Source organism: Marinobacter sp. M1C (assembly GCF_023314135.1).
Classification (GTDB): Bacteria; Pseudomonadota; Gammaproteobacteria; order Pseudomonadales; family Oleiphilaceae; genus Marinobacter.
Window position 1 is genome coordinate 3278904 of record NZ_CP092289.1, and the last position, 115343, is coordinate 3394246.

Consider the following 115343-nt stretch of genomic DNA (forward strand, 5'->3'; position numbering starts at 1 on the left):
CTATCTTCTGCGGATTAAAACTGTTGCTAACCGCATAACCAACGGCGTCAGCGATCATCGGTGGAACCTGGCCTGTCTGCTTCAGGCCATCGCGTATGCCTTGGCTCATCATCGCCGGGTACTGGGCAATAATTTCGTCCATTGGCGAGGCTCTGAGCACCTGCCTGGCGTCCACCGTCTGCTGCTGTTTTGCAGTAGGTGACGTTGCAGCAGTAAGCATAGGGCTACCCAGCAGTGCCGCCGACATCAAAAAAACACAGATTTTGTTACCGCCCATCATAATGCCGCCATCCAAAGATAATGAGGGCTGTTTATGACACGGCCAACGCCCACGCGGCAAGTAAATCCCTGCGCGAGCGGATGACAGTTTGGTAGGGTTGAACGCCGTGCGGCACACCGCAACGAGCATTAATAAGTGGTGCTGAACTCCAGGCTAGCCTCAAGGGCCCGCAAGCGGGATACCAGAAAAGCCATCACCAGCCGCACCCGAGCCATTTGTAGAGTGTCTTGATTTACATGCAGCCATAAATCCACACTTTCGCCTTCCAGTGGCTCCGACAGGCGCCGCAATTCACGAGCGTCTTCGCCCAGATAGCAGGGCAATACAGCCACGCCTGCACCGCTGCGGGCCAGCGCCACCATTGCCTGCAAGCTATTACAACGAATCACCGAGGTCACGTTTTTCAGATGGCGACGATACCAACGTCCAGTCGCCAGTAAACTGAAGGTTTCATCCGGAATAATCCAGCGCAGTTGTTCCGGCCGCTCATCAATATCAAAACCACGGTGGCGACGACAGTATCCGGGGGTGGCATACACCGCATATTCCATCGCTGCAATGCGCTCACCTTCCCATGTCGCCTGAGGTTTGTTTTCCGGGCGCAGGGTCAAATCGGCTTCGCGATGGCTTAAATTGCTGACGTCGTTGTCGGTCAGAACTTCCAGTTCGATGTCTGGGTACTTTATAAGCAGGCTCGTCAGAATCGGCGCTAACAGCTCAGCCATCAGCGTGTCCGGGGTGGCGATGCGTATCTTGCCCTCAAGCGCGGTTGTTTCCTGGCGTAATTTACGCTCCAGGTTTTCTATTTCCGCCGCTAGTTTATCAGCCTCGTAAAAAGCCATTTCTCCGGCGGCCGTCAACTTCAAACCTTCGCGGCTGCGCTCGAACAACCGAACTGCCAGGGCTTCCTCCATATGGTCAAGCCGACGCAACACCGTGGTTTGGTGCACACCCAGTATTTCTCCGGCTTTGGCGAGGGTGCCACCTATTGCCAAAGCGCGTACATATCGTAGATAATCCCAATCCATAGATCACTGCATATTTGCAACGTGGATAGGGATTATAACGTATTTATACTGCGAATATGAATCTATATAGTTAACTATATATTCGGTAAACACCCGAAATTCACTGTTAAACACATTCTTAAAGGAGGAAGGCGTTATGGCCATGAAGCCTATCGCAAACGTTCACCAGCTACCGTCGTCTATCCTGCATAACAGTGGAGCTGTTCGGAGCCAATATACCCGTGAGGCCAGCCGTTACATGGTTCAGGTGATCGTACGCAAATTCCGCACTTGGAATAGAAGAGCGGTGGCTGTTGCTACCGACATAGCCCAGGTGCAGGGCGGCCACTGAGCCAACTCAGAGCCCACAAAAAAACGCCGGCAAGCACTAAGCTCCCGGCGTTTTTTTGTGGATGAACCGTATTAATCAGTAACCCACCGGTTAAAAAACGCTCACTATTGCCATTCGCTCGCCATAAGCTATAGTGAATATTGAAGTAAATTGCTGCGCTCAATTATAAAAAAAGGAGAATTCGCCATGAGACTTTCACGCAGAGCGCCTTACACCACGGCCGTTTGGTCTTTCATAATGATTGGCTCAATCGCGTTTTTTCTGTCCAGTTATTTTGGTTTGATGAGTTAAAGGCCCGAGTTCGTCGGGCCAATCGCATCACCTATCGCAGCGTGGCCATCCTCTCCGGTACTTCGGGTAAATAACAACGCTGTCCCGACCGCCACTGACACACAATGTCACCTGACGCCCTACGAACGCAACTCGGGCGTCAGTTGCGCCACACTCTATTGTTTTATTGCCCCCTCAGTTTTCTTAGCCTTTTGCACCAACCGATTCAGATGTCGGCATACTGCGATGTAACGCTAGGTTCCAACCAGGCAACTGTTGGGAAGCCCCAGGCCCGGCCAAGGTTACTTGCGAGTTCCCCTCCCTGCCCCTTTGTTAAACTGGACATTTGGTCAAGCAATTGGCCGGGCGAAAGTTACTCACCAAGCGCATCCACAGTTTGCGAGAGGTTAGCGCGCGCATCATTAACCTGGCGTTCTAACTGGTCAGCATCTTTGCTGCGTATTGTTCATGACACTTTCCTTGTGGCCGTTTCTGCGTCAATTTTCATCGCGTTCACCGTACGATTCGGCGTGAACGGCTTCGGTTTAATCTTCGCTTGCCCGGCTTTAAGCATCATTACGCCCACGACCAATACGACACCACCCACAATAAATGCGGACAGCCAAACGGTGATCTGAGTGGCGAGCAACAACACCAGACCAAGCACCAACGTTATCAAGCCAGCGTTCGCCAAAGCCGCGCCACCCGCCATTCCGGCAATGCCTGCTTGCGCCTCTGTCGCCGCCTCTCTCAACTCTGCCTTCGCTAAAGCGACCTCAGAGCTGAGCAATACCGATACATCACTCGCCAACTGTTTGATGAGCGTCGAAACAGTCTCCCCCGCCGGAGCGCTGACGCTCGGCGCTGCGCCGAGGGGGTCTCTGGTGAAAAGAGGTTCATGTCCAACATGAGCAGATGAATTTTTAGGGAATTCATTCATAACGGGGTCCTCGTAAGTGGAACCGAAGATGAGGCTGTTGTCGACGCCTTAGCGAATCGAGAAAGACCAAACCTCAGGGCAATAGAACCTAGTAAAAATCCTGTCGGATTTTCCTTCGCCAGCTGTTGTGCATCATGAGCGAGGTCGGACGCACTTTTCTTCTGTGGATCCGCTGCAAAACTCAATGATTGCTCTCTGAGCTGTCTGGCATCTTTTTTCAACGTTTCTTTCATTGCCTTAGTACTCGTCGAAGAAGACAACGGCGATTTCGACGTATAATCACTCATGGCATTAACACGCCTTCGCGCAAGCCTTGTTTAAGTCCGACTTGTGATCCCAAGGCGATGGATCAACGAATCACTCAGTTAATCTTAGTTGACCTGGCCTTCCGCACATCTATAAGATTTGAGTTTTGGATCTCAGGCTTTACGGAGATTCCTCACACATCGGTCGCAGAGAGCCTGCCGGTAGCGTGTATAAAAGGTCGCAACCTTTAACGACCCTTTAACCAGTTTTAAATTACTGTGGGTTAACAACGGCTATCAGCAACTAATGAGAATCGCAGTTACACCCAGAGTGGTTGCAACCTTTCCCTTCCGAGCATCCTTTACTGCAAAATATCCCTTCCGCAGTTTTTACAGGTTCTTTTTCATTGGCAACATTGCAATCACAGCCCTCATGCGCGCACAAATGAGCACCGCCAGAATTTGTATTTTCCATATTTCTCTCCTTTACCTAGTGGTTAATTCGGTAATATTAAAACCAACATCTTCACTGGCATTTTTAGTATAGGCATAAAGTTCGAATAGTAGAGATACCTGTTAACAGAACTACCCTTAAATTTTTGTAAGGGCCGCATCACTACATCTAATCTATAGTTCTGAAGAGGCTGCTCCGGCTTTATAACGTCTGAGGCTTATAATAGTATGTAGCATTGCTTTGTATATCGTATCGATACATGTTCGGACGGTACGACGTTGATCCGCACTCGTCACAAAAACTATTCGTTCAATGGGCCGGGGACAGAATTTGATGTTGAATCAGTGGCAGCTTTCCCGTGGAATGGGTAGCAGGCTTCGTCTGGAATCAGTGGCAACCTTGGTCTGGAATACGCAGCATGCTGGACTGGCGGGGCAATGGCTCTGGTAAGTTCATTGCGTCAAAGAACTCTTAAGGGTGGCCACGCAAAAGCCCACCTGGGAGCCATGACGGCCTTGGTATGCAGCATGCAGTTAATGCTTCGGTGGGGCGCAGAGCAAATCGACGCCGACCCTACTAATAGGTCAGGACAATTATTCCCGGTTGCGCTAATGGTGCGGCACCAAATTGAGCGTGGCTGCACGGAAATCCTTGATCGTTTTGGTCGCACGCTTGGCCCACGGCCCTACGCCTTTGAGAGAGACAATGCTCGCCGTATTGCAGAACTCACTCTTTATATTCGCCAATGCCACGCAGAGCGCGATTTAGAAGAGCTTGGTGACTATCTTGAAGAGCACCCCGAATTTCTTCAGAAATTCAACTAGGTACGTCCCGATACTATCTGTTGGGCTGAGATAAAGGCCAAGGTAATCACCAAGGCCCTTACCGGAAGATTTATTTCGACAGGCGTTTTGCATTCGCCGTTGTGCGTTGATGAAGAGGTTTCAAGGTACGCTGGCCCGTTGTCCACCAGGGCGTTTGTCCTCCAGACAACATGTTCAACCAGGCCTTCTGAACTTCCAAGCCAACCTCCCAGCTAGCAGCACGCTTTTCATTCACCATTCGTTGATTTTCTTGCATCATGGTTGGGTCAAGAGGCGATTTCGTCTCCCACAGCAACACTCGAGAGTTGATCGTCGAAAAGGCAGAAGACCAAAATTCCGTCGCCATCTGGCTTAGCTTCCACACATCGGAAATTGCGGCGGGTGTAGCCGGAACAATCAAAGATATACGACTCTTATTGCTCATCATTTTCTCCAAAGAACCAGTCGGGTTGTAAAAAGGAAGTCTTTTTAGTGGCTTACAAACGATTATCCAGGCGGTCACCAATCAAGCTGTCCGGCCGGCCGCCGAACGCGCCCCCGCAGGCAGCAATAAGGCCCAACAGCGATGCAAGCGTTAGTAACAAAGCAATTGACGAGATCGCTTCGCTCAGGTTCTGCGCAGCCTCAATGGCTTTGGCCTGCGCGGTATTGATCGTTTCGCGCAAATCCGCCATCGTTTCGTCAATGCTGTTCTCAATCGATACAACTATCTGTTCAGCTTCTTCCGGCGTTATCCCAAGACGCTGTTCCATCGCGGTAAGCGCTTGCTGCCTGTCTTGTTCCGAAATGATGGCATCTGGGCCTTCCAGCATGTCGTTCGCAAAAGCATCGAGATCCTCACTTATGTCTTGCGGTGAGGTCACCATATCTCGAATAGTCGCTTTTGCTTTAGCCATAGCCGCCTCTTGTTCACGCTCGCTAAATACATCGCGGAACGCCGCTTTTGCCTCAGAACGTAGATCTTCCTCAGTAATGCCGTTGTCGCGCAACATTGTTTGGAGCTCATCGGGTAAATCGTCTATTGATAGCTGATTTGCCAGTCTGGATGGGTCAGGCAATGAAATATTATCCGGTATCATCGCCTCACCCACCGACGCCACAGAACTGGCCGTTCCACTCAACAGTGACCCCGCCGCCCCAAACATGGCTCCGACGCCCACAACCGAAGCCCAGGCCATAAAAACCGTAGTGACGGCCCATACTGACGCACCGTGTAACAGCGACGATATCGTACGCGGTATACCCGCCATTCTGGCCGCAACAAAACCGCCGGCACCCAAAGCAACCAACTGCGTTATAATCAGGTAAATCATTGCGGTAATTGACATGCCGTCGCCTGGATTCTGATCATATTGCGGGTCAATTATCGCTGCGCCAATTCCGACGCCAAAAAGCGTAAACAAAGTCATAAGGGCAATCGCAATAACTGCGCCTGCAATAATTGCGCCCCAAGAAACTCGCTGGACCGTTCTTGCTCCAGCTACGGTTGATGAGGTCCGATAGTTTTCAGTAGTAGCCATACGATTCTCTCCAGTGTGGCAAACTTAAGCGCTAGTCCGTATTGCATCGAGTCCAGCGGCTATGGGTGTTACGCGATTGCTTCATCATCTGCGTACTACATGTGAAGAATAGCGGGCATAATTCCCGGTAGTTGATTAAACTTTATTCAAGATAACAACAAAATGACGGCGTGATATTTGCAAACACGAATTTTTAACCGTTGTTCGTAAGTGGTGGTGGCCTTGCTATATACAACCCTATTTAACGGTCCCCCGTGTAATAGGGTCGCTTAAACTGGTCATCCGGTATTCGGTAAATTTTACCGACTGTTCTGTAAAAATGACTGATTCGATACGTACCAGCGCGATACAGATATGTTGTCGATTACCGAACTCACCATTGGGTGCCACAAATAACACGGAAAATTTTGATTATATTACCTTTTTAAGAGTATTAAAAAATTGGCCTATAATTTGCGTTTAAGTTATCAGCCAACGCAAAACGTTGATTGGCCTCAACCACCATATCGGGGATAAGTTATGAAACGTTACGTAACGCTCATTGCAGGCTTAACATTGGCAAGTGCCTCTTTCGTATATGCAGCGGAAGACGGCACTATGAAATCCACTGATAAGACGGCGACTGATCAAAACAGTTCAATGAATACACTCAACTCTATGAACCCTGACGAATTGGAAGGCGTCGACATCTACAACAGCGATGGTGAGAAGATCGGTGATGTAGATGAAATTGTAAAAGGCAAGAACGGGCAACGCATGGCGGTGATCGGCCTGGATGGCGACACTAAAGAAGTAGCTGTGCCGTTAAGTAAACTATCCATGAACAGTGATGGCGATAAACTCATGATAGAAATGACGAACAAACAACTCATGGCACTGCCTGATTACGACCCTATGGACATGGAAAGCGTAGATGAGTAAAAACGCTGACAGATTGATACGTTAAACAACCGCCTTCCCTGATCGACGTTCCAAATCACGGAAGGCGGGCCCTTACGGGCCAAGGTATTCCTTATTAAAAATTATGATTTTTTTGACCGTCAATAATTAGAGACGCACTTTGGATTTCGTATTTACGCAATCGGTTATAAAGCGTTTTTAAACTGACGCCTAGAAGATAGGCAGCTTCTGACCTGGATCCACCGCACTGGTTCAGCGTGGCGAAGATCAAATTCTTCTCGACTTCGGCTACTGACGTGCCAATTTGAACGGCCAATGTGCGACCCTTTTGGCGCACCGAGCTTAGCGGTTCGCCCAGACCTGGGGGCAAGTCTTTCTGTGAAATCACGGTTTCCGCCATGATGTAGGCTCGTTGTACAACATTTCGCAATTCTCTGATATTGCCAGGCCAGGCGTGACATTCCAGTTTAGAAAAAACATCGTCAGAAAACGTCTTCACTGATCCCTCAGCAGTATTCAGTTCACTTAAAAATAGACATGCCAACTCTCGAACATCGCTATGCCGCTCGCGCAGCGGAGGTAATTCAATAGGAAATATTTGAAGCCGGTAAAGAAGGTCTTCTCGTAACGTACCTGCGTCGACTTCTTTCTGCGGACAACGGTTAGTGGCCGCGATAATGCGCACGTCGGTTTTCTGTTCGAACTCACTCCCTACTCGGGTAAAACGACGGGTCTCTAAAACACGAAGTAATTTGACTTGTAGATCGATGGGCATCTCGGTGATTTCATCCAAAAACAAAGTACCACCATGGGCCTGCTCGAACACCCCCCGATGGCTTCTAAAGGCACCAGTGAAGCTACCTTTTTCATGGCCGAAGAGTTCGCTTTCAATCAACTGGGGTGACATAGCACCGCAATTAACTGCAACAAATGGTTCTTTATTCCGGGTACTTTGTTGATGAATGGTAATGGCCGTTACCTCCTTTCCCGTACCGCTTTCGCCTGTTATCAGCACAGTCGCCAGCGTCGGCGATACGCGCGCAACCTGATCCCGAATAGCCTGCATGGGCGCCGAACGACCGACTAGTTTTTCTAATAATTTGTGATTCTCAAAAACAGACAAGCCAGACTGTTTATACAAGTCTTCAATTTTTATTCTTGATGTAATTTCGTCACTGCTTACATCATGTTGGGATAATTTTTTAGAATTAAAAGGGATCATTATTCGCTCTCCATTGCACACGCCATTTGGACTGTTAAATCAGCGATAGCTTTAACGCAACGATATTTTATAATTCATAATCATCGAAACTTAGTTTTATTTAAAATTTTATTTACAAGCTGTTGTTTTAAAAGTTATAAAAATAATTTCAAGAAATATTAAACCGGGCCGAATAAATGTCAATAGTTTGACTTCCTCGCAATCAGTGAGTTTCAGCTACCTGTTTTTTTTATTAATCGATGATATTTTTGCTAAGCATCTAATTCACAACGGTGAAAGACGAAGGCAAAGTCTAACGCCGTGTGAAATGGCTAATTTTTATTAAATTTATTTAGCTTAATTCACTACTTATTCTGTACATATTTTTACTTTTGGTTGCACCCTACTCACGGTTAGAAAAGCCGGGGAAAACCTACGGAGTAAAGCTTGCGTCCGATTATGGCGGTAGGCTCACGCGGGCCAGGTTATTAAAAGATCATGTGATGCGGGAAAAGATCTTTCACTTTGATCATGAGCGCATTCCGGAGTGGGTTGTTCATGCTCGCGGAGTTGGTTTTCATGGCTATTTCGAAAACTACAGCGATCAATCGGAACTGACTGCCGCTGGTGTGTTCCAACGTCCCGGTGAACACACAGACACCGGTGTTTACACGTTTTTCCACAGTGGCGGGTAACAAAGGCTCTGCAGATCTTCCCCGAGATGTACGCGGCTTCGCCGTAAAATTTTACACTCAACAGGGCAACTGGGACCTGGTGGGCAACAACATGCCTGTGTTTTTCATTCAGGACGCCATGAAATTTCCCGATCTTGTGCACGCGGTAAAAGAGGCGCCAGACCGCGGTTTTCCTCAAGCCCAATCAGCTCATGATAATTTCTGGGATTTTGTCAGCTTGATGCCAGAAAGCACCCACATGCTGATGTGGACCATGTCGGACCGCGCCATACCGAGATCACCCCGCTTCATGGCAGGTTTTGGCGTGCACAGCTTTCGCTTCGTAAACGCAGAAGGCGACTCCAAATTTGTGAAATTTCATTGGAAGCCCAAGCATGGCATGCAATCGGTAGTGTGGAACGAAGCTCTGAAAATAAACGGAGCAGATCCTGATTTCCACCGCCGCGATATGTGGGACGCGATCCAGCGTGGTGACTACCCCGAATGGGAGCTGGGCGTGCAAATATTCGACGACGCTTTTGCAGAGGCGTTCGAGTTCGACATTCTCGATGCCACCAAGCTTATCCCTGAAGAACAGGTGCCGATTACGCCATTAGGCAAAATGGTACTGAACCGGACTGTCGATAACTTTTTTGCCGAGACAGAACAGGTCGCATTTTGCACTCAGAATATCGTTCTCGGTATCGATCACTCAAACGACCCGCTGCTTCAGGGCCGCAACTTTTCCTATCTGGATACAAAGACCAAACGCCTGGGCGGGCCTAACTTTACCCACATTCCCATTAATGCGCCCAAGTGCCCCATGCACCACTTTCAGCAAGACGGTCACATGGCGATGACCAATCCCAAGGGCCGTGTTAATTATGAGCCCAACAGCTGGGAAGATAACCCAGGACCACGTGAGAACCCGACCACGGGTTTTCGCAGCTATGCCGAAGACATTGAAGGCGCAAAAGTTCGTGAACGCTCCCCAAGCTTTGCAGATCATTACAGTCAAGCTTGTCAGTTTTACATCAGCCAGACCGAAGTTGAACAAAAACACATTGCCGCGGCCTTCGTGTTCGAGCTCAGCAAGGTTGAACGCGAAGACATTCGCCTGCGAGTGGTTGTGCACTTGCTGAACGTCGACGAGTCACGGGCTGTCATTGCGCCGACTATCGACGGCGTAAGAGACAAAAATGGTCAACAGCTAATGAGTAGCGCCGGCTTTGGCGCCAGACAGGATGGCGGCTGTATATCGTTAGATTCAACCAATGCTGAAGAGACCTGCATCAGGTTCATCGAAAGCTGTGCGGCCCTACGTTATTGGGACAGGGAATAAGCGGCCGGGCGCGCCTGGGGTAATCGCGAAAACCTGAAATTTTGCGTTTAACCCCACCGCGCCAATTTCCCGACTGAAGATAAAGTTGGGCCCAGCCTTAAAACTGCTACGATAATGAATAGCGTCGTCGTAAGCTGCATAGGCGATTAGGGTAACCATAAGCCGTTTTATGTCAACGAAGAATCGGGTCCGGAGGCCGTGTACACAGCTATGGAGCAGCAATCCGAAGGTGCCCTCGATGCGGGTCCAGTGGCTAAAGCCACCACACAAACATTACGCCAGGTAAACGCCATACTGTCCCCAGTCATTGGCGAAGTGGGTGTGAACGTGCTGTTCAAGCGCTCGATTCACCTCACGAGTAGAACATTTCCGTGGCTTGCAATTGAAAAAAATCACGGAGACACCGGCGACCTGCTTGTGAGTCTTAATGAGCGCCTGGCGGGCCGCAATACGAATGAAGCTGTAGAAGCAAGTTCAGCCCTGTTATCAGGCTTTACCGAACTACTGGAAACCTTGATAGGTGATTCCTTAGTCGATACTTTACTGGGTTCGCTCAGCGCATCTCTGACACCCTTTTCTAAGCAGGTCACTACACCTGAACAGGACACAGCTTCATGAGTAAAAAAGTGACCATACATCGGCTCAAAACCTGTGTTCAGGGACTTGATGAAATCCTGGGCGGTGGCATACCTGAGTATTCTTTTAACCTTATTAGCGGGGATCCCGGCGCTGGCAAAACAACGCTGTGCCATCAGATTATGTTTGCCTTGGCCACTCCTGAAAGGCCTGCACTATTTTTTACAGCGTTCGGCGAGCCGCCATTAAAGATGCTGCGTTATCAGCAGCAATTCAGCTTTTTCGATTCCAATAAGGTTAATGAATCAATTCACTTCATTAACTTGAGCGCCGATGCTGCAACGGGCGACTTTAATCAGGTTTTGGCGCGCATTACGCAGGAGATCGAGGCATTTTCTCCCGCGTTGGTCTTTGTCGATTCGTTCCGCTCGGTTTTACGTGAAGCCGAACACCAACCCGAAGATGCAATCGACTTGCAACGCTTTCTGCAACAGCTTGGACTTCAACTGGCCGGCTGGCAAGCCACCACCTTTCTGATCGGAGATTTTTTGTCTGACAGCGGCTCTCAACAGATCTTGACGGTGGCTGACGGGCTGCTGTCACTGGAACAGTCTGTCGAGCGGAATTCGATGGTGCGCAAGATGCAAGTTGTAAAAATGCGCGGTCAGGCGACTTTGCCAGGAAAGCATGCATTCCGCATTTCCAGCGATGGGATCAATGTTTTTCCGGCGACGGTTGCTCACAATAACCCTGAGAATGCGGGGGAATTTTCCAAGGCATTGCGCAGCAAAAAACGGGTTACGATGGGTGTGCCGCGCCTCGATGACATGTTGGGCGGCGGCTTGCCGTCGGGCCATTCGCTGCTAATTGCCGGGCCGTCTGGGTCGGGCAAAACCATTCTTGCCACTGCTTTTCTGGCAGAAGGCGCGCGCTTGGGTGAGCACGGGGTGATTGTCGCGTTTGAACAAACGCCTAGCCAGTCCTGGATCCGTACCCTCGCCGAAATGATTAACCGCCGACAGATCGGCCTGATTAATGTCCGCGCCCTGGACCTGTCGGTCGACGAGATCTTACAGCGCGTGACAAACCTTATTAAGGAGACGAAAGCAACCAGGGTGGTAGTCGACTCGCTGTCCGGGTTCGAGTTAGCAGTGGCCCCCACGTTCCGCGAAGATTTCCGCGAGTCGCTGTTTCGCATGATTGGGGTACTCTCCGGCCTAGGTGTGACGGTGCTGATGACATCAGAACTCGAAGACCGATATACCGATCTGCGCTTCAGCCCCTACGGAGCCGCATTTCTCACCGATGCGATCATCGTACAACGCTACATCGAGGTTGAGAGCAATCTACAGCGCGTTATGGCGGTCGTCAAAGTGCGTGGCAGTTCCCACAGCGCCGAAATCAGACGATTCGATATTACGGATAAAGGTATCGAGATTGGTGACCCGGTGTCCGGCTTTGAGGGAATCCTCGGCGGGCAGCCAACGCGTACAAAAACGATCAAAAGCGTTGAGTGAGGTTGGACGAAATGAACAAGAAGGGATGCAAAGATCGGAAAACCGGAATTGGACCATCGTTGGATCCAGCAGAAAACGCCGTGTATTCCAGCTCGGTTCTCAAAACGCGCGCAGATCACAGAGCCGTGGTCGTTGCTGACGAACCGACCGTCCTTGCTGATGCGGCAAATGTCGAGGCGCGTGAAGATGCCGCCGAGTTGCGCCAGGCCAGCGCTGCCCTGCGCAAAAGAGCCTCAGAGTTGCGCCAACGTAACGCAGATCAACGCGAAGACATCGCAGATCAGCGAGATTATATTGCAGACCAGCGCGAATATATCGCAGATCAGCGTGAAGAAGCTGCAACGTCCAAGGCCAAACTCAGCGCGATCACTCAGACGTTGCTGAAGGAAGCGAACGAGCGTCTGGTCATCTCTGCAATTCACGCCCAGACGATGAAAGAGTCCGCCGAACTGGCTAACGAGCTGGCCAGTCACGATTACTTGACCGGGTTACCGAACCGTTTGCTGTTGGACGATCGGGTAGCGCAATCGATTGCGCTCGCGCAGCGTCATAACAAAAAGGTCGCCCTGATGTTTTTGGATCTGGACCGCTTTAAACACATCAACGATTCGCTCGGGCATGCGGTTGGTGATGAGTTATTGAAGTCGATTGCAAAACGTCTGCAAGCCTCCGTTCGTCTCTCTGATACTGTCTGCCGTCAAGGAGGCGACGAATTTGTGGTGCTGCTGAACGAAGTTGAAGAGTTGCAAGATGCTGTTGTCATGGCAGAGAAAATAATTAGAGCAATGGGTCTGCCACACCTCGTTAATGGTCATCAGCTCAACGTTACCTTCAGCATTGGTATTAGCATCTACCCTGACGATGGTAAAGATCTCGAAACCTTAGCAAGAAAAGCCGACACAGCTATGTATCAAGCCAAAGAAAAAGGCCGCAATACTTATCAGATATTTATAAATGAAATGGATTTCCACTCGCTCGCGCGGCAGTCCATGGAGCAGAAACTGCACCGCGCACTTGAGCAGAACACGTTTGTACTGCATTACCAGCCCAAGGTAAATCTTGAAACCGGATCAATTACCGGCGTCGAGGCGCTTATCCGCATTCGGGAATCAAATGGCCAGCTTGTCTATCCGGTGCACTTTATTAGCGTTGCGGAAGATTGCGGTCTGATTCTCCCGATCGGCAGGTGGGTTCTCCACGAAGCCTGTCGGCAGACACAGGTATGGTTGCAGGCCGGATTCGATATTGATCACATAGCGGTCAACGTGTCGTCCAGGGAGTTCCATAGCGAGGATTTTCTTGCCGGGGTTATTTCCGTACTCCATGAAACGGGTCTGGACCCGCATCATCTGGAACTGGAAATCACAGAGAGCGGCCTTATGAAGGACACAGAGCACGTCATGGCTATCTTTTCTGCGCTCAAGAAACTCGGCGTGCGGATTGCTATTGATGATTTTGGCACCGGTTATTCCAGCCTAAGCTACCTGGCGCGGTTTCCTCTCGACACACTTAAAATTGATCAGTCATTCGTACACAATTTGGACAACACCTCAAACGATACAGACAATATCGTCATCAGTGCGGTCATTGCGATGGGCGAGAGTTTGAAGCATCGTGTTGTGGCTGAAGGAATTGAAACGAAACAACAACTTGCCTTTCTACAATCTAAACACTGCACCGAGGGACAAGGTTTTTATTACAGCCGACCTGTAGCTGCCGAGGATTTCACCGTATTGATGGCAACCGCTTTTTGACGCCAGGCACGATGCTGACAATACCCATGACAAATAGAATGATCAGGCTTTTACGAGGTTCGTTTTTTATTACCGTTTTTGAATCTTCCATTTTTTCATTCACATTTTAGGGTCACCGGAAGCATAGCTCGGAAGATTTATTCATGCCGCTCCATTTAAATAATGCTGAAAACACAAGCGCGTAACGGCGAACAAGCGAAGACTGATTGTTAGATAGTTAAAAATGCACATAATTGATAATGCTTTAAATAATAATTATAAATTTTTAATCATCAATTCATAAGTATAAAAATATTTTCTTAAACATGATGTTAGCTGATCATGATCGCTATCTTACGCTTTTGCAATTTGAGCAAGTCAGGGGGCTGTGCCATATTTTATGCGAACTCAAGAACAGGAGAAGTGCGATGCTTTATTGGGCTCTGGTATGTCTTGTGATCGCGATTGTGGCGGGTGTACTCGGTTTTGGCGGTATAGCCGGAACAGCCGCAGGTTTTGCACAAATATTATTTTTTATATTTATTGTGCTGCTGGTGGTCTCCCTGATTGCTAACGCCTTGAGGGGCAAAGGCCCGAAGATATAACTTTCTCTACAGCATGAAAAAGCCCGCGAAGCGCAAAACTTCGCGGATTTTTTTCATGATCATTGCGGAGGGGTTAACTCCCCGGTGCTTACAATGCGCGTCCCGATGGACGCGTACCCCCCGTCGCAGCGCGCACAAGCGTGAAAGCCACGTTCACGTGTAACGTTGCGCCCCGGACAATCAACCAGTACGTCATCGGATGCTCCTTAGGGAGTTACCATCGGCGAATCAAGCGAAGGCTCATACTGCCCTTCGCACCCTTCCCTGCCACGAGGAAATACTGTACACAATCAGCGCCAACCAGATCACCATAAAGCTTGTTAACTGAATAGGGCTCAGGGGCTCATTAAAAACCAACAGGGCGATCACAAACTGTAACGTCGGGTTTATGTACATCAGAAAGCCAACAGTCGCTAATCTCAGGCGTCGCGCGGCGCCGGCGAACAACAGCAGGGGAATAGCCGTTAACACACCGCTGGCCATCAACAAGCTGCCTGTGGGCAACCCTCGGGTAAAGTTCGAAGCGCCCGACGTCGTCAGCCAGCCAAAGGTCATTAAACCCAAGGGCAGTAGCAAAAGGGTTTCCACAAATAAACCGGACAAACCGTCTAACTGGACCTGTTTGCGCAGAAGCCCGTACACGCCAAAACTGAAGGCCAAAACCAGGCTAATCCAGGGTAGTTCACCCAGCATCAGCAGTTGGAGCGCGATGCCGACGCCTGCGATAGCGACCGCTGCCATCTGCCAACGCCCCAGTTGTTCGCGCAACACCACCATGCCCAAGGCGACATTCACCAGCGGCGTCAGAAAATAGCCCAAGCTAGCCTGCAACACGTGGTGAGTTTCAACGGCGTATATGTACACGCCCCAGTTCAGCGCTATAAGCAGCGCGCAGCCCAACACCCGCCAAAGTTGTCGCGGGTGGGCAAAAGCGTCTTTTACCGGCTGCCAGCGCCTTAACCCGGAAATCAGGATGGCTAGAAAAACACAGGACCAGATAATTCGATGCACCAGAATCTCAAGGGCCGGCACGCCCTGAAACAGCGCAAAAAATAGCGAGAATGAGCCCCAGATAGTGTAGGCGCATACGCCATACCATACGCCTTTGGTCTGTTCGGGCACTGGGCTCTCCGCTGTGCAACAGGCAATAAAAAAACCCCGGGGCCTGCGCCCATGGCGCAGCCCGAAGTGCAGGATCTATAATCAGTGAAATCAGTACAATCAGAGTTTAACGGATTATTTACTGGTCAGTATCGCGAGCAACATTTGCGCCTGCTCGATCGCTTCGCTACCCAATGTGGTCAGGTAGCCGCCGTCGTCGCGGGTAATCAGGCCTTTACTGAACAAGCGCTCTGCCGCCGAAACCAGCTCCGGGGCGGCCTCATTGCGATGTACTTTGATACCTTCCTGGGCAGACGACGAATGGAACTGGGTTAAAAGATTCAGCTCGGCCAGGTGATTTGCAGAGAATGACATGTAATTTCCTCGTATGATGTCAGATGCCCGGCTTCGGGCCCGTTGTTACAGTCTATACCATGAGCGCCATGAAACTTTCCCGTATTGTCAGCAACCAACCCGATATAAGCCGCAAAAAAGCGAATTGGCTGATTGCTACCGGCCGAGTGTACGTTAACGACCTGAGTTGCCGTAACGCAAACGCCGATGTGGACGAATTTTCGGTGGTCAGCGTCAACGGAAAAATCTTACAGCAGGGCCATGTTGCCCGCTATATTATGCTGCACAAGCCCGCTGGTTATCTTAGCGCTACCGAAGATGATACGCACCCTACGGTTCTGCAATTGCTGCCTCCCGCTTTGAGCCAAGGCCTGCACATTGCCGGCCGGCTGGATCGCGCCACTACCGGCCTGATGATACTGACCAACAACGGCACCTGGTCACGGCAATTAACGCTGCCCGGCATGGGCATTGACAAGGTTTATCGGGTAACAACCGCCTACCCGATTGGGCCCGACACGCCGCAGCGCTTTGCTGAGGGTATCTGGTTCGAATACGAGCAGCTCACCACAGCTCCCGCAACGCTTGAATTGCTGGCAGCAACACTGGCAAGATTGACTATTTATGAAGGCCGCTATCATCAGGTGAAGCGCATGTTCCACGCCGTAGGCAATCGGGTCATTGCGCTACACCGGGAACAGATTGGCCACTTGCAATTAAACAGCGATTTGGCCGAGGGCAACTTCAGAATGCTGACGGGTTCAGAGATTGAAGGGCTGAATCGGTATTACACTTGAGGAATAACCCTTGTTGAAGCGATATACTTTATAGCTATGAAATACGCCCGCACTTTTTGCTCTCCGCTTTTCGCACTTTTTCTGGCATTCGCCAGCGGCGCGACCTGTGGCGACACCATCAAGCGTATTGTGCACAGCGACGGCAGCGTGGAGTTTTCCAATGTAAAAAGCGACAGCCCGCTGGCGTCGGATGGCGCAGCCACGGTGTACCGTTATCAAGATAAATACGGCGTCGTGTCCTACAGTGGCGAACGCCCGGCGAACGCCAAGTTTTCGGTGATTCGCTTCCACTGCTTCGCCTGTGATCCTTCGTCTACGGTGAATTGGGACACCACGCCGCTGTTTGCATCCCGCTACAATGAACAGATTGCGACGTCTGCCAAAGAGTTCGATGTAGATCCCGCCCTCGTTCGCGCCGTTATTCACGCCGAATCGGCATTCAATCCCGCGGCGCTGTCGCCCAAAGGGGCACAAGGACTTATGCAGTTAATGCCCGCCACTGCACACGAACTGGGGGTGGCTAACGCCATGGTTGCCGAAGACAACATTCGCGGTGGTGCAAATTATCTGGCGCAAATGCTGGATCGCTTTCGGGGCGACATCAAGCTAGCCACAGCGGCCTACAACGCCGGCCCGGGAGCCGTTAGCCGCCACAATGGCATTCCGCCCTACGCAGAAACTCGGGCTTACGTAAAAAGAGTGGGTATTCTGTATCGCCGTTACGCCGCGCTTTAACGCGCCTTTCCAAAGCCCGCTCAAGCCCAGAGTCCTTTCAACCCGTTCAGCCCAAAGCCAACCAAACACCTACCAGCATCATCAGGCTGCCTGAAATTCGATTGGCCAGCCGAACTTTATCACCACTGCGAAGAGCTCGACGCAAGGTGCGCCCGCCATTGGCATACAGCAGCAAGCACAAAAATTCCATGCTCAGAATAATCAGTATCAGCGCCGTAAGCTGCGGCGCCATTGGCAGTGAGCTGTCTATAAACGGCGGCAGCAAAACCACCAGAAACGCCCAACCTTTAGGGTTGGCAATGGCGGTTATAAAACCCTGCATGGCCAACTGCCAGCGGGTGCTACTCGGCAATATCGCGCCTTCTTCCGGCATCGCCATTTTGCCGCGGGAACGCCACATTTGTACGCCCAGCCATATCAAATAGGCACCGCCCGCGACTTTGGCAACTTCAAACACCGTGGGATAACCCAGCATAAATGTAGCCACGCCTACAGCAGACGCGATGGCCACAATACCAACGCCCAGCAGTTCGCCGATCATCATCCACAGCGCCCGGCGCACACCCACAGTAATGCCCAGCGACAACGCCAGGGTCATGCACATGCCGGGAGTGATAGACACCACAAAAAAAGTAGGCAGAAACACCGACAACAACGCCAAATTCAAAACCGACATAACCATCCTTAAACGTTTGCAGCGACGCTGCGCATAAATTTTCCGGCGTAGCGCCGCTATAGCAGCACGCTGACAATACCCACACTGCTAACGATGAACAGCACAACTCCCAGCAGGCGGAAAAACACCGGCGTTTCGGCTTTCAAAATACGGTCGTGAAAACGCAGCCCTATTACATGACCAATGGCGGCGCAGGGCAACAGCCACAGATGGTGAATCAGCTGCAGATCCAGCCCAACCCAGATAAACGCAGCCAGTTTGATCAGCACCAGAATAAACCAGAGACCAAACAAGGTGTCGCGCAGCTTTTCCCGGGGCAGATGCTGCGCCGCCACCGCAATAATCAATGGTGCACCAATCAGCGAGGTACCGCTGATGTAACCACCGGCCATCAGCAAGCCCACGTCCACCGCTTTGCTGTTGCTGCGAAAAGGCCGGTTGAGGACATAAGACACCGAATAAATCGCAACAATCACAAATATGATCGAGCTAAGCACATTCGCTGGCAGCGTAAACAGTCCAAACACGCCAATCAGTTTGGGTACTATCATAATGCGGAGCATACGCCACAGGTAAGGCCAATCCACCGTGCTTTCTACCTTGCTTTCCGGGGCTGTTGCGGCTGCATCCGGGCCAAAGCCGGTTAATGTCTGACTGTTATTACCACCTTTCTGGCTTTGACTGCGGCGGTTGTTCATCCAAATAGTGAGTGATGAAAACACCAGCAAGTGAACGGCTATGATCGGCAAAAAGACCAGCGGGGCGTCTTTCACCAGCAGCAAAAACGGCAACGACAATACGGCCCCACCGAAGCCCAAGCCAGAGCGTACAAAACCGCTCCAAATGAAGATCAGCGCAATCAAACCGTACTGAATTAGGGAAAGATCTGACATAACATCCTGAGCGGTTAGAATAAACGTGTTCGAGTGTAACGGTTTTTCAATAAAAAACACCGGGCAAAGCCCGGTGCAACATGCGTAATTTATCCGCCGTGGCGACTTACCGGAGCGTTTAATCGCTCACCGGGCCCTCCTTGATAGCTGAACGCATGCGCCGGCGCAGTATTGGCCCAACCAGCGTTGGCAGCACCAGGCCCAAACCCGCGACCAGCCACAAACCAATAGCCAAAGGGCTAGACCAGAGCGTCATCCAGTCTCCGTCAGACAATATCAACGCGTGACCCAGGTTCTTTTCCATTTCTGGCCCCAGCAGCAGGCCTAGAATAATGGGCACCATGGGAATTTCCAGCTTGCGCAGAATAAACCCGCCAACTCCAAATACAATCATGAAATACAGGTCGAAGGTGCTATGACTGATGGAATATATACCCACAAATGCCACCATAGTCACAATCGGCAGCAGGTACATCGGCGGCACCGACAGTAGCCGCACAAACACTCCAATCATCGGAATGTTCAGTATCAGCAGCAATACGTTGCCAATCAACAGCGCAGCAATCACCCCCCACACAATATCAGCGTTCTGGGTGAACATTAACGGCCCCGGCGTGATATTCAGGGAAATCAGCATGGCCAGCAACACCGCTGTAGTGCCACTGCCCGGCACCCCCAGGGTCAGCATGGGTACCAAAGCGCCCGATGCCGCACCGTTATTGCCCGCTTCCGGCGCCACTACACCCCGGATGTCACCTTCGCCAAAGCGGCCTTTTTTGCCGATCACTGCTTTTTCCAAAGTGTAGCTGATGAAGCTGCCCAAAGACGCCCCGGCACCCGGCAACACGCCCGCAATAAAGCCCAGCACACCACCGCGCAGTTGGGTAGGAATGGTCGACACAATTTCTTTGAAACTCAGCGTCAGTTTCCCCACCTTCACTTTACTGCGGCCTTTGCCCATTCGTGCTTCAACAAAAAACAACAGCTCGGATATGGCGAACAGCCCAACAATCGCCAATATAAAGTCGATACCTTCATACAGCTCCAGCACACCGGCGGTATAACGCTGGGTGCCGGTGGATATGTCGATACCCACGGTAGAAATCATGATGCCAAGCGCTGCTGCGATCACCGTTTTCATCGGATTTTTGCCGGTTATACCGCCAAGAGTGGCGAATGCCAGCAAAAACAGGGCGAAGTATTCCACCGGCCCGAAGGTCAGTGCGAATCGCGCCAGCACCGGCGCCAATATAATAAGCCCTATCGTGCCGATCAGACTCCCCGCGAAGGACGCAATCGCTGAAATGGCCAAAGCATCTGCCGCACGGCCTTGTTGCGCCATGGGATAACCGTCCAGGCAGGTCATCATGGCCGGCTCGTCGCCCGGTATATTTAGCAGAATGGACGAAATTCGCCCGCCGTACATAGCGCCGGCGTACACCGAGGTCAGCAGAATCATCGCCGTTTCCGGCGGCAGCCCCAAGGTGAAGGCCAGCGGAATAAGAATGGCAACGCCGTTAGCCGGGCCCAAGCCTGGCAAGCAGCCAATCAGAGTGCCCACAAAGGCCCCGAATAACGCAAACATCAGGTTGTACGGCGTTAGCGCCACCGCAAACCCGTCCATCAGAAAGCCCATAGTTTCCATGGTTAGGAGCCTCCCAGCAGGCCGTTAGGCAGGCTCAGCGACAAGCCATAATTGAACAACCCGAACACCACAACGGCACTGATTAAACCAGTCACAAATGCCCGCAATGGTGGTGCACCCATGCGCCAACTTAAAACGCCGACCGCCAACGTGGTGGATATAATAAAGCCCAACGGCTCCAGCAACAGCGCATAAATCACCAATACAATGATCGAGATCACCAGTTCCAGGGCTGATTTGCCCACCGGCCATTTGGCATCGGCGTCTGGTTTGATCATCAGGTACAGGCTACCCACCACCAGCACAATCGCCAGAATGGTGGGAAACGTTTCTGGCCCTACACCCTCGGCACCGCCGAAGGGTTCAGGCCACTGCTGCGCTACCCAGCCATAGGCAACCGCCACAACCAGCAGAAACAAGCCTAGAATACGGTCGCCCATGCCGGTCATTTTAGTAGACCGATTTCCCGGGACAGGTCTTCAATGTCCTGCACCTGATTGGTTACAAAGCTCTCGAACTCACCGGCCTTGGGATGGAACGGAATCAGACCGTTACTTTTCATTACGGCTTTCCATTCTTCGCTGGCGTACAGAGTGTCCATTGCCTCTACCCAGTATTGTTGAGCTTCTTCAGAGGTTTCTTTAGGCATATAAAACCCGCGCCAGTTAGGGCCAAGCGCATCAATACCCTGCTCCCGGGCAGTAGGTATGTTGCTAAACTTGCCTGGTAAGCGTTCTTCGGACAGCACCGCCAAAACACGTAAATCACCGGATTCCATGAAGCCAGTGGCTTCAGACACGTCGCCAGTAAAGGCATCCACCTGGCCACCCACAACTTGAGTCATGGCTTCGCCGCCATTGTTGTATGACAGGTAAGGAATGGACGGCAATTTTTCAGCGCCCGCCGCTTTTGCTGCAATCAGCACTTTCAAATGATCCCAACCACCGCGAGCACTGCCGCCGGCAAACTTGACCGCGCGCGGATCTTCTTTCAGCGCGTCCATTAACTCGTTCAGGTTTTGGTACTTGGAATCTTTGCTCACAGCAATAATGCCGTAATCGGCTCCCAAAGCGCCGATCCACTTCACCATAGACGCGTCCATACCCGGAAACTGTTTCTGTGCCAGGCGAGTGGTTGTCGCGGTAGATGCAGCAACAATCAACTTGTCGTCATTTTTACGCTTGCTGACCGTGTGGGCATAAGCCACACCGCCACCGGCTCCAGCCATATTAACGGTTTGTACAGAGCCTTCTACCAGCTTAAGCTGCTGCATTACGTTACCCACGCTGCGGCAGGTAAAGTCCCAACCGCCGCCCGGGTCGGCAGGAGCCAGGCACTCTACTTTTCCACTGGGTTGCCAAGCCATGGCAGACATACTGAAAGCGGCCGCCGCCGCAAGCGTTATTGTTCTTTTAATAAACATATACGTCACCTTGTTGTTTCATTAAGAAGGGTGTTTCAGCAAGCAGAGTAGAAGGCAATGCGTAGTTGCTGAAGTTTGCGGGCGTAACGGATATAAAAAAACTAGTATTCATTCTGTGCATAAAGTTCACGGGCAAAACTGGTTACGGTGTTTTAACCTGATTAGCCCGTGCGCGCAGCGCCGATGAACCAAGCTGACGGACGCCCATGCCTGTAAAGCGACGCACAAAACTTAAAACCCGCATGATTCTCACTCTTGGCCTGGTGAGCGCTCTCCAAACCGTGTTTATTGGCGTGTTTGCCGGTTATTACCTGAGCGAATCCCTTTATAACGAGATTGGCCAGAGAGCCTTGATGGTCGCCAAAACCATTGCCGCCAGCCCGGCGGTTATCCGTGGTATACAACAGCGAAATCTTGACGACCTCAACACCCTCACCCGCACTCTGGCCCGAACCAACGAAGCCTTGTTTATTGTGATCGGCGATCACAACGCTATTCGCCTGGCGCACCCTTCGCCCGAGCGCATCGGTCGCTCCATGGCCGACGACGAAGGCGATTACGGCCGCCGTGCACTGGTGGAAGGTAAGGGCTATGTCGCCCTTGCCATGGGCAACCTGGGCGAATCCATGCGAGGCAAAGCACCGGTATTTGAACCCGGCAGCGGTGCCATTATTGGAATTGTGTCGGTGGGCTACAGCGTAAGCCAAGTAGAAGCCACCGTGCAGCGCTACAATTTTGTGCTGTACGGGGTGATGGGGGTGGTATTGCTAATCAGTATCCTGGCAGCAGTAGTGATTGCCAGTCGTTTCAAGCGCGCTATTTTAGGCCTGGAACCGGAGGAAATCGCCGGTTTGTTCCAGGAACGTGATGCTACGCTGCAATCCGTGCGTGAAGGTATTATCGCCATTAACCGCGACGGCATTATTACGACGGTGAACCGCGCAGCTCTGGTTACTCTCGGGCTGGATACCGACATGCCTGTGGCTGGGCGCCCAATTCACGACATACTGCCGGAAAGCGGTTTGATGTCTGTTCTGGCCACTGGCACGCCGGATTTCGACCGCGAAGTGTGGCTGCGCAACCGCCAGATGGTAGTCAACCGTCTGCCGGTGCGCCAAGGCGACGACATCATCGGCGTGGTGGCCAGCTTCCGTTTACGTAACGAGCTGGATCAAGTCAGCCAGCAGCTCACCCGCATCCAGCAATACGCCGACACTCTGCGCAGCCAAACTCATGAATACTCTAATAAACTGCACACCATCGCCGGGCTGATACAGTTGGGCGCCTATAACGATGCTCTAGGCCTTATTGGCAGCGAAGTCAGCAGTCATCAGGCGCTGATTCACTTGCTGCTGGAAGCCGTGCCCGACCCCATCATTGCCGGTTGCCTACTGGGCAAACACAACCGTGCCCGAGAAATGGGCCTGCATCTGGACATAGACCCAGATAGCCAAATGACCGACCTGCCGCACAATTTACCGCGAGAGCAACTCGTCAGCGTACTGGGAAACTTGATTGATAATGCGTTGGAGGCCACCCGTCGGCATACCGGCGTCAATGGCCGGGTACAACTGTCAATGACCGATCTTGGGCAGGAACTGATTTTCGAGGTGGAAGACCAAGGCCCAGGTATTGCCCCGGAGGTTCAAAACCGAATGTTTGAAAAGGGTGTTACCAGCAAAACAGGTACCGATCACGGTTTTGGGCTGCACTTGGTTCGCCAGTTTCTGGACAGTTGGGGTGGATCTGTGACGGTGGAAAATCTGGATAACCCCGGCGGTAGCCGCTTCACCTTATACTTACCAAAAACACCCACCGGCAGGAGCCAACTTTGACCCCCATCCGACTGTTGATTGCTGAAGATGACCGTCAGATTGCGGAAATCCAGCGCCGCTTTATCCAGCGGCTGGAGCAGGTGGAACTTTGCGGGATTGCCCACACCCTGGCCGATGCCCGCGAACAGGCGGACGTACTAAAGCCTGACCTGATACTGCTAGACGTGTATTTCCCCGACGGCAACGGCCTGGATTTACTGCGTGAGCTGCGCGCCAGTAATAGCAGCAGCGACGTGATCCTGATCACTGCCTCCAAGGAAGTAGAAACATTGCGGACCGCTTTGCGCGGTGGCGTGTTTGATTACATTCTGAAACCCTTGGTATTCGAACGCCTGGAAGAGGCCATTAACCGCTTCTGTGACCATGTTGAACGCCTATCGGCACTGAAGCATTTAGGTCAGGACGAAGTAGACGCCCTGCTCCCACGCAACAGCGGCGAAAATGGGCACTACAGCCATCACCGACTGCCCAAAGGTATTGATGTGATTACGCTGGACCGGATTCGTGAGGTGATTGCGGATGGTAAACCCTGGAGTGCAGAAGAAGTAGGCGGCGCCATGGGTGCATCGCGCACCACAGCCAGGCGTTATCTGGAATACATGACGGGCACCGGAACCCTGGTGGCCGAGGTTACCTACGGCAGTGTTGGCCGGCCCGAAAGGCGCTATCGGATGCAGCGCCTACCGGCTTGAATGCGCCCCGCCAGGCCTTAGCTCTTATAGATGGCCATTGGCGCCCGACCGAACACCCACCTGCTATATCAGCTTCTGCGCCCGCGCCATGGCAAACGCAGCCTGCGGACCTGTCCACAGCGACGGCAGAATAATCAGCGACACAGGAATGGCGGTTAGCACAATGAACTGTTGCAACACACCAATCTGACCGGCACCCATGTACAACAGAATCGCCGCCATAATTGCCATGGCTCCGCCCCAGAAAGCGCGAACGGCGTAATGTGGCTCATCGTGGCCTGCGCCTACGGTGGCAATGGCGTAGCTCATAGAGTCGCCGGTGGTAGCCACGAAAATAGTGGTCAGCAGCAGTACGGCTGCGGCCATCATTACGCCGCCGGGCAAATTCTTGGCAACGGTCAGTGTGGCTTGATCAAAGCGGAACGCGTTCAGCGCTTCGGTCAGATCAAACACCCCCGTGAGCTGGTAATACACTCCCGAACCACCCAACAAAGTAAACCAGATAGTGGTGGCTATTGGCGCCAAAATCGATACCGCCAAAATGGTCTGTCGAATAGTCCGACCGCGGGAAATGCGCGCTACAAAAATTGACATCAGCGGTGTGTAGCCAATAAACCAGGCGAAAAAGAACACCGTCCACCACTTCATCCACCATTCCGGCGCGGTTTCACTGGTCATAGTGGCCATGGCGAAGAACGACGTCAGGTACTCGCCCATAGAAGCCACATAGGTATTGACTAAAAACAGGGTGGGGCCGAACGCGAAGATCACCGCACCGATAACCAGTGCCAGAATGACATTGAACCGGCTCAGTAGCTGAATACCACGGTGAATACCACTAACCGCTGAAGCCATGTAAACAACAGCCAGCAGGCCAAGAATAATCAATTGGGTGCTGAATTCATCTGCTACGCCAAACAACTCATGCAGGCCGAAACTCATCTGCGTGGCCAGAAAACCAATGGGACCGACGGTACCGGCTACGACAGCAATCACACACATGGCATCAACAACGCCGCCCAACCAGCTGCTCATGACGCGCTCGCCAAATACCGGGTACAGCAAGGTACGCGGCTGCAGTGGTTTGCCCTGAACGTAGTGGGCGTGAGCCAGAACCATGGCTGTTAATGAACCCAGTACGCTCCAGGCCAAAAAGCCCCAGTGCATGAACGACTGCGCCATGGCCGGCGCAACAGCTTGTGCCGTGGCCGCTTCGGTATCAAACGCCGGTGGCGTTACCACAAAGTGATACACCGGCTCGCCAGCGGCAAAGAACACACCGCCACCCGCCAACAGAGTGCACAGAATCATTGACAGCCAGCGGAAAGTGCTGAATTCAGGCTTATCCATACCACCCAGGCGGGCGGCACCGGCGCGACTAACGGCCACGCCCATAGCAATGAAGAACGTCAGCAACAACAACAGCTGGAAAAAGGTGCCCATATACTTGGCCGTCCAGGCAAAACCCACGTCAATCACGGAGGCAAGACTGGCCGCATCCGTCAGCGACCAGCCTACGAACAGCAGAATAAAGCCAATGGTCAGAACCAGAACAACCGGATCGCCAAAACGGTGAGCATCTGCGGAACCAGCGGGGGAAGAATCAGAAGAGGTAGAACGGGGGTTATCGGTATTACTTGCACTGCTTAAAGACATGTATCGACCAGTTTCGAAAATTGGCAGACTAGACTACACACCTAGTTTCGTATTATCCAGCACGTTTGGGCGTTTTCGCGTTCAAAGATCTGTTTTTTCGGGTGGGCCCAGCTGCTTCAACTCGTCGCTATACAGGGCCACCAGCAAGGGTTCGCCTTGTTCGTTCACCCGAAACTGACCGTACCTGGCGGCCTCGTAATATTCAGCATCGCCCTCCTGGAAAAAGAATGCGTTGGTGGCGAAGTGCACGATGTCATGGCGTATCCGGTAGCGCAGCAACAACTCCTCCAGGGCCAAATCTTGTCCGTTGAACAGCGTTTTGAAGCTCGCCCTGTTCTGGCTGTCGAGGGTAACAATGACGTAGTGGGTTGACGTCTTCGCCGTTAAAAATGCCTGCGCACTGTGTCCAAAGGCACGGCGAATTTCCTGGCCGATAGCGAAGCTCAGGGTCATGTAGTCGCCTTGCATCAGCGAGCGCGGATCTACCGGCGCTAAATCAAGATAAACCACCTTGCCATGAGCCAACTGCTGCTCTTTCTGGAACACCGACAGGTTCACCATCGCCAAAGCGACCAACAAGGCTAGCAAACCAATAATTCGGCGGCTTAACCATTGTTTCATGGGTGCTCTCCCGCCTGTCCATTCACCAGTCTTAACATCAACCAGCGCACGGCCAACAGCAGTAAACCGGTGGCTAGCAAAATCTGGGCTTTAACCATCAGGGTTACGTGCAGCTGATAATAAAAAGCACTGACGTAAAACAACAGGCCCGCAATACCGATGCTTTTCAGCAAGGTGTTGCTGCCAGCTTGGCCCAGCACAATCACCATCATGCACACCAGCAAGCCCGGCGCGTCGGCACTGGCTAACGCCAGGGCTGTCAGGGCGCAAAGCGCCAATATTTGCACCCAAACCGCTGTCTGCAGGCGCTGGCAAACGCTGTACACAATATAAACAGCAGCCAAGCCCTCCAACAACGGTGCCGACCAGCCATAAATCGCAGGCAGCGTATCAAGAGCTCCGTTCCACACCGACCAATTCAGACCGAGCACAACCTCACTTCTGCTGGTAACCAGTGCCAGCACGCCGCCATAGCCCCAGGCTCGCAGAGCTGGCAACATACGCGGCAACTGGAATTCATGCAGCCACACCCAACCGGTAAATGCCAACACAGTGCCGCCCGCCGCCACGTTCAGTAGCGGCAATTCGACAAACACAAGCAAGCCAAGTGCGGCTATACAAGTTGAAAACACGCGGTGGATAAAGTCCGGCATAAACACCGCTAAAAATATTTGAAAGCCAGTAATCAACAGCGTGGCACCTATAGCATCAGCGCCCCCAAACGAGCCCCAGGCCACAAAACCCTGCCCTGCAAGGCTAAACGCCAACGCCATATGCCTTACGAACTCGCTGGCCGCACTTCGCAACAGCCAGAATGCAATGCCAATCAACAATAGCCCTATTGTCCACAGCAATAGCGGGCTTTCAAAAAACCAATCTAACTCCAGGTCGAAGAAAAACAGCAGCGCGATGGCCAAAAACAAAAACAGCGCCGCCAGCCAGCCAAAAAAGCCCATAAACACCGAGATGTACCAGGGCGAACCTGCCTCCCCCGGCACTGGCGGCGACCCCTCTACCAAGCCTTGCTGTTGCAAGCTGCTCCATAGCCGTTGATGTTCAGCGTTCATACCTGCCATCCCCGGTGAATAGACCGCAGCCAGTTAACGGCCAACGTACTCAGAGCCATCAACGCTATAGCCATCAGTAATACACCCCCGCTGTTGTCGAGGTGCCACACCAGATGTTTAACCAGCAGGCTGACAACAATCGCAATCACCGAAGCCGCCGCGAGCGTCAGCATAAACAAATCCTGGCGTTGGTAGCGGTAAACCCCATACACAATCGTCACTGCCAATAGAAACACCAACGCGGGAAGCCATAAATCACTGCTAGAAAACACACTTTCAACTACTCGCAGAGTCAGTGGCATTAAGGTAGCCATTGCCAACAACCGCACCGCCCAACGCTGATTAAGCCAGGGCGCACGGCCGGCTAGCCACTCCCATGCACACAACATAAACCCGTTCGCGGCAAACTGGACCCACAACAGTTGCCCATAAGCCTCCGTTGAAAAGCGGCCACTAGGCTGAAAGTACAACGTCAGCGCGAAGTTGACCAAAACGGCCCAAAGTACCCACAGCGGTGCAAATCGGCCAATCAGGGCAAAGGGTGTCAGTAGTAACATCCACACAAAAAACAGCTGCCAGGGGTCGGCACCGGTCTGGTAGGTTTGCCCGAACAGCGCCAGCAATCCGCCCAACAGAAGACCGGTCGAAAGCAGCGAAACCTTGCCAGCCAAGGTTTCGCGCCCGGCCAGCCAGTAACCCACAAACGCCAGCAGTAAAGCTCCTTCGACCAACGCGAAACGAGCCAGTCGGCCCAGCTCACCCCAGTTGAAGGCTACAAAAAGCAGTACGGAAAAGGCCAGCGCCAAGCCACCCAGGCACAACAGCAACACGTCTAAAAAGCGCAGCCACTGCCGGCCCGCCGGAAACACACCGGCTATCGCCGCGGCGCGGTTTGAATCTATGGGCGCAATCTGGCCGCCGTCAACCAAAGCAACAAACGCTTTACGTGTTTCAGACTGTATTTCAGGCTTTGCTTCAGATTGCGTTTCAAACATAGCGGCTGCGCCCTCCTGGCACGACTTACTAGGCAGATGCCCGTTACTCCGCGGTCGCCCGCCCCATGAACCTGCGTTCTTCCACATTCACTTTGATGCGGTCGCCCGTGGAAATGTGTTCAGGCACCTGAATCACCAAGCCTGTGACCATAGTCGCCGGTTTGGTTCTGGCTGTGGCAGAGCCACCTTTAACCGAGGGAGCCGTGTCCATTATTTCAAAATCGACCGTGGGAGGCAGCGCCAGCGCTACGGGTGTATCTTTAATTAACACAACCATCATGCCTTGGGTTTCTTCGGTAACAAACAGCAGTTCTTCAGCAATGGCGCCTTTATTCAACATGTACTGCGTGTAGTCTTCGGTATCCATGAACACACATTCTTCGCCATCGGCGTAAGAAAACGACGCAGTACGGCGAGTCAAGTCCGCCAGATTCAGCATATCGCCGTCTTTGAAGGTTTCGTCTTTCTTACTGTTGGTAACCACATCATACAACCGCATGCGGTAAAGGCTGCCGCCAGCCCGGCCTTGGGGTACAGACCGCTCGATGTCCTTGACAAAATACACCCGACCTTCAAACTCGATGGCAGAGTTTTTCTTGATTTCACTTGCTCTAGGCATTTTCAAAGCTCCAAAACAGCATGATAAACAAACCGGTGCCAAGCAAATGCCGGCACGGGTTCAGACCCGGTGATTCTACCGTCAGAAGCGCTTTGCTGGTAGCTCTCACAGATCAACACAACCAAAACCGATTTAATGTAAGATTGCGGCCCTATGAAAACACCAAAACGATTACAATCCCTTTTAGACGACGGGCTGATAGACAGCGTGCTGTATCAGCTCATGAGCGGCAAAGAAGCTCAGGTATACGTGGTGCAGTGTGGCGACCAGGTTCGATGCGCCAAAGTGTTTAAAGAAGCGTCAAAACGCAGCTTCAAGCAGGCCGTGGAATACCAGGAAGGCCGCAAGGTACGCAACAGTCGCCGTGCCCGCGCCATGGGTAAAAAAACCCGCTACGGCCAAAAAGAGCATGAAGACGCCTGGCTGAACGCCGAGGTAGACGCCCTTTACCGCCTGGCGGATGCCGGTGTGCGGGTGCCACGGCCATCAGGCTTTGTTGATGGGGTACTGCTGATGGAACTGATCAGCGATGCCGATGGCAAAGCCGCGCCCAGGCTGGACGACGTTGAACTGACCCGCGAACAGGCGCTGGACTTCCACCAGCAGGTGATTGCCGACGTCGTGCGCATGCTCAGCGCCGGACTGATTCACGGCGACTTGTCGGAGTTCAACGTACTGCTGGATGATCAGGGGCCAGTAATTATCGACCTACCCCAGGCGGTAAACGCCTCTGGTAATAACAACGCCGAGCGAATGCTGGAGCGAGACGTAGACAACATGCGCCGTTACTTTGGCAAGTACGCGCCGGAGCTGATGAACACCGATTACGGCAAAGAAATCTGGGAGCTGTACGAAAGTGGCCGCCTACACCCCACCAGCAAACTGACCGGGTGCTTTATTCACGACACCCACAGTGCAGACTTAGGCGAGGTGATGGCGGTGATTGATGCCGCCAAGGAAGAAGAACGCGATCGCCTGGATCGACAGCAGGCGAACGACGAAGAAGATTAGCAAACATCGAAGCAAAGCTGACGCCACAACGTCAGCTTTTTTTACATGTTCCTTCAAAATCTGCTTAAAAAATCTGCAGCTCTCTCACTAATCGATTGTTTTCTGAACATTATCCGTGAAACGGCTTTACTTTTGCTTGCTTATTCGATGCGACCCAATCCCGGGTCACGGCGAGCTTTTTTGTTGGCGCCTGATAATAAAAAAGGTGTACTTCATGACCAGAAAGACCAGAACCGTCCCGCTGTTTAAACGCGTCATTTTTGCCACATCGATCATTCTTACCAGCAGCCTGGCCCTCGCCGGTCCGTTGTCGTTTAACGACATTTTTGTGTTTGGCGATAGCTTGTCTGATACCGGGAATAACCGAAGCAAGGTGCCATTTGGCAGTTCTGCCCCTGTTGCCAACGCCGTAGGCTATGGTAGCAATGGCCGCTTTTCCAACGGCCCGGTATGGCACGAATACTTGGCTGACGCATTGGGTATACCACGCGCGACCAATTCGGAAAGCGGCGGTAATAACTACGCCTTTGCTGGCGCCGAGGTCAACAACGATCCCGGCCTCTTTGGCGCCACTTCTGGCATACTGGTTCAGGAAACACTCTACAACAACGATTTAGCGGGCAGTGCCAACGCAAACGACCTCTATATTACCTGGGCCGGCGGCAATGACATGCGTGGCCTGGCAGGCGTTGCCGATCCGATCGCCGCCATTAACGCCCAACTGGACAGTTTTGTGGGGGTTATGAGCCGGCTAGTGGGCAACGGTGTAGGCACGCTTCTGGTGCCCAACCTGCCGGACCTTGGCCTGATTCCGGAGTTTGCCGGCTCAGCTAATAGGGCCGCAGCGACCGCCGTCAGCGAAGCCTGGAATATCGGCCTGGAGCAGCGTCTGATTAGTTTGAGCACAACCACCTCAGCCTCTATATTTTACCTGGATGTTTTCGGTATATTCGGATCTGTTCTGGACGGTACTGCCGTCGCCTCAGGAATTACCAATACCACCGACCAGTGTCGGTCCGTATCGGACAACTTCATAACTGAAACCGCATGTAATAACGCCGACACATTTCTGTTCTGGGACGAAATACACCCCACCACCGCCGCTCACAAGTTCTTGGGATTAGAGGCATTTGCACTGCTATCCTCAGGCAATTCGGTACGTGCCGTACCCGAACCGGCGGTGATCTGGCTGATGCTGCTGGGCCTTGGCGCTATTGTTGGGCGCCGGGCGACAGCCGCAAAGCCTGTCTGACCTGCAATCAGATTTCAGAGAGTGATCGCAAATGCCCGCCGGTGCTAACGGCGGGCATTAACCTCACCAGGGCAGCCGCTCACCGGTCTGATGCCAGAACGAACCCGTGTTATCCAAATTCAGCGCCTCAATTCGCGCCGTTAGCCCGCTGATGGATTCGGCAGTTGTGATTTCGCCCCTGCCTTTGGTCATGCCGGTTTGCACAAAACCTGGGTGCAACTGAGCCACTGCAATGCCTTTGGGTTCAAGATCTACCGCGAGGGATTTGCCAAACGCATTCAGTGCTGCCTTAGAGGCCCGGTAGCCATACCTGGCCCCCGAATTGTTCAGGGTTATTGAGCCCAATCGGCTGGTAATGTTGGCAACTTTTCCTCCAGACGGTATGAGCAACATAAGCGCCTCTGTCACTCGCAGCGGCGCATAAGCATTTACTTCCATCTGTGCTCGCAGGGAATCGAAATCAATGCTGCCCAGCTCGTTTTCCTGCAGCAAGCCGGCGTTGTTGATCAAAAGATCAATGCGCTCGCCTGCCAATGCGTCCGCCAGCCCTGCCACGCTTTCATCGGACGTTACATCCACATGCTCTATCACCCGCGCCGCTGCGGCGTCCAGCTCGTCAGAGGTTTGGCGGCATACGCCAATAACGTAATGGCCAGCACGGCTATAGTGCTGCGCCAGCTCCAAGCCAATGCCGCGGTTGGCGCCGGTAATCAAAACAACCCGTTTTTTCATTATTCATTCCCCTGTAAATAGCGATTGTACGTCGATTAAAAACAGTAATACCTTTCCGTCAGTCAAAAAAAAACGGTGAAGAGGCTTCATCCTCTTCACCGTTTTTATCAGCCGTTGATTCGGTCAGGTATCGCGCCGGCTTTCAGAGCGCGCGATGATAGACGTACCCACCAGATCACCGGTCACGTTCAGGCCGGTTGCGCCCATACCCACCAGGGCATCAATCGACACCAGCAATGCCACGGTTTCGATGGGCAGGCCCACCTGTGCAAACACCGTGGCGATCATCACAATACCGGCGCCTGGCACGCCCGCGGTGCCAATCGATGTAAGCGTGCCAATCAGCACAATCTCGGCCATGGTCATCAAATCCAGCGGAACACCCACCACATTGGCGGCGAATACGGCGGAAATGGCGATTCGAATGGCAGCACCGTCCATATTAATGGTGGCACCTAACGGCAAGCTGAAACCGTATATCCGCTGGGGAATATTCAGCTTCCGCGCTGCGGTAATGGTCAGTGGCAAGGTGCCGGAACTGCTCTGGGTGGCGAAAGCCGTCGCCATAGGCGTTCTGGCTTCGCGGAAAAACCCGCGCACGTTTACACCAAAACCGCGCATTATCACGCAATACACCACCAACTGAACGGCGAGCGCAATGTACAGCACCACCACCATGTCGCCCAGGGCCATAATAGTCGCCATGCCCTGCTCACCGGCGGTTTTCGCCACAATCGCAAATACCCCGATGGGCACGTATTGCAACACGCCTGCCATCACTTTCAGGGTCATTTCACTGAACCCCTCAATCACCTTATAAAGGTGCTCGCCCAGCTCAGCGTGCTGTTCTGACTCCCGCAACTTCAACAGCGCAATACCAAATACAATGGCGGTAAAAATAATCCCCAGCAAATTCAGTTCGGTGAAAGCCGTAAAAATATTATCCGGAATAATGTTTAGCAACACCGCCGCAAAGCCGGGGTTATCCGGAACTTTTATCGTTGCATTTTCATTCAGCGTCATACCACTGCCTGGCTCAAGCCAGGTTGCAACGGCTAACCCAACAATAATCGCCAGTGCGGAAGATGCAATGTAATACAGCATCAGTTTGCGACCGACCCGTCCCATACTGCCGATATTGGCCTGGTTGATACCCACCATTAAAGTGAACAGCACGATGGGTACAATCAGGAATTTCAGCAAACGCAGTAACAATTCGCCAAACGGTGCCAACCAGTCAGCCACAGGCTGGCCACCAATAAGCCCAACGGCGATGCCCAACACCAACGCAATACTGATGCGCAGAATCAATGACGAATTGAGGTAGCCCCGAAACAAAGCTTTCATCGGCTGATTCCCGACAAAATTGAATAATCGTGTGCCATAAAACCCGTTCCTGATTTTGAGTGGCGCCGATTGTGGTGGAAATCAACCGATAGGTAAACTGACGCAACCAAGCATAAGCTAATAGCTTCAATGCGTTTTGATCTTTGGCTGAGCCGTGAATTTTTACCCACAAAAGCTGTGGATAACCTTGTGAGAAGCCTTAGGGCAGCCTCGCACAACCCTGTAGCCATGGGCACCGACGGAAGTTGGTGGGAAAGTGACCGGTTGATAAGTGACGCATACCCAACAGCGCACTGGCGTGTTTCAGATTACAGGTGCATTATCAGAGTTATGTCTTCTGTATAAGGACAATTGCTATGCCAATGATCGGATGGATTATCTTACTCGTCTCGCTGGCGCTGATTTTAGGCAACCTGGTCATACTGCGTGACACGTCAAACAATATGAGCCTGTCTGGCGAAAAACTGGAAAAAGTACGCAAACGCAAGGCCGAGCAGGAAGCTCTCGACAAACAAGACAAACAGGACGACTGACGGCACTCAGGCTACTTCAACTGAGCGCCCAGCCACTGATCAATCTGAGCCTGATTCACGGCGCCACTCTGGCGAGCATACTCGCGCCCATTGCGAAACAGAATCAGCGTGGGAATACTGCGAATCCCAAACTGCCCCGACGGGCCTGGGTGCTGCTCGGTATTCAGCTTGGCAAGCCGCACCTTACTCTTCCAGCCTTTCGCCGCCAGCGCAAACTGCGGCGCCATCGCCTTGCACGGGCCGCACCAGCTGGCCCAAAAATCTACCAGCACCGGTAAGTCGCTACGAGCGACGTGAGTGGCAAACGCCTGTTCAGTAAACTCGGGCACATTATCTGGCCATAGCGACTGTTTGCATGCGCCGCAGGTGCCACCCGCTGACAAGCGACTGGCAGGAACCCGATTTACTTTATTGCAGTTTGGGCAAACGATGTGCCGGTTTTCATCCACCATGAAATTGCCTCACTTAAGATACTGTTCAGGATACTGCTTAAAATACTAGTTACGATACTGCTCAAGATACTATTCAAGATACTATTCAAGACACTACTCAAAAGCCGCACTTTACGTTAAGGTCAACTTTTCTGTGGGCGATTTCGCACAATGCGTTCTATACTCTGGAAAAGATTAACACCCTTAACCTGACAAAACCAAAGCCCTCACAAGGGGCTCTGTGTTCCTCAAGCCACCACCCAAGGACGAGGATAATGACAACAACAAAGTCAAAAACCGTGCACTCCCCCATTTTCACTGATGGCGCGGAGTTTCGAATTTCCACCTTCAAACTGCTCAAACAGGACGGCTCGCTGTACAAAGGCGGTAAAGCGCCTGATGTAAGCAAAGAAAAAGCCCTGCGCATTTATCACGCCATGGTCACTACCCGCATTCTGGACGAGCGCATGTTAGCCGCCCAACGCCAGGGCCGGCTCAGTTTTTACATGCAATGCACCGGTGAAGAAGCCGCCGTTATTGGCAGTGCAGCAGCACTGGGTGATAGCGACATGATTATGGCCCAATACCGCGAACAAGGTGCGCTGGCCTACCGTGGTTTCACCATCGACGAGTTCATGAACCAACTGTTCGGGAACGACAAAGACTACGGCAAGGGCCGGCAGATGCCGGTGCATTACGGTTCGAAAAAACTCTATTACATGACCATTTCGTCGCCGTTGGCCACCCAGATTCCCCAGGCCACCGGTTATGCCTATGGCCAGAAGCTGGCCGGTGAAGGCCACTGTACTCTCGTCTATTTTGGTGAGGGTGCCGCCTCCGAAGGCGACTTCCATGCGGCTCTGAATATGGCCGCCGTTCACCGGGTACCGGTGATCTTTTTCTGCCGCAACAACGGTTACGCCATTTCCACACCGGCTTCCGAGCAGTTCGCTGCCGACGGTATAGCACCGCGGGCCTACGGCTACAAAATGGACGTAATTCGGGTAGACGGCAACGACGTTCTGGCAGTGTACCAGGCCACCGAAAAAGCCCGCCAACTGGCCGTTGAAGAGAACCGCCCGGTGCTGATTGAAGCAATGACGTACCGCTTGGCCGCCCACTCGTCTTCCGATGACCCCTCCGGCTACCGCAGCAAAGACGAAGAAGCCATCTGGCGTGAAAAAGATCCAATTCTGCGCACTCAAAACTGGCTGAAGTCGCACGATTGGTGGACTGACAGCGAAGAAAAAGAATTACAGGAACGCCTGCGCCGCGAAGTTCTTGAAACCATGAAACAAGCGCAGAAGCGGCCACCACCGGCACTGGAAACCTTGATCACCGATGTTTACAAAGAAGTGCCTCCCGCCCTGAATGCGCAATTCGAGAAACTGAAAGCGCACATTCGCCGGCATCCGGACGCCTACCCAAAAAGCGCAAACGATCCGGCCATTACTGGCAAACCCGCCAGCACCCAAAAAGGAGAGGCTTGAAATGGCGAAAATGAACATGCTGCAAGCCATTAACAACGCCTTGGATACTGCCATGGCGGCGAATGAGCGGGTGCTGTGCTTTGGCGAAGACGTCGGCATTTTTGGCGGTGTATTCCGCGCCACCAGCAATCTGCAACAAAAATACGGCAAGACGCGCTGTTTTAACACGCCCTTAGTGGAACAAGGCATCATCGGCTTCGCCAACGGTCTGGCGGCGCAAGGCTCGGTGCCCGTGGCGGAAATACAATTCGCCGATTACATTTTCCCGGCTTTTGACCAGATCGTGAACGAAACCGCGAAATTCCGTTACCGCTCCGGCAACCTGTTCGATGTTGGCGGGCTGACCATTCGCGCACCTTACGGCGGTGGCATTGCCGGTGGCCTGTACCATTCCCAATCGCCGGAAGCCTATTTTGCTCACACACCAGGCCTGAAAGTGGTAGTACCACGCAATCCACATCAGGCCAAAGGCCTTTTATTGGCCGCCATTCACGACCCCGACCCGGTGTTGTTCTTTGAGCCCAAGCGCCTGTACCGGGCATCCGTGGGCGAAGTGCCCGAGGAAGCCTACCAACTTCCATTGGGCGAGGCCGAAGTGCTCAAAGAAGGCACAGATATAACGATTCTGGGCTGGGGTGCACAAATGGAAGTGATCGAACACGCCGTGGAAATGGCAGAAAAAGACGGCATTTCCTGCGAAGTGATCGATCTACGCAGCATCTTACCCTGGGACATCGATACCGTGGTCAAATCGGTTCTCAAAACCGGACGCCTGGTGGTTACCCACGAGGCCCCGTTAACCGGCGGCTTTGCCGGCGAAATCGCGGCCACTATTCAAGAACGATGCTTTCTATACTTGGAATCGCCCATTGCCCGGGTAGCCGGAATGGACACGCCCTTCCCGCTGGTGCTGGAAAAAGAACACCTTCCCAATCTGTTGAAGGTGTATGAAGCCATTTGCGACAGCGTCGAATTCTAACCCGGTATCAGGACAGGAGAACAAACATGAGTGATTTTATACTGCCCGATATCGGCGAAGGTATTGTGGAGTGCGAACTGGTGAAGTGGCTGGTCAGCGAAGGCGACATGATCGAAGAGGATCAGCCGGTGGTTGAAGTAATGACCGACAAGGCGCTGGTGGAAATACCCGCACCTCACAAGGGACAGATCAAGCGCCTTTATTACAAAGAAGGCGACATTGCCAAGGTGCACGCGCCGCTGTTTGAGTTGTCAGAAGAGGGCAGCGAACAAGAAGACGACGCCAACAACGATAACGACGATTCCGCCTCAGAAAAGGCCACCGCAAGCTCAACGCCGGCCATTCAAAAGACTGAAACAAAAAAACAGGCGAGCGATAGCGCCGGCCCTAGTGAAGCAACAAGCGCTACGGAACTTAAAACACCGGCCAGCCCGGCAGTAAGACGCCTGGTGCGCGAGTACGACTTGTCATTGGGTCACATCAGCGGCTCCGGCAGAGACGGCCGGGTGCTAAAAGAAGATGTGCTGGCTCACCTGAAACGACCACAAGGCCAAACAGACACGCCCGCACCCACTCAATCAGCGAAGCGCACCAGCGCCGCTGACCAGCAGGTACGCGTAGAGCCTATCAAGGGCATGAAGGCGGTGATGGCAAAGCGCATGGTGGCCGCCGCCTCCAGCATCCCGCACTTTATCTTCAGTGAGGATATCGATGTGACCGAACTGCTGGCGCTGCGCGCGCAGCTCAAACCCTTGGCCGAAGCCAGCGGGTCACGGCTTACCTTGATGCCGTTCATCATGAAAGCCATGGCCCTGGCCATTCGCGAATACCCAATTCTGAACAGCCGGGTAAACGACGAGGTCACTGAAATCCATTACCAGCCCCAATGCAACATTGGTATGGCGGTGGACAGCAAAGCCGGGCTGATGGTGCCCAACATCAAAGGGGTGGAACACCTCACCCTGCTGGAAATTGCCGATGAAGTGACGCGCCTGACCGAAGCGGTCCGCGAAGGCCGCGTGGCTCAAGACGACTTGAAAGGCGGCACCATCACTATTTCCAACATTGGGGCATTAGGCGGCACCTACGCTTCACCCATCATCAACGCACCGGAAGTGGCTATTGTAGCCTTAGGCCGCACCCAAACATTGCCGCGCTTTGATCAGGCAGGCAATGTAACTGCGCGCGCTATTATGCCCGTCAGCTGGGCAGGGGATCACCGCATAATCGACGGCGGCACCATTGCCCGTTTCAGTAATTGCTGGAAAGGCTATCTGGAATCGCCACAGTCCATGCTCTTGCACTTGGGCTAAGCCAGATGGCCCGGCCGAAAAAAATGCGGGGGCAGCAAGCGCCGCCCTCGCAGATTCAACAGTTCTACATACCCGAAGAGCAGTCCATTTATCTGCTCAGTCACGACGACGCGCGCAAACTGAAAAACTGGGTGGCGCTTTGTACCACCCAACTGCAAACGCTGGGATACCGCGACATCGAGATGATCGGCAAAGGCGCATACGGCTTTGTGTTTTCCGGCAAACTAACGCTGGAAGGCGCCAGCGATCTGGAACACGTGTTCAAATTTATCCGCATCAATCTGCCTCGCCACCTGCACGACCGCCTGGAAGACGAAGCTTATATTCTGGAACAGGTAGAGCATTCGCGGGTGCCGCGCCTGATTGCTTTCCAACGGGCGCGCAGCCAGCCCATTCTGGTGATGGAACGAGCGCCAGGGTTAAATCTGGAAGTGGTATCGCTGCGCGAAGGGCGCCTGAAGCCGCGGCTGATCATCCGCATAGCCGACCAGCTAGCCGACATCCTGCGCAACCTGCGCCGGGAACCCACCGATGGCAAACGGCCCATTGTGCACGGCGACATCAAACCCTCCAATCTGGTCTTCGACGCCAAGCACGAAAACATCGCCCTGATCGACTGGGGCTCGTCGGTGTTCGCTCAATTGGATGCCAGCCAGCAGTTCCTCAACAATAGCGTGATGGAGCTGATGTCGGACAATCTGCAACAAACCAACGCTCGGCTGGGCGATGTGTACTTTATTGGCGAGGAACAGCTTTACGGCGGCCTGTCATCGCCGCGCTTTGACGAGCAAGGTGCCGCAGCCACGCTTTACGCCCTGGCCTCCGGCCAATCCTGCCGCTTTGGCCACCAGGCAATACCCGCCGACTCGTTGGGACTGCCCATGGAATTCGCCCGAATGCTGGACGGCATGCTTAGCCCCGATCCCCAGCAGCGCCAGCAAGCCGGTGACTACTACATTCGGGAAATGCCCAGAATGGCACGCACGGTGATGATTGATCTGCTCGAACCTGCGCCCGTTCCACTGGTACCCGTGTGGATACGCCAGCCCGGGCGCGAAATCGACACGGTGGTGTACAGCTCGCGCAAATCCTTCCTGCGCCAGGAAGGCGCGGTAAACACTCTGGACGACGTCAACGACGTGCAGCTGGACCGTTACTACAAGAACTTCATGCAGGGCATGGGCGACACCGAAAAAGCATTCCTGGCTGCGGTCAGCCGCCTTGGCCGCTACCCGGTAGAAGGCGGTCTGGCGGTGCGTTGGGAGCCTAACGGCATTTATGTAGACACCTCATTGCACCTGCACGACCCACAACTGAAAAGCGCCTTCACCACTGCCGTGAACAACATGGTCAACCTGGCCCAGGCCATCTACCGCCAAGGCATCTTTAAAAGCTGCCTATTCAACGCCCGCGACACACTGCACATTGAACGCGATCAAGCCGACCAGCCGTTTGTGACGCCGCCGACCATGCATTTGCCATATCAGATCAGTTCGGCGCCAGAGGTAGAAGACCGCTCACGAGTGCACTCCTACTTTGAAGACGGCCCAGACCCGGAAGAGTTTCTGGTATTGCCGCCCACCATTATCACCGCACTTGAAGCCTTGAACAGCATCCGCCATACCGGCATGATCATTTTTGAAGCCCTACCCCTACACCTGAAAATTCACAGCCAATACCGCCTGCTGGACCCGGCCAAAGAGGACGAATTCCGCCAGCACCTGGACGAAATTCTGGCCGCCGTCGACGAGGTCACTGGCCTTGGCGTGTCCGGCTTTATGAAAATGCCTTACAAAGACACTCGCTTCTTTCCCCACATCGAACGCCTGCCTGAACGCTATTACCCCCGCAATCCACGGCAGGAGGCCGCGCAAGCAATCTAGATTGCCCGGGGCGCCGCACCCTTCGCAAACACAGCACTTTGAGATAGGATGCTGCGCCAACCTATTTATCGCCAACACGCTCTATTTACGCTTCACACACTCAGGCTGCCATGTCCTCCAACGCGCTCTACACCGACCTGTCGGGCTATTACGATTTGCTGTGTGCCGACATCGACTACCAGGCCCAGAGCCACAGCGCACAGCGCCTGCATCAGTTGTTCGGTAATGGCGGTAATACTCATCTGGACCTGGCCTGCGGCACCGGCCCCCACGTGCGTTACTTTATCGATGCCGGCTACCACAGCCGCGGGCTGGACATTAGCCAGCCCATGCTGGAAATGGCAAAAATCCGCTGCCCGGAAGCGCAGTTTGTACTGGGCGACATGTGCGATTTTCAAGTGAATGAGACGCTGAACCTGATCACCTGCTTTTTGTATTCCATTCATTACAGCAGCGAACTTGAAGCGTTACAAAAATGCCTCGTCCGCGTGCATCAGGCATTAAAGCCAGGCGGCGTGTTCTGCTTTAATGCGGTTGATAAACACAAAATCGACAACAACCTCTGCGTCAGCCACACCGCCAGCCATGAGGGCAGCCACTTTACCTTCAGCTCAGCCTGGCATTATGGCGGCACGGGCGACCGGCAATCGCTTAAACTGGGCATAAGCAAAGCCACAAACGGCGTTACGCAAACGTGGCAGGACGAGCATCCGATGGTGGCAGTGAGCTTCGACCAATTGAACGAGCTCCTGGTGCCGTATTTTGACGTTCACATTTTCGAACACGATTACGACAAAATTACCCCTTGGGACCAAGACTCTGGAAACGCGCTTTTTGTGTGCGTGAAACGCAAGATCTGCGACACCGCTTAATTTTGGAGGTGAAGCCCATTTCGACAATATGAGACGTTTCTGCTCCGTCGCGTCTGGCGTAACGTGCGGAATAGCGCCACTGCCATAAACATCAGAAGAATGCAGAAGGGCCGGCTGATCATCCCGCCGAGTCGGCATATCAATCACCACGGAGGCGAAATCGGATGAGGTCGTAAAGAAAATGACGACGGGACGAAAATGCGCCGGGGCTTTGGGCCAGCCGGCGCGTGTCACGGGCAATGCGGGTTTTAGTTGGCCGTCTGTTCAATCACGTCGATGCCATAGAGTGTTGTGGTGCCACTCACTTCGTTACCTACCGCCAGCATGGGTTTGCTGTTCGGACTCTGGCCCGCCGGGATAAAGACCATGCCTTCCGGCCCGAGATCTCCGGCCATGCCGTTTTCCAGGTCAATCTGTGATACCGAAAAGTCGCGGTTGTTGATGTATTGCACGAATTCCGGGTTCTGCGGATTGGTCACATTGTAGACCATGATACCGCCGACCCGCTCAAGGCCGATGAAGGCAAACGTCTGTCCGTTGATCTCCCCGGTTGTGATGGCTTCTGGCTCCGGGCCTTTGTCGTCAGACCGGTTGTCGAACGAGTTCTCGTCGTTCTGACTGTTGAAGTTATCGGGAATCAAGCTGGCGGTTATCCGTTCAAACTCGCTGCCGCTGTCGAATACCCGCTTGCCGTCGGATGACCAGATGGAGAAAGACCGCGCGCCGTAGGCGTAGAGTTCTTCGTAAACGCAGGTGGTTTTCACATAACTGGTGTCGTATTCACCGCCAGTCAGCGTCACGTTAGCGGGGTTGCTTGGATCACAGGTACCGCCGTTACCCAAGGTGGATGTAACGTTCAGGCGGCCGAGGTTGGCATTTTCCTTTAGTTCGGCGGCGTTCGGGAACGCCGTGCCATCCAGGGTCAGGTCAGCAATGCGGAATTCTTCGCTGAAGCCGCCGTAATCCCGAGAATCGCCCTCGTTGGCAGTCAGGTAATAGGTTTTGCCGTTGTAGCCGTAGCTGGCCATTGAATCCGGGTTGTACATACCCTTCACCGGCCAGTTACGAATGTTGATACCGCCGTCGTCGTTGCTGGCGTCCAGTTCGTTGCCGATGAGGCTATGGTCTTTGAAGCCCAGCGGCAGGATAGCGGTGATTTCACCGGCGGCAATATCCAGTTCAGCCACGGCGTTGTTTTCCTGCAGGGCAACCCAAGCGGTCTGGTTATCAATGGCAATCGCAATGTACTCCGGCTCCATATCCTGCGCCAGTGTTGCGCCCGGGCCGAATACCCGCAAGCCTTTAGCCTCAAGTGCGGCCTGAGCAACGTTAAACGCCGTGAAGCCTGCAGTGGTTACTGTCGCGGAAGCCACACCATTGGACAGGTCGATGATGCTGACAGAGCCTTCCGGGTCATTGGTGTAGTCGTCACTTGGCTCGCCTTCATTGGCGACCAGTAAGGCTTTGCCGTCCCGGGTGAAGGTGACCATATCCGGCAATGCGCCCACGGTAACTTCGCCCACTTTGTTCAGAGCGGTGGTGTTGTAGAACACGACCTTGCCGTTGTCCTGCTTAACATTCGCTTCAATAGCGACGGCAACCAGGTTGCCATACACTGCCACACTGTTGGCGGATGCGCCTTCAGCGGATGCGTCGATGGTGCCCAGCTTGGTGGGCATTTTCGGGTCGTTGATGTCCAGCACATCAACCGTGGAGTCGTTGGCATTGACCACAAACAAACGCTGGTTAGCAGTGTCATAGGCGACGATTTCGGCCGCGCTTTCGTCGAAGGCACCGCTGGCGTAACTGCCCAACACATTGAGTTCAATGAGGGTCTGGCTGGTGCCAGATGCACCATCAGCACCGTCATTGCCATCGTCACCGCAGCCGGTCAATGCAATGAAGGAGCTCGTAATGGCTAGAGTCAGAAAAGATTTGCGAAATTCCATGGTCGCCTCAGTGTGTCCGATGTGATTGGCTTTCGAATGGACCATAAAACGGCAATATGACAATCTTGGGTCAGATTAAAGTCTGTTTCATGTCAGGCATGGGGCTAGACTGTCTAGGGAGACGCTGATCAAGTCAGCTTGAGTCGCTGATTTGGTAAAATCAAACTCCCGATTTCTGACCGGGATTGAACAAATCGTGCCCTGGTCACGGCGGCTAAAAGCACTATCGCCCTATTACTACCCAGATTCCCGCGGCAAACGACGACGTCCGCCAATTCCCCTGAAGCGCATTCTGCGGATGTACTTTGTTCATACTGACCTTCCCTCAGATTGAAAAACCCCCTTTAGCTGAAGTCACACCGAAGTTCACGGCATAAAGACAGAGCCATCTTCTTAAAATGTTTTTGCGCAAGTAGAGACGGCGACACCCGCACAGTTCTCCGCCGTTTTGTTATCTTTATAGAGGAAGGACGATCTGAAATAATGCGCTAGAGCGACGTAAAACTTTGTGTTCAAAATCGAGAGCTGGTCGCTGGATTTATCTCAACTACGCTGTTAACGTTCAACCCGGATTTTTCAACAGACTCACATATTTTCAAGGACTGAAGATATGCTCCAAGCAAAAGGATTGCAGTTCACCGCCCGTGTTGGCGAACTGCCCGAAAATGTTTTCTCCGTAGTCGGCTTTGAGCTCACCGAAGGCCTGTCGGAGCTGGTTCATGGCCGTCTTAAAATGGCCAGCAACCTGCCGACGCTGGCGGCCGCCGACGCATTAGAGCAGTGGTTAGAACTCATTATCTGGCAGGACGGCACAGCGATTCGCCGCTTTACCGGTGTTGTCAGCGAGTTTGTCCGCGGCGACAGCGGGCATCGCCGTACTCACTACGAAGTGGTTATTCAGCCGCCTCTATGGCGCCTGGGGCTGATGCACAACAGCCGCATATTCCAAAGCCAAAGCACCGACACCATCCTGAGTACGCTTATACGCGAAAGGGGCATTGCCGATGCGGTGTTTGACCTGCAACACACACCGCCAGAACGAGAATATTGCGTGCAACACCGGGAAAGCGATCTTGCTTTTCTTGAGCGACTGGCCGCCGAAGAGGGCTGGCATTTTTATTATCAACACGGGCGTTATCAAAACGGCAGCGTTGACGACCAGGAACAACCCGCTCTGATTCTAGCCGACAACCATCGCAACGCCCCCAGGCTAGAAGCCGTTGAATACAACGCCAAAGCCGGCGGCAGCAGTCGGCGACCCGCGGTATTTCGCCTGCGGTACGAGCAACGGGTAAGAGCTGCAGCGGTGGCCATGAAAGACTACACCTTTCACAATCCTGCTTATGCATTAATGCAAGAACACACCGCCAGCAGCCTTCAGCACCGCGACGACTACCAACACTACGAATACCCCGGGCGCTTTAAAACCGATGCCAGCGGAAAACGGTTTACCGAAGCTAAGTTAGATGCGCTGAGGAATGACGTCAGCGTCGCCAGCGGCGAAAGCAACCGCGCTGATTTTACCTGCGGCGCCAAAGTGCAGCTCACCCACCACAACAACGAAAAATTAAATCAGGACTGGCTAATAACCCACGTTGCCCACAGCGGCAGCCAGCCACAAGCACTGAAAGAAGAAGCCGGTACTAAACCAACCACTTATCACAACCGCTTCAGCGCGGTTCCCGGAAACATCAACTGGCGCCCCCGATGCACTCACCGGCCGCTGATGGACGGCCCACAAATCGCCATCGTAACCGGGCCTGATGGTGAGGAAATCCACTGCGACCAACACGGCCGGGTTCAAGTGCGCTTCCCTTGGGATCAGCATTCACGGACGGGCCAGGCAGAGAGCTCTGAATCAAGCGGGGCACAAAGCAGCGCCTGGTTGCGAGTCAGCCAGGGTTGGGCAGGCGGTCAGTACGGCTTTATGGCGTTACCAAGAGTGGGCCACGAAGTGATCGTGTCGTTTCTGGACGGCGATCCAGACCAACCCATCATCACCGGCCGCACTTACCACGCCACTAACACACTGCCCTACGCCCTGCCCCAGCACAAAACACGCACCACTCTCAAAACCCAGACCCACAAGGGCGAAGGCAGCAATGAGCTACGCTTTGAAGACGAAGCCAACAAAGAACACATCTACGTCCACGCCCAGAAAGATCTGGACCTGCTCACGGAAAACAATCGCACCGAAGTCATCAAAAATGACAGCCATCTGACCGTTGAGAACGACCGCTTCAGCCACGTCAAAGGCAACGATCACACAACCGTAGATGGCGAACACCGGGAAAAAATCGGCGGCGACTGCAGCCTCACGGTTAACGGCAGCCACCACAGCAAATTCGGCAAAGCCCAACTCATCGAAGCCGGCAACGAAATCCACCACAAAGCAGGCCTGAAGATTGTTATTGAAGCCGGTGCAGAAGTGACGCTGAAAGCCGGTGGCAGCTTTGTGAAGCTGGATCCGAGTGGCGTAACCATTTCCGGGCCGCTGGTGCGGATGAATTCCGGAGGTGGGGCTGGGGGTGGCACCGCTGCAGCTTTGACGACCCCGGACCTGCCGCATGCCATGACTGCAGTCGGAGAAAAGACGGCTCCGGGCGGATTGGCTGATGTGGGGCAGCGCGCGGACGCAGCCTCAGTCGCTACAAATGCAACGGGTTTCGCCGCCGCCTCGGCGGCGACTGCCACTGTAAAAGCAACACTAGCGCCAACAAAAACCGTATTAAGAGAGGCTGCCAATGCTGTCAGCCTGACCGCTTCCGACTGCGAGTTTGATGAACGTGGGCGCTGCAAATTCCATCAACACGATTCAAGTAATGTAAGCCAATCAGCAGTCAAAACGAGTACAACCAGCACCTCAAAACCGAGCAGCGCAGGCAGCAAAGAAGACACAACAGATCACGCTGAGCCAGGGTTTCACGTTGTTCGAAAGGTCATGAGCAAAAATGCTTTGCTGCAAAGCTTGTATGGCGACACCTCTGCCAAGCCGGACAGTTTTGATCGTCTGAACCCCAACATCCGCGAGCGGATTCTGCCAGGGGAAATGATCATACTCGGTGACCCAAATGGAATGGAATGTACCCAGGAAGAAGCGGATTTGATGCAGGTTGCCAGTCAGGTTAATGAGAGAGTGCAAGCGCTGGACGAGGAAGAAGCCCAATTTCTAATCGATCACTATGATTTGCTGGAAACACTCACGTCAAGCGCCTCAGCTGGTGTGGGCGCTGGCTCAGTAATGATCGCAAACCAGATCAAATCTATCGAAATTACGTTAAGAGATCTTGAGGCGCTCCATCAGGATAGTTACAAAAAGCATGGCCACCTCAATAGTTCAGAATTTTTTGAGAAGCGCCAAGGACTTTTCAAAAGACTGAATTTCTCACTGGGGAAAATCGCTCGCAAAGGCATGTCACTGGGCGATAACCCGAAACTTAAAATCGCCCTTGGACTCTCTTCTAAAAGTATCGTGCACAATTGGAAACAATCCGGTGTCGGCAATATCCCGGGCTATGCAACCCACTACGACAAGCTGGCCACAGGCGCGAAATATGCCAAATTTGGCGGTTACCTTGCTATTGGACTTGATATCGCAGTGACTGAAATGCGGATCAAGGAAGCCTGCATAACCGGCAGGGATCAAGAATGCACTAAAGTAAAGTATAGCCAGCGTGGCCGGGTAATCGGTAGCACAGCAGGAGGCACGTTGGGGGCGACAGCCGGCCTTGCTGGGTGTGCAGCCGTTGGTTTGACAACCGCTGGCATCGGCGGGCTCGCCTGCGCAATAATCGTCGGTGGCGCAGGATCAGTAGCGGGAGGCAGCCTTGTTGGTAGTGGCGGCGAACTTATAGGAGAGGCGGTATACAAAAATGTCTACAGTAACTGAGGAGATAGGCGTAATTACAATGTATGCGGGAATCATTGGCGTTGCAGGTTCTCTGATTTTCTCATTGGTCATAGCCACCATTGCGTTTCCTAAAATCAGAGAAATTGAAAAAATTATATCAGCGGCCACCCTAAACCCATCAACTGGACGTAATTTATGGGGCGGTGATCCGTTCGGTAGACTCGTTCGGACCACCCAGGTTTTTTCGTTTTTAGCAATGCGCAACCTGCCTGGTCATTTTCGTCGCGCAGCTAGCAAAATAGGAAACGTCAACGCCGAAGTTTCTCGCTATTTATTTCTTTGGGCGTTCATACCGACTTTGGGGCTTTTTTCATTTGGAGGAATTGCCGTAAGCGTCAGTCTTATTATCAGTTGATAAACCCACTGCATGCAGCTTTGTGAAGGTGGATCCGAGTGGCGTAACCATTTCCGGGCCGTTGGTGCGGATGAACTCTGGGGGTGGGCCTGAGAGTGGGGGTTCGGTGGCTGCAAAGGCGCCGAAATCACCTGCATTAATTACTGCAGGTGAAACAAACCTTGCTCCTGTGAGGCTGGGGCATGATCGAAACTAATGAAAATATTGAGCCGAGCGCGCATAGCGTATGGACAACGACGGAAGGAGACTATCAGCAAGCCAGGCAGCAATTTGAAACCGGCCAACTCGCCAACGAAACCCGTACGGCTATTTTCGTAAACACGATCCGCAACAATCGCACGTTGATGGAATACGAGTTGGCGAGGGATAAGCCCGACATGACACAGGTAGAGCAATACCTTGTCGAGCTAGAATCGCTGCAAGATAAGATGCGCGAATACGCCCTTGCCATTCTTGATCTGGCAAATATAGGCATCGCAACACCAGAATACGCACTGGCCAGCGGCCGGCAAAGCACGAGTGACGGGATCGTTCAATTAGCCAATTTTCAAAAATTGCACTGGCGCATCGGCTCGCTTACGGATGACATGAAAAACGAGGGCCACTCCTGGTTCAGCGCCCTTGGCGGCAATGGGCCGGTCCCGGCAACCGCTCTTTTGAAATACCAGACCGACATTCAGGACCTTCAGACACAACAACAAGCATTACGCCACACCGCGCAAAAAAATGCCGAAGCCCTGTTGCCACCAAAAATGTTTGTTTGGGAACCCAGCGATTATCAAATTACCCCACAAGAAACATTGGCTCGCCCAGGTATTCCGTTGCGCGAATTTTCCATGCCCTGCGGCGGTTCGACGCTTAAACATTTTTCATTGCTCGACCTGAACGGCGGTAGAAAGCTTTTAGGGGAAGCGGAGAAGCTTCATTCCGCTGACGATATAGCCATCTCAATAAAAGCCGCACAGAAACCTGGCGAAGACAAAGAGTTGGAAAAACTGCTACTGGACAGCGGTGCTCAAAGGTACTCTCTGAAAGATCATTGGTTCGATAAAAAGGGACTGTTCAAACCAGAAACCTTCTGCAACGCCATCGAAACCGCCGGCGTATTGATCGAAAGAAGCGCGGAAGAACTTCTGGACTGGGGTACGCAGCTACGAAGCTTCCTGTTTGAGGCGGAAGCGAAACGCCACCTGTTGAGTTTTGACGACAGCTACACAGCGCAATTTACCCGCCTTGTGATTAGTGGAATACCCGGAGAGCTGGGAAAAACTCTGGAAAACAATCTAACAATCAATATTCTTACAGGGATTGACGGCCCAGACAGCGCCCCATCCTCTGGTGTGCGCGGCAGCCAGGCAACAGCAGGCTATACATTTGGCCAGGCCAGCATTGGCGCTGATCTGGTTTACCGCCAAGGCCAACTGGATCTAATTTCGCTCACGTTTCCAAAGCCGGAAGAAGCAACGCCAGTGACGATTTCCTACGTAACAGAAAGCGACGGCGGCCACTTGGAACTGGGACACTTCTCTTGCGAACTGAATGTAAAGTGTTGGGGGTACGTCGGTGCTCGCATCCTGCTCAGCCGTTCCATTGGCGTAGAAGCCTCCCCAGAAGCCGGCATCCAGATTACAGGCATAGATTACAAAAACCGCGAAGCCACAGGGGCAGAGTTCGACACCTTCGCCGGAGCCCAGACCGGCCTGATGGCTCACGCTGACATGAAATGGGCGATACCAGACCGTCTGCGCAAATCCAGAAAGTGGAAGTTGATCGGCGAAGATGTCCCCAAATGGATAAGCTTAGGCACCATGAGTGCCGACTTGATCGGTTCCGGCGGCGTCGGAGCACAAGGCGACATCGGCATCGGTTTGAAAAACGGGCGACTGATTTTTTACGCTAAGCATCGCATCGTTGCCGGCCTGGGTGGTGGATATTCCATCGGATTCGAAATAGCCTTCAACGCCATCCCGCTGTGGATACAACTGCTCCAAATGGAACTTCATGACAACGGCTACCGCCGCGTCTATTGGATTGACGACGATGCGTTCAAATACCTTGGCATGTTGACTAATTTGTTTCTTTCTTCGGCCCTGAATATCTCTTTTCTAGCCACGCAGACTTATGACTTTGTTGAAGAAATCTATCGTGACTTTAACAGCGGTAAAAACGCAGGGATTATAGCGACGAGCATAACGGAAGCTATTGAAATCAATGAAGGTACACGAGTGGTTTCTGACGATCGCCCGCGAGTATCGTTGGATTCGTACAGGTCCTGGTTCTCAGGCTTGCAGCCCGAAGCAATTGGGCCAATGCTGCATAACTTGGTGTCTGAGCCGGTCACCTTCAGAGGCAGAGAAGGAGAAGAGTCTAAATCTGCAGATGAAATGCTATAGCTCCAACAAGCTTCGATCTTACAGTGTTTAAGATGGATAGCGGAATCATACTGGGTCGGCGAAATATTGCGCAAACGCTATTCCTTCATTACTGGTGAGGCTGATACTTTCTACCGCCAAGCCGCCGATGGAGGAGAAGTCTATGCAATGCTGCGGTTTGCCCAAAAAGGCAATATGTGCGGAACACTCCGAGATTGCGATTACGATCACAAGCAGTGGCTAGATCGTGCGGAAGAAACGGCATTAGCTCGCGCTGAAACCGGTGACGCGGTCGCTATGATGGAACTTTTTTCTGTTTCCTGGATGCAAGGTAATGAAAAAGCAGCGTTTAATTGGATTTTAAAAGCAGCTGAAGCCGGCGATGCAGTAGCTCAGCATTGGCTTGCTATTGGTTTGCTGAGTGAAAGAGAAATGGGCTTCTATTGGACAGAAGCTAGCCGCCGAAAAGATGTCCTGAAATGGCTCAAAGCCTCAGCAGAACAAGGGTTCCCAAAGGCCATTGAAAATCTGGCCGTCGAATATTACAAGGACGGACGATTTGAAGACTGCCACGAATGGGTCGATCGCATGGGGCAAACCGACTATTTCGACGCCTTATATAATTACGGTTTGGTCCTTATGGATGGCCCCGAGGGCATGTACCGTTATCCTGAAACTCGTTCAGTTGATGGCCTTGCAACATTGCTGGCCCTGCACAGACAAACCGGCAGTTCCGCTGTACAAAGAAGTATTGATCGACGTTTGCCAGATCTTGATCCCGAGATTGTGAATGAGGCAAGAGCTCGTTCTGAGAATTTACTCGTTGACACCCCCATACTCCACTACCTACCCAAGTTCGGTATCTGAACTCTTAACCGAAGCAATAAATTAGATTTTATAGTGCGTACATTCAAGAGCAAAACTTGAAAACCCTGAAAAACACTGGATGGACACGTTATTTCTGCGCAAACTTACAAGCTAACCAGCCGACAAGCGCCATTCATCTCGAACAGGCGGTTTATATCAGGAAATTATTAATCAATGGCTTTACCCTACTTCCTCGGCTGCCCGCAATGGCAAGACTCGGCCTGGAACACCTTGTTACCACCAGGCCAGGCACCACTGGCCCGTTACAGCCAGGTGCTGAATTGTGTAGAAGGCAACACGACGTTTTATGCCACGCCCAGCCAGGAGCAGTGCCGCCAGTGGCGCTTGCAAGTGCCAGACGATTTTCGCTTTCTGTTCAAATTTCCCCGTCGAATTACTCACGATCAATTACTGTCAGGAATAACGGCTGACACAAACGCCTTTTTGGATATACTTTCGCCGTTGAATGACGTGCTCGGCCCAATGTTCATTCAGCTGCCGGCGGCTTTTAAGCCGGAACATCTGGATCGGCTGTGGCGGTTTATGGATAAATTGCCAGAATCTCTCTCCTGCGCTGTAGAAGTTCGTAACAGCGCATTTTTCAGTAAGGGCGAGGCCGAAAAAGCGCTCAACCGCGGGCTGCGTGAACGCAACAAGGCCCGTGTCTGTCTGGACAGTCGGGCGCTCTTCTCGGCAGAACCCAGCACCGATATCATTCGCGATGCCCAGCGCAAAAAGCCGAGGGTTCCGGTTCATCTCCTGCCGGTGGACGCTCCACCGATGATCCGCTACATCGGCCATCCCCGGCTTGAGCAGAACCGTCCGTTTCTGGCGCCTTGGGTAGAACGTGTCGGCCAGTGGATTGAACAGGGCCAACAGCCCTATGTGTTCATGCATATGCCCGACAACGACGATGCACTGGCACTGGCGCAACTTTGGAGTAGGCTGTTACAAGACCGCTTACCACAGATAGCCGCTTTGGATCTGGCCGCGCAACGGCCCCAGCTTGGATTGTTTTAATGAAAAGAACCTCGCTCACCCTTGAAAGTCTTGACTACGGGGCACAACAGCTCGCCGCTGTGGATGCGGACCTTGGCCGTATTTATACCCGCTTGGGTGCGCCGCCGCTGTGGGCTCGGGAGCCTGGTTTTGCTTCACTGGTGCACATTATTCTGGAGCAACAAATTTCCATAAAGGCCGCGCAAACCGTGTTCGAACGGCTATGTGCCCACCTGGGAGAAATGTCGCCGCAGCGGATGGTTTCAGCCGGTGAGGAGGAACTGAAGGCGTTTGGGCTAACTCGTCAAAAAGCCCGTTACTGCTTTGGATTGGCAGAGCGCATTCATACCGGAAAACTCAATTTGGCGCAGTTAGACGCTCTGAGCGATACCGAAGGGCGCGACGCGCTCTTGGCTGTCCCCGGGCTGGGCCCATGGAGCGTTGACGTATACTATCTGATGGCATTGCGCCGGCCGGATGTTTGGCCGCTGGGTGATTTGGCACTGGCAGCGGCCATGCAGGAGATCAAACAGCTGGACGCACCCGCAACCCACCAGCAACAGGTGGGCATTGCCAACGCTTGGTCGCCTTGGCGCGCCGTCGCTGCGCGGCTGCTGTGGATGCACTATCTAGACAGTCGCTAGACGCCCACGAACAAAACGCAGCGCCAAAGCGACAACGCCTCATTATTTGTATAACTTATCCACTAACAGTTACCCACAGAAGCTGTGGATAACATTGTGAGCAGGGCAAGGATAGGTCTAATGAACCCCTAAAACACAGGGCTTGCGGGGATGTGGTGTGAAATTGATCAGCTCGAGCAAGCTGATCAATTTATGTTCAGCCCGAGGCATTAATCGAACAATATCAAGCGCACTAAAGTTTCAATCCGCTTGACACAGGGGGCAATAATACAACCGCCGGCTGGCAACGCTGATTTTTACGATGGGCGTTTCGCATTCGTAGCAAGGCTCAGAGTCGCGATTGAACACCATAAATCGGCGCTGAGAAAAAGTACGCCCTTCCCGTTTTAGCCTTTTCACTCGCTCAGGATCGTTGGTAATGCCTTTCAGGCGGTAAGTCCGTTCGATCAAAACCAGAATGGCCTTGGCCAGGCGCTCGCGGGCTTCTGATGGCAAGTCCTTTGGCTTTACGGACGGCATCAAGCCCGCTTCAAACAGGATTTCCGAGCGCAGATAATTGCCCACGCCGGCGACAAACCCCTGGTCCAAAAGCAAACCGCCCAAGCCGCGGCCGCGAAAGCGTTTATCGTCAAATTGCGCGAGCACGTTTTCAACTGAAACGGTCTGGTTGACCGGATCGGGGCCCAAGCGCGTCAAATACGCTACCTGTTCCAGATCGTCAGGCCGCACCAGTTGAATGTCAGATGCACTATAAAGCCAAGCGGCCTTTTCTGACCCGATAACCGCAAAGCGGAGTTGCCGCCCGGTTTTCGGCTGGGCATTCGTTTTGCTAATGCGCCACTGGCCGTAAAGCTGGTTGTGGCTGTACACGCACCAAGGCCCGTCATCGCCGAGGGCCGAAAAAAACACCAGTACGGCTTTACCGCGGGCCTCTACCGCCGTTACCAGGCGGCCGGCCAATGTTGGTTCAAAGCTCTTGAAGCGGTCGAATGCAAAAAACACCTTGTCCGCCTTGCATTGGCCAACGGCGTTTTGAATATCGTCGACCATGCGGCGTATCTCGGGTCCTTCAGGCACTCTTATTCTCCATCACTGTTCGCCGTCGATTAAATTGTCGTCTAACCTACGGGGCTTAGGACAGAACCGATGACATCACAGCGCCGCCAACGCCTCGTCCACCGGCGTAGTGCCAGAGAGCACTTCGAATGTACGGTTATCGCAGTTGTCTGAATTCAATACCGCCAACAGTACATTGGCTACGTCTTCCCGGGGAATGTCACCTGAGCGGTCCAGGGTTTCATGAATATCGACCTTACCGCTGCCCGAATCTTCAGTAAGTGGGCCGGGGCGTACAATGGTGTAGGTTAGGCCGCTGGCCATCAGATGCTCGTCCGCTTTGTGTTTTGCTTCCAGATAATGGCGAATCTTTTCAGGGGCGTCGCCAGGCTTGTCTGCGCGCATACTGCTGACAATTATAAAGCGCTTGATACCCATTTGTTTTGCGGTGTCCATCAGATTGATGGCGCCGTTCTGATCTACGTCGACAGTTTTTTCAGGGCCGGTTTTGGGGCCTGAACCTGCGGTAAAAATAACCGCCTCACAACTGCGTAACGCTTCGCGGCAATCACCTTCCAGGTTCCCCACCACGGTTTCGGTAGCGCCTAGTTTTTGCAGATCAGGCCCCTGCTCCGGGTCACGAATCAAGGCCCGTGCCTCGTGCTCGGTGTCTGCCATCTTTTCCAATAAATGACGGCCTATCTGGCCATTGGCTCCAGCAATTAATACACGCATGATGTGATCTCCTGTTGCAATGACTTGATAATGTACCTAATGATCTCTGTGCGCCAACGCGCTCTTTCAAGGCCTGATGGAGCCAAGTCGTAACTAAGTAAGAACTAAGGAGGAACCAGGTTGAAAAGACTCTTTGCTGTTTTTGTATTGGCCGCCTTAATGGCCACTTTTTTCAGCCTTGCTGCCGAACCCGTTCCGGTTGAGCAAAAACTCATCCGCATTCACGCCAACGATGTGCTGGGCGAGTTCCCCGGCATTGAGCATGAATCCGTTGATTTGCAGGCTGTCCTAGCAGATATGGCCGAGGATCCGCTGCTGGTACTAAAGGCAAGAGCGGCTCTGTTGAAATACCCGGGTATGGCCCGACAGCTGCTAAAAACTTACGGCGGCGAGCCGGAGTTTCAGGAAATTCTGCGGCAACATGGCGATTCGGTGTTTCCACCCATCCAATATTTTGTGTCCAATTCTGTTGAATCCATTGAATGGGTGAACCGGGCTGGCACGCAATATCAGCTCTTTAAAAAATGGTTTACCGATCACGAAAACAGCTTGGCGATCGTTGATTCTGCACGGCCACTAACACCCACCGAGCGCGGCTGGTACGCGGTTCAATATATTCATACTGAAGGTCATGATTTTCTGGGCCAATTTCTGGTTAATCCTGAGGGCAAGGTTGAATGGCTTGCCAGCGAGCGTGTTCTGGAAGGCCTGAACCAGTTTTTCGCCGGTGGCCTGCGCCAACTGGAAAAACGCCATCGCATGAATGAACCCATTGGCGCCGGGGATATTGGCTGGGCGGCGCTGGATGTGGTGGTGTTCGCCAGCGCGGTGAAAGTTCTGCGTATTGGTCGATTCGCTGCCGCAACCACCCAGAATGCCAGCCGCGGCACGCGCTCTGCGGCTCTGGCAGTACGCTTCAGTCGCGGTGGCCGCTTAGTACTCAGTAGTGCCCGCTATGCCAAATGGCCACTGATTGTAGGCGCAGGCTATCTGGTTATTACCCATCCCAGCCTGATTAACGACTTCCTGGTCGAACTGGCCGACGTGATTGGCGCACCGGCCTTGCTGATTCAAATTGTTGGTTGGTTATTGCTGCTAATGCCGGCTCTTTATATTTTGCGCGGCCTTCTTTGGCTTATAACGCCTCTGTTGCAAGCTGTACTTTGGAGCATCGGGCGCCTGCTAGCGCAGCTTAGCGGTCGCAGCGCGGCCTGAGGCGGTTACGCCAATGGCTGCGAGCTAAGCTGCGCGACCTGTGTTTTATTTTGAACAAACACAAACGGGCTAGTAGCAACATGCCCCAACGCCTATCATAGCTTCCTTTCTTTTTGCCGGATGTTCTTATGCTCAGGGGCGTATTGCTAATCGCATTTGCGGCCGTGCTCTGGTCTACCACCAGCATCGTCGCTAAATTTCTGTTTGCCAGTTCTGATCTGGGAGGCCTTACCCTGGGCTTACTCCGATTAATGGTAGCCCTGCCGTTTTTCTGGCTGTTGATGCGCCGCGAACAACACCGGCTGGCCCGCCAGCAACGGCAAAACCCGACAGACGGCCCTGCGCCGCTCACCCGCCTGCGAGAAATTCCGTTAAACGCTTTGGTGCCACTGGCCGGGCTGGGCATTTTTCAAGCATTTTACCAGGGCAGCTATCTGGTGGCGGTAGATTTGACCGGCGCCGGCATTGCCACTTTGATTTCACTGTGCCTGCCACCTGTGTTTGTGGCCCTGTTGGCGGCACCCATACTGGGTGAAAAACCGGGCGCGATTACCCTGGCGGCACTGTTCGTTGCCATAGCCGGTACCGTTATGCTGGTGTTAAGCGATATGGAAACTGCGGGTACGCTACGCCTGGCCGGTATTTTAATGTCGCTGCTGGCCGCGGCGGTGTACACCGGGTTCAACCTGACCAGCCGTTACAACTCTGCGCGAACGCCGGTGTTTACCACCGCTTTTCTGTGCTTCTTCACCGCTGCGTTGGTCTTGCTGCCAGCGGTCTATTTCAGCGGTGGCTTTGCCGAAGTGCAAAACTTGCAATGGCAGCACTGGCTGATGGTGATTTACATCGGGGTAGTGCCAACCTGTATCGGCTACCTATGCTTTTTTGCAGGCATGCAGACAACGCCGGCCACCCTGGCCAGCATCATCGTTATTCTCGAACCCTTATTTGTCGCACTACTGGCATGGCTGATTCTGGGCGAGGAATTAGGCACAATCGGCCTTGCGGGCGCGTTTATACTCACCGTAGCGGTGGTGGTAGCGTCACGCTACGGTAACCAACCACGGCCAGCCAACTAACGAGTGGGCGTTAAAGGCTGACCGCGCGCATCAGTCTTTGCGCTGGTGTTCAAGCATATCGGGCTGCAGAATTTCAATCCAGTAGCCGTCGGGGTCTTTTATAAACGCCAGGCCCTTCATTTTGCCGTCATCCGGCTTTTTCACAAAATCGACGTGCAAAGCCTCGAACCGATCACAGGCCGAGTAAACATCCGGCACCGCGATACCAATGTGGCCAAAGCCCTGGGGCTGGTCGTTGCCGTTGTGGTAGGCAAAATCGTCGTCGTTCTCCGTGCCCCAGTTATGAGTCAGCTCCAACATGGCTTCGCGGCCAAAGGTGTAGGTGGTGCGATAGGCATCATCGGTCGGCACCATGCTGGCCTGACGATCATCCAGATACCCCAGAAAATACAGGGTGAACTTCATCTCCGGAAAGTCAAGTTTGCGGACCAAACGCATACCCAGAACCCGACTGTAAAAATCCAGGGATTTTTGAGGATCTTTTACTCGTAACATGGTTTGGTTAAATACGAAGCCTTCAGTTTCTGGTACCGGCTCGTGATGAAGTCCGGGCGCCTGTTCAAAGTGTTTTGGCATAATGAAAACCTGTTGGTAAGCCGCGCAATGCCTATAAGCACGCAGCCGATGAATGGCAGGTGTACAAGGTTTAATTGTGATCCGCCGAGGGCTTTTCAAGGTTATGTTAGGCTACACACTCTAAATTGGCCATGTTGCTCTTATACGCCTGACGTGAGTACTTCCGCTGTGAACCAGCCCACTGAAAAACATCAAACCTGCCCGAAAGCGCCCGAACCAATACCCAAAGCGCAGGTTGAAACCACCAGAAGACGTGCTATCAATTCAAATCGAAAGGGCACATCTGGAAAACGTCTGGCGCTATTCAGCCTTTTGTTCGTCGCGCTCACAAGCGTTGGCCTTTACACCGTTTATACCCATTTTGCAGGCAAAAGCCTGAGCTTTGACAACCGCCTGTTGGAGCCGGCTACGCTGCTGCCTCTGGCCGCTCTGCTTGCTGTTTACTTCAGCACGGACGCCCTACGCCTTCACTTTACTCTGCGCGCACTGGGGCACCGGCTGAATGCCGCGGTCATCGCCCGGCTGGTGTTTATTAATCTGTTTTTCTCAAACGTCACGCCTATGGCCACCGGCGGCGGTTTTGCCCAAATCTGGTATCTGCACAAGCACGGCGTACCCATAGGCACCGCAACCGCGGCCACTACCATCCGCACTCTGTTGGCCGTTATCTTTATTTTTTCGCTGACACCGGTGTTTCTGCTGTCATTAGAAGCATTGGAGGGACGCGCAATCAGCGGCAATGTGGGTATCGCACTGACGTTCCTCATTTTGCTGTACTTGGGGTTTTTCGCGGTGCTGTTATTGCGCACACGGTGGCTTATGGCGCCTTTGGCGAAACTACTGACGGCTTTGTGGCGCCTGAAGCTGATAAGCGCTGAAGGCCACCGACACTGGCAGTTCAAGGCCAAGCGGGAGATGCTGAGGTTTTCCGCCAGTTTTGGCGACTATCTGCGCGGCCAGCCAATGTTTATTGCGCTGTCGGTGTTATTTACCGCTGTTTTTCTGCTCAGCCTGTTCAGCTTTCCGGCCCTTTTGCTCCACAGCCTGGATTACACGGTGGACTATATAACAACGCTAGGCTTGGTGGTGGTCACAACCTTCATCATGTACTTCTCGCCCACCCCGGGAGCATCAGGCATTTCAGAAGGCGTGTTTGGCAGTTTTTTCAGCGAGATCCTGGCACCCTCACATCTTCTGCTGGTGATTGTGGCCTGGCGTTTTCTGACCATTTATCTCGGTATGCTGATTGGCCTGGTGGTCATGCAACAGGAGTTAATACGGCAGCGGCGAGCAGAACCATGAATCGCCCACGGCTTCTGAAATGGCTCTTTTACCTTTGCCTCACCGTGGTGGTTCTGCTGGTGGGCTACAAAGTATACCTGAACCTGTTTATGAAGGACTTCAATTCGCTGCATTCCAAGCAGGCAGAGCGTATTAGCGAGGCCCTGGCAAACGACCAACCACTGCGCTTCGCGGTGGTTGGCAACATCAATAACTCCATCGGTATTTTTGAGGAACGTATCGTGCCGGCGCTAAACGCGGCCGAATACGACTTTATGGTGTCCGCCGGTAATGCGGTCAGCGGCGGTGGCGAGGACAAATACCGGGCGTTGTTTGGCTCGCTGGGGCACCTGGACATCCCCTGGTTGATGACCTTTGGCGACAACGAATATGACAACTTTGGCAGCTTCCGCTTTTACGATCATTTCGGCCCGCATTTTTACAGCGTACGCGCCGGCGTCAGCCGGTTAATCTTCCTCGACAGTACCGGCAAAACCGCTTGGCAATGGCAGCTGCATTGGCTCGATGAACTGCTGGCCGAAGACACCTCCAAGGCCCGCATTATCTTTATCGGTGACCCGCCGTTACACCCATCCCAAAGTGCGCCTTTTGACCAGAGTGACGACTATCTACAGCCACCGGAATTCCGTGAGGCACTGCTGGACATCGTCAAGAAGTACGACGTAAACGCGGTCATCTCTGCAAACCTGTCCCTTTACGACGAGCAAATAATCGACAGCACCCTATTTATAACCACCGGCGGTGCGGGCGGCCTGGTATTGAATGACGACATCAGTTTCTACCACTATCTGATGCTGCAAATTGATACTGACGGCAACGTCAGCCACACGCTGCAAAAGCTGGAAGTGGGCCAGCATCCGCTTTTGAAAAAACTGGAAAGCCTGTGGTTCTTTATCTATTCGCTGTTTTACACCGGCTACCTGAATTTCTTTTTACTGATAGCTGTGTTTTCCGCCATCGCTATTAAGCTTTACGGCCTTATCTTCGTTGGTAAAAACTACTACCCAGACTACGATCTGGACGCCACGCCCTTTTTGCAAAAGCCCATACGGGTGGCCATGTTCACCAACAATTATTTGCCGTTTATTGGCGGCGTGCCTATATCCATTGCCCGTTTGCGCCGGGGACTGGAAGCCATGGGCGACAGTGTGCTGGTGGTGGCGCCGCGTTATCAGAACCAGCCGGCACAGGAAGAAAGCGTCCTGCGGGTACCAGCGCTGCTCACCATGGGCTCCAAACGCGAATTCCGCTTGGCCAATATATTTTTAAGCCGCATTCGCAAACGCCTGCGGGCTTTCAAGCCAGACATTATTCACCTGCACCACCCCTTCTGGCTGGGGTCGCTCGGGCTGTTTCTGGCCCGCCGGTTAAAAGTACCCGCGGTGTACACCTACCACACACGGCTAGAGCATTACGCGCACTTTGTCCCCCTGCCAGGCATGCTGTTTCGTAATCTGATTTCCCACGCGCTGATCAAACGCTTTGCCAACAAGTGCGACACGGTGATTGTTCCCACTTACTCGATTGAAGAATATCTGCGGATGATCGGGGTGAAAACTCCCGTTTACGTGCAGCCTACCGGCATTGAGTATGAGCGTTTTCAGGCGGTGAACCCCGCCGATGTGCAAAAATTGCGCAAACGATTGGGCCTGAAAAACGAGAAAGTGCTGGTGAGTGTGTCGCGACTGTCGAGCGAGAAAAACATCGACTTCATGATCGATGGGCTGAATGAACTGCGCGGCAAAACCGCCGTTGCGTTTCACTTTGTCATGATTGGCGAAGGCCATCAGCGTGAACGCCTGCAACAAAAGATAGACGGTCTGGGTTTACAGCAGCACATCACCCTGGCCGGCAGCGTTGAGCCAGAGGCTATGGCCACCTGGTATCAATTGGGCGACATCTTTGTGTTTGCGTCGAAATCAGAAACCCAGGGCATGGTGATTCTGGAGGCCATGGCGGCAGGTTTGCCGGTAGTGGCCGTGCGCTCAAGCGGAATTGATGACGTAGTACGCCAAGGCTTCAACGGTTTTAAAACACCGGAGAAACAGGGCCTGTGGTGCGAGCGAGTACAACAATTACTGGAACAGGATGAGCTGCGCCAACAATTGGCAGAACAGGCCCTGGCCTTTGCCAGGGACTATTCAGTCGAGCAGTTTGCCAAAGACGTGCGTCGAATTTACGGTGAAACGCTGGCACTGGCCGCCAAAAAGGCGAGACCTAGAAGGTCTTAAAGCCGCAGACCGCTAACGGCTTTTCCGATGCTCACGGCTTGCGCTGGATAAAAGCGTTGAGCCCATCAGGAACGGGCTTTTTCACCTTCCAGGCTTAGTTTGGCCTGACGTGCACGCTCGGCCTGCTTGCGTTTTTTGCGTTCAGCAACAACGCGGGCCGCATCGCCCCCTACGTGAACTTCACCCCGTTCCTCGGCCAGGCGCATTTGCCGTTCGCGCTCGGCGAATCGTGCCTTTTGGGACTCGCTTGATACGCCAGCGCACTGGTGACAGCTCACGCCTTTGTTGTACTCCGGCCGCAGCTTGTCATTTTCAGTGATCGGGCGACGGCAGGCGTGGCACTGGTCATAATCGCCACGTTCGAGACGATGATTGACCGTGACACGATCGTCAAATACGAAACATTCACCTTCCCACAAGCTTTTCTCTTCCGGCATCTCTTCCAGGTATTTTAAAATGCCACCTTTGAGGTGATACACCTCGTCAAAGCCCTGCTCTTTCATATAGGCCGTCGATTTTTCACAGCGAATACCACCGGTGCAGAACATGGCAATTTTCTTGTGTTTGGCCGGATCAAGGTTCTGTCTTACGTACTCGGGAAATTCGCGAAACGTATCTGTGGCGGGGTTAAGGGCGTTTTTGAAGGTGCCGATTTCCACTTCATACTGGTTGCGGGTATCGACCAGCACCACCTCGGGATCGGAAATCAATTCGTTCCACTGCTCGGGATTCAGGTAGGTGCCCACGATGCGCTTTGGATCAATACCTTCAACGCCCATGGTGACAATTTCTTTCTTCAGCTTGACCTTGGTGCGCTTGAACGGCTGCTCGCCGACAAACGATTCCTTGTACTCAATACCGGCGAAACGGTCATCGCTGTTAATCCAGGCCTTTACCGCATCAACGCCGTCGCGGCTGCCGGCTACGGTGCCATTCATGCCCTCACTGGCCAACAATAATGTGCCGTGCACACCTTTTTCCAGCATCAGGCTCAGCAGCGGCTGGCGAAGGGCCTGGTAGTCGTTCAGAACAGCGAACTTATACAGCGCACACACAACAACGACATCGGTCATAGCAATCTCCTGCGGGCCGGACCGTAAATCCGGAGCATGGTTAGGATAGTCTGGTATTCAAAGAGGGAGTAATTTTAGCCAATTAAGGCGATGGATCAAGTCAGGAGTGGCCGCAGCAGTGCGCTGCAGCCAGATATCACCAGGAAATTTAGCGGCTGGCAGCCAGTTCGCGTTCCACCACAGCCGACAGCTGACCCCAGCCCGGACGGGTCAGGACGATGTTATCGACCATCACAGTGGGTGTGCTGACCACTCGCAACTGCGTTGCTACTTTGGCACTTTGTTCAATGGCCTCGCGGTGCAGTTCGGTGGCCATGCAGCGGCTGAATCGATTTTCACTCAGCCCAAGGTCGCCAGCATAGCGGGTAAACGTTGCCTGCGGATCTGAAACGTCCGCCCAGGCCGACTGATTGCTGTACAACGCATCGTGCATGGGCCAAAAGGCGTTCTGGTCGCCCGCACAGCGCGCGGCTTGGGCCGCCGGCATGGCGTTGGCGTGCTGTGATAACGGCAGCTCAAAGTACACAAAACGCACCTTGCCGCTTTCCACGTACTCTTTTTTCAAGCGTTGGCTAGCGTCGGCGAAGCGGGCGCAGGCCGGACACTGATAATCCGCAAATTCCCGCACCACAACCGGCGCATCCGCTGCACCCACTGAAACACCAAACTGGTCCAACCCAGCTGGAAACTCCGGTGTACCTTCTTTTGCAACGGGCAGTTCATCAGAATCCGGCGACGGGCCAGACGTTATAAAAAACAGGCCAATCAACATGGCGACGACAATCAAAGTCATAACACTCAAGGCCAGAGAGCGCTTGCTGGACGGTTTATGAGCCCCAGCGGAACCGCTGTGATGGCGACGTTTTGCTTCACCCATGAAAACCAACTCCGTTGCGTGTTAAAAGCTTAGCAGTAGAGCATAAACTGTAGTGCCGGCCTAGTCATCGGATTCGATGTATTTGCCGTATACACACAAAATTCTACTAATTAAGGAAGATTCAATGTTGGGATTATTTAAAAGCGATCCGAAGAAAAAGCTGCAAAAAGCTTACGAGGCCAAGTTGGAAAAAGCACTTCACTATCAGCGCAATGGGGATTTACGCACCCACAGCACGCTGATGTTAGAGGCAGAGAGCCTGTATGCGAAAATTCAAGCGCTCGAAAAGAGCGCCTGAATACAAAACAACGGCGCTGCTGTCATCAGCACGAGCCGAATACTTACGTTTAGCCTATTCGCCTGATAGCTGTCGAAGGCGCTGGTTAAGGCGGTTTACTTCCCTACGCATTTGCTGAACTTCATCCAGCAAATCGAGCGATACCGCCAGACCCGGCAAATTCAGTTTCAAATCCTGCTGCAGTCTTAGCGCCCGCTGTAGGCGTGTTAAAGCCATTACATCGAATTGCCAGTCCCGCGGTGGGTGGTCCTCTTCAATGGGCGACACAATGCCGTAGTTCACCAGCTTAATCACGAATTCTGCGTGGCATTCGCCACGTTCGCAAATCTCGTGCAATGTAAACACACCACCGTCGGTATCGGTAATTTCTACAGTCAAAATGCGGTCTTGTCTGCTCATCCCAAACCTCCGGTTACACGTGCAGTTTGGCGCGTGGGTTGAAGTCTTTTTCGGCGTCTGCCAGCTGTTGGTAAATGGCCAGCGTTTGTTCCGAATGCTCCTCAGGTAGCGTCACCAGCAACGTCACAATCTGGTCACCCACGTGCTTGCCAGGCAAGCCCTTGCCTTTCAGGCGCAGCTTGCGACCGCTGGAAGAACCTTTCGGTACCTTCACGCTCACCTTACCACCGACTACCGGCACTGTAATGCTGGCACCTAACGCGCCCTCCCACGGGCTGATAGGCACAGTGATCAGCACGTCGTTGCCTTCTACTGTGAACTGCGGATGAGGCGCCAGTTCCATCTCAATAAACAGGTCCCCGGCGCTGGCACCACCCACGCCGGGCGAACCCTGGCCTTTCAGGCGAATGTGCTGGCCCTCGCGCATGCCAGCGGGGATTTTGACCTTGAGGGTTTTCTGCCGCGCCGCAACCCGGCCATGCTCGTCTGCGCTGTGCACAACGAACGACACCTGTTTGTCGCAACCGTTGTAGGCTTCTTCCAGAAATAGCGCCAGGCGGGCATGAATGTCTTCACCGCGCATGCGCGTGTTCTGACGAAAACCGCCGCCACCGGCCTGCTGGCCACGGCCAAACATCTGCTCGAAAAAGTCACTGAACTGGCTGGCATCGGCTTCGGTGTAGCCACCGCGGCCAAAACCGGATTCACTCTGCCAGCCAGGGGGTGGCTGGAATGAACCGTCAGGTTGCGCGCCGTACTTGCGCAACTGGTCGTATTCGGTGCGTTTTTCCGGGTCTTTCAGAACTTCATAGGCTTCGCCGACATTTTTGAACATCTCATCGGCGTTGTCTTCCTTGCTCACGTCCGGATGATATTTCCGCGCCAGTTTGCGATAGGACTTTTTAACGTCTTCGGGAGAGGCAGACTCGCTCACACCGAGCACGGCGTAATAATCTTTGAAATCCATGGCTTTCCTCATATCGGCGCACAGCGGCTCGCAGCGGCTCAAAGATGGTTATCCTACTATCTATCATCGGCCCAAACGGGAAAATTGCAAGTGAGTTGCCGCAGCTAACCGGTTTAGCGGTGCAGGCGTTTCATCCAGGCGACCAGCATTGGCGTCAGAAGAATCAGCACGGTAATGCGCAACAAATGGTGAGAAGTGACAAAGGCCGGCTCGATACCCAGCGACAAAGCGACCAGGCTCAACTCAGGCGCCCCGCCAGGCATGTACGCCAACAGCGCAGCAGCGGCCGAATAGCCCGTCAGCGCGTAGGCCACCCAAGCGGCAGCAAAGGCGATCAGCAGCAACACCAGCGCCTGCACGAATGCAATCAACAGGTTAAATCCCACCTCCTTCAACGAGGTGCCGCCAAAGCGAACACCTACAGAAACGCCAATCAACACTTGGGCGAAAGCCACAATAAACGGCGGTACGCTGGCGTCGCTGATGCCAGTGATGTGCAGTGCCGCGGACGCTATAACTGGCCCGAACAGCAGCGGGTTGGGCAAGCGCAGCAGACGCCCCAGCCAGAAGCCAACTAAACCCGCGCCAATCAGCCACAAGGTGTCTATAAAATCGGGAAAGCTAAACCACTGGGCCAGCGACATAACCGGCGCTTGCAGGCTAACGTGACCAATAATTTGCAATAAGGGGGGAATTGCCAGTAACAGCACCAAAATACGCATGGCGTGGGTAAGCCCCACGACGCGCAGGTCAGCGCTGGTTTCAGACGCCATCAAAATCACCGTAGAAACACCGCCGGGCATGCCGGCATAAGCCGCTGTGTCGATGGAATTACCGGCTATGCGCCGGCTCATCCACACAGACACTGCCATCATAATTGCCGTACTAACCAGCATGATGCCAAGGCTGGCGGCCCACAACCTGATATCGCCGCTCATATCCGCGGTAAACGCGGTGCCCAGCATCACGCCGATTACCACCAGAACCGCTTTGCGCATGGTGGTGGGGGCTTGTAGCCGCATACCACCGAGGCTCAGCACCGTGGTAACAATCAGCGAACCCAGCAGCCAGGGCAACGGCATATGGATGACGTAAGCCACACCACCGCCGAAAACGCCCAATAACATCGTTGGCAACCGCCTGGCCGCATTCAAGCACCCGCGTTTCATGGCGCTTACCGTTCTTGCTTTTTCCACCACTTTCGCCGCTCTCTCTGCTCTTTTCACTTTATTCGTATTTAGGCATGAGTCAGCGACTTGCCGGGCAGCAGTTTTGCCATAATCAACGGCATCGTCACCAATAACGCCGCCGCGATCCACAACCCAATAGAGATACCAGACTGCCACAGAATGTTCATATCACCACCGCTGATGGACAACGCACGACGCAGATTGTCTTCCATCAGGCCCCCGAGCACGTACCCCAAAATGATCGGCGCAAGCGAGAACCCTAGCTTGCGCAGTGCGAAGCCCACCACCCCAATCACCAACATCATGTAGATCGCGGTCAAGCTTGAGTGCAACTGGTACACCCCCACAAATGCCAGAATGGCTATGCCTGGAACCAGCGCCCAGCGTGGAATGGTCAGAACTTTTGCAAACAGGCCGGCCAGCGGTAGGTTCAACAACAACAGCACGATGTTACCGATGTATAGGGAAGCAATCAGGCCACCGGCCACCTCCGGGCGTTCGGTGAACATCATAGGCCCCGGGGTGATGTTGTACAGCATCAGCGCACCCAACAGCACGGCGGTGGTGCCGGAACCAGGAATACCCAGAGTCAGCATTGGCACAAAAGAACCTACAGCTGCAGCGTTGTTGCCTGCTTCCGGAGCGGCCAGGCCGCGCATATCGCCGGTGCCAAAGGTATTGTCTTTGTCTGACAACCGTTTTTCAGTGGTGTAGGCGACCGCGCTGGCGACAGAGGCGCCGGTCCCTGGCAGTACGCCCACAATAAAGCCGATAATGCTGCTGCGGAGCATTGCCCATTTGCAGTACATAATCTCTTTCACGTGAACCATCACCCGGCCCACCGGTGGCATGTCGTCTTCCGCTTTTTTGCTGTGAGCGTGCTCCAGCATCAGCAAAATCTCACTGATGGCGAACAGGCCTATGATCATCACCACAAAGTCGACGCCGTCGTAAAGCTCTGGCATATCCAGGGTGAAGCGCATAACACCGGTGCCGGAATCAACACCAATCATAGCCACCAGCACACCCAGAACAGCACCAATGCCGGTTTTGACCGGGTCATTACCCATCATCACGGACATAGACGCAAAGGCGAACACCATCAACCCGAAGAATTCAGCGGGGCCAAACAGCACCGCCACTTCCGCCAGCATGGGCGCAAACAGCGTCAGGCCAATAATAGCAACGGTCGCGCCCACAAACGAGCTAACGGCAGAGAGCCCCAGCGCCGGCCCGGCCAGGCCTTTTTTCGCCAGTGGATAACCATCCAGTGTGGTCATTACCGCGCCGGCATCGCCGGGTACGTTGAGCAGAATACTGGACATGCGGCCACCGTACTCGGCGCCGGTGTACACGCCCGCTAGCAGAATAAGCGCAGATTCCGCCGGCAAGCCCAGCGTGTAGGCCAGCGGCATCAGAATCGCGATGCCGTTGATCGGTCCAATGCCCGGCAAAGCGCCAAACAGAGTGCCCAGCAAGGCACCCATAAACGCCAGCCCCAGGTTCAGGGGCGTAAGCGCGACATCAAAACCTTGAATCAGAAAATCAAACATGGCGCGGGCCTCAGTTAAATTTGGGCAGCCAAAGACCGGTTGGCAAAGAAATACCCAGCCCCTTAGTGAACAGGTAGTAGCTACCCACCGCCAGACACACACCTGTGACCAACGCCTTTTTCCAGGGCGCCTCGAACAAAAGTGCCAGAAGCAGCACCATCACAAAAGTGGTTATCATGAAGCCCAGGCGGGTAAACAGCATGGCGTACACCAGCAGAACAACCAGCACCGCAAGCAGCCTTAACGCAACGTGTTTGTCTGGCCATTCGCCGTTTTTGCCGGGACGAAACACCAGCACCAGCGACAAGCTGGCCAGAATGGCCGCCAACAGAATCGGGAAGGCCTTGGGCCCTACCGGTTCGTAGCTGAACAAAACCTCGAACTGCGACGCGTTAAAAGCAGCCAGCGCCGCCAGACCAATCAGGGCAATCCCTAAAATCCGGTCGGCGGCGATTCTCATTTTGTCAGCCCTACCTCTTTAGCCAGCTGCTTGAACTGTGTAACTTGCTGTTTCACGTAGGTGTCGAAGTCTTCGCCGAAGCGCGCCATCGGGAACAGGCCACGGGCTGCACGCAGTTCGCCAAACTTCTCTTTTTCAGACAGTTCTTTGAAAAGGTCTACCCAAGCGTTGTAGGCCTCGTCGCTGACGTCCGGGCCCATGTAGTAACCGCGCCAAATGGGCCATTCAACATCATAGCCCTGCTCAATGGCGGTGGGGATGTCGGCGTAAGGACCGCCCACGCGCTCGTCAGACAGTGCCGCCAGCACGCGTATCTTGCCGCTGTCCAGATGCGGGCGCAGCTCGGAAAGATCGCCGGTGAACACTTTGATATGTCCACCCAGCAGAGCAGCCAGTGACTCACCGCCGCCTTCAAAGGCTACGTAGCGCAGGTCGCGGGGTGAAATATCGGTGGCCTTGGCTATCAGAGCTGCTTTCATCCAGTCCTGACTGCCTACGGTGCCACCCGCACCGAATACAATTTCGCTGGGGCCTTTTTTGAGATCTTTCATCAGCTCGTCGAGATTTTGCCAAGGCGCGTCGGCTCTAACCACAATGGCTCCGTAATCCGCGCCCAGCGCACCCAACCAACGAACTTCGCCACCGTCGTACTTGCCGAACTTGCCCAGTGCCAGATTTACTGCAGCACCGGTACTGGCAGCCACAATCAGGCTGGGGTCGTCTCTACGAATGCCGTTAACGTGGTTGTAAGCAACCGCGCCGATACCGCCGGGCATATAGCTGACCATCATCGGGCGATCAATCAGGTTTGTGTCTTGCAGGCCGTTGGCCGCAAGGCGGCAGGTCAAATCGTAACCACCGCCAGGTTTGGCCGGAGCGATGCACTCGGTGGCGCCGGATTGGGCAGCGGCATTGCCAGAAACCAAAGCCGCGCCCATAACAAGCGGGGCCGACCAGCGCAGAAAAACGGAATTGAGTTTCATAAAAGACTCCCGTGTCTTTGTTGTCCACAAGGGTGAGACTGCACCTTCTTGCGGTTACTATTGTTTGTGACGCTACTGATACTAGAGACCTAACCTGTCATCAACCTGTCAGACCTCTATAATTATCGTTGTCACTCTCACCCAATATGAGACACCGTCCCAATGCGCCTGCTTATCGTCGAAGACGACCCGCTGATTGCCGTTTCCCTGACCCAGAGCCTGGCGCCGCTGGGCAATACGGTTGAGGTGTTTCATCGTTTAGGTGAGGCCCGCACGGCTCTGGCCCACAGCCAGTTTGATTTGGTGGTATTAGACTTGGGCCTGCCCGATGGCAGTGGGTTGGCGCTGCTAACGGAAATTCGCAACCGCGGCAACGCCACGCCCGTGTTGATTCTGACTGCCCGCGATGGGGTGGCCGAGCGCGTACAGGGACTAGACGCCGGCGCCGACGATTACCTGACCAAACCTTTCTCGCTTCCAGAATTGCAGGCGCGGGTGCGCGCTCTGATGCGCCGCAGCCAACAGCGCACCGACAACCGCCTGCGCTTTGGGCCGCTGTGTTTTGATCAAAAATCAGGCGACGTGACCCTACACGGCGAACGCCTAGACTTACCGCGCAGAGAACTGGGGCTGATGGAAGGGCTGCTGCTGCACGCCGAGCGCATTGCGCCACGGGAACAGTTAATTGACCGACTGTTCGGATTCGGCGAAGTCGGGCCCAATGCCCTGGAGGTTTATATCAGCCGTCTACGTAAGCGCTTAAGTGGAAGTGGTGTGCGTATTCGCACTCTGCGCGGGCTTGGCTACCGGCTGGAGGACGACCCAGAGTGATCGTGATTGACGGCACGCTTAAGCAACGCCTGGCCGGCTGGTTGTTGGCTGCCGTGGGTCTTTTGGGAACTTTCCTGTTGATTGAAGCCTACACCAGCGCTCAGCGTGCCGCTGGCCGGGCCTATGACAGCCAGTTGCAGGCTGCAAGCCTGACCATCGCCGAAGCCGTACAATGGCAAGATGGCGAACCGATAGTGGAAATACCCGCCGCTGCACTCCAGATTCTGGCCACCGATCATCAAGAACGGGTGTTCTACACTCTCTTGAACGCCGCAGGCCAGCAGATAACGGGTAATCTGAATCGCGCAATGGCAAAGAGCCTGGGTGACGCCTTCAGCACGAACCCCATGTGGAAATTCGCCCAGAACCGTGGTGTACGCATTCGCCTATACGGTCGGGAACTCAGATCCGCAGGCTGGGAATCCAGCGAACCGGTGCAGATCTGGGTGGGCCACACCATGTCGGGCCGCGAGGCGCTGGCCAAAGAGCTCTTTCTAGGCACCCTGACCCGCTTTTTGGCTATGGTTGCCCTGACTGCACTGCTGTCCATATTGGCCATTCGCATGGCGTTACAACCTGTGCGTCGCCTGAGACGAACTCTGCTCCAGCGCAATGCCAACGATGTCAGCCCCGTGGGCGCGCAAGTGCCTGGCGAACTCTACGAATTGGTGGAAACATTGAACGCACTGTTTGAACGCCAGCGCCAGGGCCGCAATACCTTACTGCGATTTACCGCAGACGCCAGCCACCAGCTGAAAACCCCATTAGCGGGCCTGCAGAGCGTCAGCGAGCTGGCACTGCTGAGCAACAAGCCGGAAGACTGGCGCCAAGCGCTGCAAACCGTTCACGACAGCAGCGAACGCACCAGCCGACTGGCTGGTCAGCTGTTGAGTCTGGCACGCCTGCGCCACGGCACGGGCGAAATACACGCCAGGCTCAACCTGACCGACCTGCTGCGCGAGACCGTGATGGAATGGGCGGAGCGCGATACCGCACAAAATCATGACTTGGGTCTGGCCGTAATGCCAGACAGTCCGCTTGTTATTTCGGGCGAACCCTGGTCGCTGCGGGAAATGATCGGCAATTTGATCGATAACGCTCTTCTCTACACCCCCGCCGGCAGTGAAATCACGCTAGGCCTGAAGCAGTCTGCAGGTTTGATAACACTGAGCATTCAGGACTCCGGCTCCGGCGTTAGCAATGCCTTGCTTGAACGACTACACCAGCCCTTCGAACGCGGCGGGCGCCAAGACACCGCAGGCTCCGGCCTGGGCTTGGCCATTGTGGATTCCATCGCACAAGCCCACAACGCAACCCTGCAGATGCGCAGCGAACCTAGCCAGGGTTTGTGGATTGGCGTTCAGTTCCCTGTGCTGTCATCCACGCAGCAACATTCGCAATCAGAGCAAACCTGAAATGACACCATACCTGCGCGCAGGCATAATTCTGCTGTGCCTGCTGCCCATCGTAGCAACCGCACAAAACCCAACACCGCTCATTATCGAAGCCGCCCTGGATCTGAAAATTTTCACCCCTCTGCTCGAAGCGTTTGAACAGGCACACCCGGATATCGCCTTGACCTATTACGACCGCTCTACCCTGGAGGTCAACCAGCGGGCTCAAAATGCCGACCCGGCGCCTGACGTAGTAATCAGCTCCGCCATGCCCTGGCAAATGGCTCTGGTGAACCAAGGCTTGGCGCAACCGCTGGACAGCGACGCCGCACGCAATTGGCCGGCCTGGGCCAAATGGCGCAACGAAGTGTTTGGTTTTACCTTCGAACCCATAGTGACCGTGTACAGGCTTGAACTGGCGCGCCACATGATGCCACCAACCACCCACGCAGATGTGCACAAACTGCTCAGCACTCATCAGGACTTACTGCGCGGGAGGGTCACCACTTATTCGCCTACCGGCAGCGGTATCGGCTTGATGCTGTTCCAACAAGACGCCCGCTACTCACCCCGATTCTGGGATTTGGTTGCTGCCATGGGCGCAGCCGATATGAGCTTGGAAAACAACACCCAGGCCATGCTTGACGGACTCACCGATGGCCCCTATTGGTTGGGCTATAACCTGCTGGGGTCCTATGCTCTGCAATGGGCTCGTAGCCACCCGGAGCTGATCGTGCAGATTCCCCAGGATTACGCCCTGGTGATGATGCGCATGGCCTTTGTGCACCGGAACGCGCCCCATGCAGAGGCCGCAAAAACCTTCATGAACTTCTTGCTTGGCGCCGAAGGCCAACGCGTGCTTGCCGGCGACACCCCACTGTTTAGCGTACTGCCAGAAGTCACTGGGCCCTACACCGCCCAACGCCTGCGCGACCAGATTGGCGAACGGCTTTACCCCATTCCCATTAACGCGTCACTACTGGCGTTTGATGATCCCTTAAGGCGCCGGTTATTTATGCAGCGCTGGGCGCGGGAGATAGAGATTCTTGGGCCATGAATTCCTCTGCCCGCTAACGTATGATAAATCCGCGTTTATTGGTACCGCAGTTAATCTGCTCAATTATTACCTCAGGAGAACCCGATGATCTGGACTGTCTATCTTTCTGGCGAAATTCATACAGACTGGCGCGAACAAATTCAGGCGGGCGCAGAAGCGGCCGGCCTGCCCGTGGAATTCACCGCCCCAGTCACCCATCACGAAGCCAGCGATGCGGCGGGCGATATGCTGGGCAAGCCCGATGTGGCGTTTTGGCGCGATCACCAGTCATCCAAGGTGAACGGTATTCGCACCAAGACGATGCTGGAGCAGTGCGACCTTGCAGTGATTCGCTTCGGTGACAAGTACAAACAGTGGAACGCCGCCTTTGACGCCGGGTTCTGCGCCGCCATGGGCACGCCTTACATTACCCTGCACGGCAACGACATTGTCCACCCGCTGAAAGAAGTGGACTCCGCCGCCATGGCGTGGGCACAGACGCCTGAACAGGTGGTTGAGGTTTTGAAGTACGTGACCACAGCTTAGTAAACACAGGGCCACCTTATATATCGACTCGATGGCAAAGCCGCAGACGTAACTTACGCCGCCCTTTGCCTCGCACCTGATGAGTCAAACTATGTCACAGGCATCGAGTTAAACATTGAATGTGGGCTGGAAATATGTGGTGTCACCACCCGCGAGCCGAACCGTACGATGCTTGTTTGCAATCTGCTGCTGGCCGTCATTGTGTTGGGAGCAGGTGGAAACCCAAAGATGTGTGGTGATAAAAGGTCTAATCCTCCTGTAACTCGTTGGCCAATGATTTTTACCAACGGTCAAGCTGAAGACCGTGCTGTTTGAGATAGGAGCCATTATCCGATAAATAGCGTTGAGTTCTCTTCTCATAATACTCAGGGTGAGTGTCTATTTTGACTGCTTTATAGCGTCCCACTTCGATGGCGGTCTCACCCCAATTCATAATCCATAGGACAACCGTGCCCCCGGGGGCGAGCCCGAGAACCAAGTCATATCGAGGCAAGTTATGTAGTTTGCCCCACTTATGCACGGGCGCGGGTTGTTCCATGCGCTCGCGCAAGGCATCCGGGTCAGGGATGTGGATCAGCCGGGTATAGGACTGTTGTTCGGCTAAGGAATACCATGTTACGTGGATATAATCGGGCATGGGCTCCAATTCTCCCCCCCCCGTTCCTCGGCTTTTCCAGCAACAGCTAGTGATGCCTACCGGCCACCACCAGGCTCGCTCACCTGTCGCTTCAAACCGTAATCTTTTGACCCAGGCGTCGTAATGACGTGGGACAGCTACTCGAACGCCGTACGTTACAGGGCGATCCCATTTGGGAGTGCTCGCTACGGAGCAGCCGCCCGACAACGCACTCATAAAGAGTATCGTTGCAAACATCACGAACCTTTTCATCATTTGAGCCCCCTGTTTGGATGTATGTCCCGCACGCCACCGGGTGCGGGTTTGAATGGAAAAAGTGGTCCGGCGGTCTGATAATGGGCTGAGTGATGAATGTAGCGTTGGCGAAGTAAGGCTTCTTCTTTGGGCATTAATTGCAGTGGATGACCTTCGTTGATGTGACGAGTGATCTGGGTGGCGATGGGTTGGAGTTCGTCAGATAATGAAAAACCGATATCTGTTGGTTTCACGGTATTCAGTGGCACACCCGCATCTTTCGCCAACCGATACATTTGCCGCAGGGCTACACGTGAATACTCGGCTTGTACTCTTCGGTCTAGCCAGAGTTTGAACTGCAATTCGACTTCGCCTTCTTTCAATCGACGCCGGTAGGCTTCTTTCAAGATTAGCGTGGCTCCAGGATTGTATAGCCCCAACCAGCCTTCGCTGGTGCTATCCGCTTACGGTCCATCAGGATTCTTGTGTACTCATAGCTGTCTCTAGAGTGAATTCCGCATGTCACTGAAAAGCTGGCGACAAACAGTTTCAAGACTATTCCCAACGCTCATAAGGTATGCCATGTTCTTTCAGGTAGTCACCCTCACGTTCCATATAGGACTCTAGGGCACCCTCGTATCTGGCATCATCGTCAAACGGCACCGCTTGATAACGCCCCACCTCAATAGCGGTCTCACCCCAATTCATAATCCATAGGACGACTGTGCCACCAGGAGCAAGCCCCAGAACCAAATTGTATCGGGGTAAGTTGTGTAGTTTTCCCCACTTGTATACAGGTGCTGGCTGCTCCATTCGCTCACGCAAGGCTTCCGGGTCGGGGATGTGGATAAGCCAGGTATAGGATTGCTGTTCAGCGAGAGAAAACCACGTAACATGAATGTAGTCGGGCATGGGGTCCAGTTCGCCTCCCCCTCTCCCTAGACCTTTCCAGCAACAACTGGTGATGCCCACCGGCCACCACCAGGCTCTCTCACCTGTCGCCTCAAACTGCAACCGCTTGACCCAAGCATCATAATGGCGTGGGACAGCCACTCGAACATCGTACGTAACCGGGTAATCCCATTTGGGAGTGCCCGCTAGAGTGCAGCCACCTGACAGGGCACTTGTGCAGAGTACTGTTGCAAGCATTACGAGCTTTCTGATCATTTGAGTCCCCTGTTTGGATGGATGTTCCGCATGCCACCGGGTGCGGGTTTGAATGGAAAAAGTGGTCCGGCGGTCTGATAATGGGCCGAGTGATGAATGTAGCGTTGGCGAAGTAAGGCTTCTTCTTTGGGCATTAATTGCAGTGGATGACCTTCGTTGATGTGATGGGTGATCTGGGTGGCGATGGGTTGGAGTTCGTCAGATAATGAAAAACCGATATCTGTTGGTTTCACGGTATTCAGTGGCACACCCGCATCTTTTGCCAACCGATACATTTGCCGCAGGGCTACACGGGAATACTCGGCCTGTACTCGCCGGTCCAGCCAGAGTTGGAACTGCAATTCGACTTCGCCTTCTTTCAATCGACGCCGGTAGGCTTCTTCAACCGTTAACGTGGCTTCAGGGTTATTTGGCCCCAGCCAACCTTGATCACTCATCTGCCTGCGCTCCATCAGTACCTTTGCGAACTCATAACTGTCTCTGGGATGGTAGCCGCGGAACTTGTGGGGTAGCCTCCACAATGTGGAAGTGGGCACCGAGCAGTACCCACGCGCACCGGTAGAAAACCATCTTTACCATCGGTCAAGTTGAAGGCCGTGTTCTTTTAGGTAATCACCCTCACGTTCCATATAAGACTCCAGGGCACCCTCGTATCTGTCATTATTGTTAAAAGGAACCGCCTTATAACGCCCCACTTCGATGGCGGTTTCACCCCAATTCATAATCCATAGGACAACCGTGCCCCCGGGGGCGAGCCCCAGAACCAAGTCATATCGAGGCAAGTTATGTAGTTTGCCCCACTTATGCACGGGCGCGGGTTGTTCCATGCGCTCGCGCAAGGCATCCGGGTCAGGAATGTGGATCAGCCGGGTATAGGATTGCTGTTCGGCAAAGGAATACCATGTTACGTGGATATAATCGGGCATGGGCTCCAATTCTCCCCCCCCGTTCCTCGGCTTTTCCAGCAACAGCTAGTGATGCCAACCGGCCACCACCAGGCTCGCTCACCTGTCGCTTCAAACCGTAATCTTTTGACCCAGGCGTCGTAATGACGTGGGACAGCTACTCGAACGCCGTACGTTACAGGGCGATCCCATTTGGGAGTGCTCGCTACGGAGCAGCCGCCCGACAACGCACTCATAAAGAGTATCGTTGCAAACATCACGAACCTTTTCATCATTTGAGCCCCCTGTTTGGATGTATGTCCCGCACGCCACCGGGTGCGGGTTTGAATGGAAAAAGTGGTCCGGCGGTCTGATAATGGGCTGAGTGATGAATGTAGCGTTGGCGAAGTAAGGCTTCTTCTTTGGGCATTAATTGCAGTGGATGACCTTCGTTGATGTGACGAGTGATCTGGGTGGCGATGGGTTGGAGTTCGTCAGATAATGAAAAACCGATATCTGTTGGTTTCACGGTATTCAGTGGCACACCCGCATCTTTTGCCAGCCGGTACATTTGCCGCAGGGCCACACGGGAATATTCGGTCTGTACTCGCCGGTCCAGCCAGAGTTGGAACTGCAATTCGACTTCGCCTTCTTTTAGCCTCCGCCGGTAAGCTTCTTCAACCGTTAACGTGGCTTCAGGGTTATTTGGCCCCAGCCAACCTTGATCAATCAACTGCCTGCGCTCCATCAGTACTGTTGCGTACTCATAGCTTTCTCTGGGGTGGCGGCCGAGGAACTTACGGGACTGGACTACTTTAATGTGTTCGTGGAAATTTTCGGGGTAGCCACCGCCAATGTCGGAGTGCGCCCCGGGCAGTACCCACTCGTTAAAATGACCCGGCAGGCTGCCATCCGGCCCGCGCAGGCTGTTGAGAGAGAAGTTGTAACGCCATTCGTCCCGGGCGGTCAGGTGTACGGCTCTCTGAGCCGCGTCGGGGGTGATATTTACACGCACGTCACCATTGTTGGCATTGTGAGCTGAAAAGTCGCCACTCCGCACGTCTACAACTGCTGCGACGGTATCAAACAGCCCCAAGAAACGAATGGTGACGTTTTTTGGCCAGGCAATGCCCTGCTCCTGAAATGCTTGGCCCAACGCACCACCAACGCCATCCTGCACTTCGTTCACAAAATGCCGGGCGGTGGCCGCGCCCCGGCTAAAGCCGAAAACATCCAAAACAAGGTTATCTATCCGAGTACCCGCATTCTTATATATTTCTTCGGCTAAATTCTTACAGCCTGATTCGATTTTGGCGAGAACGCCTCGCTCCCCCATGCCAGTCCCCATGGCCCAGACATCGTCCTCTTTACCGGATTTGGTGCCAACGCCCGAGACGTATACGGGAATACGGTGATTCTCTACGGTGACCGTGTCGGTGGACAAGGGTTGATAGAGCGTGTGGAGCTTTGCCACATTGGTCTCAGCATTAAGATAGCTCCCCTCCATCAGTTGCGAGATTTCAGCGCTGCAGGTTTCCTCACTGATGGCTCCTGCTGCCTGAGCGGTCAAGCATTCATCTACTTTTCGCTCAAAGGCACCGGTGTTACCGATGCTGTTGCCGGTGCCGTCGAAGAACACGCCGGCTTCAACGGTCACTTTGGCACGCAGGTCAGACCGGCCTTCTGAATAGCGCTTCGAAGCTTCGATTTCTTCCGGGGTCGCACCTTCCAGGCCTTCGTCTACCAGTGCGCCTTTGGCTTTGGCCCACTCAACAAAGCCGAAAGGGTCTTTGTTCAGCGCCTGTTCAGCTTCCGGGGTCAGTTGGCCCTGGCTGTTCAAGGCGCCAGCCTTGGCGAAATCCACCACCGGTGCCGTGAAGGTGGCTACGCCTAATAGGACACGGGGTTTGCCGGTGATGATCTGGCCACCGTGGGAGGTAGGGCTGCCCATGTGGGCAAGGGGGCGGCCGTCCAGCAGGGCCAGTGGATAGCCCTGAACGATCACGGCACCGCAGCCGCAGGCATCGCCCACCCGGGCGATGGGTACGCCATCCACGCTTGCGGTCGCGCCGTTCGCAATAATGGGACTGCTGCCGTGGCCGGGGATGGGGCAAACGTGGGTGTCGCCAACGCAGGCGACCATGAGGTTGCTCATGAGATATTCCTTCCTTGGGTGAACACCGGTTTTACTCCGAAAACCGGCTTGTCTTAAGACATCAGAAGCCTATACATTTTTTTGTTGAGATACCATCACTAGCCCGAGAAGAAACTTCTCCGGCGATAAAGGCTGTGCTTCCTGGCAAATGACTGTTGGTGATTGAAGATCGTGCGACGGGTAACAAAAATCCGAGCCTTCCTTTCGGAAATTGGGGAAGGCCTGCGCTAAACTTGAGGGAAAATCCGGCAACAACAAATAAGTAGTTAGTCAGCTAACAGGCTCAAAATAGCCGAATCGCTTCGCTAAAAGCTCGACATCTCTTCTTGCAGATCGCGTTTTAGTTCTTCCGGCGAGGTTATCCACAAAGTACCTTCCGCGCCGGGGAACACGCCCACTTCCAGTTTATCTTTGGTCAAGCCCGGCACCCATTTTTTGAAAAAGTCTGGCAGGGAAATGCTTTTCGGGGTCAAATCGTCTGAGCCTTTGGCATATTCCGCGGCGAACTCGGCGCTAGGCCACACCGGCATGTGCGCCACGCCCTCATCTTCTGAAACAAGTTTCAGAAAACGGTTGTCGGCATTAATCAGTATCCAGATATCCCGCTCTTCAAGCACGGCGCTCAAAAAGTAGTCGTAGCGCTCTTCGCCGTTCATTTCGAGCACGTCGGTTAATTCATTGCTGCTCATAAGAATTCCATCAGTTTAACGATTTGGATTCGAGTTTTCTTGCTCAGGAGTTTGACACAGGCTGCTGGGAGAACCGAATAAACTGATAGTCGTCGGCAAGGGCCGCCACGATGTGCCGGACGTGCTCCGGTGTAATCTCGCAGCAGCCGCCAATAACCGTCGCCCCGTCAGCCAGCCACTGGCGCACATGGGCCACATAGGCCTGCGGGGAAATATCTTCCCGCGCCTCCAGTGCATCCACCGAACCACCCTGCGCCAGGGCATCCACAGACTTGAAAGCGTTGGCATAACCTCCGACGCACGGGTACAACCTAACCAGCTCGGGCATTGCAGCAGAAATTAACTCGGGATCACAGCAGTTCAACATTATCGCCGTGGGCGAGTATGGTGAAACTGCGGAAACCGCCTCAGCCAGGATTTCACCAGACATTAACTTTCCGTCTGCCTCAAGGCGGAACGCGACACCATAAGGCTTGCCCAACTCGCTCGCGGCGGCGCAGGCCGCACAGGCTTCCAGGGTATTGGTCATTGTTTCAATCAACAGCACGTCTGCAGCGGCTTGCTGCTTTACCAGCAGCGCGTATTCACCCCGCAAATCTTCAAACGAACGCGCCGGCTGGCCCTGATAACTTCCGGCTAGGGGCGGCAGGCAACCGGCAATATCCACATCTGCACCGGTGGCTTTTAAAGCTTGCCCCAGCAACTCGAAAGCGTGTTGGTGAATAGCCGCCAATTGTTCCAACTGGCCGTGCCGCCGTAAACGGGATGGCGTAGCGGTGTAAGTGTTCAGCGATAACGTTTTGGCACCAGCGCGGATGAAGTCAGCGTGTACTGCGGTAACCACGTCTGGCTGCTCGTGCATGACCGCAACCGACCATAGCGGCGAACTGACATTCGCAGCACGCCGGTAAATTTCCTGGCCGAGGCCACCATCAAGAAGTACTACAGATCGCATAAAGCGTTTTAATTCCTCAAAGTGAACACGTGAACCTGAACATTGCAGGCGCTACTTTGCCATATGCCCCACATAAGCCGCGGTAAACGCGGTTTCCTGAAAAATCTTCAAACCGGTGTCTGCAAACGGAACAGGCAAAGGGTTCGATGAGAGCGTCGATTTAATCAGTGCAGGCGGAAGCAAAACAACCTCAATGTCAGCACCGGTCATTAATTGAATAGCTGCCTCTAACTTGAAGCTGATGGCACCGCCAGCGAACTTGCCTTTTGGCATACGCTCTTTAATAGCCACTTTATTAACGCCGTGCCCCACCAGAAACTCCACGAACAACACCTGAAACTCCTGAAGATCGCCACGGGTGTGATTTTTCTTCAGACTTAACTTACGAACCTTACTGTCTGGCAGACTGAAATGCCCCTGATCCAGGTTCAGCAAACACACCACGGCATCGCTGCCGGTTAATTCAACACCACAAACGCGCATACACTATCCCCGCGGCTTAACCGCAGCACTTTTTGAATTTAACACCGCTGCCGCAACTGCAAGGATCGTTTCGGGCAGGTACTTTGGCCTGCGTTACGGTTACACCCTTGTTTAGAATCGTCGTTAGCTCACCAATGGATTCAACCGCATCCGCACTTGCGTCTACCGTAATGCTGGCGAACAGATCTGCTTCGGCTACGAGAACTTCAACTTCTTGCTTTCGTGCTTCACTGGTAACAACCAACGTTAACGGGAACTTCTTACTACCCGGCTTTTTGCTGGCATTAATTTGAAAACCGCCGCGCGCCGTATGGTGCTGACGGGCATCCTGCCTGCCTTTAAAAAAGAACTTGTCGGACATGCTGCTATCTCTGATGGGTAAAAACGATGTGCCCGAGCCTATAAACGCAGGTTGCTGTCGGGGGGAAATGGTTTTAGCACGGTTATCGAGCGGGATATATAGTAGATGGTGGAAAATACGATGTCGTTTAACCCATTTAACGAGCGTACATAAGAAAATCCTCTGCTGGCTCTCGCAGTACAGGTTGTTCATTATCATTTACCAAAAGACTTCAGTAAGCTTCGGGCACAACGACTAGACTCGCAGCAACCATCAAAGGCCACTAATATGAAAAGCATTACCCTTTCAAGCCCCGGCGGCCTGGGACACCTCAGCCTTAACGATAGCGCGGAGCCCGGCGAGCCGGAGAATGGCGAAATACGGGTACGCATTCATGCCTGCTCCCTGAACTATCACGATTATGCAGTGGTTGTCGGGGCAATCCCAACCGAAGACCAGCGCATTCCCATGGCTGATGGCGCTGGTGTCGTGGATGCTGTCGGTGAGGGTGTCAGCGAGTTCAAGGTTGGCGATCATGTGGTGTCAACCTTCTTCCCTGAATGGCTGACTGGCCCCGCCCCTATTGATAACTTTAGCACCACGCCCGGTGACGGTCAGGATGGTTACGCTCGCGAACAGGTCGTTCGCCCAACCAACTGGTTTACCCTCGCACCGAAGGGCTATACCCATGCTGAAGCGGCCACTTTAACCACCGCAGGCTTAACAGCATGGCGGGCACTGGTTATTAACGGTGGCTTAAAAGCAGGCGATACCGTGCTCACGCTGGGTACCGGTGGGGTGTCTGTGTTTGCGCTGCAGTTCGCCAAGATGATGGGCGCGCGGGTCATTTCCACCTCGTCTTCAGACGAAAAACTGGAACGGCTTACAGCATTGGGTGCAGACCACACCATCAATTACAAAACAACCCCGGCTTGGGGCGCAAAGGTTCAGGAACTGACAAACGGCATAGGTGTTGATCACGTTATAGAAGTGGGTGGCCCTGGCACTCTGCCGGAATCCATTGACGCCGTTCGCATTGGCGGCCATATCGCGCTTATAGGCGTACTCACCGGCCGGGCTGGCGATATTCCCACCGCAAAACTGATGGCCAAACAGGCTCGCCTGCAAGGCTTGATTGTGGGCAGCCGAACCCATCAGCAAGAAATGATTCACGCAATTGAAGCAAACGGCATGCACCCGGTTCTTGACCGGTCTTTTGCGCTGGAAGAAATTGCCGATGCTTTTCGCCATGAAGAATCCGGCAAGCACTTCGGGAAAATCTGCCTGGAGTTCTAATTCAAAAGCCTACTTGACCGGGTCACTCCGAACGGTGGCCTGGTGACACCCATGCGTAAAGCCCGAGTTTTTTGTCAGGAGTCTGTTATGCCCGAAGATATTCACTTTTACGAACCCGCCAATGGCCACCGACTGGCACATGACCCATTCAATGCCCTGGTTGCCCCGCGGCCGATTGGATGGATTTCATCCAAAAGCCGTGACGGCGTGCTTAATCTTGCGCCTTATAGCTTCTTCAACGCTTTTAACTATATTCCCCCGATCGTCGGATTCTCCAGCATCGGCTACAAGGATTCCGTCCGCAATGCCGAGGAAACCGGTGAGTTTTGCTGGAATCTGGCGACTCGTCCCTTGGCAGAGGCCATGAACCAAACCTGCGCCGCTGTCGGGCCTGAAGTGGATGAATTCGTTCTTTCAGGGCTGACGCCGAGGCCTTCGCGGGTTATCTCGGTGCCGCACGTGGCGGAAAGTCCGGTAACATTCGAATGTCGGGTCACGCAGATACTTCAGTTGGCAGGCGCCGACGGGAAGAAGGTCAATACCTGGATGGTGTTTGGCGAGGTGGTTGGCGTGCACATAGCGCAACACCTGCTAGTTGATGGCATTTACGATACTGCGGCGGGCGAACCCATTCTTCGCGGCGGCGGACCGGCGGACTACTTTGCAGTGGACGCGTCGCAAAAATTTCAGATGCATCGGCCGAAATAGATCAGCCTCGACTTAACCGGAAGGCGTTAAAAATAGCTGCGCTAATATCAAGAAGCTGCAAACAGCTCGCGCGTGTTTGCAGTCTTAGCCATTCAAAAAGCGATACTGCTGTCGGCTTACGAGCACGAACCGCAGCAGACGCCCGGATCGCCGTGTTTACCTTTCTTTTTGGGCGCCATCTCGGCTTCAACAGCGGCTTCTTTTTGTGCTTTTGGGTCGAAGTGCTGAGCTGAATCTGCTTGCACTGCCGCGGCTTTTTTTCCTTTGAATACGTCTTCAAATGATTGAACCATTGATTGCACCTCGGTTTTGGCCTTTAACATCTATTTATAATGAATCTTATTGATTGGGCCAAAATTAGTCAAGAAGTTCTTTGCCTGCGGGGGCGTGTAGCGTTAAGAAAACGCTAGAACCCGGCTTTCATTCATAGAGGGGCTTCTGCGACCTATGTACAATGCTCTCTGCGGTTAGTTCTTTGTTACGAATCAGCCTTCCGAAACCTTCACCAGACCATTATGCAATCATCAACTGCCCACACAGACCCTCACAGCTTATCAGCATTCCTGGTGTTTCTCGGCGCCGCCTTCGCGTTCAGCGTGGTGATGATCGGCACCACCATGCCGACCCCGCTCTATCCCATCTATCAGGACGCCTTCGGGTTTTCTCAGTTAATGATCACCATTATCTTTGCTGCGTACGCCTTCGGTGTCATTGCAGCACTGGTCATCACGGGGCGCTGGTCTGATCAGTTGGGTCGCCGGCCGTTGCTGTTTGCCGGCATCGTGTGTTCGATTATCAGCGACCTGGTGTTCTGGCAGGCCGACGGGCTAGCAATGATTCTTGTGGGCCGTGTCCTGTCCGGGCTCTCCGCGGGTATTTTTACCGGCACCGCGACCGTGGCCGTGCTGGAACTGGCACCACCACACTGGCGTGAGCGGGCCACGTTTTTTGCCACCGCCGCGAATATGGGCGGTTTGGGCCTTGGCCCTATGCTCGCGGGCGCACTTTCACAATACCTGCCCTCTCCACTGGAATTAACCTACCTGATACACATCGCGCTTGCCCTTCTGGCATTCATCTGTATCTGGCGAGCGCCGGAAACCGTAACAAGACCGACTCAGCCAAAGCTGTCACTTCAGCGCCTGAATGTGCCCCCGGAGGTGCGCGGTGTGTTTGTACCCGCCGCCATCGCCGGCTTTGCTGGTTTTGCGGTTTGTGGTTTTTTCACCTCGATTGCACCGGCTATGATGGGCAACGTGCTGGGTTATGATAACCGTCTGCTGATCGGCGTTGTCGCAGGCAGTATCTTTATTGCCTCAACACTCGGCCAGTTCCTGCAGGGCAAACTGCCGCTGCGCCTGCGTTTACCCATCGGGTGCGCCACGCTCGTTGCTGGCGTGGCGCCCGTAGCGCTCGGTATCCATTTTCAGTCGCTCACCCTGTTCATGGCCGGTGCAGTCATCGCTGGCATGGGCCAGGGAATCGCTTTTCGCGCCGGCCTGGGCGCTATAAACGCAGCTTGTCCGCCGGCTGAGCGCGCCGCGGTAACCTCAACCTTCTTTATTGTTGCCTACATCGCCATCTCAGTGCCGGTGATTGGCATCGGCTTGATGGCCAGCCTGCTCAGCCTTAAAGCAACCGGTATTATCTTTTCCGTCTTCGTTGGCTTTATGGCGGCCGTGGCATTGCTGATTCTTTTATGGCGTGATCACCGTACAAACTGATGGGTAAAAAGGACGCGCCCGTAAAACGCGTAGTGGGCACAAAATTTGCTTACTACTCTCTCAAAAAAATATGTTAGGTTATTAGTACCTATTCCCCAAGGCTCACCGGGGCACAGGCGCTGCCCTACCGGTATTTGTACCGGGACCGCGCCTCGAAAATAACCATCAGGTGATGCAAGAGCTAAGGAACCTGCTCGACAGTGTCGCAACCCAGAACTCAAGCAGGACAATCACATGATGTACTTTGCCCACGAGATAGGCCGCGCCGCCCTCAAGCCCATGCGCATGCTCACCAGCGCCCACAGCACCCTACTCCAACACCGCCTGAGCCCGTTATCCCGCATTCCTGGGTCACGCAGCATTGCCTCGGCTTACGATGTGTTCGGAGATCTCACCCACCGCTACTCGAAACCGGCTTTCAATCTGACTACAACCGTCTGTGACGGCCAGCAAGTCGACGTTCATGAAACCATCTTGTGCCGCAAGCCGTTTGCGCAGCTCAAACACTTTAAACGTGACGTAACGCGGCCCAATGACCCGAAACTGCTGATCGTAGCGCCGCTGTCCGGCCACTTTGCTTCGCTCTTGCGTGGCACCGTGGAGGCCATGTTGCCGGAACATGACGTGTACATTACCGACTGGCGCGATGCCTGCAAGGTTCCGCTGTCAGACGGTGATTTTGGTCTTGATGATTACATCGACTACGTCATCGACTTCATCGACCACCTTGGGCCGGACACCCACGTACTGGCCGTCTGCCAGCCCGTGGTACCAGTGCTTGCTGCCACCGCCATCATGGCAGAGGATGGCCACCCCGCCGCCCCGCGATCGCTAACGTTGATGAGCGGCCCCATAGACGGTCGCGTCGACCCCACCGCGCCGTGTAAAGTGGCCACCGAACATAGCCTGGCGTGGTTCAAACGCAATCTGGTCCATCCGGTACCCGCGCCCTACCCCGGAGCCATGCGCGAGGTTTACCCCGGATTCCTGCAGCTGACCGGGTTTGTAAACATGAATTTCGACCGCCACGTTGATGCCTATCGCGGCCTATTTAGGTCCATTCGCGACAAAGAGACCGAGAAGGTCAGCCGCCACCGTGAGTTCTACAACGAGTACCTGGCGGTAATGGACCTGCCAGCCACTTATTATCTGGACACCATAGAGCGCGTCTTTCAGGAGTTTCATCTAGCTCGGGGCTGCTTCAAGCACCGCGGTCGACTGGTGAATCCCGCTGCCATTCGTAACACGGCTCTGATGACTGTCGAAGGTGAGAAAGACGACATTTCGAGCCCTGGACAAACCTATGCCGCGCAAGATTTGTGCGTCAATGTGCCAGACTCCCGCCGCCTGCATCACCTGCAACCGGATGTTGGCCATTATGGTGTATTCAACGGCAGTAAATGGCGCGAATCCATTGCGCCGCGGTTGCGGGACTTCATCCGCGCGTCCTAACCGGTTGATGTGCGCCAATTCCTTGTAATGCAGGAAGAGGGCATCTGAACGCTAAAAAAAAGCTAAGTTATAGCCCTAATACTTATTGGCTATAACTTAGCGTTAACCAATTTCTTCTGCAATATTCATACAATCGACATTGTTTTAAATTTCTTATGTAACGATGCCTGTTATGTATGAACAATTATCTTCACTGCTGATTCATTATTATGAATCAGCCTTTCGAAACCTTCAGAAACCAGATCGTCCAATTGGATTCGCTGAGTAATGAAAGGCTCCAGGTTCACTTTGCCTTCTTCCACCAACTTGATGGTGTCTGCATGGTTGTTTGCGTAAGCAATGGTTCCGCGCACGTCTAATTCTTTCATCACAACGCTGTGTACATTCACCGTCGCCGGGTGGCTCCAAATCGATACGATAACAACGGTTCCGCTCGGTTTTGTCGCCTCGACCAGTGTATCTAGCACGTCGTTGATGCTGGTGCACTCAAACGAAACATCCACGCCCCGCCCTTCAGTTATCTTCATAACCTCTTCGATAACGTTGACTTCAGAAGGGTCCAGAACATAGTCCGCAACGCCGGTTTCTTTCGCTTTTTCTTTACGTTTCGCACTCAGCTCCGTAAGGATAACGGTTATCCCCTTTGCCTTTAATACTGAAGACAACAGCAAACCAATAGGGCCACCGCCGCCTACCAGGGCAACATCACCGGTTTTGGCGCCACTGCGAACAAACGCATGATAGCCAACCGTAAGAGGTTCAATCAAAGCGGCTTGATCGAGGGGAATGGCGTTAGAAATCGGATGCACCCAGCGACGTTTGACTGCGATTTTTTCGGATAAGCCGCCACCGTGGCCACCAAGGCCAATAAAGTTCATGTTTTTGGACAACTGGTAGCTTGCGCCCGGGCCTGTGTCTACGCCATCCGCAATAATATAAGGCTCGACAACAACGTGCTGGCCAACTTTGATGTCGTCTACACCTTCACCCACTTCGTAAACCACGCCTGAAAACTCGTGCCCCATTGTTATTGGCGCAGATTCCCCTGAGATCGGGTGAGGGTGGCCGCACGGAGGAATAAATATAGGTCCCTCCATAAATTCGTGCAAATCGGTACCACAGATACCGCACCAGGCTACATCTATGCCCACAGTGCCCGGTTCTACCGTCGGTTCGGGGATGTCTTCAATCCGGATATCACCTTTGTCATAAAAACGAGCAGCTTTCATTTGAATTTCCTTGCTTCTAGTTGAAAAGAAATACTAGATTTTCACCATCAATTTGCCTTTGTTACCACCGCTCAGGAACAGGTTCAGGCCGTCCATAGCCGACTCCAGCCCTTCCAGAACATGCGTGCGATATTTGATATCGCCGTTCTGAACATAAGGGGCCAATTTGGCTTGCAGCTCCTGCGCCTTGTGCATGTGGTCGGGCATAGTGAAGCCCTGGATGGTCAAACGTTTTTTGATAACACGCATCCAGCTTGGGCCAGGGCGCGGCGTTTCGGCGGTGTAATCGGCAATCATCCCGCACACCACAATACGGCCGTGCGCGTTCATGCGATCGAACACGTGGTGCTGAATCGGGCCACCGGTGTTTTCGAAATACACGTCTATGCCATTCGGCACCAATTCATCCAGTTTTGCGCTCAGGTCGTCGGTTTTATAGTTTACAGCACCGTCAAAACCCAGCTCGTTAATAATCCAGTCTGCTTTCTCTTGGCTGCCAACAACACCAATAACTCGCAGGCCTTCCGCTTTGGCCAACTGGCCGACAATCGAGCCGACCGAGCCCGCCGCTCCAGACACCACCAGCGTTTCACCCGATTTGGGATGACCACAGCCGAACAGCCCCTGAGTGGCAGTCAGGCCCGGCAATGCAAAAACCGCCAGCGCCATTTCCAGTGGTATTTTTTTATCCACCTTGTTGATACCTTTGCCGTCGGTAAGAGCCATTTCCTGCCAGCCGAACATTCCCATCACCCGATCGCCCACGGCAAAATCAGCGTGCCTGGAGGCAACCACCTCACCAACGCCAGATGAACGCATCACCGTTCCCAGCTCTACGGGTGGGATATAGCTATCGGTGTCGCCGGTCATCCAACCCATCATGGCCGGGTCCATAGACATGTAAGCCTGCTTAACCAGAAATTCGCCATCGCCAGGTTCCGGTACGGTTTTTTCCACCACCTCAAACAGCTCCGGTCCGGGCTTTCCCTTGAGGTGTTTCACCAGATTGATCGCTTTGTAGGTACTCATAAACAAGTCTTTCCTATGATGATTAAGGGATCGCTATCAGCTATTGATCGCTAGACGTTAAGGCATCTGACAGCTGAACACTATTGCCATAAAGACACAATTGAACGTGGCGGAATGGCTTTTAATCCTTACCGGGGGGCGTCCATACAGGAACATCTTCAGGCCTTGGTGCTTCCCAGTCCCGCTGCATGGACGTGCTCAACGCTTCTTCGAGCTTCATGAACAGCTCGCCATAGCGGGGGCTGAAGTTAATGCCTTCCTCGATTTCCTTCCAGGCTTCGAATAACTCTGCGTCGTGGGCCCGTTCATTCTCGACGAACGCCCAAGTCATCTGTTTTGCCCGCATGGGGTGCACGCCCATCGCCGTAAGCGCATGGCCACCCAGCTCCAGAGCAGAGTGATAGGTTTCGCTCATCACATCATCAGCGCCCGCCTCCAGAAGCTGATATCCGTGGCCACGGTCGAAGGCGCGCGCCAGCACCCATACACCGGGGAAGAACTTCTTCACATGATTCACCATTGCTACAGCGCGGTCTCGATCATCAATCGCCACAATCAACAGACGTGCGTGTTCAATACCCGCCTTTTCCAGTAAATCAGGGCGACTGGCATCCCCAAAAAAACTCTTGATGTTGATTCGTCGTACATTTTCAATCTGCTCGAGCTCATGATCGAGCACGACGATAGGAATACTGCTGGCCCGCAGTAAACGGCAAACAATCTGCCCAAACCGCCCCACGCCCGCCACGATAACCGGGGCTTGTTCATCAATGGTGTCCGCATCGCGATCATCGTTTTGCGCGCGTCGGTAACGGGGCAGCACAATACGGTCGTAAACGATAAACAACAGAGGTGTGAGGAACATAGACAGCGCAACAACCAGAGAAAGAATCTGGGAAATTTCTAGCGGAATGACATCACTTTGCACGCTGTAGGTGAGCAACACAAAACCGAACTCGCCGGCTTGCGCCAACCCCAGAGTAAATAGCCAGCCGTTGCTGCTGTGAATCCTGAACATCTTCGCAAGCACGAGTAGAATCAGCGCCTTGACCACAATAACCGCCGCGCCTAGAGAAACGATGGTGCCCCACTTGGCCAGCAATATCTCGAAGTTGATTCCGGCACCCACAGTGATAAAAAACAGACCCAGTAACAGGCCTTTGAACGGCTCGATGTTGGCTTCCAGCTCGTGGCGGAACTCGCTGTTGGCCAAAACCACACCTGCCAGGAAGGCTCCCAAGGCGGGCGAGAGGTTTACAACACTCATGAGTGCCGCAATACCAATAATCAACATCAGCGCTGTGGCGGTGAAAACCTCTCGCAACCCGGACTTCACCACGTAACGAAACAACGGACGGCTCAGGTAATAGCCGCCAACAATGACGGCAGCGACCGCACCGACAACCACAAGGGCATGAGCCCAGCCCGAAAGGCCAGCCACCAGGCTCAGGCCCGCGTCTTGGCTGGGCCCAGAAGTGGAAGTACCCTTCAATCCTGGCAACGCCAACAGCGGAATCAGGGCTAGCATGGGAATAACAGCGATGTCCTGAAACAGCAACACAGAAAATGTATTGCGGCCACCTTCCGTCTTCGACAGCCCTTTCTCGTCCAGGGTTTGCAGCACAATGGCCGTAGACGACAGCGCAAAAATAAGGCCAACCGCCAGGGCCGTCTGCCACTGAAGACCAAGCCACCAGGCCCCGGCCATCCCTGCGGCCGCCGTCAACGTAACCTGAAGACCGCCGAGCCCCAATAGGCGCACCCTCATGGCCCAAAGCGCTTTCGGATCGATTTCCATACCGATCAGAAACAACATCATGACAACACCGAATTCCGCAAAATGCTGAATAGTGCTGGTTTCCTGCCCAACCAACCCCATAACCGGCCCGATTACCACGCCGGCAACCAGGTAACCAAGCACGGAACCCAGGCCGAAGCGCTTTGCCAAAGGCACTGCGATCACCGCAGCCAAAAGATAAATAAACGCCTGAATGAAATAGGCCGTCATGGTTTGGTCACAATCCTGCTGACAGACATCTGATGCAATCGTCCTTCTGCAAAGTGATCCATTACGATGCCTGACTGTCGGTTAAGAAAAAACCAATATTATTCCCAACCAAAAAAAGACGGCCACGAAGGCCGTCTTTTTTCTATTTAATCTCTTTCAGTTCTGGCTCTACGGCATCAGCACCGTATCAATCACGTGGACTACGCCATTAGACTGCATCAAATCTGCCGCCACCACTGTGGCCATATTTCCTTTTGAGTCCTCGATCATCAACGAGTCACCCTTGAGGCTGAACGTAAGCTCCTCGCCTTGAACCGTCGCTACCGAGGCCGATCCACCGCCATCCTTAACCATCTTGATCGCTGCCGCCGCAGGCGCTTTGGTCGCCAATACGTGATAGGTCAGAATCGACTTAAGTTGTTCTTTGTTCTCTGGCTTCAGCAAGGTTTCAACAGTGCCCGCGGGCAATTTTTCAAAAGCGGCGTTGTTGGGGGCAAATACCGTAAACGGGCCTTTTCCGGAAAGCGTTTCTACCAAGCCGGCGGCTTTAACCGCAGCAACCAATGTGCTCAAGCTATCTGTCTCTGCCGCTTTTTCTACAATATTCATCTTATCTGTTTTTCCCATTGCATGATTTTCAGCGAAAGCCGGTAGGGCAACTGCTCCAGCGCCCAACATCAGCGAAGAAATTACAAACGACGTTACGATTCCTGTTTTTTTCACGTCAACATCCTTTCGTTTAGTTCGGGTAATTACACCTATGTTTACGGACACCCGACGGTGGCGGATTCTGACAATCAGCTTAAATTGATTAATTTTTATACAGAAAAGCTTTGCTGGCTTGTCAAAAAACGAGCGTCAGGCCCGCCACAATAATCCCAAACAAAACGGCCAACCCCACCAAAATCTTCCAGGGAAAAGGTGGCGCAGGTGGCTCTACAGCGAGTTGCTCTTCCAGATAACGTCTCAGCAACCGTGTATTACGAGTATTGGCCTTGTAGATGGCATCAAAGGCATCTCCCACCACGGGTAACAGGCCACCTATAAAATCGATACCCATATTCTGCAGCATGCGCCGCTTTACATCCTTGCTGGCACCGGCCCGTTGCGCTTCGATCAACACGTAACCGGACAACGCCAAGCCCACGATGTCTCCCAACACCGGCACCAGGCCGATAACCGCTTCAGCCCCAATTTTGAAGCGAGTAAAGGGGATGCCAATGCTGCTGTCGGTAAAGCGGCTAAACCTATCCAGCCGTGCAAGGATCGCCCGTTGTCGAGCTTCGGTGGGCTTTGCCATTGCATCTCCACAACCAGATGATAAAACGAGGGTCGAGGACAGGTTAGCAGAAAATAGATCTGTCCCGGATTTTAGTCCAGAGTTACTGATCGTGGTTAGTCTTCTAAGCATCGCAGGTATTGCAGCCCGGACAACTGTTCCATCTGGCCCCGAATCCACGCAACCCGACCCCATACATAAGCTGAAGGTTGTGCGGCGTTGAGCACTTTCGGGTTCGGAAGAACCGCCGCAAGCCGGGCCGCCTGCGTTTGCGACAACTGGCTGGCTGGAATACCGAAATAGCGCCTGCTGGCCGCTTCCACCCCGTAAACCCCGCGGCCAAATTCGGCAATGTTCAGATAAACCTCAAGGATTCTGCGCTTTGGCCAAAGTGCATCAATGGCTATGGCCAAGCCGGCCTCCAGAGCCTTGCGAACAAAGCTGCGACCATTCCAGAGGAACAGGTTTTTAGCGGTTTGTTGGGTAATGGTGCTGGCGCCACGCAAGCCTTGCCCCTTTTTATGCTCTGAAACCGCTTTGCGGATAGCCGCAAAATCAACACCATGATGCTCAGGGAATCGTTGATCTTCGCTGGCAACCACGGCCAGCGGCATCCAGGGAGAGATATCCGATAGCGCCACCCAGTCATGCTGCAGCTCAGGGTCTGAATCAGTTACCAGATAAGCCAGGATAAACGCAGAGGTTGGCGGGTTCACAAACCGGAACAGCAGTATCATCATCAACACAAAGAGCACACAGCCGGCAAGGAACCAGGTAGAGCGGCGTAGAAATTTTCGGATCAATGATTGTCGGGCCACAATTTTATCTTCACGCAGTTTTGGGTCAGAATTGAATCTGAACAGAAACTGGAGGAACTTTCCATGAAACATGTAACTATTGATATTGTGTCAGACATCGCCTGCCCATGGTGTGCGATTGGCTATGCACGGCTGGAAAAAGCCATGGAAGAGCTGAAAAACGAAATGGATTTTACCATCGAATGGCACGCGTTCGAGCTCAACCCGGATCCATCCGGCGACGGCGAACCCATACTCCCGGCATTGAGCCGCAAATATGGGCGCAGCGAAGACGAAATGAGGGCAAATCAGGCCCAGATGATTGACGTCGCCCACAGCCTCGGCCTGAATTTCGAGAAACTGCAGGAACGCTATACGCGCAATACTTTTGACGCTCATCGATTGGTAAAGTGGGCTGGACAGCACAACAAGCAGACGGCGATGAAGCAAGCATTTTTCGAAGCCTATTTCGGCCGCGCCGAAAATATCGCCCAGGCGGACATTCTTGTTCAATGCGTGGAGGAGATTGGCTTGAACGGTTCTGACGCCCGAGAGGTTCTTACCTCAAACCGGTATGCGGATGATGTAAGACAAGACGAGGCTAAATACCAGCAAGCCGGGGTTTCAGCCGTGCCTGCCTATATCGTTAATGACAAATATATGATTTCTGGGGCTCAGGAACCGGATACGCTGGTCAAAGCCTTGCGGGAGATCGCAGCGGAACCGGTCTAGGTCGTCTCATTACGGGGCGTGGGGGCCCTTCCATGGGCCTCCTGCGCCTTGTCACGGTGTCGCTTACTCAGACGCAGCAATCAGGCTGGCATTACCGCCAGCAGCCGTTGTGTCAACACACAGGTGGCGCTCAATCACATACCGCTGATCAAGTTTATGCTCCGTAATCAGCGGCAGCAGTGCACCATCGCGCTTTCTCAGCGCCTGCCGATACGGTTTCAGCACTGAATGCTCGCCGCAGCTAACCGCTGCCTCGAAGCCCTTGACGGTTTCAAGAGCATCCGGCTCCAGCTCGCCTTCCACACCAACCACCGGCAAACCAGCCTTGGCAGCGCGATCTACTGTGTCACTGACACCCGGCGCAACCACCACTACCTTGTTGCCCTGAGCCAATGCCATAATCATCTGTTCGATCGCTGTTTCTTTATCCGGACCCAGACACAGCACAGTGCCACGGGCGTGGTTGGTCAGAATATTGCTTTCACCGGTTGGCCCCGGCATTACCTCTTCGTGCGCATCAAGTGGCTCCGGAATACTGTCGAAGACCGATTGCATGGCCTCGACCCGCGCTTTTGGCACTTGGGTGTTCATTCTGCCAAGCTTGCCGATCAGATTCTCCAGCGCTCTTGCATCCACTTTCTTGCCGCCCGATTCTGCCGGCCGCTGAACCGTCTCGCCTTTCATAAACCGACGCACATACTGCGGGCCACCGGCTTTCGGACCCGTCCCTGACAAACCTTCGCCACCAAACGGCTGAGAACCCACGATCGCACCGATCTGATTCCGGTTAACGTAGATGTTACCCACCTTGATGCGACGGGAAATACGATCAACTCGGCTGTCTACCCGGCTGTGAACGCCAAAGGTCAGGCCGTAACCCTTCGCATTAATGTCATCCACTACCTTGTCGAGTTCTTTCGCATCAAAAGTAGCCACATGCAGAACCGGGCCGAAAATTTCTTCTTCCAGATCCCCAATACCGTTCACCTTGATCACCGCAGGAGACACAAAGTTGCCTTTGTGCGGCACTGACAGTTTCTTCAGAAGCTGGTCCTTGTTCTCGAACTTCTTACAGTGATCGATGATTTTCTTCGCGGAGGGCTCATCAATGACCGGGCCTACATCTGTCGACAACAGCCACGGATCACCAATGCCCAGCTCTTCCATAGCGCCATACAGCATTTTCAGCAGGCTATCGGCAATGTCCTTCTGCACATACAACATCCGCAGCGCCGAACAACGCTGCCCCGCACTCTGGAAGGAAGAGGCCAGCACATCACGAACCACCTGTTCCGGCAGTGCAGTAGAATCCACGATCATGGCGTTCAGGCCGCCGGTCTCTGCCACCAAAACGGCATCCGGTGCCATGTGTTCGGCCATGGCCTTGTCGATTACCTTAGCGGTATTGGTAGAACCGGTAAAACAGACGCCGGCTATGCGGGAATCCGAGGTCAGGCCCGCACCCACGGTGGCACCGGTGCCCGGCACCAGTTGAATCGCATCCTTGGGAATGCCTGCTTGATGCATCAGTTCTACGGCTCGAACGGCCAGCAGCGAGGTTTGCTCGGCTGGTTTGGCCAGAACGACGTTACCTGCCACCAGGTTAGCCAGAACCTGACCGGTGAAGATAGCCAGCGGGAAATTCCAGGGTGAGATGCACACCACCGGGCCGATGGCTTCACCGCTGTTTTCATAGCGCACACCTTCGTTGGCATAAAAGTGGGCAAAATCCACCGCTTCACGAATTTCAGCAACGGCGTCCGACAGCGATTTACCCGCTTCCCGGGTGGCCAGCGCAAACAGCTCTAGGGTGTTCTCTTCATACAAATCCGCGACTCTGCGCAGGCAGGCTGCGCGTTCTTCTACGGGCGTGGCAGACCAGGACTTGAAACCTTTCTGCGCGGCAGAGATTGCCGTTTCAATATCGGCCTCGTTGGCCTGGGTCACATGCCCCACCAAATCTTCCGGGTTGGCCGGATTGCGAACTACCTGTACTTCGGTGCCCGATACCTTACCCGCAATCAGCGGCCCGCCTTTCCAGTGGTGCTCTTTGAAAACATCGCGGCCCTTATCAATAGCTTCGATAGTGACCGGGTCAGTCAGGTCCCAGCCTTTCGAATTGCGGCGATGCTCACCGAAAAGCTTGGATGGACGCACAATCGCTTTACTGGAAATGTCGTCACCCATTTCCTTGACCAGCTCGATCGGATCTTTTGCGATCATTTCAGGCGTAATGCTTTCATCCACAATCTGGTTTACAAAGGAACTGTTGGCGCCGTTTTCCAGCAGGCGACGTACCAGATACGCCAGCAGTTCATGATGGGGACCTACCGGCGCATAAATCCGGCAAGGTACGCCGCTTTCGGCCATTACCTGGCTGTGCAGAGATTCACCCATACCGTGCAGGCGCTGAAACTCGTAGTTGGCTTCACCACGGACTCTGGCCAGCTCAAGAATTGCCGACACGGAATGCGCGTTATGGGTCGCGAACTGAGGGTAAATGCGATCCGTCATGTTCATTAATTTGGTGGAACAGGACAGGAACGACACGTCACTGCAGGCCTTGCGAGTGAACACCGGAAACCCGTCCAGGCCCATCACTTGGGCGCGCTTGATTTCAGCGTCCCAGTAGGCACCTTTAACCAACCGCACCATGATGCGACGATCGTATTTTTCGGCTACTCCGTACAACCAGTCCAGCATGAAAGGTGCACGCTTACCGTAAGCCTGCACAACCACACCGAAGCCATTCCAGCCTGCCAGTTCAGGATCGCTCAAAAGAGCCTCAATAACGTCCATTGAGAGGTCTAGGCGATCCTGCTCTTCCGCATCAATATTGAAGCCCATGTTGGCGGCGGCCGCTTTTTTGACCAGTCGCATAGCCCTGGGCACAAGCTCTTTCATGACCCGCTCTTTATTGCCGTACTCGTACCTTGCAAGCAACGCAGAGAGCTTGACCGAAATGCCCGGATTCTTGCGAACGTCACCGCTGCAATGTTTGGCGATACTGTCGATACCGTCAGAATAAGCATTGTAGTAACGCTGGGCGTCATGATCCGTGCGAGCCGCTTCTCCAAGCATGTCATAGGAGTAGGTGTAGCCCTTTTTCATGTAGCCTTCACCGGCTTTCTGGGCTTCCTTGATGTCGCGCCCGAGCACGAATTGCCGCCCCATCTCTTTCATGGCTTGGCTTGCCACCGTACGAATCACCGGCTCACCCAAACGCTTCAGAAGCTTACGGAGGGTTTCACCCACGTTTTTGCGCTCGGAATCCTTGAGCAGGTTGCTGGTCAGCAGCAGGGCGATGGTCGCCGTATTTATCAAAGGAGAAGAGGCCTTGCCCACATGGTCACCCCAGCACCCAGACGTGATCTTGTCTTCGATCAGGTCGTTGATCGTCGTAGCGTCTGGCACACGCAGCATGGCCTCAGCCAGGCACATGAGAGCAACACCCTCTTTCGTAGTCAGCCCGTACTCGGCCAGGAATTTTTCCATGATGGTGGGCTTGGCGTTCTTCCGAACGCCACGAACCAGGTCGGCCGCTCTAGCAGAGATGGCCTTGCTCTCGGAAGGGGATAATTGAGCGCCATCAATCATTTCGTGAACCACGACATGCTCAAACGCAAGATAGTAATCGCGAAGCGCCTGTCGGCTGTCGACAAGTGCGGGAGTCTCTGATTGCAGCGGTCTCATGGTTGTACCCTCTTCTTCATTGTTTGTATTGCTCACCGTGCTCGCATTCTACCGAGAACAGCAGAAACATTTTCACTGTAAAAAAGGAATTTACAGGCCATTTTATCTTTTCTTGGGGATAAAAAATGACAAAAACTCTGAGGCAGCGCGATTAGATAGGCTAAACTCCCAAATCTGAACATTTAAGTGCCACTAACCCCCTAATCACAGCATGCTTTTAAACTTTTAGCGTAGACCTAAAGCTGATGATTTGCAGATAAGAAGTGGAAGCAAAATCAGATCCCATGCAATTGGTTCTTGAGCATCTGGCAGATTTTACGTACGAACTGCGGAAAAGTTCAACCAAACCGGAGCACACCCAGCAGGAGATAAAGATCGTGGAACTGGACCGGATTGATCACTCAATTATCCGCGAATTGCAGAAGAACGCGCGAGTCACGGTCACAGAACTGGCATCCCGGGTTGGACTGTCCAAGACGCCCTGCCAGGTACGCATGCGCCGGCTAGAAGAACAGGGCTACATTACCGGGTACACAGCGCTGGTTAATCACACCAAGTTGCAACAAAACCACATAGCATTTACGGAAGTGAAACTGAGCGACACCAACAGCCACGCTCTGTCCGCATTCAACGTAGCGGTCAATCAGATCTCTGCCGTTGAGCAGTGCCACATGATTGCTGGTAATTTCGATTATTTGCTCAAAGTCCGCACCCGTAACATGGTTGAATACAGGCAAGTTCTCGGCGAACAGATTTCGGCCCTACCCCACGTTTTACAGACCAGCACATTTGTGGTGATGGAGAATATAAAGGACGTGGGGGTCTGAACGTAAACCGTAACGAAACCGGTGACAGGAGCCCACGCTATAACAGCCCGCCCTTTCGAGAAGCGCTTGAGGCAATGCGGTAACAAGAACATTAAAAAAGGGGTCGAGTTTTCACTCGGCCCCTTACAAATTCAAATCAGCAATATCTTATCAGCGTACTTTTGACAGGAATTTCTGAGTTAGCGGGTTTTGCGGATCGGTAATAACCTGTTTAGCCTCACCGAGCTCGGCAATAACACCTTCGTGAAAGTAAGCCACGCGGTCCGACACATCACGCGCGAAACTCATTTCATGTGTCACGCAGATCATGGTCATTCCCTCATCCGCCAACAGGCGCAATGTATCCAGAACCTCGCCCACCAATTCAGGGTCAAGAGCGGATGTAACCTCATCAAAAAGCATGTAATCAGGTTTCATGGCAAGGGCGCGGGCAATCGCCAGGCGCTGCTGTTGGCCGCCAGACATTTTGGTAGGATAAACGTCAAACTTGTCACCCAGGCCAACATGAACGAGTTCCTTTTTGGCAACTTCAATCGCTTCCGCCTTGCTCATTTTTTTGACGATTCTGGGCGCCAGAGCCGCATTTTCCAGCACGGTCATGTGCGGAAAGGAATTCCATTGCTGAAATACCATGCCCAGCTTCTGACGCAGCTTATCTTTGTTGGTCTCTTTGCTATGAACATCAACGTCATCTACAAAGATTTTACCTTTGTGAATACCCTCGATCGCATTGATGCAATACAACAGAGTCGACTTACCGCTTCCGGAGCCGCCGATAATGCTGAGAACTTCGCCTTTTTTAACATCTAGGCTAACGCCTTTCAGAACCTCAAGATCACCAAAGGATTTATGGACATTCTGGATACTAATCATATTGCCATTTTCCTCTCAACATACCGACCATATGACGATAAGGGGTATGAAATAATAAAGTAAAAGATACCAACACCGATAAGAATCTCTAATGGTTGCTGGGTACGGGAGATGAGCTGATCAGACGTACGCAGCAACTCCATATAACCAATAACAGAGACCAGAGCCGAGTCTTTGATGACACTTAGGGCAACGCCCAACCAGGAGGGAAAGACTGCGCGCAAACCGATGGGTAAACGAATATAGAAGATGGTTTGCCAGTATGACATACCCAATGAGCGGGCTGAGGTCCGCATGGATTGATGCACGCTTTCGAAGCCACTGCGAAAAACTTCGCTCATGAACGCCATGGTGTAGAGCGTAAGAATGATAGAGCCAGCCACAAACGGGGCTAATGGGTATCCCATTGCGCCAATAAAGGTCGAAAAAAGAATCAGCTGAATGATCAGCGGCACACTTCTGAGTATATCCAGCACACCACCAAGCAGTACGTTAACAACTTTGCTGCTTTCAGCGCGCAAAAAACCAACGGCCAAACCCAGCAGGGTTCCCAACACGATCGCTACTATCGATATGGTCACCGTATTCATGATACCGGTAAGAATAAAACCGGTATCGCTCCAGGACAGAGGCGTAAACAAAGAGTTCATCAGATTTCCCCTTTGAATAGTTTGCGGGAAAGAAGTGACGAACTGAACAGCACCAGCTTAGTGATGATGAAGTACATAACCGCTGCCACCATAAAGAACTCAAGCGTCCGGAATGACAATGACTGGAGTCTTTGGGTTGTTCCGGAAAGCTCGCCCATTCCAACCAAAATACCCAATGAACTCATCAGAATAGACCAGACAAACTGGTTAGTCATCGGATGATAGATTCGTCGGAGCATTTGCGGCAAGATGATGTATCGATACACCTGAATACTGGTCATACCTAAAGATTTGGAAGCGCTGTACTGTGTGCTGGGGATGGACTGAAATCCACCGCGGAAAGTCTCGGTCAAATAACCCGCATTGATAAAAATCAGTGCGCTTAACACTGCAACGTAAGGGCTTAAATGGATGCCTAAAGCTCCCAGCCCGAAATAAGCCATATAAATTTGGAAAAGCGCTGGAGTGTTTCGGGCTATCTCGACCCAGGTAGTCGCTATATAACAATAGGGCTTGCTGTTGTTCATCTTGGCAATCGCCAACAGTATCGCGATCACAATACCCAAGAGCATTGCGAGCACAGATACGTGCAGGGTTACAAAGGCCCCATTCAACAACTCAGGCATATTCTGGAACACGACGTTCCAGTGAAATTCATAATCCATACCTTGGCCACTTTCTGTGGTTAAGAAGGGCTCTGATGGGTGATTTATCAAAGCACCTATCAGATCTCGAAGCCGTTACGCAGGGATATATGCGTTTGGCCTGTCAACAAGTAATATTGGCAGCCGCCTAACTGGCGGCCACCGATGTCGTTATTACTTGTTATCCCTCAAGGACTGGATCAGATCAGCAGGTGCATCTGAACCGAAGTGCTTGTTGTAGTGCGCATTCATGTTGCCATCGCGAATCTGATGCACCAGAAACAGGTTCAGATAGCTAATCCAAGCGCCCTCGCTTCTTTTTGCGATCAGACCTACAACGTCGTCATAGTTAGGTACGAAAGGGCCCGCAACAAAGTCTTTGAACTCTGCGCTTTGTAGCTTGGTGGCAATATTGGTGTTGGTTGAGATAACCGCATCCACTTTGCCTTGGTACAAACCCAGGTAGGCGTCGTTTTCAGACTTGAACGCGGTGTAATTATCCGTTCCCCAGCCTTTTTTCTCGGCGTAGGCAAGGTATTCGGTTTCGTAAGTAGTACCCAGTGCAGCGCCAACTTTCAGGTTCTTGAGATCGTCAAACGACTGGATATTCTTGTTTTTTTGGGCAATTACCTGGAATTTGAAAACAAAGTACGGGTAGGTGAATCCAACGGATTTTGCACGTTCTAGAGTATCGGAAGTAGAGCCGATAACAACGTCGGTTTTTCCGGAAATCAAGGATGGGATTCGATCACCCCAAGTAAGATTGAGTACGTTTGACTCCACGCCGAGGGCGTCAGCCAGATCGTTACAATAACCTACATCGAAACCTGCGGGCTGATTGTCTCCGTCAAAATAGCCCATCGGTGGGAAATCGAGAACCACACCACAGTTCAGTGTTCCCCGCTGGATCACGGTGTCAAGTTGATCGGCTGTCGCATTCACGGAGGTGAACGCAATGCAAGAAAACACGAGTGACGTTGCTAATTTACGCATCATAGTTTTTTTCTCTGATTTTTTTTGTTACGTCATAAGTTACGAAACTTACATGGACTTAAACTAAGCCCAAGAAGCTTACCTTAGATTTGTGAGTGAAAATCACTAAAAAACATGATTGAACAGGCGATTTAACTTTTGTATCTAGCTTTAACAGGAAATTACGAACAAAATGCTTAAAACCCAGACTAAACTCTTAATTTTAACATTAAGATAGCCATGTAATCCTATGAAATAAAAACTTTTTTAAATTTAACCCACAGAACATGAACAGAATTATTTTCAGGCCCGCCCGAGCAACAAAAGGAGCATCGGCGGGTTTCGGCCATCGGTCAACCACAAACGAGAGTACTTACAATGACACTAACGCTTAAAGACGCAGCGCTGCTTCGACAGCAGGCTTTTATTAACGGCAAGTGGTGCGCGGCGGCCAACGGCCAAAGCTACTCCGTCACCAATCCCAGCACTGGCGACCGAGTGGGCGATGTGCCCGACATGGGCGCGGCGGAAACCACCCGCGCCATCGATGCCGCTGCAGCGGCGCAGCCCGCATGGAGCGCCCTGACCGCCAAAGCGCGTGCCACAGCGCTGCGCAAATGGTTCGAACTGATCCTCGCCCACCAGGAAGACCTGGCACAACTGATGACCAGCGAACAAGGCAAGCCCCTGGCTGAAGCCCGAGGCGAAGTGGCCTACGGCGCGTCTTTTATCGAGTGGTTCGCCGAGGAGGCCAAACGGGTTTACGGCGACGTTATCCCGTCCCACGGCCCTGACAAGCGCATTATTGTTCTTAAGCAGCCCATTGGCGTAGTAGCAGCGATTACACCCTGGAACTTCCCGATCGCCATGATCACCCGTAAAGTCGCCCCGGCGTTGGCGGCAGGATGTACGGTGGTCGTCAAGCCCGGGGAAGACACTCCCCTTTCCGCTCTGGCTCTGGCCGAACTGGCATCCCGTGCCGGCTTGCCCGCTGGCACCTTTAACGTGATCACCAGCCAAGATGCCGCCACCGTCGGTCAAACCCTCTGTAACGACAGCCGGGTACGCAAACTCTCTTTTACCGGCTCAACCCCGGTGGGCAAACTGTTGATGCGCCAATGCGCCGATACGGTCAAAAAGATTTCTCTGGAGCTTGGGGGTAACGCCCCCTTTATCGTCTTCGACGACGCCGATCTGGACGCAGCAGTGGCCGGTTTGATGGCATCCAAGTTCCGCAACGCCGGTCAAACCTGCGTTTGCACCAACCGCATTCTGGTGCAAGATTCCGTCTACGACACCTTCGTCGAAAAGCTGACCAGTGCCGTAGCCCAATTGAAGGTCGGTGACGGATTGACCGAGGGCGTCACCATCGGCCCCCTGATTAACGCCAAAGCAGTGGCCAAAGTAAAAAGACTGGTGGCCGACGCCGTTGACCAGGGTGCCATCCTGCATCAAACCGGCAACGCCGAGGGACTTGGAGAAAACTTCTACGCGCCGGTGATCCTCACCCAGGTTACGACCGCCATGAGCATCGCCAATGCAGAGATTTTCGGCCCGGTGGCGACCGTGTTCCGCTTCTCCAATGAAGCTGAAGCCGTGCAAACCGCTAACGACACCCCCTTCGGTTTGGCCGCCTACTTTTACGCCCGGGACATCGGCCGTATCTGGCGGGTCGCCGAAGCGCTGGAATACGGCATGGTGGGCATCAACGAAGGGATAATTTCCACCGAGGTAGCTCCCTTTGGCGGCGTCAAAGAGTCCGGCATTGGACGCGAGGGCTCCAAGTACGGCATCGACGACTTTGTCGAAATCAAATACCTGTGCATGGGCGGCCTAGGCTGACCGGTCAGATATCGCCACAGCAACGATAAAAAAAGAGGCAGAACCCGAAGGGGTGTCTGCCTCTTTTTTGTGGACGCCGCCTCGCGTTAACAGAGGCAGCGTCCACAGCTCCCTGTCAGGGGATGGTTCGGGGATGATCAGGCCTTTGGCCAGCAGCTCACTGAACATGACCATCTGAACTTGGGGGAAGCGCGCCATCAAAATATTAACGCGCTGACGCATGGCTTCGGTGTTGTCGCCATGATGCAAAGCATGCATCTGAACTCCGGCTATTGTGAAGTAAGACATGGTGTTCCTCTATATGGCGATACTACAAAGTGTGGCGATACTACAAACTCTAATTTCAAAATCCAGCTTTTGCTCGGAGATCAAAACAGCTCAATTTAGCCTTCGGACTGGATGGTTTTACGTTGATATCACCACCACAAAAGATTGTAACTTTAACAAGCTTAGGTCAAATATGGGGGTCTGTCGAAAGGCAATTTTGATGGGTGTAGATTTACTAATATTAGCGCAACCTGCGCATATTTCGGTTTTTTATTTCAGCCTTGAAACAAGCCGAGCCAGCTGCTCGCTGGTGCTTTCAAGATAGTGCGCTGCACGCGCAATAGCGTCACTTTTACTGATTGGCCCAGGGGCAATCGAGAAAACCGCCGTAATGCCCGCCTCATGAATGGCCGTCATATTTTCGCCCCCCAACATGCCGGCAAGGCCAATAACAGGCACCTGATAGAGTTGTGCCAGTTTGGCAACGCCGGTCGGCGTTTTACCAGAAGCACTTTGGCCGTCAATCGCCCCCTCGGCCGTAATCACCAAGTCGGCGGCCTTCATCTGTGCGTCCATACCCACGGCGGCCATCACCAATTCGATACCGGGTTTTAAAAGCCCACCAAGAATCCCGGCGACCGCTCCCCCAATGCCGCCTGCTGCGCCACTTCCTGCAAAGCTACTTATATCGTAACCATTTTGTTCCACGCACCTGGCAAAGTGCCCAAGGTTGTTGTCGAGCACTTTGACGTCGCCTGGTGAGGCACCTTTTTGCGGCCCGAATACTGCGGCGGCACCCAGGTCGCCGAGCAAGGGGTTGGTCACATCGCAAGCAACCACGACATCTACACCCGCCAGGCTTGCTTTCGTGCCGGCAATATCAAAGTGGCTGATGTACTTTAAACCCGCACCGCCGGGAGGTATGGGCCCGCCTTTACTGTCCAATAATTGTGCACCCATAGCTTGCAGCAAACCCGCGCCACCATCGGTGGTGGCACTGCCCCCCAAGCAAACAATAAGGGTCTTCGGCCGGTGTTTCAAAGCAGCCATGATGAGCTGGCCGGTGCCATAACTGGACGCTGTCATCGCATTGCGGTCAGGTTCGGCCACACAGTGCAGGCCGCTTGCCTCTGCCACTTCAACGATGGCGGTTTTCCCATTATCTATCAGCCCGTAACTGGCGTTGACCGGGTCGCCGGAAGGGCCGCTTACCCGTGCCTGGTGCAACGTGCCGTGCATAGCCCCAACAAGAGTGGCTGTTGTGCCTTCGCCGCCATCTGCCAGGGGGATTTTAATCACCTGGTCAGCCGGAGCACCACGCAACCAACCTACAGCGATCGCGTCAGCGACGGCTTTCGCTGTCAGACACTCTTTGAACGAGTCAGGGGCAATGAGTACGCGCATGCTTCAGTCCTTACCAAGTTGTTTGAATATCGCTAGTTCCCCTTACAGAGCTACCAGGGATGCTAGCCACACGGCAGTAATCGTTACCAGGCCCATGAAAAGTGTCGCCGCTGTGTGTGAGCGATACGCCGTTGCAACGTCCATTTTACTGAACTGCGACACCACCCAAAAATAGCTGTCGTTGGCGTGGGAGACGGTCATTGCACCGGCACCAACGGCCATGACCGTTAGTACGCGGCCCATATCTGAGTCCAACCCCAATTGCGGCAACAACGGGGCAACCAGCGCAGAAGCGGTAACCAGGGCGACGGTTGAAGAACCTTGTGCCGATTTGAGCGCAGCGGCCACAATGAAAGGCATGATAACCCCCAGGCCCAATGTAGACAGATTCTGGCCAAGAAAATCACCCAGCGGTGTCGCGGCAAGCACAGCACCGAATGCGCCACCCGCACCGGTAATCAGAATAATCGGTGCTGAGACAACCAGGCCCTTTTCGGTGTGACGGGCAAACCCTTTGAGTTTCTCATCACCTTGAATCAGCAGTACTGCAAACCCAAGGCCAATCAACAGAGCATTTAGCGGCTTACCAAGAAAATTCAGCGCTTCATAAAGAAACCCATCACCCAGCGGGGCGGTTGGGTAACTGGCTACTGAGGCCAAACAAATAAGGACAATAGGTACAAAAATAGGGGCAAAGGCTTTCCATGGGCCAGGCAGTTCACCGTAATGCTCTTTACCTTCCTCAAACGCTTCTTCTGTTTGATCCAGTTCTGTACTGGGCAGGTTTCGTGAAAAATAGGCCCAAACCAAACCCGCCATCGCCGCGATTATGGCGAAAACAAGGCCGACGCCGATAACCAGCCCCAAATTGTCTTCCAACCCCAGGTTGCCTGCGGCCGCAATCGGGCCAGGCGTGGGTGGTACAAGGGTGTGGGTTGCAAATAAACCGGTAGAAAGTGCCACCGTCATTGCGACGGGGGATACGCTAAGGGTTCTCGCCATGGAGCGCTTCAAGCTGTTGAGAATGACAAAACCAGAATCACAAAACACCGGAATAGACACAATAAAACCAACGATGGACATCGTCATGGTAGGGAACTTTTTCCCCAAACATCTAATGATGGTCTCAGCCATCACAATAGCGGCACCCGTGCGTTCAAGAATGACACCAATGATGGTACCCAAAACGATAACCAGACCGATGTAGCCGAGAATTTTACCAAAACCACCGCGAATCGTTGATTCGATGGAATCGAGGGGCAGGCCAAATGCGAACGCGGCAATGAACGATGCCAGCAAAAGTGTAATGAAAGGGTTGAGGCGCAATTTGCTCGTTGCGAACACAATGAACGCGATAAGGGCGATTAGAATAAAAACCATGTACATAGAAAATCTCCTGCATTGCCATGCCTAAGAGGCGCTGAGCCGTCGCTTGATCAAGTGTCGTCATAGGCGTTTTTGGCAATCAGTCGGCATACACCAAAAAATTGAGGCAACGCTACTCGACGACTCTGTGTTTTATCATCTAACTCATCACTCACAGTGATACCAGAAATACCAGGCAACAATTATTCATCCTAGCTCTTCACCCCGACAATGCTTGCATCGGATTCGAAAGCACCCACGTGGTTTCCAGTCCCCGACAAACCAATCGATGATCCTTAGGATAATAATTATGCGTAAAATTACAGCAACCGCAATCGTAGCCGTCTTGTTCGCTTTCGCCCTTCCCGCTTCTGCCAGCTTGGCAGACCGCAAGTCGGACGAGCAGAAGACCGAGCAGCCAGCAGCGCCCGCCCCATACAGCGGCCACGTTGTAATTCGCGGCGAGATTGTTGCCGTTGACCACACATCGGCCCAACGCACATCTAAAATCTGAATAGCGTAGCCATTGTGCTTAAGAACTCAGCCGTCGGGATGTATTTTTTATCAGCTGCTCGGCGGTAAAACGTATTTCCCCCGACCCGCTGGGCTTAACTTTGTACTTTAAATATCATCAAAAATGATGATTTAGTCAGTCATGTCCATGATGCTTGAGTAACGCTCTTTCAGCGAGTTCTCGATCAACTCTCGCAACCAGACAATGCCGGGGTCACGGTCGTGCCTGGCGTGCCAAAACAGGTAGAGGCTACTGGGATCAAGGTTAAACGGCAAAAGCGTGACCCACAAATTCCGTGTGAAGTCGTCACTTCGAAGAATAACGTCCGGAACTGCACAAATTAGGTCGGTGTGACACAACAAGCTGGGTACTCCCACAAACTCATTCACCGTTACCGCAATGCGCCGGTTCAGCCCTTTTAGATCAAGATAGCTGTCGACAAGCCCGTGAGCTTCGCCGGACATCGTCACCAGCAAGTGCCGCGCATCTATGAAATCTTCCATAGAGAGCGGTTTACCTGCCAGAGGATGGTCGGCCCGCATTGCAACCTGATAACCCCCCTGGAACAGCCAGATACTTCTAAGGCTATTGTCGTGATGGCTGATTGGTCCAATGGCGAGATCTACGTTGGCTTCGCGTAAATCACTGTAGGTTCCTTCCGGCGTGTAAGGAACAGCGTGAAGGTCAACGCCTGGAGCCACTCGCTCGAGTTTTTCAGCCAGTTGGCGCCAGATCATTTCTACGGTGAGATCCGTGACCGCAATCCGGAAAGTCCGGCGTGCCTGAGCGGGGTCGAACTTAGTGGATCTGACGGCGGTTGACAGGTCATAGATTGGGCCCCGAATACGGTCCCAAAGGCTGAACGCATAGGATGTCGGTTCTATTTTGCGCCCCTTTCGCACGAACAGCGGGTCATCCCAGACCTGTCGCATTCGCGAAATCGCGTTGGAAACCGCCGGCTGCGTCATTGCCAGGCTTTCGGCCGCACGAGTGACCGAACGCTCGGTCATGATCGCATCGAACACATAAAGTAGATGCAACTCCTGGCTTTTCATCGAGCGGTTTTACTCCGGTCTGGAATGACCCGCTGTTCGTGTGAAAGGGGCGCAGGAAAACAGTCGTCGCATGCCGTAAACGCCCCAGCTTAAGCTTAGCGCACGATCATTACCGACATTCTGGCATGATGCACCACATGCTCGGCATTGGGACCCAGCACATAATCGGCAAATTTGCGCTTGTTATGGGATGCCATAACGATCAAATCGATCTCGAGTTTCTTGGCCACCTTGATGATCGCCTCCCAGGGCGAGCCATCAACGATGACACTTTGCGCTCTTACATCCGCGGGCACGTTCGCCTTAATGAACGCGCGTTGAGCCTCGGCTATCGCCTCATGTGCTTTCGAAGCGAAGTCCTTGGGAAAGTAAGACCCCACTATGGGCATGTTGTAGTCCGGCAGAACCGTGACCAAATGTAGCGAGGCGTTGAAACTTCTGCATAGCGTCAAAGCCGTTGGAAGCGCTTTCGACCAGGATTCCTCCTCATTAAGGTCCACTGGCAACATAATTTTGCTGTACATGGCAATCTCCTTCAAGCAATGGCGGTAGCCGCCGTATTATCACGACGCCGGCGCTGCAACACTATGACCAGCCCAAATACAAGGAAGGCAGGAATCCACATCAGCTCCTTGGTCCAGCGGTCAACAGGGGCCAGCACCTCTATAATTTCCTGGTCGAAGTCGAAGCCAAGATCCGACGCCTGACTGCCATAGGCCACCATATCAACGATTGCCGTATCACCCTCGATCAACAGGTCCATGCCCAGGTTATCGAGCCGCTCCTGCCCGGTGTCGCCATCCGGCACTGGCAGAGTCATGTAGGTGGTCATGCGATCGCCGTACGCATCGCGACCTGCAATCTGCAAGCGCAGGGTCGAATCTTCATCGGCAGCGCCCAGGGCCTCTACGAATTGTGCGGGCGGCATAGACTGATAAGGGTCATGAATCATGTCCATCCAAAACCCGGGCCGGAACAGCGTGAACGCGATCAGCAGCAATGCGGCAGATTCATACCAACGGCTGCGAATGACCATGTAGCCCTGAGTCGCCGCCGCGAAGATCAGCATGGCTATTGTCGACACCACGAAGATCAGAACGCCCTGCAAAAAGGTTACATCGATCAGCAGCAGGTCCGTATTAAAGATGAACAGGAATGGCAGGGCCGCAGTACGAAGGCTGTAGTAGAAGGCTTGAAAACCGGTTCGGATAGGATCGCCACCGGAAACCGCCGCCGCCGCGAAGGACGCCAGCCCCACCGGCGGCGTCACGTCGGCCATAATGCCGAAGTAAAACACGAACAGATGCACCGCAATCAAAGGCACCAGCAGCCCGTTCTCTGCCCCCAGCTGAACAATAACCGGCGCCAGCAGCGCCGAAACTACGATGTAGTTGGCCGTTGTGGGCAGTCCCATGCCCAGAATCAGGCTGAGCACCGCCGTAAGCATCAAAATCAGCAGCAGGTTCCCCATAGCGAGGATTTCTACCACCTCGGCCAGTACCAGCCCTACCCCGGTCTGCGACACAGCCCCAACGATGATGCCAGCAGTGGCCGTGGCAATACCGATGCCAATCATGTTGCGGGCACCGGTAACCAGGCCAACCCACAAATCCATGGCGCCTTCACGCAGATCTGCTGCCATTTTGCTGCGACCGCGGAAGATCGAGGTAATGGGGCGCTGGGTAAGAATGATAAAGACCATGAACACCGTGGCCCAGAAAGCCGACAAGCCCGGCGACAGGCGCTCCACCATCAAACACCACACCAGCACAACCACCGGTAGGATGTACTGCAAACCAACTAACACCGTGGGCCTGGTTTGCGGCAGCGAATAGATCGGTTGATTGGGATCATCCAACTCGAGTTCGGGGTAACCGGCCGCCAGTTTGAGCAAAGCGACATAGATCACCGCCAGCCCAACCGAAACCACCCAGGGAGTGGCATCGCCAAGAACCGGCTTGAGCCAGCCAAGGCCGTAATAGACGACCAAAGCCGTCACCATCATCAACAAAAGCCCACCGAGAAAACCCATCACCTTGCGTACCAGGGGCTTAGGCGGATTGCTGCTCTCAAGGCCCTGCATGTTGGCCTTCAGTGCCTCCAGGTGAACGATATAGACCAGTGCGATATAAGAGATCAAAGCCGGCAAAAAGGCATGTTTGATGACATCGACATAGGAAATACCCACGTACTCGACCATCAGGAACGCGGCTGCGCCCATAACAGGCGGCATAATCTGACCGTTGACCGAAGACGCCACCTCGACAGCACCCGCCTTTTCGGCAGAAAAACCGACGCGTTTCATCATCGGAATGGTAAAGGTGCCCGTGGTGACCACGTTGGCAATCGATGAACCGGAAATCAGCCCGGTCATGGCAGACGCCACTACGGCAGCTTTGGCCGGCCCGCCCTTGTAATGGCCAAGCAGCGAGAACGCGACCTTGATAAAATAGTTGCCCGCTCCGGCTTTGTCGAGCAAAGCGCCGAACAACACAAACAGGAACACGAAACTGGTCGAGACCCCCAGCGCGATGCCAAAAACCCCTTGGGTCGTCAACCACTGGTGATTAATAAGCCCAAAAAGGCTAACCCCGCCATGGGATAGAATACCGGGCATCCAGGGACCAGCAAGGCTATAAATAAGAAAGACCGACGCCACAATCATCAGCGGCGGACCAAGCGCGCGGCGGGTCGCTTCGAGCAGCAGCAGTATCCCAGCCACCCCGACGATCACGTCCTGCAATATCGGCGCACCGGGGCGCTGAGACAGCCCTTCGTAGAAGATAAACATGTAAGCGCCGCAGAAGGCCGCCAACGAAGCAAGCACCCAATCCTGAATGGGGATTCGATCGCGGGGCGAACGCTTAAATGCGGGATAGGCCATGTAAGCCAGAAAAAGCGCAAAGGCCAGGTGAATGGAGCGGGACTCCGTGGCACTAAACACACCGAAACCCAAAATGAAAGGCACCGGAGAAGCAATCCATAATTGAAACAGCGACCATGCCGCTGCAATGCTAACCAATAACTTCCCCGGCATGCCAGCTGGTTTGCGGGCTCCCGAGTCACTGGAGGCAACCATGTCCTCCAAATCGGCACTCGAGTCTCGAGGTTTTGTATTTTCGTCAGTCATACTCAGCCCTATCCGCCGTCAGTCAGGTTGCTATTGATATTATTATTGCGCTTGGAAACGGCTCCACAAACGCAATGCGCGGATACCTACAAGCATCCGCGCATCGGTCACTCAGCTATAACAGCCATCAGAAACAGCCGTTAAAGCAAAATCACTCAATCCAGCCTTGCTCACGATAATAGCGTGCAGCGCCATCGTGCAGCGGCGCTGAAAGCCCCTGTGTCGCCATTTCTTTGGGGACCAGGTTTTCGAAGGCCGGGTGCAGACGCTTAAAACGATCGAAATTATCAAAAACGGCCTTGACTGTCTGGTAGATAACTTCGTCATCAGCCTTAGCGGTGGTTACGAAAGTCGCCGCCACACCGAAGGTTTCAACGTCTTTGTCATTGCCCTTGTAAAGGCCACCAGGGATCACCGATGCGGAATAGTACGGATACTCGGCGACGATGCCTTTAACATCGTCGTCGTTCAACGGGATAAGGCGAGCATCAACGGTTGTGGTCGCTTCCTGGATTGAGCCGTTGGGGTGCCCAACTACATAAACCATCGCATCGATGTTGTTATCGGCGAGCGCCGCGGCTTGCTCGGCGGCATCCAACTGCGACGCCAGGGAGAAGGTATCCATGGTCCAGCCTTTGGCGTCCATCACCACTTGCATGGTGTTGCGCTGGCCAGAACCGGGGTTGCCGATATTGACGCGCTTGCCTGCAAGGTCATCCAGGGTAGTAATGCCAGAATCGGCGCGGGCCAGCAGGGTCAAAGGCTCGCCATGAACCCGGAAAACGGCACGCAGGTCTGTGTAGGCATCACCTTCGAAGTTGCCGGTACCATTATAGGCCTGATACTGAACGTCGGACTGAGCCACACCCATATCCAGTTCGCCGGACTTGATGCCATTGATGTTGGCAACAGAACCACCGGTAGACGGCGCATTACACTTGATATTGGCATCTTCCAGACGGTTGACCAAACGACAGATCGACTGACCGACGACATAGTACACGCCGGTCTGGCCGCCGGTGCCGATGGTAATGAACTGTTCTTTGTCTTGGGCCATCGCCGGTGATGCAAACATGGCAGCACTCAGCAGGGTGCCGGTAAATACGGCAGAGAACGCATGGCGTTTCATAAACACACCTCAATAATTGTCATTATGGTCGGTAAAAAGCGAAAAAAATTACATATACGGAAAAACGCCTGCTTGATGAGGTCTGTTTCCCTTATTTCCCAGTTTAGCCGCGACTTACGTGAAGTAAAGCTTAATTTACAGACCCAAACGCCCCAAAGCCCAACTGTTTTGGGCCAGGTGCATGGCCTGTTTTACGTCATCGGCTGGAATATCACCCGGTTCACCCTTTTCAAGCGGGTCGTAGTGAAACACGTACAACCGCGAGGCGAACTCGGCCACCGGCAACGAGGCCTCACCGTAGAGCTCGCCGTGGCCCTGGGTCGAGGTGACAATTCCCTGACCCCAGTTTTGCCCGCTGTCGTTGTTGGGATTAAAGAAATAAACGCGCATAACCTCATCGGTGTCCAGCGCAAGCCGCTGGATAGTGATGGCGTGCCAGCCGAGAAAGCGTGTGGCGCTGTCGGTCACTGCAATACCGGCCGGCTGAGGATTAATAACCGGAATATTACCGTTGTAAAAGGGATGATAGGCGGCATAAAAATCTCGTATAAACCCTTCAAAGTCTTTCAAACCACCGGTAAATATGTCGACGACGATACGAAACCCGTGGCCCACATGATCACCGTGGAATGCGGAGTTAACCCATTTATGCGGATCTTCTCCACGCCCAGCGCTGCGACGACCCATTTCGAAGTAAATGCGGTCCAGATGCGGCACAGTCAGCAGTGAAACGGCATCTACATCCACCGGAGGCTCGCTGGCCAGCCCGGCGCCCAGATCCCGCGAAGAAATACTGTTGCCCTCAAAGCGCATCACCACCTCGTCGTCACGTGCCGCCCAGGCAAGAATTCGAAGCAGTTCCGCCGGCATGTTGTAAGCCCACATAGACAAGGCGCGCGTCGACTGACAAGTAGGATAGTTTCCCTGCCCCACCCCTAGCGGGCGCCCGAGCACATTGAGCACATCCGCAAGCAGAAAGCATTCCGGCGAACGGCTGCGCCCAAAGACCGCCACAATCTTCTCGGCTGCGACCTCGCACAGCGACAGTCGTATTTGGCGCCACAGAGACGGCGCCACCGGAGGCGAATAGAGGATGCCCCGCTCGAGCATCATGGCCAGGCCATAGGCACACTGGCTGGTCTCGGTGAACAAGGCCTCATCAATCAGGGTATGAATCAACGCCGGATAGCAGTGAAAGGCGTCGGCGCCCGTGTGGCTCAGGCCCAAAGCCGTGGGAATCAGGTCGTTCCAACGGCTACGCAGGTAACGTATAAACCCCGGCATATAGGGTGAAACCAGGCCGGTACTGTGCATGGCCTTGGCAAAGGCGATGGCCTCTCGCAGCAAGGTGGCATCGTCCATCTGTGTCAGGCGTTCAGCGTAAACATCTAAGCCGGGATCTTCGCGGCAGCCCTCGGTAGGGCTGAACACGGCATGGATCAGTTGCAGTGCGTCATCGCCGACGTTGCCACCGAGCGCATCCGGCTTTTGCAGACAGACGGCGATCTGCGTCACCATCTGTTTGACCCCATCTACCTGAACCGGCCGTTGCGCCAGAATCCGCCAGACTTCAGCCACCAGATCTTCCAGAAGATTCTCGTAGCCCAGATGCTGAAGCAGAAAGTGATACAGACCCTGAACGGCGAAGCCGATCCCGTCCGGCCGCAGCCGGTCGCTCTCCTGAAGATCGCTGACCACCAGATCCAGATTCATCGCCAATACCTGGGCAAGAAAATGCTGGGCGTGTTCTGCCGAAATCGAAGGGTGTACGTAGTGGCCTTTAGCCACCGCCAGAAGGCGAATCTGGCTCAGGCTTTCGACCAGGGTTACCACGGATTCGCCATGGCGAATCGTGCGCACGGCCAGTGAAGGCACCAACGTTTGTGGATAATCCCAATCGCTGCCGCCAAAGCACCCGGCCGCCTCAATCGCCGGCACGCGTTGGTAAAGAGCTTCCAGGCCTTCGTCCGTGAACATCAGGGCTCGTGCCGCTTCAATGACCTCCAAAACGGGCGACACGCCCTCAATCACATTGATTTCGGCCAAGCGGTTGATGGCCGCGTCGAGTGACTTCGCTAGCTCATCTAACGCGCCGTTATGCTGATTTTCGGGTGTATATGTGGCTCTGCTCATACTTTGCGATCCTCCGGTCAATGCCGGGACATGTCAACCTGACCCGGTTTCCACACGCACGTGCCTCGGGCGGAAAGACCACCATTCACTGCGTCGCCGGCTCGGCACGACTGACCCGCCAGATGATATTGCCCACGTCATCCGCCACTAAAAGCCCGCCCTGCTTGTCGATAACAACGCCAACCGGACGACCCTGAGCTTTGTCGGCGGCATTGATGAACCCGGTAAGTATATCGACCGGCTGACCATCCGGCTCACCACCGGCGAAGGGCACAAAGATGACTTTATAGCCGCTGCGGGGTTTGCGGTTCCAGGAGCCGTGCTGACCCACAAACATGCCGTTGTTGAATTGCTCAGGCAACGTGTTGCCATCGGCGGCCGTTAGCCCCAGTGAAGCGGTATGCGGCCCGAGCGCGTAATCGGGCTTGATCGCCCGGGCCACTTTTTCCGGATGCCGCGGCTTTACCCGCTCATCCACATTCTGGCCAAAATAGCTGAAGGGCCAACCGTAGAAACCACCATCCGCCACCGATGTCATGTAGTCCGGCACCAGATCACTGCCCAGCAGGTCACGCTCATTGACAGCAACCCAAAGCTCGCCGCTTTCCGCCTGCCAGGCCATCCCCACGGGATTGCGCAGGCCAGTGGCAAATTCGCGGTGCTGACCGGTTTCGGGGTCGATTTCCCAAATGGACGCGCGACCTTTCTCCTTTTCAAGACCGTTTTCGCCGATATTACTGTTAGAGCCCACACCGACGTAAAGCTTGCTGCCATCCGGGCTGGCAACCATGCTCTTGGTCCAGTGGTGGTTAATCTTTCCGGCTGGCAAATCGGTGACTTTGGTGCCTTCGGCGGTGATGCGTGTCTGGCCCGTCTCATAGGGAAAGCGCATGACGGCGTTCGTGTTGGCAACGTAGAAGTCGTTCCCGATCAGCGCCATACCAAACGGGGAGTGCAGGTCTTTCAGTAGCGTCGAACGTTCGTCGGCTACGCCGTCACCATCACTGTCCCGCAGCAGGGTAATCCGGTCGGCGCTGGGAACGGTGGCACCGGCACTCTCCATTATCAGCCCCTGGATCCAGGCGCGAATTCCCCCGCCACCGCCCGGTTTCGGCTGCGCATTGGTTTCAGCGACTAACACGTCACCATTCGGCAGAACATAGAGCCAACGAGGGTGTTCGAGGTTGTCTGCGAAGGCGACCACTTGGGTTCCCGCAACGGCGTCGGGTTTTCCGCCGGAAGGCCAGCCAGCGGCTTTGGCAATATTGACGGTGGGAATCAGGGATTCGCTCGGGCTGGGTAATATTGGATCAGGGCCTGTGCCTTCAGCAACGGAGAGTTGAGCGACATTCCCGCAGGCAGTAAGCGTGAGTGCCAGACCGATGGGCAATAACCAGTGACGCTGTTTCATACTAATAAGCTCCAAAACCAGAATAACCAAAGCGTAGGCCGATTTCGTTGCAATTGCTTTCTCTGCGCCACAAAACTTGCATTCAACGAGCCGTGCAGTATCAGCTTCTGTTAGAAAGTGGCGACGACTTAGAGGACAACTGCGATGGCAGGATGTTTATTACAATGCCGGTAATATCGAGTCATAGCCCCGGGTTATGGCCAATCAAATTTGCACTCATATCAATTGAGAAATTAGCGCTATGTAACCTGATGTTAATCTCATTCACATGTCGCAATTTTAACGCACTGCTGTCCTCTACCTGATATAACTTGGTAGCACATGGGAGCGAATCCATTGGCGGTTTTCACGGAAGAGCATTGTGGAAAAACCCTAAAGGCTGGCGAAATCCCGTTCCCTATTGGGGCTCACAATCTGTGTCAGGATTAGCCCATGACAGACACAACCAACAGCAAGCAGCCACACATAAGCCCGGTTCGACAGTGTCTTCAATTCGTGCACCGGGTTTTACGCAATTTTCTGCGCAATCATGGGGTATTGCTGGCGGGCGGGGTTGGCTATAACGTACTGCTGTCGGCAGTTCCGATGCTTGCCCTGCTGGCGGTATTGCTTACCCGCGTAGTGAACGAAGAGCAGTTGCTGGAAGTCATGGCGGTGCAGGCACAGCATTTTGCCCCGGCCAATGCCAGCCTGCTGCTCGATGCAGTCCGGGCTTTTATGGAGTCAAGGGATATCATCGGTATTGTCGGCGTGCCGGTGATGCTGTTCTTTAGCTCATTTGCTTTTCGTATGCTGGAAGACTCCATTGCCATTATTTTCCATCGGCCCGACAACCCCCGCCGCAGTTTCTGGGTGTCTGCCTTCCTGCCCTATGCTTTCATCTTGATTTTGGGCGCAGGTTTGCTGGCCCTAACCCTGCTGTTCAGCCTGATCAACGCATTTTACGAAGCTCCGGGGCTGATTCTGTACCTGATCAGTTTTGTTGGCGTATTTATTCTGTTCAGCGCCATTTACAAGGTTCTACCCATTGTGCGTATCTCTACCCGAAGGGCCATCGTGGGTGGTCTGGTTGCAGCCATTCTCTGGGAAGCGACCCGTTTGCTGTTGATGTACTACTTTCTCAATATATCCTTCGTTAATGTCATTTATGGCTCCTTGGCTACCATCATTGTGATACTGATCAGCCTGGAAATTGCTTCCATTATCCTGTTGCTCGGGGCCCAGGTGATCGCAGAGCTGGAACGGAGCGAGCGGCTGGGCCTGCGCTGGCATGTCTCCCCGGACTGAAACCGATGGAGTTCCTCGCCTTTCAGCTGGTATTTGCTTATGTCGGACGCACAAAAAAGG

The 115343-nt window shown here is 53.5% G+C and carries 107 protein-coding genes and 2 pseudogenes (1 of these 109 only partly in view); 44 read left to right on the forward strand and 65 right to left on the reverse strand.

Going from position 1 to position 115343, the window contains the following annotated elements:
- Both MIH19_RS15380 and MIH19_RS15385 read right to left on the reverse strand, forming a co-directional pair.
- Positions 1 to 280, reverse strand: partial view of a DUF2059 domain-containing protein gene (locus MIH19_RS15380; RefSeq protein WP_249005699.1) — the 5' end (the start) only. 578 nt of this gene lie to the left of the window's left edge; the window shows 280 of its 858 coding nt (coding positions 1–280); the start codon lies at positions 278 to 280; its stop codon lies off the left edge, out of view.
- Positions 281 to 408: 128 nt separating this feature from the next.
- Entirely contained in the window at positions 409 to 1308 is a 900-nt protein-coding gene (locus tag MIH19_RS15385) for a LysR family transcriptional regulator (protein ID WP_249005700.1), read from the reverse strand.
- Positions 1309 to 1444: 136 nt separating this feature from the next.
- On the opposite strand from MIH19_RS15385, the gene MIH19_RS15390 reads away from it, so the two are divergent.
- On the forward strand, positions 1445 to 1639 hold the full coding sequence (locus MIH19_RS15390; RefSeq protein WP_249005701.1) for a hypothetical protein: 195 nt from the start codon (positions 1445 to 1447) through the stop codon (positions 1637 to 1639).
- A gap of 736 nt (positions 1640 to 2375) precedes the next feature.
- Here the strand turns inward: MIH19_RS15390 and MIH19_RS15395 are convergent.
- Together MIH19_RS15395 and MIH19_RS15400 are read right to left on the reverse strand one after the other, a co-directional pair.
- Positions 2376 to 2849: a phage holin family protein gene (locus tag MIH19_RS15395; RefSeq protein WP_249005702.1), complete on the reverse strand. Its 474-nt coding sequence runs from the start codon at positions 2847 to 2849 to the stop codon at positions 2376 to 2378.
- The gene (locus MIH19_RS15400) at positions 2846 to 3136 is read right to left on the reverse strand and encodes a hypothetical protein (RefSeq protein WP_249005703.1); all 291 of its coding nucleotides are present in this window, start codon (positions 3134 to 3136) and stop codon (positions 2846 to 2848) included. Before MIH19_RS15400 ends, MIH19_RS15395 begins: the two co-directional genes overlap by 4 nt.
- An 849-nt stretch (positions 3137 to 3985) precedes the next feature.
- Between MIH19_RS15400 and MIH19_RS15405 the strand changes: the two genes are divergently transcribed.
- On the forward strand, positions 3986 to 4372 hold the full coding sequence (locus tag MIH19_RS15405; RefSeq protein WP_249005704.1) for a hypothetical protein: 387 nt from the start codon (positions 3986 to 3988) through the stop codon (positions 4370 to 4372).
- A 70-nt stretch (positions 4373 to 4442) separates the two neighbouring features.
- Here MIH19_RS15405 and MIH19_RS15410 read toward each other — a convergent pair whose 3' ends face one another.
- Positions 4443 to 4874: a hypothetical protein gene (locus MIH19_RS15410; RefSeq protein WP_249009025.1), complete on the reverse strand. Its 432-nt coding sequence runs from the start codon at positions 4872 to 4874 to the stop codon at positions 4443 to 4445.
- The gene (locus MIH19_RS15415) at positions 4849 to 5892 is read right to left on the reverse strand and encodes a hypothetical protein (RefSeq protein WP_249005705.1); all 1044 of its coding nucleotides are present in this window, start codon (positions 5890 to 5892) and stop codon (positions 4849 to 4851) included. Before MIH19_RS15415 ends, MIH19_RS15410 begins: the two co-directional genes overlap by 26 nt.
- 519 nt (positions 5893 to 6411) lie before the next feature.
- Here MIH19_RS15415 and MIH19_RS15420 point away from each other — a divergent pair.
- Positions 6412 to 6813, forward strand: coding sequence for a PRC-barrel domain-containing protein (locus tag MIH19_RS15420; RefSeq protein WP_249005706.1), 402 nt, complete (start codon positions 6412 to 6414; stop codon positions 6811 to 6813).
- Between the two features lie 94 nt (positions 6814 to 6907).
- Here the strand turns inward: MIH19_RS15420 and MIH19_RS15425 are convergent, their stop codons facing one another.
- The gene (locus MIH19_RS15425) at positions 6908 to 8014 is read right to left on the reverse strand and encodes a sigma-54 dependent transcriptional regulator (protein WP_249005707.1); all 1107 of its coding nucleotides are present in this window, start codon (positions 8012 to 8014) and stop codon (positions 6908 to 6910) included.
- Between the two features lie 485 nt (positions 8015 to 8499).
- Here MIH19_RS15425 and MIH19_RS15430 point away from each other — a divergent pair.
- From MIH19_RS15430 to MIH19_RS15450, 5 genes and pseudogenes are all read left to right on the forward strand, one after another.
- Positions 8500 to 9829 (forward strand): annotated as a pseudogene (locus MIH19_RS15430) (catalase); the annotation flags it as partial.
- Between the two features lie 390 nt (positions 9830 to 10219).
- Entirely contained in the window at positions 10220 to 10627 is a 408-nt protein-coding gene (locus MIH19_RS15435; protein ID WP_249005708.1) for a hypothetical protein, read from the forward strand.
- Complete coding sequence (locus MIH19_RS15440) at positions 10624 to 12102, forward strand: ATPase domain-containing protein (protein ID WP_249005709.1); 1479 nt, start codon at positions 10624 to 10626, stop codon at positions 12100 to 12102. The genes MIH19_RS15435 and MIH19_RS15440 overlap by 4 nt, the downstream gene beginning before the upstream one ends.
- Before the next feature lie 11 nt (positions 12103 to 12113).
- On the forward strand, positions 12114 to 13856 hold the full coding sequence (locus tag MIH19_RS15445; protein ID WP_249005710.1) for an EAL domain-containing protein: 1743 nt from the start codon (positions 12114 to 12116) through the stop codon (positions 13854 to 13856).
- Between the two features lie 407 nt (positions 13857 to 14263).
- On the forward strand, positions 14264 to 14440 hold the full coding sequence (locus MIH19_RS15450; protein WP_249009026.1) for a DUF1328 domain-containing protein: 177 nt from the start codon (positions 14264 to 14266) through the stop codon (positions 14438 to 14440).
- Between the two features lie 240 nt (positions 14441 to 14680).
- On the opposite strand, the gene rarD is transcribed toward MIH19_RS15450, so the two are convergent.
- On the reverse strand, positions 14681 to 15562 hold the full coding sequence (gene rarD / locus MIH19_RS15455) for an EamA family transporter RarD (RefSeq protein ID WP_249005711.1): 882 nt from the start codon (positions 15560 to 15562) through the stop codon (positions 14681 to 14683).
- Between the two features lie 114 nt (positions 15563 to 15676).
- Positions 15677 to 15916 carry a TIGR02647 family protein gene (locus MIH19_RS15460; RefSeq protein WP_249005712.1) on the reverse strand — a complete coding sequence of 80 codons (240 nt, stop codon included), beginning with the start codon at positions 15914 to 15916 and terminating at the stop codon, positions 15677 to 15679.
- 68 nt (positions 15917 to 15984) lie between these two features.
- On the opposite strand from MIH19_RS15460, the gene MIH19_RS15465 reads away from it, so the two are divergent.
- Together MIH19_RS15465 and MIH19_RS15470 are read left to right on the forward strand one after the other, a co-directional pair.
- Positions 15985 to 16692 carry a pseudouridine synthase gene (locus tag MIH19_RS15465; protein ID WP_249005713.1) on the forward strand — a complete coding sequence of 236 codons (708 nt, stop codon included), beginning with the start codon at positions 15985 to 15987 and terminating at the stop codon, positions 16690 to 16692.
- Positions 16693 to 16728: 36 nt separating this feature from the next.
- Complete coding sequence (locus tag MIH19_RS15470; protein ID WP_249005714.1) at positions 16729 to 17427, forward strand: lytic transglycosylase domain-containing protein; 699 nt, start codon at positions 16729 to 16731, stop codon at positions 17425 to 17427.
- 46 nt (positions 17428 to 17473) lie between these two features.
- Here MIH19_RS15470 and MIH19_RS15475 read toward each other — a convergent pair whose 3' ends face one another.
- The 5 genes from MIH19_RS15475 to MIH19_RS15495 form a co-directional block, all read right to left on the reverse strand.
- On the reverse strand, positions 17474 to 18103 hold the full coding sequence (locus MIH19_RS15475; protein ID WP_249005715.1) for a LysE family translocator: 630 nt from the start codon (positions 18101 to 18103) through the stop codon (positions 17474 to 17476).
- A gap of 56 nt (positions 18104 to 18159) precedes the next feature.
- Positions 18160 to 18996, reverse strand: coding sequence for a sulfite exporter TauE/SafE family protein (locus MIH19_RS15480; protein ID WP_249005716.1), 837 nt, complete (start codon positions 18994 to 18996; stop codon positions 18160 to 18162).
- Positions 18997 to 19114: 118 nt separating this feature from the next.
- Complete coding sequence (locus MIH19_RS15485) at positions 19115 to 20641, reverse strand: tripartite tricarboxylate transporter permease (RefSeq protein ID WP_249005717.1); 1527 nt, start codon at positions 20639 to 20641, stop codon at positions 19115 to 19117.
- 2 nt (positions 20642 to 20643) lie between these two features.
- Positions 20644 to 21090: a tripartite tricarboxylate transporter TctB family protein gene (locus tag MIH19_RS15490; protein ID WP_249005718.1), complete on the reverse strand. Its 447-nt coding sequence runs from the start codon at positions 21088 to 21090 to the stop codon at positions 20644 to 20646.
- Complete coding sequence (locus MIH19_RS15495; protein WP_249005719.1) at positions 21087 to 22064, reverse strand: tripartite tricarboxylate transporter substrate-binding protein; 978 nt, start codon at positions 22062 to 22064, stop codon at positions 21087 to 21089. Before MIH19_RS15495 ends, MIH19_RS15490 begins: the two co-directional genes overlap by 4 nt.
- 206 nt (positions 22065 to 22270) lie before the next feature.
- On the opposite strand from MIH19_RS15495, the gene MIH19_RS15500 reads away from it, so the two are divergent.
- Together MIH19_RS15500 and MIH19_RS15505 are read left to right on the forward strand one after the other, a co-directional pair.
- Positions 22271 to 23899 (forward strand): sensor histidine kinase, encoded by a 1629-nt coding sequence (locus MIH19_RS15500; protein WP_249005720.1) that lies wholly within the window; start codon positions 22271 to 22273, stop codon positions 23897 to 23899.
- The gene (locus tag MIH19_RS15505) at positions 23896 to 24591 is read left to right on the forward strand and encodes a response regulator (RefSeq protein WP_249005721.1); all 696 of its coding nucleotides are present in this window, start codon (positions 23896 to 23898) and stop codon (positions 24589 to 24591) included. Before MIH19_RS15500 ends, MIH19_RS15505 begins: the two co-directional genes overlap by 4 nt.
- Positions 24592 to 24654: 63 nt before the next feature.
- Here the strand turns inward: MIH19_RS15505 and MIH19_RS15510 are convergent, their stop codons facing one another.
- The 5 genes from MIH19_RS15510 to yeiP all read right to left on the reverse strand — a co-directional run bounded on the left by MIH19_RS15510 (position 24655) and on the right by yeiP (position 29549).
- On the reverse strand, positions 24655 to 26247 hold the full coding sequence (locus MIH19_RS15510; RefSeq protein WP_249005722.1) for a BCCT family transporter: 1593 nt from the start codon (positions 26245 to 26247) through the stop codon (positions 24655 to 24657).
- Between the two features lie 81 nt (positions 26248 to 26328).
- The gene (locus MIH19_RS15515; protein WP_249005723.1) at positions 26329 to 26868 is read right to left on the reverse strand and encodes a GDYXXLXY domain-containing protein; all 540 of its coding nucleotides are present in this window, start codon (positions 26866 to 26868) and stop codon (positions 26329 to 26331) included.
- Positions 26865 to 27935 (reverse strand): DUF4401 domain-containing protein, encoded by a 1071-nt coding sequence (locus tag MIH19_RS15520; RefSeq protein WP_249005724.1) that lies wholly within the window; start codon positions 27933 to 27935, stop codon positions 26865 to 26867. Before MIH19_RS15520 ends, MIH19_RS15515 begins: the two co-directional genes overlap by 4 nt.
- Positions 27932 to 28930: a DUF2157 domain-containing protein gene (locus MIH19_RS15525; RefSeq protein ID WP_249005725.1), complete on the reverse strand. Its 999-nt coding sequence runs from the start codon at positions 28928 to 28930 to the stop codon at positions 27932 to 27934. Before MIH19_RS15525 ends, MIH19_RS15520 begins: the two co-directional genes overlap by 4 nt.
- A 43-nt stretch (positions 28931 to 28973) precedes the next feature.
- The gene (gene yeiP, locus MIH19_RS15530) at positions 28974 to 29549 is read right to left on the reverse strand and encodes an elongation factor P-like protein YeiP (protein WP_249005726.1); all 576 of its coding nucleotides are present in this window, start codon (positions 29547 to 29549) and stop codon (positions 28974 to 28976) included.
- Between the two features lie 153 nt (positions 29550 to 29702).
- On the opposite strand from yeiP, the gene MIH19_RS15535 reads away from it, so the two are divergent.
- On the forward strand, positions 29703 to 30560 hold the full coding sequence (locus MIH19_RS15535; protein ID WP_249005727.1) for a PA4780 family RIO1-like protein kinase: 858 nt from the start codon (positions 29703 to 29705) through the stop codon (positions 30558 to 30560).
- Positions 30561 to 30774: 214 nt separating this feature from the next.
- Entirely contained in the window at positions 30775 to 31812 is a 1038-nt protein-coding gene (locus MIH19_RS15540) for an SGNH/GDSL hydrolase family protein (RefSeq protein WP_249005728.1), read from the forward strand.
- 63 nt (positions 31813 to 31875) lie between these two features.
- Here MIH19_RS15540 and MIH19_RS15545 read toward each other — a convergent pair whose 3' ends face one another.
- On the reverse strand, positions 31876 to 32544 hold the full coding sequence (locus MIH19_RS15545; RefSeq protein WP_249005729.1) for an SDR family oxidoreductase: 669 nt from the start codon (positions 32542 to 32544) through the stop codon (positions 31876 to 31878).
- 123 nt (positions 32545 to 32667) lie between these two features.
- Positions 32668 to 33891: a dicarboxylate/amino acid:cation symporter gene (locus tag MIH19_RS15550; RefSeq protein WP_249005730.1), complete on the reverse strand. Its 1224-nt coding sequence runs from the start codon at positions 33889 to 33891 to the stop codon at positions 32668 to 32670.
- Positions 33892 to 34247: 356 nt separating this feature from the next.
- On the opposite strand from MIH19_RS15550, the gene MIH19_RS15555 reads away from it, so the two are divergent.
- Positions 34248 to 34424 carry a DUF2897 family protein gene (locus MIH19_RS15555; RefSeq protein WP_249005731.1) on the forward strand — a complete coding sequence of 59 codons (177 nt, stop codon included), beginning with the start codon at positions 34248 to 34250 and terminating at the stop codon, positions 34422 to 34424.
- 11 nt (positions 34425 to 34435) lie between these two features.
- Here the strand turns inward: MIH19_RS15555 and trxC are convergent, their stop codons facing one another.
- On the reverse strand, positions 34436 to 34876 hold the full coding sequence (gene trxC, locus MIH19_RS15560; RefSeq protein ID WP_349292878.1) for a thioredoxin TrxC: 441 nt from the start codon (positions 34874 to 34876) through the stop codon (positions 34436 to 34438).
- 254 nt (positions 34877 to 35130) lie between these two features.
- On the opposite strand from trxC, the gene MIH19_RS15565 reads away from it, so the two are divergent.
- From MIH19_RS15565 to MIH19_RS15585, 5 genes are all read left to right on the forward strand, one after another.
- Positions 35131 to 36345: a thiamine pyrophosphate-dependent dehydrogenase E1 component subunit alpha gene (locus MIH19_RS15565; protein ID WP_249005732.1), complete on the forward strand. Its 1215-nt coding sequence runs from the start codon at positions 35131 to 35133 to the stop codon at positions 36343 to 36345.
- Between the two features lies 1 nt (position 36346).
- Positions 36347 to 37324, forward strand: a complete 978-nt coding sequence (locus tag MIH19_RS15570; protein ID WP_249005733.1) for a transketolase C-terminal domain-containing protein — start codon at positions 36347 to 36349, stop codon at positions 37322 to 37324.
- A gap of 26 nt (positions 37325 to 37350) precedes the next feature.
- Positions 37351 to 38637, forward strand: coding sequence for a 2-oxo acid dehydrogenase subunit E2 (locus MIH19_RS15575; protein WP_249005734.1), 1287 nt, complete (start codon positions 37351 to 37353; stop codon positions 38635 to 38637).
- Positions 38638 to 38642: 5 nt separating this feature from the next.
- Complete coding sequence (locus tag MIH19_RS15580) at positions 38643 to 40520, forward strand: protein kinase (RefSeq protein WP_249005735.1); 1878 nt, start codon at positions 38643 to 38645, stop codon at positions 40518 to 40520.
- 110 nt (positions 40521 to 40630) lie between these two features.
- Positions 40631 to 41392, forward strand: a complete 762-nt coding sequence (locus MIH19_RS15585) for a class I SAM-dependent methyltransferase (RefSeq protein ID WP_249005736.1) — start codon at positions 40631 to 40633, stop codon at positions 41390 to 41392.
- Positions 41393 to 41640: 248 nt separating this feature from the next.
- On the opposite strand, the gene MIH19_RS15590 is transcribed toward MIH19_RS15585, so the two are convergent.
- Positions 41641 to 43341, reverse strand: coding sequence for a choice-of-anchor I family protein (locus tag MIH19_RS15590; RefSeq protein ID WP_249005737.1), 1701 nt, complete (start codon positions 43339 to 43341; stop codon positions 41641 to 41643).
- A 610-nt stretch (positions 43342 to 43951) separates the two neighbouring features.
- On the opposite strand from MIH19_RS15590, the pseudogene tssI reads away from it, so the two are divergent.
- The 6 genes and pseudogenes from tssI to MIH19_RS15620 all read left to right on the forward strand — a co-directional run.
- Positions 43952 to 45877 (forward strand): annotated as a pseudogene (tssI, locus tag MIH19_RS15595) (type VI secretion system tip protein TssI/VgrG); the annotation flags it as partial.
- 1336 nt (positions 45878 to 47213) lie between these two features.
- Complete coding sequence (locus MIH19_RS15600; RefSeq protein WP_249005738.1) at positions 47214 to 47606, forward strand: hypothetical protein; 393 nt, start codon at positions 47214 to 47216, stop codon at positions 47604 to 47606.
- Positions 47607 to 47788: 182 nt separating this feature from the next.
- On the forward strand, positions 47789 to 49999 hold the full coding sequence (locus MIH19_RS15605) for a hypothetical protein (RefSeq protein ID WP_249005739.1): 2211 nt from the start codon (positions 47789 to 47791) through the stop codon (positions 49997 to 49999).
- A gap of 66 nt (positions 50000 to 50065) precedes the next feature.
- Positions 50066 to 50845: a hypothetical protein gene (locus tag MIH19_RS15610; RefSeq protein WP_249005740.1), complete on the forward strand. Its 780-nt coding sequence runs from the start codon at positions 50066 to 50068 to the stop codon at positions 50843 to 50845.
- Positions 50846 to 51019: 174 nt separating this feature from the next.
- Entirely contained in the window at positions 51020 to 51865 is an 846-nt protein-coding gene (locus MIH19_RS15615) for a DUF72 domain-containing protein (RefSeq protein ID WP_249005741.1), read from the forward strand.
- Positions 51865 to 52488, forward strand: a complete 624-nt coding sequence (locus MIH19_RS15620; protein ID WP_249005742.1) for a DNA-3-methyladenine glycosylase 2 family protein — start codon at positions 51865 to 51867, stop codon at positions 52486 to 52488. Before MIH19_RS15615 ends, MIH19_RS15620 begins: the two co-directional genes overlap by 1 nt.
- A 240-nt stretch (positions 52489 to 52728) precedes the next feature.
- Here the strand turns inward: MIH19_RS15620 and nei are convergent, their stop codons facing one another.
- A complete protein-coding gene (gene nei / locus MIH19_RS15625) occupies positions 52729 to 53565 on the reverse strand; it encodes an endonuclease VIII (protein ID WP_249005743.1) in 837 nt (278 codons plus the stop codon).
- Between the two features lie 75 nt (positions 53566 to 53640).
- Positions 53641 to 54279 (reverse strand): SDR family oxidoreductase, encoded by a 639-nt coding sequence (locus tag MIH19_RS15630; protein ID WP_249005744.1) that lies wholly within the window; start codon positions 54277 to 54279, stop codon positions 53641 to 53643.
- Positions 54280 to 54399: 120 nt separating this feature from the next.
- Here MIH19_RS15630 and MIH19_RS15635 point away from each other — a divergent pair, with 120 nt between their 5' ends.
- Both MIH19_RS15635 and MIH19_RS15640 read left to right on the forward strand, forming a co-directional pair.
- Positions 54400 to 55494 carry a hypothetical protein gene (locus tag MIH19_RS15635; RefSeq protein ID WP_249005745.1) on the forward strand — a complete coding sequence of 365 codons (1095 nt, stop codon included), beginning with the start codon at positions 54400 to 54402 and terminating at the stop codon, positions 55492 to 55494.
- Between the two features lie 128 nt (positions 55495 to 55622).
- Positions 55623 to 56573, forward strand: coding sequence for an EamA family transporter (locus MIH19_RS15640; RefSeq protein WP_249005746.1), 951 nt, complete (start codon positions 55623 to 55625; stop codon positions 56571 to 56573).
- 30 nt (positions 56574 to 56603) lie between these two features.
- Here MIH19_RS15640 and gloA read toward each other — a convergent pair whose 3' ends face one another.
- The gene (gene gloA / locus MIH19_RS15645) at positions 56604 to 57149 is read right to left on the reverse strand and encodes a lactoylglutathione lyase (RefSeq protein WP_249005747.1); all 546 of its coding nucleotides are present in this window, start codon (positions 57147 to 57149) and stop codon (positions 56604 to 56606) included.
- A gap of 168 nt (positions 57150 to 57317) precedes the next feature.
- On the opposite strand from gloA, the gene MIH19_RS15650 reads away from it, so the two are divergent.
- Both MIH19_RS15650 and MIH19_RS15655 read left to right on the forward strand, forming a co-directional pair.
- Complete coding sequence (locus MIH19_RS15650; protein WP_249005748.1) at positions 57318 to 58451, forward strand: lysylphosphatidylglycerol synthase transmembrane domain-containing protein; 1134 nt, start codon at positions 57318 to 57320, stop codon at positions 58449 to 58451.
- A complete protein-coding gene (locus MIH19_RS15655) occupies positions 58448 to 60682 on the forward strand; it encodes a glycosyltransferase (RefSeq protein WP_249005749.1) in 2235 nt (744 codons plus the stop codon). Before MIH19_RS15650 ends, MIH19_RS15655 begins: the two co-directional genes overlap by 4 nt.
- A gap of 65 nt (positions 60683 to 60747) precedes the next feature.
- Here MIH19_RS15655 and MIH19_RS15660 read toward each other — a convergent pair whose 3' ends face one another.
- Together MIH19_RS15660 and MIH19_RS15665 are read right to left on the reverse strand one after the other, a co-directional pair.
- Positions 60748 to 61755 (reverse strand): rhodanese-related sulfurtransferase, encoded by a 1008-nt coding sequence (locus tag MIH19_RS15660; protein WP_249005750.1) that lies wholly within the window; start codon positions 61753 to 61755, stop codon positions 60748 to 60750.
- Between the two features lie 148 nt (positions 61756 to 61903).
- A complete protein-coding gene (locus MIH19_RS15665) occupies positions 61904 to 62632 on the reverse strand; it encodes a thioredoxin domain-containing protein (RefSeq protein WP_249005751.1) in 729 nt (242 codons plus the stop codon).
- A 124-nt stretch (positions 62633 to 62756) separates the two neighbouring features.
- On the opposite strand from MIH19_RS15665, the gene MIH19_RS15670 reads away from it, so the two are divergent.
- Positions 62757 to 62930 (forward strand): DUF6435 family protein, encoded by a 174-nt coding sequence (locus MIH19_RS15670; RefSeq protein ID WP_249005752.1) that lies wholly within the window; start codon positions 62757 to 62759, stop codon positions 62928 to 62930.
- A gap of 54 nt (positions 62931 to 62984) precedes the next feature.
- Here MIH19_RS15670 and MIH19_RS15675 read toward each other — a convergent pair whose 3' ends face one another.
- The 6 genes from MIH19_RS15675 to MIH19_RS15700 form a co-directional block, all read right to left on the reverse strand.
- Positions 62985 to 63329, reverse strand: coding sequence for a chaperone modulator CbpM (locus tag MIH19_RS15675; RefSeq protein WP_249005753.1), 345 nt, complete (start codon positions 63327 to 63329; stop codon positions 62985 to 62987).
- 13 nt (positions 63330 to 63342) lie between these two features.
- Positions 63343 to 64296, reverse strand: a complete 954-nt coding sequence (locus MIH19_RS15680; protein ID WP_249005754.1) for a DnaJ C-terminal domain-containing protein — start codon at positions 64294 to 64296, stop codon at positions 63343 to 63345.
- Between the two features lie 113 nt (positions 64297 to 64409).
- Positions 64410 to 65465 (reverse strand): AbrB family transcriptional regulator, encoded by a 1056-nt coding sequence (locus MIH19_RS15685; protein ID WP_249005755.1) that lies wholly within the window; start codon positions 65463 to 65465, stop codon positions 64410 to 64412.
- Positions 65466 to 65533: 68 nt separating this feature from the next.
- Positions 65534 to 67039, reverse strand: a complete 1506-nt coding sequence (locus tag MIH19_RS15690; RefSeq protein ID WP_249005756.1) for a tripartite tricarboxylate transporter permease — start codon at positions 67037 to 67039, stop codon at positions 65534 to 65536.
- A 10-nt stretch (positions 67040 to 67049) separates the two neighbouring features.
- The gene (locus tag MIH19_RS15695) at positions 67050 to 67499 is read right to left on the reverse strand and encodes a tripartite tricarboxylate transporter TctB family protein (RefSeq protein WP_249005757.1); all 450 of its coding nucleotides are present in this window, start codon (positions 67497 to 67499) and stop codon (positions 67050 to 67052) included.
- Positions 67496 to 68482 carry a tripartite tricarboxylate transporter substrate-binding protein gene (locus tag MIH19_RS15700; RefSeq protein WP_249005758.1) on the reverse strand — a complete coding sequence of 329 codons (987 nt, stop codon included), beginning with the start codon at positions 68480 to 68482 and terminating at the stop codon, positions 67496 to 67498. The genes MIH19_RS15695 and MIH19_RS15700 overlap by 4 nt, the downstream gene beginning before the upstream one ends.
- A gap of 162 nt (positions 68483 to 68644) precedes the next feature.
- Between MIH19_RS15700 and MIH19_RS15705 the strand changes: the two genes are divergently transcribed.
- The 4 genes from MIH19_RS15705 to MIH19_RS15720 all read left to right on the forward strand — a co-directional run bounded on the left by MIH19_RS15705 (position 68645) and on the right by MIH19_RS15720 (position 72289).
- Positions 68645 to 69313 (forward strand): response regulator transcription factor, encoded by a 669-nt coding sequence (locus tag MIH19_RS15705; protein ID WP_249005759.1) that lies wholly within the window; start codon positions 68645 to 68647, stop codon positions 69311 to 69313.
- A complete protein-coding gene (locus tag MIH19_RS15710; protein ID WP_249005760.1) occupies positions 69310 to 70728 on the forward strand; it encodes a sensor histidine kinase in 1419 nt (472 codons plus the stop codon). Before MIH19_RS15705 ends, MIH19_RS15710 begins: the two co-directional genes overlap by 4 nt.
- Before the next feature lies 1 nt (position 70729).
- The gene (locus MIH19_RS15715) at positions 70730 to 71764 is read left to right on the forward strand and encodes an ABC transporter substrate-binding protein (protein WP_249005761.1); all 1035 of its coding nucleotides are present in this window, start codon (positions 70730 to 70732) and stop codon (positions 71762 to 71764) included.
- 84 nt (positions 71765 to 71848) lie between these two features.
- Positions 71849 to 72289, forward strand: coding sequence for a YtoQ family protein (locus tag MIH19_RS15720; RefSeq protein WP_249005762.1), 441 nt, complete (start codon positions 71849 to 71851; stop codon positions 72287 to 72289).
- Positions 72290 to 72569: 280 nt separating this feature from the next.
- On the opposite strand, the gene MIH19_RS15725 is transcribed toward MIH19_RS15720, so the two are convergent.
- The 10 genes from MIH19_RS15725 to MIH19_RS15770 form a co-directional block, all read right to left on the reverse strand.
- On the reverse strand, positions 72570 to 73181 hold the full coding sequence (locus MIH19_RS15725) for a DUF2931 family protein (RefSeq protein WP_349292919.1): 612 nt from the start codon (positions 73179 to 73181) through the stop codon (positions 72570 to 72572).
- Complete coding sequence (locus MIH19_RS15730) at positions 73178 to 73567, reverse strand: hypothetical protein (RefSeq protein WP_249013250.1); 390 nt, start codon at positions 73565 to 73567, stop codon at positions 73178 to 73180. Before MIH19_RS15730 ends, MIH19_RS15725 begins: the two co-directional genes overlap by 4 nt.
- 148 nt (positions 73568 to 73715) lie before the next feature.
- The gene (locus tag MIH19_RS15735; RefSeq protein WP_249005764.1) at positions 73716 to 74327 is read right to left on the reverse strand and encodes a DUF2931 family protein; all 612 of its coding nucleotides are present in this window, start codon (positions 74325 to 74327) and stop codon (positions 73716 to 73718) included.
- Entirely contained in the window at positions 74324 to 74764 is a 441-nt protein-coding gene (locus MIH19_RS15740) for a hypothetical protein (protein ID WP_249005765.1), read from the reverse strand. The genes MIH19_RS15735 and MIH19_RS15740 overlap by 4 nt, the downstream gene beginning before the upstream one ends.
- Positions 74765 to 74899: 135 nt before the next feature.
- Positions 74900 to 75253 carry a DUF2931 family protein gene (locus tag MIH19_RS15745; RefSeq protein WP_249005766.1) on the reverse strand — a complete coding sequence of 118 codons (354 nt, stop codon included), beginning with the start codon at positions 75251 to 75253 and terminating at the stop codon, positions 74900 to 74902.
- A gap of 250 nt (positions 75254 to 75503) precedes the next feature.
- Positions 75504 to 77366, reverse strand: a complete 1863-nt coding sequence (locus tag MIH19_RS15750; protein WP_249018601.1) for a DUF2235 domain-containing protein — start codon at positions 77364 to 77366, stop codon at positions 75504 to 75506.
- Positions 77367 to 77671: 305 nt separating this feature from the next.
- Positions 77672 to 78055, reverse strand: coding sequence for a DUF2750 domain-containing protein (locus MIH19_RS15755; RefSeq protein ID WP_249005768.1), 384 nt, complete (start codon positions 78053 to 78055; stop codon positions 77672 to 77674).
- A gap of 43 nt (positions 78056 to 78098) precedes the next feature.
- Positions 78099 to 79010, reverse strand: coding sequence for a homocysteine S-methyltransferase family protein (locus MIH19_RS15760; RefSeq protein ID WP_249005769.1), 912 nt, complete (start codon positions 79008 to 79010; stop codon positions 78099 to 78101).
- Between the two features lie 51 nt (positions 79011 to 79061).
- The gene (locus tag MIH19_RS15765; RefSeq protein WP_249005770.1) at positions 79062 to 79493 is read right to left on the reverse strand and encodes a DUF3010 family protein; all 432 of its coding nucleotides are present in this window, start codon (positions 79491 to 79493) and stop codon (positions 79062 to 79064) included.
- Between the two features lie 16 nt (positions 79494 to 79509).
- Entirely contained in the window at positions 79510 to 80046 is a 537-nt protein-coding gene (locus MIH19_RS15770; protein ID WP_249005771.1) for a PBPRA1643 family SWIM/SEC-C metal-binding motif protein, read from the reverse strand.
- Positions 80047 to 80121: 75 nt separating this feature from the next.
- Between MIH19_RS15770 and MIH19_RS15775 the strand changes: the two genes are divergently transcribed.
- Both MIH19_RS15775 and MIH19_RS15780 read left to right on the forward strand, forming a co-directional pair.
- The gene (locus MIH19_RS15775; RefSeq protein WP_249005772.1) at positions 80122 to 81129 is read left to right on the forward strand and encodes an NAD(P)-dependent alcohol dehydrogenase; all 1008 of its coding nucleotides are present in this window, start codon (positions 80122 to 80124) and stop codon (positions 81127 to 81129) included.
- Positions 81130 to 81216: 87 nt separating this feature from the next.
- Positions 81217 to 81837, forward strand: coding sequence for a flavin reductase family protein (locus MIH19_RS15780; protein ID WP_249005773.1), 621 nt, complete (start codon positions 81217 to 81219; stop codon positions 81835 to 81837).
- A gap of 116 nt (positions 81838 to 81953) precedes the next feature.
- Here MIH19_RS15780 and MIH19_RS15785 read toward each other — a convergent pair whose 3' ends face one another.
- Entirely contained in the window at positions 81954 to 82130 is a 177-nt protein-coding gene (locus tag MIH19_RS15785; protein WP_249005774.1) for a CCGSCS motif protein, read from the reverse strand.
- A gap of 222 nt (positions 82131 to 82352) precedes the next feature.
- Between MIH19_RS15785 and MIH19_RS15790 the strand changes: the two genes are divergently transcribed.
- Both MIH19_RS15790 and phaZ read left to right on the forward strand, forming a co-directional pair.
- Complete coding sequence (locus MIH19_RS15790; RefSeq protein WP_249005775.1) at positions 82353 to 83561, forward strand: MFS transporter; 1209 nt, start codon at positions 82353 to 82355, stop codon at positions 83559 to 83561.
- Positions 83562 to 83795: 234 nt separating this feature from the next.
- Positions 83796 to 85013, forward strand: coding sequence for a polyhydroxyalkanoate depolymerase (phaZ, locus tag MIH19_RS15795; RefSeq protein WP_249005776.1), 1218 nt, complete (start codon positions 83796 to 83798; stop codon positions 85011 to 85013).
- Between the two features lie 170 nt (positions 85014 to 85183).
- On the opposite strand, the gene MIH19_RS15800 is transcribed toward phaZ, so the two are convergent.
- The 6 genes from MIH19_RS15800 to mtgA all read right to left on the reverse strand — a co-directional run bounded on the left by MIH19_RS15800 (position 85184) and on the right by mtgA (position 91376).
- The gene (locus MIH19_RS15800) at positions 85184 to 86242 is read right to left on the reverse strand and encodes a 2,3-butanediol dehydrogenase (RefSeq protein WP_249005777.1); all 1059 of its coding nucleotides are present in this window, start codon (positions 86240 to 86242) and stop codon (positions 85184 to 85186) included.
- Positions 86243 to 86275: 33 nt separating this feature from the next.
- Positions 86276 to 87271: an NADP-dependent oxidoreductase gene (locus tag MIH19_RS15805; protein ID WP_249005778.1), complete on the reverse strand. Its 996-nt coding sequence runs from the start codon at positions 87269 to 87271 to the stop codon at positions 86276 to 86278.
- Between the two features lie 121 nt (positions 87272 to 87392).
- Positions 87393 to 89279, reverse strand: a complete 1887-nt coding sequence (locus MIH19_RS15810) for a monovalent cation:proton antiporter-2 (CPA2) family protein (RefSeq protein ID WP_249005779.1) — start codon at positions 89277 to 89279, stop codon at positions 87393 to 87395.
- Between the two features lie 168 nt (positions 89280 to 89447).
- The gene (locus MIH19_RS15815) at positions 89448 to 90002 is read right to left on the reverse strand and encodes a fasciclin domain-containing protein (protein WP_249005780.1); all 555 of its coding nucleotides are present in this window, start codon (positions 90000 to 90002) and stop codon (positions 89448 to 89450) included.
- 121 nt (positions 90003 to 90123) lie between these two features.
- Positions 90124 to 90579, reverse strand: a complete 456-nt coding sequence (locus MIH19_RS15820; protein WP_249005781.1) for a DUF4112 domain-containing protein — start codon at positions 90577 to 90579, stop codon at positions 90124 to 90126.
- Between the two features lie 95 nt (positions 90580 to 90674).
- Positions 90675 to 91376, reverse strand: a complete 702-nt coding sequence (gene mtgA / locus MIH19_RS15825) for a monofunctional biosynthetic peptidoglycan transglycosylase (RefSeq protein WP_249005782.1) — start codon at positions 91374 to 91376, stop codon at positions 90675 to 90677.
- 63 nt (positions 91377 to 91439) lie between these two features.
- On the opposite strand from mtgA, the gene MIH19_RS15830 reads away from it, so the two are divergent.
- Positions 91440 to 92087 carry a DsbA family oxidoreductase gene (locus tag MIH19_RS15830; RefSeq protein WP_249009029.1) on the forward strand — a complete coding sequence of 216 codons (648 nt, stop codon included), beginning with the start codon at positions 91440 to 91442 and terminating at the stop codon, positions 92085 to 92087.
- Positions 92088 to 92150: 63 nt separating this feature from the next.
- Here the strand turns inward: MIH19_RS15830 and putA are convergent, their stop codons facing one another.
- A complete protein-coding gene (gene putA, locus MIH19_RS15835; protein WP_249005783.1) occupies positions 92151 to 95780 on the reverse strand; it encodes a bifunctional proline dehydrogenase/L-glutamate gamma-semialdehyde dehydrogenase PutA in 3630 nt (1209 codons plus the stop codon).
- A 374-nt stretch (positions 95781 to 96154) separates the two neighbouring features.
- Between putA and MIH19_RS15840 the strand changes: the two genes are divergently transcribed.
- Positions 96155 to 96607: an Lrp/AsnC ligand binding domain-containing protein gene (locus MIH19_RS15840; RefSeq protein WP_249009030.1), complete on the forward strand. Its 453-nt coding sequence runs from the start codon at positions 96155 to 96157 to the stop codon at positions 96605 to 96607.
- 150 nt (positions 96608 to 96757) lie between these two features.
- Here MIH19_RS15840 and MIH19_RS15845 read toward each other — a convergent pair whose 3' ends face one another.
- From MIH19_RS15845 to MIH19_RS15860, 4 genes are all read right to left on the reverse strand, one after another.
- Positions 96758 to 97480 carry an amino acid ABC transporter ATP-binding protein gene (locus MIH19_RS15845; protein ID WP_249005784.1) on the reverse strand — a complete coding sequence of 241 codons (723 nt, stop codon included), beginning with the start codon at positions 97478 to 97480 and terminating at the stop codon, positions 96758 to 96760.
- The gene (locus MIH19_RS15850; RefSeq protein ID WP_249005785.1) at positions 97477 to 98130 is read right to left on the reverse strand and encodes an amino acid ABC transporter permease; all 654 of its coding nucleotides are present in this window, start codon (positions 98128 to 98130) and stop codon (positions 97477 to 97479) included. The genes MIH19_RS15845 and MIH19_RS15850 overlap by 4 nt, the downstream gene beginning before the upstream one ends.
- Entirely contained in the window at positions 98130 to 98795 is a 666-nt protein-coding gene (locus tag MIH19_RS15855) for an amino acid ABC transporter permease (protein ID WP_014872196.1), read from the reverse strand. The genes MIH19_RS15850 and MIH19_RS15855 overlap by 1 nt, the downstream gene beginning before the upstream one ends.
- A gap of 153 nt (positions 98796 to 98948) precedes the next feature.
- Positions 98949 to 99770: a transporter substrate-binding domain-containing protein gene (locus MIH19_RS15860; RefSeq protein WP_249005786.1), complete on the reverse strand. Its 822-nt coding sequence runs from the start codon at positions 99768 to 99770 to the stop codon at positions 98949 to 98951.
- Between the two features lie 354 nt (positions 99771 to 100124).
- Here MIH19_RS15860 and MIH19_RS15865 point away from each other — a divergent pair, with 354 nt between their 5' ends.
- Positions 100125 to 101588, forward strand: coding sequence for an NAD-dependent succinate-semialdehyde dehydrogenase (locus MIH19_RS15865; protein ID WP_249005787.1), 1464 nt, complete (start codon positions 100125 to 100127; stop codon positions 101586 to 101588).
- On the opposite strand, the gene MIH19_RS15870 is transcribed toward MIH19_RS15865, so the two are convergent.
- The 3 genes from MIH19_RS15870 to MIH19_RS15880 form a co-directional block, all read right to left on the reverse strand.
- Positions 101580 to 101876: a hypothetical protein gene (locus MIH19_RS15870; RefSeq protein WP_249005788.1), complete on the reverse strand. Its 297-nt coding sequence runs from the start codon at positions 101874 to 101876 to the stop codon at positions 101580 to 101582. The genes MIH19_RS15865 and MIH19_RS15870 overlap by 9 nt on opposite strands.
- Positions 101877 to 102125: 249 nt before the next feature.
- Positions 102126 to 103259, reverse strand: a complete 1134-nt coding sequence (locus MIH19_RS15875; protein ID WP_249005789.1) for a glycerate kinase — start codon at positions 103257 to 103259, stop codon at positions 102126 to 102128.
- Between the two features lie 42 nt (positions 103260 to 103301).
- Positions 103302 to 104645 (reverse strand): GntP family permease, encoded by a 1344-nt coding sequence (locus MIH19_RS15880; RefSeq protein WP_249005790.1) that lies wholly within the window; start codon positions 104643 to 104645, stop codon positions 103302 to 103304.
- A 289-nt stretch (positions 104646 to 104934) separates the two neighbouring features.
- Here MIH19_RS15880 and MIH19_RS15885 point away from each other — a divergent pair, with 289 nt between their 5' ends.
- Entirely contained in the window at positions 104935 to 105138 is a 204-nt protein-coding gene (locus MIH19_RS15885; protein WP_249005791.1) for a hypothetical protein, read from the forward strand.
- A gap of 131 nt (positions 105139 to 105269) precedes the next feature.
- On the opposite strand, the gene MIH19_RS15890 is transcribed toward MIH19_RS15885, so the two are convergent.
- The 6 genes from MIH19_RS15890 to MIH19_RS15915 all read right to left on the reverse strand — a co-directional run bounded on the left by MIH19_RS15890 (position 105270) and on the right by MIH19_RS15915 (position 113996).
- Positions 105270 to 106193, reverse strand: a complete 924-nt coding sequence (locus MIH19_RS15890) for a LysR family transcriptional regulator (protein ID WP_249005792.1) — start codon at positions 106191 to 106193, stop codon at positions 105270 to 105272.
- A gap of 95 nt (positions 106194 to 106288) precedes the next feature.
- Positions 106289 to 106717, reverse strand: a complete 429-nt coding sequence (locus tag MIH19_RS15895; RefSeq protein ID WP_249005793.1) for a universal stress protein — start codon at positions 106715 to 106717, stop codon at positions 106289 to 106291.
- A gap of 11 nt (positions 106718 to 106728) precedes the next feature.
- Positions 106729 to 109323 (reverse strand): TRAP transporter permease, encoded by a 2595-nt coding sequence (locus MIH19_RS15900; protein WP_249005794.1) that lies wholly within the window; start codon positions 109321 to 109323, stop codon positions 106729 to 106731.
- A gap of 151 nt (positions 109324 to 109474) precedes the next feature.
- Positions 109475 to 110452: a TAXI family TRAP transporter solute-binding subunit gene (locus MIH19_RS15905; RefSeq protein WP_249005795.1), complete on the reverse strand. Its 978-nt coding sequence runs from the start codon at positions 110450 to 110452 to the stop codon at positions 109475 to 109477.
- Between the two features lie 135 nt (positions 110453 to 110587).
- Positions 110588 to 112585, reverse strand: a complete 1998-nt coding sequence (locus tag MIH19_RS15910; RefSeq protein WP_249005796.1) for a hypothetical protein — start codon at positions 112583 to 112585, stop codon at positions 110588 to 110590.
- A gap of 85 nt (positions 112586 to 112670) precedes the next feature.
- On the reverse strand, positions 112671 to 113996 hold the full coding sequence (locus MIH19_RS15915; protein ID WP_249005797.1) for a sorbosone dehydrogenase family protein: 1326 nt from the start codon (positions 113994 to 113996) through the stop codon (positions 112671 to 112673).
- A gap of 432 nt (positions 113997 to 114428) precedes the next feature.
- Here MIH19_RS15915 and MIH19_RS15920 point away from each other — a divergent pair, with 432 nt between their 5' ends.
- Positions 114429 to 115283 carry a YihY/virulence factor BrkB family protein gene (locus tag MIH19_RS15920; RefSeq protein ID WP_249005798.1) on the forward strand — a complete coding sequence of 285 codons (855 nt, stop codon included), beginning with the start codon at positions 114429 to 114431 and terminating at the stop codon, positions 115281 to 115283.
- Positions 115284 to 115343 lie beyond the last annotated feature (60 nt).

Bases quoted from the DNA above. Each gene is read 5' to 3' on its own strand.
- MIH19_RS15385 (WP_249005700.1), bottom strand. From the start codon at position 1,308: ATGGATTGGGATTATCTACGATATGTACGCGCTTTGGCAATAGGTGGC.
- MIH19_RS15390 (WP_249005701.1), top strand. From the start codon at position 1,445: ATGGCCATGAAGCCTATCGCAAACGTTCACCAGCTACCGTCGTCTATC.
- MIH19_RS15395 (WP_249005702.1), bottom strand. From the start codon at position 2,849: ATGAATGAATTCCCTAAAAATTCATCTGCTCATGTTGGACATGAACCT.
- MIH19_RS15400 (WP_249005703.1), bottom strand. From the start codon at position 3,136: ATGAGTGATTATACGTCGAAATCGCCGTTGTCTTCTTCGACGAGTACT.
- MIH19_RS15405 (WP_249005704.1), top strand. From the start codon at position 3,986: ATGGCTCTGGTAAGTTCATTGCGTCAAAGAACTCTTAAGGGTGGCCAC.
- MIH19_RS15415 (WP_249005705.1), bottom strand. From the start codon at position 5,892: ATGGCTACTACTGAAAACTATCGGACCTCATCAACCGTAGCTGGAGCA.
- MIH19_RS15420 (WP_249005706.1), top strand. From the start codon at position 6,412: ATGAAACGTTACGTAACGCTCATTGCAGGCTTAACATTGGCAAGTGCC.
- MIH19_RS15425 (WP_249005707.1), bottom strand. From the start codon at position 8,014: ATGATCCCTTTTAATTCTAAAAAATTATCCCAACATGATGTAAGCAGT.
- MIH19_RS15435 (WP_249005708.1), top strand. From the start codon at position 10,220: ATGGAGCAGCAATCCGAAGGTGCCCTCGATGCGGGTCCAGTGGCTAAA.
- MIH19_RS15440 (WP_249005709.1), top strand. From the start codon at position 10,624: ATGAGTAAAAAAGTGACCATACATCGGCTCAAAACCTGTGTTCAGGGA.
- MIH19_RS15445 (WP_249005710.1), top strand. From the start codon at position 12,114: ATGAACAAGAAGGGATGCAAAGATCGGAAAACCGGAATTGGACCATCG.
- MIH19_RS15450 (WP_249009026.1), top strand. From the start codon at position 14,264: ATGCTTTATTGGGCTCTGGTATGTCTTGTGATCGCGATTGTGGCGGGT.
- MIH19_RS15460 (WP_249005712.1), bottom strand. From the start codon at position 15,916: ATGTCATTCTCTGCAAATCACCTGGCCGAGCTGAATCTTTTAACCCAG.
- MIH19_RS15465 (WP_249005713.1), top strand. From the start codon at position 15,985: ATGAAACTTTCCCGTATTGTCAGCAACCAACCCGATATAAGCCGCAAA.
- MIH19_RS15470 (WP_249005714.1), top strand. From the start codon at position 16,729: ATGAAATACGCCCGCACTTTTTGCTCTCCGCTTTTCGCACTTTTTCTG.
- MIH19_RS15475 (WP_249005715.1), bottom strand. From the start codon at position 18,103: ATGTCGGTTTTGAATTTGGCGTTGTTGTCGGTGTTTCTGCCTACTTTT.
- MIH19_RS15480 (WP_249005716.1), bottom strand. From the start codon at position 18,996: ATGTCAGATCTTTCCCTAATTCAGTACGGTTTGATTGCGCTGATCTTC.
- MIH19_RS15485 (WP_249005717.1), bottom strand. From the start codon at position 20,641: ATGGAAACTATGGGCTTTCTGATGGACGGGTTTGCGGTGGCGCTAACG.
- MIH19_RS15490 (WP_249005718.1), bottom strand. From the start codon at position 21,090: ATGACCGGCATGGGCGACCGTATTCTAGGCTTGTTTCTGCTGGTTGTG.
- MIH19_RS15495 (WP_249005719.1), bottom strand. From the start codon at position 22,064: ATGTTTATTAAAAGAACAATAACGCTTGCGGCGGCGGCCGCTTTCAGT.
- MIH19_RS15500 (WP_249005720.1), top strand. From the start codon at position 22,271: ATGCCTGTAAAGCGACGCACAAAACTTAAAACCCGCATGATTCTCACT.
- MIH19_RS15510 (WP_249005722.1), bottom strand. From the start codon at position 26,247: ATGTCTTTAAGCAGTGCAAGTAATACCGATAACCCCCGTTCTACCTCT.
- MIH19_RS15515 (WP_249005723.1), bottom strand. From the start codon at position 26,868: ATGAAACAATGGTTAAGCCGCCGAATTATTGGTTTGCTAGCCTTGTTG.
- MIH19_RS15520 (WP_249005724.1), bottom strand. From the start codon at position 27,935: ATGAACGCTGAACATCAACGGCTATGGAGCAGCTTGCAACAGCAAGGC.
- MIH19_RS15525 (WP_249005725.1), bottom strand. From the start codon at position 28,930: ATGTTTGAAACGCAATCTGAAGCAAAGCCTGAAATACAGTCTGAAACA.
- yeiP (WP_249005726.1), bottom strand. From the start codon at position 29,549: ATGCCTAGAGCAAGTGAAATCAAGAAAAACTCTGCCATCGAGTTTGAA.
- MIH19_RS15535 (WP_249005727.1), top strand. From the start codon at position 29,703: ATGAAAACACCAAAACGATTACAATCCCTTTTAGACGACGGGCTGATA.
- MIH19_RS15540 (WP_249005728.1), top strand. From the start codon at position 30,775: ATGACCAGAAAGACCAGAACCGTCCCGCTGTTTAAACGCGTCATTTTT.
- MIH19_RS15545 (WP_249005729.1), bottom strand. From the start codon at position 32,544: ATGAAAAAACGGGTTGTTTTGATTACCGGCGCCAACCGCGGCATTGGC.
- MIH19_RS15550 (WP_249005730.1), bottom strand. From the start codon at position 33,891: ATGAAAGCTTTGTTTCGGGGCTACCTCAATTCGTCATTGATTCTGCGC.
- MIH19_RS15555 (WP_249005731.1), top strand. From the start codon at position 34,248: ATGCCAATGATCGGATGGATTATCTTACTCGTCTCGCTGGCGCTGATT.
- trxC (WP_349292878.1), bottom strand. From the start codon at position 34,876: ATGGTGGATGAAAACCGGCACATCGTTTGCCCAAACTGCAATAAAGTA.
- MIH19_RS15565 (WP_249005732.1), top strand. From the start codon at position 35,131: ATGACAACAACAAAGTCAAAAACCGTGCACTCCCCCATTTTCACTGAT.
- MIH19_RS15570 (WP_249005733.1), top strand. From the start codon at position 36,347: ATGGCGAAAATGAACATGCTGCAAGCCATTAACAACGCCTTGGATACT.
- MIH19_RS15575 (WP_249005734.1), top strand. From the start codon at position 37,351: ATGAGTGATTTTATACTGCCCGATATCGGCGAAGGTATTGTGGAGTGC.
- MIH19_RS15580 (WP_249005735.1), top strand. From the start codon at position 38,643: ATGGCCCGGCCGAAAAAAATGCGGGGGCAGCAAGCGCCGCCCTCGCAG.
- MIH19_RS15585 (WP_249005736.1), top strand. From the start codon at position 40,631: ATGTCCTCCAACGCGCTCTACACCGACCTGTCGGGCTATTACGATTTG.
- MIH19_RS15590 (WP_249005737.1), bottom strand. From the start codon at position 43,341: ATGGAATTTCGCAAATCTTTTCTGACTCTAGCCATTACGAGCTCCTTC.
- MIH19_RS15600 (WP_249005738.1), top strand. From the start codon at position 47,214: ATGTCTACAGTAACTGAGGAGATAGGCGTAATTACAATGTATGCGGGA.
- MIH19_RS15605 (WP_249005739.1), top strand. From the start codon at position 47,789: ATGATCGAAACTAATGAAAATATTGAGCCGAGCGCGCATAGCGTATGG.
- MIH19_RS15615 (WP_249005741.1), top strand. From the start codon at position 51,020: ATGGCTTTACCCTACTTCCTCGGCTGCCCGCAATGGCAAGACTCGGCC.
- MIH19_RS15620 (WP_249005742.1), top strand. From the start codon at position 51,865: ATGAAAAGAACCTCGCTCACCCTTGAAAGTCTTGACTACGGGGCACAA.
- MIH19_RS15630 (WP_249005744.1), bottom strand. From the start codon at position 54,279: ATGCGTGTATTAATTGCTGGAGCCAATGGCCAGATAGGCCGTCATTTA.
- MIH19_RS15640 (WP_249005746.1), top strand. From the start codon at position 55,623: ATGCTCAGGGGCGTATTGCTAATCGCATTTGCGGCCGTGCTCTGGTCT.
- gloA (WP_249005747.1), bottom strand. From the start codon at position 57,149: ATGCCAAAACACTTTGAACAGGCGCCCGGACTTCATCACGAGCCGGTA.
- MIH19_RS15655 (WP_249005749.1), top strand. From the start codon at position 58,448: ATGAATCGCCCACGGCTTCTGAAATGGCTCTTTTACCTTTGCCTCACC.
- MIH19_RS15660 (WP_249005750.1), bottom strand. From the start codon at position 61,755: ATGACCGATGTCGTTGTTGTGTGTGCGCTGTATAAGTTCGCTGTTCTG.
- MIH19_RS15665 (WP_249005751.1), bottom strand. From the start codon at position 62,632: ATGGGTGAAGCAAAACGTCGCCATCACAGCGGTTCCGCTGGGGCTCAT.
- MIH19_RS15670 (WP_249005752.1), top strand. From the start codon at position 62,757: ATGTTGGGATTATTTAAAAGCGATCCGAAGAAAAAGCTGCAAAAAGCT.
- MIH19_RS15675 (WP_249005753.1), bottom strand. From the start codon at position 63,329: ATGAGCAGACAAGACCGCATTTTGACTGTAGAAATTACCGATACCGAC.
- MIH19_RS15680 (WP_249005754.1), bottom strand. From the start codon at position 64,296: ATGGATTTCAAAGATTATTACGCCGTGCTCGGTGTGAGCGAGTCTGCC.
- MIH19_RS15685 (WP_249005755.1), bottom strand. From the start codon at position 65,465: ATGAAACGCGGGTGCTTGAATGCGGCCAGGCGGTTGCCAACGATGTTA.
- MIH19_RS15690 (WP_249005756.1), bottom strand. From the start codon at position 67,039: ATGTTTGATTTTCTGATTCAAGGTTTTGATGTCGCGCTTACGCCCCTG.
- MIH19_RS15695 (WP_249005757.1), bottom strand. From the start codon at position 67,499: ATGAGAATCGCCGCCGACCGGATTTTAGGGATTGCCCTGATTGGTCTG.
- MIH19_RS15700 (WP_249005758.1), bottom strand. From the start codon at position 68,482: ATGAAACTCAATTCCGTTTTTCTGCGCTGGTCGGCCCCGCTTGTTATG.
- MIH19_RS15705 (WP_249005759.1), top strand. From the start codon at position 68,645: ATGCGCCTGCTTATCGTCGAAGACGACCCGCTGATTGCCGTTTCCCTG.
- MIH19_RS15715 (WP_249005761.1), top strand. From the start codon at position 70,730: ATGACACCATACCTGCGCGCAGGCATAATTCTGCTGTGCCTGCTGCCC.
- MIH19_RS15720 (WP_249005762.1), top strand. From the start codon at position 71,849: ATGATCTGGACTGTCTATCTTTCTGGCGAAATTCATACAGACTGGCGC.
- MIH19_RS15725 (WP_349292919.1), bottom strand. From the start codon at position 73,181: ATGATGAAAAGGTTCGTGATGTTTGCAACGATACTCTTTATGAGTGCG.
- MIH19_RS15735 (WP_249005764.1), bottom strand. From the start codon at position 74,327: ATGATCAGAAAGCTCGTAATGCTTGCAACAGTACTCTGCACAAGTGCC.
- MIH19_RS15740 (WP_249005765.1), bottom strand. From the start codon at position 74,764: ATGAGTGATCAAGGTTGGCTGGGGCCAAATAACCCTGAAGCCACGTTA.
- MIH19_RS15745 (WP_249005766.1), bottom strand. From the start codon at position 75,253: ATGCCCGATTATATCCACGTAACATGGTATTCCTTTGCCGAACAGCAA.
- MIH19_RS15750 (WP_249018601.1), bottom strand. From the start codon at position 77,366: ATGAGCAACCTCATGGTCGCCTGCGTTGGCGACACCCACGTTTGCCCC.
- MIH19_RS15755 (WP_249005768.1), bottom strand. From the start codon at position 78,055: ATGAGCAGCAATGAATTAACCGACGTGCTCGAAATGAACGGCGAAGAG.
- MIH19_RS15760 (WP_249005769.1), bottom strand. From the start codon at position 79,010: ATGCGATCTGTAGTACTTCTTGATGGTGGCCTCGGCCAGGAAATTTAC.
- MIH19_RS15765 (WP_249005770.1), bottom strand. From the start codon at position 79,493: ATGCGCGTTTGTGGTGTTGAATTAACCGGCAGCGATGCCGTGGTGTGT.
- MIH19_RS15770 (WP_249005771.1), bottom strand. From the start codon at position 80,046: ATGAACAACCTGTACTGCGAGAGCCAGCAGAGGATTTTCTTATGTACG.
- MIH19_RS15775 (WP_249005772.1), top strand. From the start codon at position 80,122: ATGAAAAGCATTACCCTTTCAAGCCCCGGCGGCCTGGGACACCTCAGC.
- MIH19_RS15780 (WP_249005773.1), top strand. From the start codon at position 81,217: ATGCCCGAAGATATTCACTTTTACGAACCCGCCAATGGCCACCGACTG.
- MIH19_RS15785 (WP_249005774.1), bottom strand. From the start codon at position 82,130: ATGGTTCAATCATTTGAAGACGTATTCAAAGGAAAAAAAGCCGCGGCA.
- MIH19_RS15790 (WP_249005775.1), top strand. From the start codon at position 82,353: ATGCAATCATCAACTGCCCACACAGACCCTCACAGCTTATCAGCATTC.
- phaZ (WP_249005776.1), top strand. From the start codon at position 83,796: ATGATGTACTTTGCCCACGAGATAGGCCGCGCCGCCCTCAAGCCCATG.
- MIH19_RS15800 (WP_249005777.1), bottom strand. From the start codon at position 86,242: ATGAAAGCTGCTCGTTTTTATGACAAAGGTGATATCCGGATTGAAGAC.
- MIH19_RS15805 (WP_249005778.1), bottom strand. From the start codon at position 87,271: ATGAGTACCTACAAAGCGATCAATCTGGTGAAACACCTCAAGGGAAAG.
- MIH19_RS15810 (WP_249005779.1), bottom strand. From the start codon at position 89,279: ATGACGGCCTATTTCATTCAGGCGTTTATTTATCTTTTGGCTGCGGTG.
- MIH19_RS15820 (WP_249005781.1), bottom strand. From the start codon at position 90,579: ATGGCAAAGCCCACCGAAGCTCGACAACGGGCGATCCTTGCACGGCTG.
- MIH19_RS15830 (WP_249009029.1), top strand. From the start codon at position 91,440: ATGAAACATGTAACTATTGATATTGTGTCAGACATCGCCTGCCCATGG.
- putA (WP_249005783.1), bottom strand. From the start codon at position 95,780: ATGAGACCGCTGCAATCAGAGACTCCCGCACTTGTCGACAGCCGACAG.
- MIH19_RS15845 (WP_249005784.1), bottom strand. From the start codon at position 97,480: ATGATTAGTATCCAGAATGTCCATAAATCCTTTGGTGATCTTGAGGTT.
- MIH19_RS15850 (WP_249005785.1), bottom strand. From the start codon at position 98,130: ATGAACTCTTTGTTTACGCCTCTGTCCTGGAGCGATACCGGTTTTATT.
- MIH19_RS15855 (WP_014872196.1), bottom strand. From the start codon at position 98,795: ATGGATTATGAATTTCACTGGAACGTCGTGTTCCAGAATATGCCTGAG.
- MIH19_RS15860 (WP_249005786.1), bottom strand. From the start codon at position 99,770: ATGATGCGTAAATTAGCAACGTCACTCGTGTTTTCTTGCATTGCGTTC.
- MIH19_RS15865 (WP_249005787.1), top strand. From the start codon at position 100,125: ATGACACTAACGCTTAAAGACGCAGCGCTGCTTCGACAGCAGGCTTTT.
- MIH19_RS15870 (WP_249005788.1), bottom strand. From the start codon at position 101,876: ATGTCTTACTTCACAATAGCCGGAGTTCAGATGCATGCTTTGCATCAT.
- MIH19_RS15875 (WP_249005789.1), bottom strand. From the start codon at position 103,259: ATGCGCGTACTCATTGCCCCTGACTCGTTCAAAGAGTGTCTGACAGCG.
- MIH19_RS15880 (WP_249005790.1), bottom strand. From the start codon at position 104,645: ATGTACATGGTTTTTATTCTAATCGCCCTTATCGCGTTCATTGTGTTC.
- MIH19_RS15885 (WP_249005791.1), top strand. From the start codon at position 104,935: ATGCGTAAAATTACAGCAACCGCAATCGTAGCCGTCTTGTTCGCTTTC.
- MIH19_RS15890 (WP_249005792.1), bottom strand. From the start codon at position 106,193: ATGAAAAGCCAGGAGTTGCATCTACTTTATGTGTTCGATGCGATCATG.
- MIH19_RS15895 (WP_249005793.1), bottom strand. From the start codon at position 106,717: ATGTACAGCAAAATTATGTTGCCAGTGGACCTTAATGAGGAGGAATCC.
- MIH19_RS15900 (WP_249005794.1), bottom strand. From the start codon at position 109,323: ATGACTGACGAAAATACAAAACCTCGAGACTCGAGTGCCGATTTGGAG.
- MIH19_RS15905 (WP_249005795.1), bottom strand. From the start codon at position 110,452: ATGAAACGCCATGCGTTCTCTGCCGTATTTACCGGCACCCTGCTGAGT.
- MIH19_RS15910 (WP_249005796.1), bottom strand. From the start codon at position 112,585: ATGAGCAGAGCCACATATACACCCGAAAATCAGCATAACGGCGCGTTA.
- MIH19_RS15915 (WP_249005797.1), bottom strand. From the start codon at position 113,996: ATGAAACAGCGTCACTGGTTATTGCCCATCGGTCTGGCACTCACGCTT.
- MIH19_RS15920 (WP_249005798.1), top strand. From the start codon at position 114,429: ATGACAGACACAACCAACAGCAAGCAGCCACACATAAGCCCGGTTCGA.